This is a genomic window from Mesorhizobium sp. P2_D6 (genome assembly GCF_056404315.1).
On record NZ_JBFUEG010000019.1, the window covers coordinates 1 to 101186 of the forward strand.

Annotated in this window: 105 protein-coding genes, 2 tRNA genes and 2 pseudogenes; 43 read left to right on the forward strand and 66 right to left on the reverse strand. The window is 63.4% G+C overall.

All coding sequences use genetic code 11. The annotated features are described in order from the left end of the window. The 5 genes and pseudogenes from AC1D1L_RS27870 to AC1D1L_RS27890 all read right to left on the reverse strand — a co-directional run. Positions 1–191: pseudogene (locus AC1D1L_RS27870) on the reverse strand (IS5/IS1182 family transposase); the annotation flags it as partial. An 81-nt stretch (positions 192–272) separates the two neighbouring features. Then, complete coding sequence (lpdA, locus tag AC1D1L_RS27875) at positions 273–1661, reverse strand: dihydrolipoyl dehydrogenase (protein WP_477344468.1); 1389 nt, start codon at positions 1659–1661, stop codon at positions 273–275. A gap of 202 nt (positions 1662–1863) precedes the next feature. Beyond that, positions 1864–3171: a dihydrolipoamide acetyltransferase family protein gene (locus AC1D1L_RS27880; RefSeq protein WP_477344469.1), complete on the reverse strand. Its 1308-nt coding sequence runs from the start codon at positions 3169–3171 to the stop codon at positions 1864–1866. Between the two features lies 1 nt (position 3172). Further along, positions 3173–4186, reverse strand: a complete 1014-nt coding sequence (locus AC1D1L_RS27885; RefSeq protein WP_352583160.1) for an alpha-ketoacid dehydrogenase subunit beta — start codon at positions 4184–4186, stop codon at positions 3173–3175. 2 nt (positions 4187–4188) lie between these two features. Then, positions 4189–5421 (reverse strand): thiamine pyrophosphate-dependent enzyme, encoded by a 1233-nt coding sequence (locus tag AC1D1L_RS27890; protein ID WP_477344470.1) that lies wholly within the window; start codon positions 5419–5421, stop codon positions 4189–4191. Between the two features lie 534 nt (positions 5422–5955). On the opposite strand from AC1D1L_RS27890, the gene holA reads away from it, so the two are divergent. After that, the gene (holA, locus tag AC1D1L_RS27895; RefSeq protein WP_477344471.1) at positions 5956–7002 is read left to right on the forward strand and encodes a DNA polymerase III subunit delta; all 1047 of its coding nucleotides are present in this window, start codon (positions 5956–5958) and stop codon (positions 7000–7002) included. A gap of 170 nt (positions 7003–7172) precedes the next feature. On the opposite strand, the gene AC1D1L_RS27900 is transcribed toward holA, so the two are convergent. The 7 genes from AC1D1L_RS27900 to mnmE form a co-directional block, all read right to left on the reverse strand. Continuing rightward, on the reverse strand, positions 7173–7955 hold the full coding sequence (locus AC1D1L_RS27900) for a DUF2182 domain-containing protein (protein ID WP_477344472.1): 783 nt from the start codon (positions 7953–7955) through the stop codon (positions 7173–7175). 126 nt (positions 7956–8081) lie between these two features. Continuing rightward, complete coding sequence (locus tag AC1D1L_RS27905; RefSeq protein ID WP_477344559.1) at positions 8082–8714, reverse strand: DUF1326 domain-containing protein; 633 nt, start codon at positions 8712–8714, stop codon at positions 8082–8084. Positions 8715–9211: 497 nt separating this feature from the next. Beyond that, a complete protein-coding gene (locus tag AC1D1L_RS27910; protein WP_477344473.1) occupies positions 9212–10099 on the reverse strand; it encodes a ParB/RepB/Spo0J family partition protein in 888 nt (295 codons plus the stop codon). A 63-nt stretch (positions 10100–10162) separates the two neighbouring features. Further along, on the reverse strand, positions 10163–10960 hold the full coding sequence (locus AC1D1L_RS27915) for a ParA family protein (RefSeq protein ID WP_112560215.1): 798 nt from the start codon (positions 10958–10960) through the stop codon (positions 10163–10165). A gap of 68 nt (positions 10961–11028) precedes the next feature. Continuing rightward, positions 11029–11661, reverse strand: a complete 633-nt coding sequence (gene rsmG, locus AC1D1L_RS27920) for a 16S rRNA (guanine(527)-N(7))-methyltransferase RsmG (protein WP_477344474.1) — start codon at positions 11659–11661, stop codon at positions 11029–11031. Next, positions 11658–13532 (reverse strand): tRNA uridine-5-carboxymethylaminomethyl(34) synthesis enzyme MnmG, encoded by a 1875-nt coding sequence (mnmG, locus tag AC1D1L_RS27925; protein WP_477344475.1) that lies wholly within the window; start codon positions 13530–13532, stop codon positions 11658–11660. The genes rsmG and mnmG overlap by 4 nt, the downstream gene beginning before the upstream one ends. A 435-nt stretch (positions 13533–13967) precedes the next feature. Next, the gene (gene mnmE / locus AC1D1L_RS27930) at positions 13968–15290 is read right to left on the reverse strand and encodes a tRNA uridine-5-carboxymethylaminomethyl(34) synthesis GTPase MnmE (protein ID WP_477344476.1); all 1323 of its coding nucleotides are present in this window, start codon (positions 15288–15290) and stop codon (positions 13968–13970) included. Between the two features lie 70 nt (positions 15291–15360). Between mnmE and AC1D1L_RS27935 the strand changes: the two genes are divergently transcribed. Continuing rightward, positions 15361–17376, forward strand: a complete 2016-nt coding sequence (locus tag AC1D1L_RS27935; protein WP_477344477.1) for a thioredoxin domain-containing protein — start codon at positions 15361–15363, stop codon at positions 17374–17376. A 163-nt stretch (positions 17377–17539) separates the two neighbouring features. Here AC1D1L_RS27935 and rho read toward each other — a convergent pair whose 3' ends face one another. The 3 genes from rho to hemE form a co-directional block, all read right to left on the reverse strand. Then, on the reverse strand, positions 17540–18805 hold the full coding sequence (rho, locus tag AC1D1L_RS27940; protein WP_112560220.1) for a transcription termination factor Rho: 1266 nt from the start codon (positions 18803–18805) through the stop codon (positions 17540–17542). 222 nt (positions 18806–19027) lie between these two features. Then, positions 19028–19570 carry a protoporphyrinogen oxidase HemJ gene (gene hemJ, locus AC1D1L_RS27945; RefSeq protein WP_477344478.1) on the reverse strand — a complete coding sequence of 181 codons (543 nt, stop codon included), beginning with the start codon at positions 19568–19570 and terminating at the stop codon, positions 19028–19030. Beyond that, positions 19567–20595 (reverse strand): uroporphyrinogen decarboxylase, encoded by a 1029-nt coding sequence (gene hemE / locus AC1D1L_RS27950; protein ID WP_477344560.1) that lies wholly within the window; start codon positions 20593–20595, stop codon positions 19567–19569. Before hemE ends, hemJ begins: the two co-directional genes overlap by 4 nt. A gap of 402 nt (positions 20596–20997) precedes the next feature. On the opposite strand from hemE, the gene AC1D1L_RS27955 reads away from it, so the two are divergent. The 5 genes from AC1D1L_RS27955 (at position 20998) to dnaQ (ending at position 24926) form a co-directional block, all read left to right on the forward strand. Next, positions 20998–21819: a pyruvate, water dikinase regulatory protein gene (locus AC1D1L_RS27955; RefSeq protein ID WP_436262178.1), complete on the forward strand. Its 822-nt coding sequence runs from the start codon at positions 20998–21000 to the stop codon at positions 21817–21819. Positions 21820–22088: 269 nt separating this feature from the next. After that, the gene (locus AC1D1L_RS27960; RefSeq protein ID WP_477344479.1) at positions 22089–22688 is read left to right on the forward strand and encodes a Maf-like protein; all 600 of its coding nucleotides are present in this window, start codon (positions 22089–22091) and stop codon (positions 22686–22688) included. Further along, a complete protein-coding gene (locus AC1D1L_RS27965) occupies positions 22681–23508 on the forward strand; it encodes a shikimate dehydrogenase (RefSeq protein WP_477344480.1) in 828 nt (275 codons plus the stop codon). The genes AC1D1L_RS27960 and AC1D1L_RS27965 overlap by 8 nt, the downstream gene beginning before the upstream one ends. After that, positions 23508–24092 carry a dephospho-CoA kinase gene (coaE, locus tag AC1D1L_RS27970; protein ID WP_477344561.1) on the forward strand — a complete coding sequence of 195 codons (585 nt, stop codon included), beginning with the start codon at positions 23508–23510 and terminating at the stop codon, positions 24090–24092. Before AC1D1L_RS27965 ends, coaE begins: the two co-directional genes overlap by 1 nt. Positions 24093–24221: 129 nt before the next feature. After that, on the forward strand, positions 24222–24926 hold the full coding sequence (gene dnaQ, locus AC1D1L_RS27975) for a DNA polymerase III subunit epsilon (RefSeq protein WP_477344481.1): 705 nt from the start codon (positions 24222–24224) through the stop codon (positions 24924–24926). Between the two features lie 115 nt (positions 24927–25041). Here dnaQ and secB read toward each other — a convergent pair whose 3' ends face one another. Further along, on the reverse strand, positions 25042–25545 hold the full coding sequence (gene secB / locus AC1D1L_RS27980; protein WP_112393905.1) for a protein-export chaperone SecB: 504 nt from the start codon (positions 25543–25545) through the stop codon (positions 25042–25044). Positions 25546–25670: 125 nt separating this feature from the next. After that, positions 25671–26171, reverse strand: a complete 501-nt coding sequence (locus tag AC1D1L_RS27985; protein WP_112560247.1) for an FxsA family protein — start codon at positions 26169–26171, stop codon at positions 25671–25673. Between the two features lie 198 nt (positions 26172–26369). Here AC1D1L_RS27985 and AC1D1L_RS27990 point away from each other — a divergent pair, with 198 nt between their 5' ends. Genes AC1D1L_RS27990 through AC1D1L_RS28005 form a run of 4 tightly spaced genes read left to right on the forward strand, consistent with a single transcriptional unit; the run spans position 26370 to position 29096 of the window. Further along, complete coding sequence (locus AC1D1L_RS27990) at positions 26370–27074, forward strand: Tim44/TimA family putative adaptor protein (RefSeq protein WP_112560229.1); 705 nt, start codon at positions 26370–26372, stop codon at positions 27072–27074. Positions 27075–27098: 24 nt separating this feature from the next. Next, positions 27099–28199: a murein transglycosylase A gene (mltA, locus tag AC1D1L_RS27995; RefSeq protein ID WP_477344482.1), complete on the forward strand. Its 1101-nt coding sequence runs from the start codon at positions 27099–27101 to the stop codon at positions 28197–28199. Further along, the gene (locus AC1D1L_RS28000; protein ID WP_477344483.1) at positions 28196–28714 is read left to right on the forward strand and encodes a Smr/MutS family protein; all 519 of its coding nucleotides are present in this window, start codon (positions 28196–28198) and stop codon (positions 28712–28714) included. Before mltA ends, AC1D1L_RS28000 begins: the two co-directional genes overlap by 4 nt. Positions 28715–28727: 13 nt before the next feature. Further along, positions 28728–29096 carry a helix-turn-helix domain-containing protein gene (locus AC1D1L_RS28005; RefSeq protein ID WP_477344485.1) on the forward strand — a complete coding sequence of 123 codons (369 nt, stop codon included), beginning with the start codon at positions 28728–28730 and terminating at the stop codon, positions 29094–29096. 23 nt (positions 29097–29119) lie between these two features. Here AC1D1L_RS28005 and AC1D1L_RS28010 read toward each other — a convergent pair whose 3' ends face one another. The 4 genes from AC1D1L_RS28010 to AC1D1L_RS28025 all read right to left on the reverse strand — a co-directional run bounded on the left by AC1D1L_RS28010 (position 29120) and on the right by AC1D1L_RS28025 (position 32351). Further along, positions 29120–29344 carry a hypothetical protein gene (locus AC1D1L_RS28010; protein WP_477344487.1) on the reverse strand — a complete coding sequence of 75 codons (225 nt, stop codon included), beginning with the start codon at positions 29342–29344 and terminating at the stop codon, positions 29120–29122. 362 nt (positions 29345–29706) lie between these two features. Continuing rightward, positions 29707–30324, reverse strand: a complete 618-nt coding sequence (locus AC1D1L_RS28015) for a transglutaminase-like cysteine peptidase (RefSeq protein WP_192251892.1) — start codon at positions 30322–30324, stop codon at positions 29707–29709. Positions 30325–30516: 192 nt separating this feature from the next. Then, a complete protein-coding gene (locus AC1D1L_RS28020) occupies positions 30517–31794 on the reverse strand; it encodes a polyhydroxyalkanoate depolymerase (protein WP_477344488.1) in 1278 nt (425 codons plus the stop codon). Between the two features lie 251 nt (positions 31795–32045). Beyond that, the gene (locus tag AC1D1L_RS28025; protein ID WP_477344562.1) at positions 32046–32351 is read right to left on the reverse strand and encodes a septal ring lytic transglycosylase RlpA family protein; all 306 of its coding nucleotides are present in this window, start codon (positions 32349–32351) and stop codon (positions 32046–32048) included. A gap of 355 nt (positions 32352–32706) precedes the next feature. Between AC1D1L_RS28025 and AC1D1L_RS28030 the strand changes: the two genes are divergently transcribed. Then, complete coding sequence (locus tag AC1D1L_RS28030) at positions 32707–32892, forward strand: hypothetical protein (protein WP_162711955.1); 186 nt, start codon at positions 32707–32709, stop codon at positions 32890–32892. 33 nt (positions 32893–32925) lie between these two features. On the opposite strand, the gene AC1D1L_RS28035 is transcribed toward AC1D1L_RS28030, so the two are convergent. The 8 genes from AC1D1L_RS28035 to tauA all read right to left on the reverse strand — a co-directional run bounded on the left by AC1D1L_RS28035 (position 32926) and on the right by tauA (position 40124). Beyond that, positions 32926–33729: an ATP-binding cassette domain-containing protein gene (locus AC1D1L_RS28035; RefSeq protein ID WP_477344490.1), complete on the reverse strand. Its 804-nt coding sequence runs from the start codon at positions 33727–33729 to the stop codon at positions 32926–32928. A gap of 7 nt (positions 33730–33736) precedes the next feature. Then, positions 33737–34513 carry an ABC transporter permease subunit gene (locus AC1D1L_RS28040; protein ID WP_477344491.1) on the reverse strand — a complete coding sequence of 259 codons (777 nt, stop codon included), beginning with the start codon at positions 34511–34513 and terminating at the stop codon, positions 33737–33739. Then, a complete protein-coding gene (ssuD, locus tag AC1D1L_RS28045) occupies positions 34510–35679 on the reverse strand; it encodes an FMNH2-dependent alkanesulfonate monooxygenase (protein ID WP_477344492.1) in 1170 nt (389 codons plus the stop codon). Before ssuD ends, AC1D1L_RS28040 begins: the two co-directional genes overlap by 4 nt. Before the next feature lie 68 nt (positions 35680–35747). After that, positions 35748–36701 carry a sulfonate ABC transporter substrate-binding protein gene (locus tag AC1D1L_RS28050; protein WP_477344493.1) on the reverse strand — a complete coding sequence of 318 codons (954 nt, stop codon included), beginning with the start codon at positions 36699–36701 and terminating at the stop codon, positions 35748–35750. A 333-nt stretch (positions 36702–37034) separates the two neighbouring features. Further along, complete coding sequence (locus AC1D1L_RS28055) at positions 37035–37217, reverse strand: hypothetical protein (RefSeq protein WP_352583113.1); 183 nt, start codon at positions 37215–37217, stop codon at positions 37035–37037. A gap of 80 nt (positions 37218–37297) precedes the next feature. After that, on the reverse strand, positions 37298–38158 hold the full coding sequence (locus tag AC1D1L_RS28060; RefSeq protein WP_477344494.1) for an ABC transporter permease subunit: 861 nt from the start codon (positions 38156–38158) through the stop codon (positions 37298–37300). Then, positions 38155–38922, reverse strand: a complete 768-nt coding sequence (locus AC1D1L_RS28065) for a taurine ABC transporter ATP-binding protein (protein ID WP_477344496.1) — start codon at positions 38920–38922, stop codon at positions 38155–38157. The genes AC1D1L_RS28060 and AC1D1L_RS28065 overlap by 4 nt, the downstream gene beginning before the upstream one ends. Positions 38923–39110: 188 nt before the next feature. Next, a complete protein-coding gene (tauA, locus tag AC1D1L_RS28070) occupies positions 39111–40124 on the reverse strand; it encodes a taurine ABC transporter substrate-binding protein (RefSeq protein WP_477344498.1) in 1014 nt (337 codons plus the stop codon). A 324-nt stretch (positions 40125–40448) separates the two neighbouring features. On the opposite strand from tauA, the gene AC1D1L_RS28075 reads away from it, so the two are divergent. Continuing rightward, a complete protein-coding gene (locus AC1D1L_RS28075) occupies positions 40449–40871 on the forward strand; it encodes a hypothetical protein (protein WP_477344500.1) in 423 nt (140 codons plus the stop codon). 121 nt (positions 40872–40992) lie between these two features. Here the strand turns inward: AC1D1L_RS28075 and AC1D1L_RS28080 are convergent, their stop codons facing one another. Further along, positions 40993–42111 (reverse strand): helix-turn-helix transcriptional regulator, encoded by a 1119-nt coding sequence (locus tag AC1D1L_RS28080; protein WP_477344502.1) that lies wholly within the window; start codon positions 42109–42111, stop codon positions 40993–40995. Between the two features lie 121 nt (positions 42112–42232). Then, the gene (locus tag AC1D1L_RS28085; protein WP_477344504.1) at positions 42233–43390 is read right to left on the reverse strand and encodes a helix-turn-helix transcriptional regulator; all 1158 of its coding nucleotides are present in this window, start codon (positions 43388–43390) and stop codon (positions 42233–42235) included. Between the two features lie 398 nt (positions 43391–43788). Between AC1D1L_RS28085 and AC1D1L_RS28090 the strand changes: the two genes are divergently transcribed. Beyond that, complete coding sequence (locus AC1D1L_RS28090) at positions 43789–45162, forward strand: YadA-like family protein (RefSeq protein ID WP_477344563.1); 1374 nt, start codon at positions 43789–43791, stop codon at positions 45160–45162. A gap of 207 nt (positions 45163–45369) precedes the next feature. Beyond that, entirely contained in the window at positions 45370–45924 is a 555-nt protein-coding gene (locus AC1D1L_RS28095) for a hypothetical protein (RefSeq protein WP_477344506.1), read from the forward strand. An 85-nt stretch (positions 45925–46009) separates the two neighbouring features. Here AC1D1L_RS28095 and AC1D1L_RS28100 read toward each other — a convergent pair whose 3' ends face one another. After that, the gene (locus AC1D1L_RS28100) at positions 46010–46654 is read right to left on the reverse strand and encodes a LysE family translocator (protein WP_477344507.1); all 645 of its coding nucleotides are present in this window, start codon (positions 46652–46654) and stop codon (positions 46010–46012) included. A gap of 535 nt (positions 46655–47189) precedes the next feature. Here AC1D1L_RS28100 and AC1D1L_RS28105 point away from each other — a divergent pair. The 8 genes from AC1D1L_RS28105 to AC1D1L_RS28140 all read left to right on the forward strand — a co-directional run bounded on the left by AC1D1L_RS28105 (position 47190) and on the right by AC1D1L_RS28140 (position 55856). Next, positions 47190–48380, forward strand: a complete 1191-nt coding sequence (locus tag AC1D1L_RS28105) for a helix-turn-helix transcriptional regulator (protein WP_477344508.1) — start codon at positions 47190–47192, stop codon at positions 48378–48380. Between the two features lie 126 nt (positions 48381–48506). After that, complete coding sequence (locus AC1D1L_RS28110) at positions 48507–49121, forward strand: histidine phosphatase family protein (RefSeq protein WP_477344509.1); 615 nt, start codon at positions 48507–48509, stop codon at positions 49119–49121. A gap of 438 nt (positions 49122–49559) precedes the next feature. After that, the gene (locus AC1D1L_RS28115) at positions 49560–50036 is read left to right on the forward strand and encodes an RrF2 family transcriptional regulator (protein ID WP_477344510.1); all 477 of its coding nucleotides are present in this window, start codon (positions 49560–49562) and stop codon (positions 50034–50036) included. 16 nt (positions 50037–50052) lie between these two features. Beyond that, positions 50053–51405, forward strand: a complete 1353-nt coding sequence (locus AC1D1L_RS28120; RefSeq protein ID WP_477344511.1) for an FAD/NAD(P)-binding protein — start codon at positions 50053–50055, stop codon at positions 51403–51405. 553 nt (positions 51406–51958) lie between these two features. Next, on the forward strand, positions 51959–53392 hold the full coding sequence (locus tag AC1D1L_RS28125; RefSeq protein ID WP_477344512.1) for a pyridoxal-phosphate dependent enzyme: 1434 nt from the start codon (positions 51959–51961) through the stop codon (positions 53390–53392). Then, positions 53389–54567, forward strand: a complete 1179-nt coding sequence (locus tag AC1D1L_RS28130) for a trans-sulfuration enzyme family protein (RefSeq protein ID WP_477344513.1) — start codon at positions 53389–53391, stop codon at positions 54565–54567. Before AC1D1L_RS28125 ends, AC1D1L_RS28130 begins: the two co-directional genes overlap by 4 nt. A 177-nt stretch (positions 54568–54744) precedes the next feature. Next, a complete protein-coding gene (locus AC1D1L_RS28135) occupies positions 54745–54927 on the forward strand; it encodes a hypothetical protein (RefSeq protein WP_477344567.1) in 183 nt (60 codons plus the stop codon). Positions 54928–55037: 110 nt separating this feature from the next. Continuing rightward, positions 55038–55856 carry a class I SAM-dependent methyltransferase gene (locus tag AC1D1L_RS28140; protein ID WP_477344515.1) on the forward strand — a complete coding sequence of 273 codons (819 nt, stop codon included), beginning with the start codon at positions 55038–55040 and terminating at the stop codon, positions 55854–55856. Positions 55857–55906: 50 nt separating this feature from the next. Here AC1D1L_RS28140 and AC1D1L_RS28145 read toward each other — a convergent pair whose 3' ends face one another. Both AC1D1L_RS28145 and AC1D1L_RS28150 read right to left on the reverse strand, forming a co-directional pair. After that, positions 55907–56215, reverse strand: a complete 309-nt coding sequence (locus AC1D1L_RS28145) for a UBP-type zinc finger domain-containing protein (RefSeq protein WP_436262195.1) — start codon at positions 56213–56215, stop codon at positions 55907–55909. After that, positions 56212–57885, reverse strand: a complete 1674-nt coding sequence (locus tag AC1D1L_RS28150) for an FAD-dependent oxidoreductase (protein WP_477344516.1) — start codon at positions 57883–57885, stop codon at positions 56212–56214. The genes AC1D1L_RS28145 and AC1D1L_RS28150 overlap by 4 nt, the downstream gene beginning before the upstream one ends. Positions 57886–58716: 831 nt before the next feature. Between AC1D1L_RS28150 and AC1D1L_RS28155 the strand changes: the two genes are divergently transcribed. Further along, a complete protein-coding gene (locus AC1D1L_RS28155; protein WP_477344517.1) occupies positions 58717–58998 on the forward strand; it encodes a hypothetical protein in 282 nt (93 codons plus the stop codon). Between the two features lie 247 nt (positions 58999–59245). Then, the gene (locus AC1D1L_RS28160; protein WP_477344518.1) at positions 59246–60040 is read left to right on the forward strand and encodes a cytochrome b; all 795 of its coding nucleotides are present in this window, start codon (positions 59246–59248) and stop codon (positions 60038–60040) included. A 27-nt stretch (positions 60041–60067) separates the two neighbouring features. Here AC1D1L_RS28160 and AC1D1L_RS28165 read toward each other — a convergent pair whose 3' ends face one another. Continuing rightward, positions 60068–61198: an MFS transporter gene (locus AC1D1L_RS28165; protein ID WP_477344564.1), complete on the reverse strand. Its 1131-nt coding sequence runs from the start codon at positions 61196–61198 to the stop codon at positions 60068–60070. 156 nt (positions 61199–61354) lie between these two features. Between AC1D1L_RS28165 and AC1D1L_RS28170 the strand changes: the two genes are divergently transcribed. After that, the gene (locus AC1D1L_RS28170) at positions 61355–61873 is read left to right on the forward strand and encodes an N-acetyltransferase family protein (protein WP_477344519.1); all 519 of its coding nucleotides are present in this window, start codon (positions 61355–61357) and stop codon (positions 61871–61873) included. On the opposite strand, the gene arsC is transcribed toward AC1D1L_RS28170, so the two are convergent. From arsC to AC1D1L_RS28185, 3 genes are read right to left on the reverse strand one after another with little or no spacing between them, the layout of a single operon-like run. After that, positions 61851–62273, reverse strand: a complete 423-nt coding sequence (gene arsC / locus AC1D1L_RS28175; protein WP_477344520.1) for an arsenate reductase (glutaredoxin) — start codon at positions 62271–62273, stop codon at positions 61851–61853. The two genes, AC1D1L_RS28170 and arsC, sit on opposite strands and share 23 nt — an antisense overlap. Then, positions 62270–62965, reverse strand: coding sequence for an aquaporin (locus AC1D1L_RS28180; RefSeq protein ID WP_477344521.1), 696 nt, complete (start codon positions 62963–62965; stop codon positions 62270–62272). The genes arsC and AC1D1L_RS28180 overlap by 4 nt, the downstream gene beginning before the upstream one ends. Continuing rightward, complete coding sequence (locus AC1D1L_RS28185; protein WP_477344522.1) at positions 62958–63314, reverse strand: ArsR/SmtB family transcription factor; 357 nt, start codon at positions 63312–63314, stop codon at positions 62958–62960. The genes AC1D1L_RS28180 and AC1D1L_RS28185 overlap by 8 nt, the downstream gene beginning before the upstream one ends. Before the next feature lie 42 nt (positions 63315–63356). Here AC1D1L_RS28185 and AC1D1L_RS28190 point away from each other — a divergent pair, with 42 nt between their 5' ends. Continuing rightward, entirely contained in the window at positions 63357–63914 is a 558-nt protein-coding gene (locus tag AC1D1L_RS28190) for a DUF6428 family protein (protein ID WP_477344523.1), read from the forward strand. A 201-nt stretch (positions 63915–64115) separates the two neighbouring features. On the opposite strand, the gene AC1D1L_RS28195 is transcribed toward AC1D1L_RS28190, so the two are convergent. The 4 genes from AC1D1L_RS28195 to AC1D1L_RS28210 all read right to left on the reverse strand — a co-directional run bounded on the left by AC1D1L_RS28195 (position 64116) and on the right by AC1D1L_RS28210 (position 68664). Continuing rightward, positions 64116–67310, reverse strand: coding sequence for an amino acid permease (locus tag AC1D1L_RS28195; RefSeq protein ID WP_477344524.1), 3195 nt, complete (start codon positions 67308–67310; stop codon positions 64116–64118). 298 nt (positions 67311–67608) lie between these two features. Then, a complete protein-coding gene (locus AC1D1L_RS28200) occupies positions 67609–67917 on the reverse strand; it encodes a hypothetical protein (protein WP_477344526.1) in 309 nt (102 codons plus the stop codon). Between the two features lie 195 nt (positions 67918–68112). Further along, positions 68113–68188: transfer RNA gene (locus AC1D1L_RS28205), tRNA-Leu, on the reverse strand. A 50-nt stretch (positions 68189–68238) separates the two neighbouring features. Beyond that, positions 68239–68664, reverse strand: a complete 426-nt coding sequence (locus AC1D1L_RS28210; RefSeq protein WP_477344527.1) for a MerR family transcriptional regulator — start codon at positions 68662–68664, stop codon at positions 68239–68241. Between the two features lie 64 nt (positions 68665–68728). On the opposite strand from AC1D1L_RS28210, the gene AC1D1L_RS28215 reads away from it, so the two are divergent. Then, complete coding sequence (locus AC1D1L_RS28215) at positions 68729–69472, forward strand: cation efflux transmembrane domain-containing protein (protein WP_477344528.1); 744 nt, start codon at positions 68729–68731, stop codon at positions 69470–69472. A gap of 162 nt (positions 69473–69634) precedes the next feature. Here the strand turns inward: AC1D1L_RS28215 and AC1D1L_RS28220 are convergent. The 9 genes from AC1D1L_RS28220 to AC1D1L_RS28260 all read right to left on the reverse strand — a co-directional run bounded on the left by AC1D1L_RS28220 (position 69635) and on the right by AC1D1L_RS28260 (position 78385). Then, positions 69635–69719 (reverse strand) — tRNA-Leu (locus tag AC1D1L_RS28220). A 132-nt stretch (positions 69720–69851) separates the two neighbouring features. Continuing rightward, positions 69852–70472 (reverse strand): 2,3-bisphosphoglycerate-dependent phosphoglycerate mutase, encoded by a 621-nt coding sequence (locus AC1D1L_RS28225; RefSeq protein ID WP_477344529.1) that lies wholly within the window; start codon positions 70470–70472, stop codon positions 69852–69854. Positions 70473–70567: 95 nt separating this feature from the next. Continuing rightward, on the reverse strand, positions 70568–71389 hold the full coding sequence (dapB, locus tag AC1D1L_RS28230; protein ID WP_477344530.1) for a 4-hydroxy-tetrahydrodipicolinate reductase: 822 nt from the start codon (positions 71387–71389) through the stop codon (positions 70568–70570). Beyond that, a complete protein-coding gene (locus tag AC1D1L_RS28235) occupies positions 71386–73245 on the reverse strand; it encodes an ABC transporter ATP-binding protein (protein ID WP_477344531.1) in 1860 nt (619 codons plus the stop codon). The genes dapB and AC1D1L_RS28235 overlap by 4 nt, the downstream gene beginning before the upstream one ends. A gap of 143 nt (positions 73246–73388) precedes the next feature. Beyond that, entirely contained in the window at positions 73389–74405 is a 1017-nt protein-coding gene (locus AC1D1L_RS28240) for a glucokinase (protein ID WP_477344532.1), read from the reverse strand. A gap of 91 nt (positions 74406–74496) precedes the next feature. Continuing rightward, the gene (gene mepA / locus AC1D1L_RS28245; protein ID WP_477344533.1) at positions 74497–75594 is read right to left on the reverse strand and encodes a penicillin-insensitive murein endopeptidase; all 1098 of its coding nucleotides are present in this window, start codon (positions 75592–75594) and stop codon (positions 74497–74499) included. A 64-nt stretch (positions 75595–75658) separates the two neighbouring features. Continuing rightward, the gene (locus tag AC1D1L_RS28250; RefSeq protein WP_477344534.1) at positions 75659–76561 is read right to left on the reverse strand and encodes an SDR family oxidoreductase; all 903 of its coding nucleotides are present in this window, start codon (positions 76559–76561) and stop codon (positions 75659–75661) included. Beyond that, a complete protein-coding gene (gene queG / locus AC1D1L_RS28255) occupies positions 76558–77712 on the reverse strand; it encodes a tRNA epoxyqueuosine(34) reductase QueG (protein ID WP_477344535.1) in 1155 nt (384 codons plus the stop codon). The genes AC1D1L_RS28250 and queG overlap by 4 nt, the downstream gene beginning before the upstream one ends. Next, on the reverse strand, positions 77693–78385 hold the full coding sequence (locus tag AC1D1L_RS28260) for a glutathione S-transferase family protein (protein WP_023672063.1): 693 nt from the start codon (positions 78383–78385) through the stop codon (positions 77693–77695). Before AC1D1L_RS28260 ends, queG begins: the two co-directional genes overlap by 20 nt. A 168-nt stretch (positions 78386–78553) precedes the next feature. On the opposite strand from AC1D1L_RS28260, the gene AC1D1L_RS28265 reads away from it, so the two are divergent. Further along, complete coding sequence (locus AC1D1L_RS28265) at positions 78554–79360, forward strand: undecaprenyl-diphosphate phosphatase (RefSeq protein ID WP_112559166.1); 807 nt, start codon at positions 78554–78556, stop codon at positions 79358–79360. Between the two features lie 174 nt (positions 79361–79534). On the opposite strand, the gene AC1D1L_RS28270 is transcribed toward AC1D1L_RS28265, so the two are convergent. Both AC1D1L_RS28270 and rsmI read right to left on the reverse strand, forming a co-directional pair. Further along, complete coding sequence (locus AC1D1L_RS28270; protein WP_477344536.1) at positions 79535–79912, reverse strand: YraN family protein; 378 nt, start codon at positions 79910–79912, stop codon at positions 79535–79537. After that, positions 79905–80813 (reverse strand): 16S rRNA (cytidine(1402)-2'-O)-methyltransferase, encoded by a 909-nt coding sequence (gene rsmI / locus AC1D1L_RS28275; protein ID WP_477344537.1) that lies wholly within the window; start codon positions 80811–80813, stop codon positions 79905–79907. Before rsmI ends, AC1D1L_RS28270 begins: the two co-directional genes overlap by 8 nt. 187 nt (positions 80814–81000) lie before the next feature. Here rsmI and AC1D1L_RS28280 point away from each other — a divergent pair, with 187 nt between their 5' ends. Together AC1D1L_RS28280 and AC1D1L_RS28285 are read left to right on the forward strand one after the other, a co-directional pair. Beyond that, positions 81001–81192 (forward strand): hypothetical protein, encoded by a 192-nt coding sequence (locus tag AC1D1L_RS28280; RefSeq protein WP_477344538.1) that lies wholly within the window; start codon positions 81001–81003, stop codon positions 81190–81192. A gap of 7 nt (positions 81193–81199) precedes the next feature. Further along, positions 81200–81388, forward strand: a complete 189-nt coding sequence (locus AC1D1L_RS28285) for a hypothetical protein (RefSeq protein WP_477344539.1) — start codon at positions 81200–81202, stop codon at positions 81386–81388. Positions 81389–81452: 64 nt separating this feature from the next. On the opposite strand, the pseudogene AC1D1L_RS28290 reads toward AC1D1L_RS28285, so the two are convergent. The 6 genes and pseudogenes from AC1D1L_RS28290 to rph form a co-directional block, all read right to left on the reverse strand. Further along, positions 81453–81775 (reverse strand): annotated as a pseudogene (locus AC1D1L_RS28290) (low molecular weight protein tyrosine phosphatase family protein). A gap of 3 nt (positions 81776–81778) precedes the next feature. Continuing rightward, positions 81779–82102, reverse strand: coding sequence for a hypothetical protein (locus tag AC1D1L_RS28295; RefSeq protein ID WP_477344541.1), 324 nt, complete (start codon positions 82100–82102; stop codon positions 81779–81781). A gap of 116 nt (positions 82103–82218) precedes the next feature. Beyond that, the gene (hemW, locus tag AC1D1L_RS28300; protein WP_477344542.1) at positions 82219–83376 is read right to left on the reverse strand and encodes a radical SAM family heme chaperone HemW; all 1158 of its coding nucleotides are present in this window, start codon (positions 83374–83376) and stop codon (positions 82219–82221) included. A gap of 1 nt (position 83377) precedes the next feature. Further along, positions 83378–84025 carry an RdgB/HAM1 family non-canonical purine NTP pyrophosphatase gene (gene rdgB, locus AC1D1L_RS28305; RefSeq protein ID WP_477344543.1) on the reverse strand — a complete coding sequence of 216 codons (648 nt, stop codon included), beginning with the start codon at positions 84023–84025 and terminating at the stop codon, positions 83378–83380. Beyond that, positions 84025–84435, reverse strand: coding sequence for a VOC family protein (locus AC1D1L_RS28310; RefSeq protein WP_477344544.1), 411 nt, complete (start codon positions 84433–84435; stop codon positions 84025–84027). Before AC1D1L_RS28310 ends, rdgB begins: the two co-directional genes overlap by 1 nt. Positions 84436–84625: 190 nt before the next feature. Continuing rightward, on the reverse strand, positions 84626–85342 hold the full coding sequence (rph, locus tag AC1D1L_RS28315) for a ribonuclease PH (protein WP_477344545.1): 717 nt from the start codon (positions 85340–85342) through the stop codon (positions 84626–84628). Positions 85343–85595: 253 nt separating this feature from the next. Between rph and hrcA the strand changes: the two genes are divergently transcribed. The 3 genes from hrcA (at position 85596) to AC1D1L_RS28330 (ending at position 88374) form a co-directional block, all read left to right on the forward strand. Then, the gene (gene hrcA / locus AC1D1L_RS28320) at positions 85596–86681 is read left to right on the forward strand and encodes a heat-inducible transcriptional repressor HrcA (protein ID WP_112559112.1); all 1086 of its coding nucleotides are present in this window, start codon (positions 85596–85598) and stop codon (positions 86679–86681) included. Positions 86682–86717: 36 nt separating this feature from the next. Further along, positions 86718–86921, forward strand: a complete 204-nt coding sequence (locus AC1D1L_RS28325; RefSeq protein ID WP_192258685.1) for a hypothetical protein — start codon at positions 86718–86720, stop codon at positions 86919–86921. Positions 86922–87024: 103 nt separating this feature from the next. Then, complete coding sequence (locus AC1D1L_RS28330; RefSeq protein ID WP_477344546.1) at positions 87025–88374, forward strand: PQQ-dependent sugar dehydrogenase; 1350 nt, start codon at positions 87025–87027, stop codon at positions 88372–88374. Here the strand turns inward: AC1D1L_RS28330 and AC1D1L_RS28335 are convergent. Next, a complete protein-coding gene (locus tag AC1D1L_RS28335) occupies positions 88353–89291 on the reverse strand; it encodes a hypothetical protein (protein WP_477344547.1) in 939 nt (312 codons plus the stop codon). The genes AC1D1L_RS28330 and AC1D1L_RS28335 overlap by 22 nt on opposite strands. Before the next feature lie 222 nt (positions 89292–89513). On the opposite strand from AC1D1L_RS28335, the gene AC1D1L_RS28340 reads away from it, so the two are divergent. From AC1D1L_RS28340 to AC1D1L_RS28350, 3 genes are all read left to right on the forward strand, one after another. After that, positions 89514–90131 (forward strand): LysE family translocator, encoded by a 618-nt coding sequence (locus AC1D1L_RS28340; RefSeq protein WP_477344548.1) that lies wholly within the window; start codon positions 89514–89516, stop codon positions 90129–90131. Between the two features lie 191 nt (positions 90132–90322). Then, positions 90323–91303: a cysteine synthase A gene (cysK, locus tag AC1D1L_RS28345; RefSeq protein WP_112559107.1), complete on the forward strand. Its 981-nt coding sequence runs from the start codon at positions 90323–90325 to the stop codon at positions 91301–91303. A 120-nt stretch (positions 91304–91423) separates the two neighbouring features. Continuing rightward, the gene (locus tag AC1D1L_RS28350; protein WP_477344550.1) at positions 91424–92050 is read left to right on the forward strand and encodes a glutathione S-transferase family protein; all 627 of its coding nucleotides are present in this window, start codon (positions 91424–91426) and stop codon (positions 92048–92050) included. A 7-nt stretch (positions 92051–92057) separates the two neighbouring features. Here the strand turns inward: AC1D1L_RS28350 and AC1D1L_RS28355 are convergent, their stop codons facing one another. Both AC1D1L_RS28355 and AC1D1L_RS28360 read right to left on the reverse strand, forming a co-directional pair. Next, positions 92058–93302 (reverse strand): RNA polymerase sigma factor, encoded by a 1245-nt coding sequence (locus AC1D1L_RS28355; protein WP_477344551.1) that lies wholly within the window; start codon positions 93300–93302, stop codon positions 92058–92060. A gap of 7 nt (positions 93303–93309) precedes the next feature. Next, positions 93310–93678 (reverse strand): YciI family protein, encoded by a 369-nt coding sequence (locus AC1D1L_RS28360; RefSeq protein ID WP_112559104.1) that lies wholly within the window; start codon positions 93676–93678, stop codon positions 93310–93312. A gap of 225 nt (positions 93679–93903) precedes the next feature. On the opposite strand from AC1D1L_RS28360, the gene AC1D1L_RS28365 reads away from it, so the two are divergent. Continuing rightward, a complete protein-coding gene (locus tag AC1D1L_RS28365; RefSeq protein WP_477344552.1) occupies positions 93904–94365 on the forward strand; it encodes a RidA family protein in 462 nt (153 codons plus the stop codon). Between the two features lie 90 nt (positions 94366–94455). Here the strand turns inward: AC1D1L_RS28365 and AC1D1L_RS28370 are convergent, their stop codons facing one another. Together AC1D1L_RS28370 and AC1D1L_RS28375 are read right to left on the reverse strand one after the other, a co-directional pair. Then, entirely contained in the window at positions 94456–94881 is a 426-nt protein-coding gene (locus AC1D1L_RS28370) for a thiol-disulfide oxidoreductase DCC family protein (protein WP_477344553.1), read from the reverse strand. 179 nt (positions 94882–95060) lie between these two features. Continuing rightward, complete coding sequence (locus AC1D1L_RS28375; RefSeq protein WP_023672040.1) at positions 95061–95201, reverse strand: hypothetical protein; 141 nt, start codon at positions 95199–95201, stop codon at positions 95061–95063. A 353-nt stretch (positions 95202–95554) separates the two neighbouring features. Here AC1D1L_RS28375 and ku point away from each other — a divergent pair, with 353 nt between their 5' ends. Continuing rightward, positions 95555–96421, forward strand: coding sequence for a non-homologous end joining protein Ku (gene ku / locus AC1D1L_RS28380; protein ID WP_477344554.1), 867 nt, complete (start codon positions 95555–95557; stop codon positions 96419–96421). Positions 96422–96426: 5 nt separating this feature from the next. Further along, positions 96427–98934 (forward strand): DNA ligase D, encoded by a 2508-nt coding sequence (gene ligD, locus AC1D1L_RS28385; RefSeq protein ID WP_477344555.1) that lies wholly within the window; start codon positions 96427–96429, stop codon positions 98932–98934. A gap of 199 nt (positions 98935–99133) precedes the next feature. On the opposite strand, the gene AC1D1L_RS28390 is transcribed toward ligD, so the two are convergent. Then, positions 99134–99808: an ArsR/SmtB family transcription factor gene (locus AC1D1L_RS28390; protein WP_112559099.1), complete on the reverse strand. Its 675-nt coding sequence runs from the start codon at positions 99806–99808 to the stop codon at positions 99134–99136. 69 nt (positions 99809–99877) lie between these two features. Between AC1D1L_RS28390 and AC1D1L_RS28395 the strand changes: the two genes are divergently transcribed. The 3 genes from AC1D1L_RS28395 (at position 99878) to AC1D1L_RS28405 (ending at position 100865) form a co-directional block, all read left to right on the forward strand. Then, positions 99878–100081: a DUF1127 domain-containing protein gene (locus tag AC1D1L_RS28395; protein ID WP_477344556.1), complete on the forward strand. Its 204-nt coding sequence runs from the start codon at positions 99878–99880 to the stop codon at positions 100079–100081. 86 nt (positions 100082–100167) lie between these two features. Beyond that, positions 100168–100524 (forward strand): NIPSNAP family protein, encoded by a 357-nt coding sequence (locus tag AC1D1L_RS28400; RefSeq protein ID WP_477344557.1) that lies wholly within the window; start codon positions 100168–100170, stop codon positions 100522–100524. Next, positions 100521–100865: an antibiotic biosynthesis monooxygenase family protein gene (locus tag AC1D1L_RS28405; RefSeq protein WP_477344558.1), complete on the forward strand. Its 345-nt coding sequence runs from the start codon at positions 100521–100523 to the stop codon at positions 100863–100865. Before AC1D1L_RS28400 ends, AC1D1L_RS28405 begins: the two co-directional genes overlap by 4 nt. A gap of 160 nt (positions 100866–101025) precedes the next feature. Here AC1D1L_RS28405 and AC1D1L_RS28410 read toward each other — a convergent pair. Further along, on the reverse strand, positions 101026–101186 hold a 161-nt coding region (locus AC1D1L_RS28410), incomplete at its 5' end, for a transposase (protein ID WP_477344565.1).

Here is a 101186-nt window from a genome sequence, read left to right on the forward strand (position 1 = left end):
GCCTTGAACATCACCAGCGAATTGTACGCAGGCCGCCCTGGCCCCGCCGGCGAGCGCAGCCGCGCAAGGATCTTCTCGAAGCGATACCACTTCACCAGCGACGACAGCCGGTCCAGCCGACCACTCCGACCAAGACCCTGTGGCAGCAGAGCCTCCACAAAACTGAACTGACCGCTCGGCTTCGTCGTCATCGCAAAATCCCCGTTTCAAAAACAGGGAATCACATCCATCCAATTTTGCAACAGTCCCTCAAGGGGGGAGATCACGCACCCTCAAATATGCAGCGCGTGCCCCAGCGCCTTCAGCGCCGCTTCCTGGAATCCCTCGCCTTGCGTCGGATGCGCATGGATCGTGCCGGCGATATCCTCCAGCCGCGCGCCCATCTCCAGCGCCAGGCCAAAAGCCGCCGCCAGTTCCGACACGCCTTGCCCGACCGCCTGGATGCCGAGCACCAGATGGTTGTCCGCGCGGGCAACGACGCGGACGAACCCGTCTTCGCCGAGCTTCGTCATCGCCCGGCCATTGGCGGCGAAGGGGAACTGGCCGATCTTGATTTCGCCAAGCACCTTCGCCTCTTCCGGTGTCAAGCCGGCGGTGACCAGTTCCGGATCGGTGAAGCAGACTGCCGGGATCGAGCGCTTGTCCCAGCTGCGCTTGTGGCCGGCGACGATCTCGGCCACCATTTCGCCTTGCGCCATCGCCCGGTGCGCCAGCATGGGCTCGCCGGTGACGTCGCCAATGGCATAGATGCCGCGCATCGAAGTGCGGCACTGGTCGTCGATCTTGATGAACTTGCCGACCATGTCGAGGTCGATCTGGTCGAGGCCCCAGCCTTCGGTCACCGGCTTACGGCCTACAGTGACCAGGATCTTGTCCGCGGCAATTTTAGCGCTCTTGCCATCCGAAGTCTCGACCAGCAGCGCGTCGCCCTTGATCCCCTTCGCCTTGGCGCCAGTCATGACCTCGACGCCGAGCTGGGTCAGCCGCTTCACCACGGGCCGGGTCAGTTCGGCATCATACTGCGCCAGCACGCGCGGCAGGGCCTCGACCACGGTCACGGCGGCGCCCATTTTGGCGAAGGCCATGCCGAGCTCGAGCCCGATATAGCCGCCACCGACAACCGCGAGCCTCTTCGGCACTTCACTAAGAGCCAGAGCCTCGGTCGACGAGATCACCGGCCCGCCGAACGGCAGGAACGGCAGCTCGACCGACGCCGAACCAGTGGCGATCACCACGGTCTCGGCGCGGATGATCTGCGTGCCGGTCTCCGTCTCGACCGCTACCGTCTTGCCGTCGCGAAACGTTGCCCAGCCATAGACTGTCTTGACCTTGGCCTTCTTCAGCAGCCCGGCGACACCGCCGGTCAGCCGGCTAACAATCCCGTCCTTCCATGCGACGGTCTCCGACAGATCTAGCACGGGCGCCGCTACCGAAATGCCGAGCGGGTTGGTGCCGCCGGCCATATGTGACACCGCCTCGAACTCTTCCGCAGCATGGATCAGCGCCTTGGACGGAATGCAGCCGACATTGAGGCAGGTGCCGCCCGGTTTGCCGGCTTCGACGATCACCGTATCGATGCCGAGCTGGCCGGCGCGAATGGCGCAGACATAGCCGCCAGGCCCGGCGCCGATGACAAGCAGCTTGCAGGAGATTTCTTTCATCTTGGCTGTCCTTTCGGCGACGGCCGCCGCGCGCCTTCCCTTCTCCCCTTGTGGGGTCCGAAGGACGGGGCGAGACCCGCGGCTCGCCCCAGGGCGGTGGATCGGCGCGATGGGTGTTCCATGGAACGCCAACGCCTCACTCCGCTGGAACACCCCTCATCCGTCGCCTTCGGCTCGCGCCTTACGATCAACTCCATCACCCTCAATCCACAAATATCAGCGCCGGCGTTTCCAGCAGCGCCTTGATCCGCTGGATGAACACCGCCGCGTCCCAGCCGTCGACCACCCGATGGTCGAAGCTCGACGACAGGTTCATCATCTTGCGCGGGATGAACTGGGTGCCGTCCCAGACCGGCCGCACCATCATCTTGTTGACGCCGACGATCGCCACTTCCGGGTGGTTGATCACCGGCGTCGTCGCCACGCCGCCCATGGCGCCGAGCGAGGTGATGGTGATGGTCGATCCCGACAGCTCGTCGCGGCTGGCCGTGCCCGACTTCGCCGCCTCGGCCAGGCGGTTGAGTTCGGCTGCGCAATCCCAGAGGTCGCGCGCCTCGGCATGCTTGACCACCGGCACCACCAGGCCCGACGGCGTCTGTGCGGCGATGCCGATGTGGACGCCGCCATGCTGATGGATGATGCCGGCCTCGTCGTCGAACAGCGCGTTGATGTTGGGCTGGTCGGCGATCGCCTTGACCATCGCCCGCATCAAGAACGGCAGCAGCGTCAGCTTCGGCCTTTCGACACCCTTGCGCTTTTCCTTGTTGAGCGCGGCGCGCAATTCCTCGAGCGCGGTGACGTCGATCTCCTCGACATAGGTGATGTGCGGAATGCGTGACTTCGCCAGCGACATTTTCTCGGCGATCTTGCGTCGGAGCCCGATGACCTTGATGTCCTCGACGCTGTCATTGCGGGCGAGGCCCGATGCTTTCGCCACCTGCGGCCCGCGCGCCAGAAAAGCCTCGATGTCTTCATGGCTGATGCGGCCGGCCGGGCCGGTTCCCGATACCTGGCGCAGATCGATGCCTGCCTCTTTGGCCCGCAGCCGAATGGCTGGCGATGCCAAGGGCTTTTCGCCCTCCGGGCGCGGCGCGCCGGAAACCCGCTCCGGGATTTTGGGCGCGACCGCAACAGGCGCAGCTTTGGCTACCGGCTCTGACACCTTGGGTTTGGCCGCAGGCGGAGCTTCGGGCTTCGCCTCGGCCGGCTTCGCCGGCTCTTCGGCCTTCGCCGTCTGCCCGGCCGCATCCGGCTTCACATTGCCCTCACCCGCCACTTTCAGCCGCACGATCGGCGAGCCGATCGCTACCGTGTCGCCGATCTCGGCACCCAGCCACAGGATCTCGCCATCGACCGGCGAGGGGATTTCCACCGTCGCCTTGTCTGTCATCACGGCGGCAAGCACGGAATCCTCGCGCACGAGATCGCCGACCTTCACGTGCCATTCCACAAGTTCGGCCTCGGCGACGCCTTCGCCGACATCGGGCAGCTTGATGATGTGTTCGCCCATCTTAAGCTCCCATGGTTTCAATGAGTGCGCGTCCGACACGGGCGGGGCCTGGGAAATACTCCCATTCCTGTGCATGCGGATAGGGCGTGTCCCAACCGGTGACGCGGGCCACCGGCGCCTCGAGGTGATAGAAACAATTCTCCTGCACCAGCGCCGAAAGCTCGGCGCCGAAGCCGGAGGTCAGCGTCGCCTCGTGCACGACCACGCAGCGCCCGGTCTTCTTCACCGAGGCGACGATGGTGTCGAGGTCGAGCGGCAGCAGGGTTCTGAGATCGATGATCTCGGCATCGATGCCGGTCTCCTCGACAGCAGCCTGCGCGACATAGACCATGGTGCCGTAGGCCAGAACGGTGACGGCAGAGCCTGCTCGGCGGATTGCCGCCTTGCCGAGCGGTACCGTGTAGTGCCCATCGGCAACTTCGCCCAGCTCATGCTTCGACCATGGCGTCACCGGCCGGTCGTGATGGCCGTCGAACGGGCCGTTGTAGAGCCGCTTCGGTTCGAGGAAGATCACCGGATCCGGATCCTCGATCGCCGCGATCAGCAGCCCCTTGGCATCATGCGGGTTGGACGGCACCACCGTCTTAAGCCCCGACACATGAGTGAACAAGGCTTCGGGACTCTGGCTGTGCGTCTGGCCGCCAAAGATGCCGCCGCCGGTCGGCATGCGCACCACGATCGGACAGGTGAAGTCACCGTTCGAGCGGTAGCGCAGGCGGGCTGCTTCCTGCGTCAACTGATCGTAGGCCGGGTACATGTAGTCGGCAAACTGAATCTCGACGCAGGGCTTCAACCCATAGGCGGCCATGCCGATGGCCGAGCCGACTATGCCGGATTCGTTGATCGGCGCGTCGAAGCAGCGGCTCTTGCCGTATTTGGCCTGCAGGCCTTGCGTGCAGCGGAAGACACCGCCGAAAAAGCCGACATCCTCGCCATAGACGATGACGCGTTCGTCGCGCGCCATCGACACGTCCATGGCATCACGAATGGCCTCGATCATGGTGCGTCTTGGCATGGTCAGACCCCCGCCTGCTGGCGCTGCCGCCTCAGATGCGGCGGCATCTCGGCATAGAGCCCTTCGAACATGTCGCGGGTCGACGGCTTGCCGCCGGCATGCAGCGTGCCGTGGCTCTCGGCTTCCTTCTGCGCCGCGATCACCGTTTCCAGGATTTCCGCTTCGGCCTGGGCATGACGCTCGTCCGACCAGACGCCCTTGTGGATGAGATGGTTTTTCAGCCGCACGACCGGATCGCCGAGCGGCCAGGCGTCGGATTCGGTCTTCGGCCGGTAGGCCGACGGATCGTCCGAGCTCGAATGCGCGCCGGCGCGGTAGGTGACATATTCGATCAGCGTCGGCCCAAGGTTCTGCCGCGCCCGCTTCGCCGCCCATTTGGCCACCGCGTGCACGGCGAGATAATCATTGCCGTCGACGCGCAGCGACGGAATGCCGAAGCCAAGGCCGCGCGCGGCAAAGGTGCCGGAGCCGCCGCGGGCAATGCCTTGGAATGTCGAGATCGCCCACTGGTTGTTGACGACGTTGAGGATGACCGGCGCCTTGTAGGTCGAGGCGAACACCAGTGCGGAGTGGAAATCCGATTCGGCAGTCGAGCCGTCGCCGATCCAGGCCGCCGCGATTTTCGAATCGTTGGAAATCGCCGAGGCCATCGCCCAGCCGACCGCCTGGATGTACTGCGTCGCCAGATTGCCGGAGATCGAGAAGAAGCCGTGCTCCTTCGACGAGTACATGATCGGCAGCTGCCGCCCCTTCAGCGGGTCGGCCTCGTTGGAGTAGATCTGGTTCATCATCGTCACCATCGGATAGCCGTCGGCGATGAGCAGGCCGGCTTGCCGATAGGTCGGGAAATTCATGTCGCCGGGCGCCAGCGCCTTGCGAAAGGCGCAGCTCACCGCCTCTTCGCCGAGATGCTGCATGTAGAACGAGGTCTTGCCCTGGCGCTGCGCCATCTGCATGCGGGCATCGAAACTGCGCAGCGTCATCATATTGCGCAGGCCCTCGAGCAGCTCCTCATCGGTAAGCAGCCCGGCCCATGGCCCGACCGCCTCGCCGTCGCGGTTCAGCACGCGAATGATCGAGAACGCCATGTCGCGGATGGTGCGCGGATCGACCTCGATCTCCGGCCGCGGCGCCGAACCTGCCTTGGGGATAGGCACGTTGGAAAAGTCAGGCGTCCCGCCCGGCCGCACCTCCGGCTCCGGCACATGAAACCGCAACATCCCAGCATCGGCCATGACCTTCATCCTCCAATGTTGCCCGGTCGCGTATATCAACACATCTGCGCCGCCAGACCAGTGCGATTTCGTGAGGGCCAGAACGCGCACCCATCCTCCCGGTCATCGGCCTGTTCAGGGCCGATGCGGCACGCGGCGACAACATGCAGATATAGCGGCGAAATTTCTTGTCGATGTTTTCAGGCTGCGCGCAATTAGGCGAATGGACATGATGGGTCCGGCGCAACAGCAGACAATTCTGCCAATGTCAGCGCTGCCCCTCATTGCCCTGCCGGGCATTTCTCCCCGTATAGTGACGGGGAGAAAGGGGCTTGCCGCAGCCGCGGCGCCATTCTTGCAGCGGTGGCGATTAGCGAAGCCAGCGACGAGAGCGACCCCTCTCCCCGTCACTATACGGGGAGAGGATGCCGGCAGGCAGGTGAGGGGCAGCGCTGTCGCCTGGATATGAGGCACCCATCACTGCAGCCGCATGGAAACAGTCGCACTTCACTGGCTCCCGTTCACTCCGCGCCCGCATCATGCTAACCACCCATCATGGCGCAGAAGAAAGGATACGAGGTCGATTCGTGGCTGGCGAAGCCGGACGCGCGCATCTCGATTGTCCTGCTTTACGGCCCCGACCGCGGCCTCGTTGCCGAACGCGCCAAAGCCTTTGCCGAAAAGACCGGCCTGCCGCTCGACGACCCCTTTTCGGTGGTTCGGCTCGACGGCGCGGAGGTCGATCGCGACCAGGGCCGGCTGCTCGACGAGGCCCGTACGGTGCCGATGTTTTCCGACCGACGGCTTTTATGGGTGCGCAACGCCAGTGGCCAGAAGCCGCTGGCCGAGGACGTCAAGGCACTGACGGTAGAGCCTGCGCGCGACGCCATCATTCTGATCGAGGCCGGCGATCTCAAGAAAGGCGTCGGCCTGCGCGCGATCGTCGAGGCTGCCGACACCGCCATGGCGCTGCCTTGCTATGCCGACGAGGCTCGCGATATCGACAGCGTGATCGACGACGAATTGCGCAAGGCCGGCATGTCGATGGCGCTCGATGCGCGCCAGGCGCTGCGCCGCAATCTCGGCGGCGACCGGCTGGCCTCACGCGGCGAGATCGAAAAGCTGGTGCTTTACGCGCACGGCCAGAGGGAAATCGGCCTCGACGACGTCAGGGCGATGTCCGGCGACGTCTCCGGCGCCTCCTTCGACGATGCCGTCGACGCGGTGCTGGAGGGCAAAGTCAGTGACTTCGACACCGCCTTCACCCGCCACTGCCTGTCCGGCGGCCAGCCTTTTCTTGTGCTGTCTTCGGCGATGCGGCAGCTGCAGCAGCTTCAGGTCATGCGTGGACAGATGGACTCCGCCGGCCGCAACGCTGCCTCCGCGGTTGCGGGCGCGAGGCCTCCGGTCTTTTTCTCCAGGCGCAAGCTGGTGGAAAAGGCGCTGGAACGCTGGAACGTCGATGCGCTCAGCCGCGCGTTGATCCGTCTGCAATCGGCCGTGCTACAGACCAGGCGCAGGCCGGACCTGTCCGAAGCGTTGGCGCGCCAGGCGCTGCTTGGCATTGCAGTGGAAAGCGCGAGGCTGGGGCAGCGCGGCTGATCTCCCCCCTCGAGGGGGAGATGTCGCCGAAGGCGACAGAGGGGGTTGTCTCAGCCGCCTCGACCTCATCCTTGATGAAAAAGGGGGTCACGCTTCACGCGATGCGACCCCTTCTGGCCTGCCGGCCATCTCCCCCCTCGAGGGGGGAGATCAGCAGCTCCCTCCATCGGTCAATTCATGACCATGGCTTCCATGGGCTGGAAGGTTGGCAGCGCCTGCGGAAAGACCAACACCACTGCGCCATAAAAGAGCAGAGCGACACCCGACAGCTTTGCGATCCTCTCCCCTGACGGCAGGGTCTTTTCTGCAAAGATCAGCAAGGTGACCACAGCCATCGCGGCGATGTTCATGATCCCGAGAGGAAAAAGAGCAAGGAACAGAAGCCAGCAGCAGCCCAGGCAAACAAGCCCATGCTCCAGGCCCATGCGTACCGCGCCCCACTGACCATCGCGCCATGAGGTCAGGATGAAACCAATGGGCGTGCGGCATTTGGCCAGGCACAGATCCTTCAGCGGAGAAAGTTGATAGGCGCCTGCCATCAACAGCAGCGCGCCGCCGATGCGCGCGGCCGTGGCGGCGGACATTCCCGCATGCGCCGCAATGAGCTCTCCGCCCGCCGCACCGACAAAGGCGAGCGCACCCATCGCGCCCCAAAGCAGCATGTACGCAGCCACGAAAAACCAGGTCGAGACAAAAGTCTCGCCGCGCCCCCGTTTGCCGGCCTGAACGCGATGAAACGTCAGCACCATGGGCGCGGCGGTAGGGAACATCATGGCAATCATCATGATCATCCAGACGGCAAGAAACAGCGGCGCCTTCATCCCCATGGTGGGTGAGTACATGCGCATGTCCGCGTCCATGCCGATCCACTGCCAGACAAGCACGGTCCACGCTGCCGCGGCGACAACAATCAGCAGCGCGAGAATGATGTTTCGCTGCAATATCAGCGCCATGGGCTAAGTCCGTTGCGGCCGGGAACTAGAGTAATTTCAGGAAAAGTGTGAGTGGTTTTCCGTCCGAAATTGCGTCAAAACAAAGAGATAGAGCGGATCGCCGTTTCCATGAAACGGCGAGACGCTCTAGTGCTGGCCGGACCAATTGATCGGGGCATAGTGCCCGTTTCGGCGGGAATTATCCCAGCTCATTCCGTGGTCGCTGAATGTGCTGCCTTCCGCCCCCATCGCCAGAGCAAGCCAGTCGGGGTTGACCGGATGGCCGGTGGCCGCCCACATCTGCCCGTCCTCGCGCATTGTCGGCAACGGTTCGACCGCCATCTGCATGATGCCCGCAATCTGCGCCGACCGCTTCTTGCCGTCGATCCGGTAGCTTATCGGTACCTTCTTGGCTCCGAGATTCGTGCCGATCATGGGTGCCAGCACCGCCATCGGACCGCCTGCAGCGCCGGTGAAGATCGCGCCCAGCGCTTCTGTTTGCTTATCGTCGGCCTGTTCGTCGATATACGCGGCAGCCGTCCAATTGCCGTCCGCCATCGGGCCCGGCGCGTGAGCAACCATCGCAACATTGAGGCCATCCAACCGAACGTCACCATATTTGCCGGTATCGATATGAAAGACCAGGCCAACGTCGCAAACGCCTTGCGTCGGCTTCGATGTCAGCTGCGCGTTGATCGACAGCAGGCAAGGACACACGACATCGCAGTTGCAATTTTCGAAGTAACTTCCAGACAGTTGCCAACTGACCGCCATTTGCACCTCCCCGCTTGCGTCAGGCGCGTCGGCATATCGCTTGGGCGAGGTGGTGCCGTTCACAAATGTACGGGAACGGCAATTAGCCCCGCCGCGACTGATCGGCACGCTAGGGCAATTAATGTAAGCTATACCTAATTGAGGTTACGCCGTTGCCCGGCACTGTCAAGCCGCGGCGAAAGCAGAGGCGATAGCTGATCTCCCCCCTTGAGGGGGAGATGTCGCCGAAGGCGACAGAGGGGGTCGCCGCGCGTAGAGCGCCAACCCTTTCGCGGCACGCAAGATGTAGGCGACTATGTCTGGGACCCCTTCTGGCCTGCCGGCCATCTCCCCCTCAAGGGGGGGAGATACGCTGCCGCGCCGATTTCGCAAGCGGCCAACGCCACAAAGAAGGGCCGGCATCGCGCCAGCCCTTCATTTGTCTATCACCAATATATCAGCCTAAAATCTAACCTTAAGCCAAAACTTCTTTCGCCGGCTAAATACCGTGGCGCCTCAATCGCCTAGCGCTCGTCCTTCAACCGCCGGCACAACTCGTCGAGCTGCTCCAGGCTGCGATAATTCACGCGGATCGCGCCGCCCTTGCCCTTGTGCTCGATGGTTACGATCATGCCGATCGTGTCGGTCATCAGCTTTTCCAGCGCCAGCGTATCGGCGTCCTTGTCCGATGCACCTTGCGCCGGTTTGGCCTTGGGCGGCGTGCCGCCTGCCGGCATCTGCGCCAGCGCCTCGGCCTGGCGCACCGAAAGCCCTTCCTCGACAATCTGCTTGGCGAGCCCGGCCGGATCATGCGCCGTTACCAACGTCCGGGCGTGGCCGGCCGACAGCGCGCCGTCGACCAGCATGTCTCTGATAACGTCGGGCAGCTTCAACAGACGCAGCGTGTTGGCGACATGGCTGCGACTTTTGCCGATGACATTGCCGAGATCGGCCTGGGTGTAGCCGTGGTCGTCGATCAGTTGCTGGTAGCCCATCGCTTCCTCGACCGGGTTGAGGTCGGTGCGCTGGACATTTTCGATGATCGCCAACTCAAGCGCCGTGCGGTCGTTGACGTCGCGAACGATGATCGGGATCTCGGTCAGGCCGGCGCGCTGCGCCGCGCGCCAGCGCCGTTCGCCTGCGATGATCTCGTAGCGGCCGGCCTGCGTCGGCGACGGCCGCGCCACCACCGGCTGCACCACGCCATGCTCGCGGATCGATTGCGCCAGGTCGGTCAGATCGGCGTCGCCAAAATGCCGGCGCGGGTTTTTCGGATTCGGGCTCAGAAACTCGATCGGCACCTTGCCGTCCGCGTTCGCGGCCGGCTTCTCAGCTGCCGCCGGACGATCGATCTCGCCGATCAGCGCCGCCAGTCCGCGCCCCAGTCTTTTTCTCGAAAGGTCTTCGCTCATCTCTATTCCAGATCTTCAAATCGTTTCGGTATCGAATCGGCTTGGTTTATGAACCAACCCTAATTAAGCGGCGCGCAATTTACGCTCGCGGCGGATCACTTCGGAGGCCAGTTGCAGATAGGCCTGGCTGCCCGAGCACTTCAAATCATAAAGGATCGCCGGCTTACCGTAGGACGGCGCCTCGGACACCCGCACATTGCGCGGAATGATGGTCTCGTAGACCTTGTCGCCCATATGCGCGCGGACATCCTGCACCACCTGGTTGGCGAGGTTGTTGCGGCCGTCATACATGGTCAGCACGATGCCCTGAATGATCAGATCCGGATTGATCGTGCGGCGCACCTGCTCGACCGTTTCGAGCAATTGGCTGAGACCTTCCAGCGCGAAGAATTCGCATTGCAGCGGCACAAGAACAGAATCGGCTGCCGCCATTGAATTCAAAGTCAAAAGGTTGAGCGATGGCGGGCAGTCGATCAGCACATAGCCGAATGGCGCGCCACGCTCGGACGCGGCACGCAGCGCATTGCGCAGCTTCAGCACCCGGTCGGGCGCCGAAGCGATCTCCATCTCGATGCCGAGCAGGTCGAGCGTCGACGGCACGATCGACAGGCCAGGCACCGCCGTTGGGATTGCTGCGGCTTCCAGGTCAAGCTCGCCGGTCAGCACGTCATAGGAGGACACCGTGCGGTCCTTGCGGTCGATGCCGAGACCCGTCGAGGCATTGCCTTGCGGGTCAAGATCGACAATCAGCACCTTTTCGCCGATGGCGGCCAGCGCCGTGGCCAGATTGATGGCGGTAGTGGTCTTGCCGACGCCGCCCTTCTGGTTGGCGACGGTGATGATGCGGGGTCCGGTTTTCATGGGTCGATGCCAAATATTCATTTCGCGGGTCGCCAAAAGGGGTCGTTAAGCGGTTGCGGACGGGAAGCCTACGCAGCTCGCAGATCGGTCACTTCGAGGATGACGCCATGGGCGTCGGTCATGCTCGGATGTTCTACCAGATCGAAGGCCCAGCGGTGAGTGCTTTCTTCCACTTCGGCGCGGTAATCCCGGCCTTTGTGGAACAGCGCGCGCGATCCCCTGGTCAGCCATGGCGCCGACAGATCGAGCAGCGCCGGGAGCGCTGCAAGTGCCCTTGCCGTGACGATTTCAGGTGTTGAAACAAGCGCATAGCTGTCGTCGATGCGCCGGGAAACGACCCGAGCCGGCAAACCGAACTGGCCGATGACAGCTTGCAGGAACGAGGCTTTCTTGCGGTTGCTCTCGACCAGATCGATCGACGCGCCGTCACGCTCGACAAGCAGGAAAGCCAGCACCAGTCCGGGAAAACCGCCTCCTGAGCCGAGATCCGTCCAGCGCTTGGCCTCAGGCGCGATTCGCGCCAGCTGCGCGCTGTCCAGGATATGGCGGCCCCAGACATCGTCCAGCGTCGATGGCGCGGCAAGGTTGATGCTGCGGTTCCATTTCAGGAACAGCTGTTGGAACGTCACCAGACGTTCGAATGTTTCACGTGAAACCGGTCCCGCTGCTTCCTGCAGGCTCGTCCATGAGACAGCGCTCACGCAACGGCCCTTCGCGCAGCCGATTCGGCATTGCGGACATGCGCGACGATAATCGCCAGCGCCGCCGGAGTCATGCCCTCCATGCGCTGCGCATCTGCAATCGAGCGCGGCTGCCGCGTCCGCATCTTCTGCTTCAGCTCATTAGAAAGTCCTGGAACATTTGCAAAATCGACAGAGTTAGGGATCAGCCGGCTTTCCTCGTGCCGGATCTGCGCGACATCAGCCTGCTGACGATCGAGGTAAACCGAATATTTCGCTTCCGTTTCGAGCCGCTCTGCGGTCTTGGCGTCGATGGCGCCGAATGCCGGCGCGACGCGGGTCAACCAGGCAACATCCACGCCTGGATAGGCCAGCAACTCATAGGCGGAGCGGCGCACACCGTCTCTGTTGACCTCCAGCCCGTGACGCGCCGCTTCATTGGGCGTCATCGTCGTAGCAACCGCCAGTTCGCGCGCCTTCTCAAGGTCAACGGTGACTTGGTTGAACCGTTTCGTTCGCTCCTGCGATACAATTCCAAGCTTCGTCGCCAGCGGCGTCAGGCGCTCGTCAGCATTGTCGGCGCGCAGCGACAGCCGGAACTCAGCCCGCGACGTAAACATGCGGTAGGGTTCGGCAATGCCGCGGCTGGTCAAATCGTCGACCATCACGCCGATGTAGGCCTCGGTCCTGCTGAGCACGATCTGGTCTCCGGCCGACGCCTTGCGCGCGGCATTCAGCCCGGCGAGCAAGCCTTGCGCGCCGGCTTCTTCATAGCCGGTGGTGCCGTTGATCTGCCCGGCCAGGAACAGGCCGGCGATGCGCTTGGTCTCCAACGTCGGCTCGAGCTCGCGCGGATCGACATGGTCGTATTCGATGGCATAGCCCGGCTGCAGCATGGTCGCCCGCTCCAGCCCCGGGATCGTCTTCAGAATGTCGAGCTGCACATCCTCGGGCAGGGAGGTCGAGATGCCATTTGGGTAGACGGTGTCGTCGTCGAGCCCTTCCGGCTCGAGGAAAATCTGGTGGCCTTCCCGATCGCCGAACTTGACGATCTTATCCTCGATCGACGGGCAATAACGCGGACCGACCCCTTCGATCGAGCCGGAATACATGGCCGAGCGACCGAGATTGGCGCGGATGAGGTCGTGGGTGGCCGGCGTCGTGCGGGTGATGCCGCAATGGATCTGCGGATTCTTGATCGTATCGGTCAGCAGCGAGAACGGCGAGGGATGCTCATCCGCCGCCTGGCTTTCCAGCGACTCCCAATCAATGGTGCGGCCATCGAGCCGCGGCGGTGTGCCGGTCTTCAGTCGGCCGAGCGCAAATCCCGCGCGGCTCATCGTTGCCGACAGGCCAAGGCTCGCCTGCTCGTTCATGCGACCGGCGACGATCTTCTTCTCGCCAATATGGATCAGGCCGCGCAGGAAGGTGCCGGTGGTCAGAACGACGGCCCCACAGGCCAGCCGCCGCCCGTCGGCCAGCAGCACGGCGGCGATACGCCCTTCTTCGATCTCAAAACCCAGAACCTCGCCCTCGACGACGTCGAGATCGTTCTGCTGCCGAATCGCTTCCTGCATGGCCAGCCGATAAAGCTTGCGATCCGCCTGGGTGCGCGGCCCGCGGACGGCAGGGCCTTTGCGGCGGTTGAGCAGCCGAAACTGAATGCCGGCTGCGTCGGCAACCCGGCCCATCAGCCCGTCCATGGCATCGATCTCACGCACCAGATGGCCCTTGCCAAGCCCACCGATCGCGGGATTGCAGGACATGACGCCGATCGTGTCGAAGCGCAGCGTGACCAGTGCCGTCCTGGCGCCGGCACGCGCCGAAGCACTGGCCGCCTCGCACCCGGCATGGCCGCCGCCCACCACAACCACATCATAGTGATCGATCATTTTCCGTTCCAGATTCAGAGATTGCCCGACACATGTCCCCGCGAGACGGCCCTGTCAAGGATGGCAGGGCTACCGTTTGACGTGAGATCGCACGAAAGTACTACGCTTGCGGTGTTTCACGTGAGTCAAGGCCTTGGTGGATAATCACTTTTGGGCAGCGCTGCCCCTCATCCCCCTGCCGGCATCTTCCCCCCGTATAAACAACAGGGAGAAGGATGGGCTTCCGCGTCGGCGCCGAACCTCCACGTTGGCAGATAGCGAAACCGTCGATGACATCATCTTTCTCCCGTCCTTATACGGGGAGAAATGTCCGGCAGGACAATGAGGGGCGGCGCTTACTTCCGGGGAGGGTGAGTGCTTGTTTCACGTGAAACGACCCGGCAGCCACGTTTCACGTGAATCACCCATGCGCAGAGCCGCACTGTTTCACGTGAGTCACTTCCCAATGCAGAACTGAGAAAAAATCACGTCGAGCAAATCCTCGACATCCACCGCACCGACGATGCGACCTAGTCGGTCCGCGGCAAGGCGTAGCTCTTCCGCCCGCAGTTCCGGGCCGTGCTCTTGCCCCGACAAGGCCGAGGTCAGAAAGCGCCTGGTCTCGCTGAGCAACTCCACATGCCGCAACCGTGACGGCAGGATGTCGCCGGCATCGCCGATCGCGGCGGCGGCGCGACCGCCGATGTCAGCCAGCAGTTCAGCCAGTCCCGTCCCATCCACGGTCGAGATCGTCGCGTCATAGGCACCAGCCGTAGGGTCACCTTTCAGCAGATCAACCTTAGTGCCAATCTTCAGAACTGGGACGTTGACCGGCGTCGCTCCAACAGCCACAGGGTTAGTCAGATCCTCCAGCAGCAACACGAGATCAGCCGCCTGCGCCTTGGCGCGTGCCTTCTCGATGCCGATGGCTTCGACCTTGCCCGGCGCTTCGCGCAGGCCAGCCGTGTCAGTTACCCTTACCCGCACGCCGTTGAGGTCCAGCACCACCTCAAGCAAATCCCGCGTCGTGCCCGGTTCATCGGTGACGATCGCTGCCTCGCGCCGGGCCAGCGCGTTGAACAGACTGGACTTACCGGCATTCGGCGCGCCGAGGATGACGACCTCGAAACCGTCGCGAATGATTTCCGCGGCATGGAACCCGTCGATATGGCGGCTGATCTCATCAATCATCGCCCGGACATCCGACCAGACCGTATCCGAAACGGACCCGGGGACGTCCTCCTCGTCAGAGAAGTCGATCTCGGCCTCAATCATTGCCCGTGCATGAATTAGCCGCCGGCGCCATCCGAGATAGAGCGCGCTTTGCGCGCCCTCGGCATTCAGCACCGCAAAGCGGCGCTGCGCTTCGGTTTCGGCGTTGACCAGGTCGGCGAGCGCCTCGGTCTCGACCAGATCGAACTTGCCGTTGAGAAAGGCACGGCGCGTGAATTCGCCCGGCTCGGCATGACGCACACCGTCAAAGCCGGCGATCGTCTCCAGCATCCTGCCGGCGACGGCGCGGCCGCCATGGACGTGGAATTCGGCGACATCTTCGCCGGTAAAACTGGCCGGCCCAGGAAAGAACAGCACCAGGCCGTTGTCGATAAGCGATCCGTCGTCCGCCCGGAGCTTGCGCAGGGTGGCAACACGGTCCTTAACAATGCCGCCGGCAATCGTTTCGACAACGAATCGAGCCTTCGGCCCGGAAATGCGAATGACAGCGATGCCGGCGGGGAGGCGACCGCTGGACAGCGCAACTATCGAATCGTCTGAAATCATTTGCCCGCTCTAGCCAATCGCCCTAGCTTGAAACCCATCCCGACACCGCCAAACCGAGCCAAGCCCGCCCGTGACCTTGCCTGCGCAAAACCTGCTTGCCGAAGAAGCCAGCCCCTATCTGCAGCAGCACAGCGGCAATCCCGTGCATTGGCGGGCCTGGTCGCCCGCGGCACTGGCCGAAGCCAAGGCTTTGCAGCGGCCAATCCTGCTCTCGATCGGCTACGCCGCCTGCCACTGGTGCCATGTCATGGCGCATGAAAGTTTCGAAAACGACCAAGTCGCCGCCGTCATGAACCGGCTGTTCGTCAATATCAAGGTCGATCGCGAGGAGCGGCCGGACATCGACCAGATCTATATGGCCGCTCTGTCGTCGATGGGCGAGCAGGGCGGCTGGCCGCTGACAATGTTCCTCAACCCGGACGGCAAGCCGTTCTGGGGCGGCACTTATTTCCCGCGCGAGTCGCGTTATGGCCGTCCGGGCTTCATCCAGGTGATGGAAGCGGTCGACAAGGCCTGGCGCGAGAAGCGGCAAAGCCTGGACCAGAGCGCCGACGGCCTGACCGGCCACGTCGAGGCGCGCCTGGCCGGCGTTCACGCCAAGGCCCTGCTCGACAAAGCGACGCTCAGCGATCTCGCCGGCCGCATCGACGGCATGATCGACCGCGATCTCGGCGGCTTAAGCGGCGCGCCGAAGTTTCCCAACGCGCCGTTCATGCACACGCTGTGGCTGTCCTGGCTGCGCGACGGCGTCCTATCGCATCGCGACGCCGTTCTCATCAGCCTGGAAAAGATGCTGGCCGGCGGCATTTACGATCATGTCGGCGGCGGGCTGAGCCGCTATTCCACCGATGCCGAGTGGCTGGTGCCGCATTTCGAGAAGATGCTCTACGACAATGCGCAGCTGATCCGCCTGTGCAACTGGGCCTATGCCGCGACCGGCACCGATTTGTTCCGGATACGAATCGAAGACACGGTCGCCTGGCTGCTGCGCGAAATGCGCGTAGACGGCGGCGCCTTCGCCGCCAGCCTCGATGCCGACAGCGACGGCGAGGAGGGGCTTTTCTATACCTGGAGCAAGGATGAGCTCGAAACCGTGGTCGGCGACGATTCAGCCTTGTTTTTCAAGTACTTCACGCTCTCCGCACCACATGGCTGGGAGGGCAAACCGATTGTCCATCAGACGGGCGCGCAACAAAGCCAGAGTGTGCCTGACCGGGAGCTGCTCATCCCGTTGAAGGCAAGGTTGTTGGCTGCGCGGGAGCAGCGCATCCGGCCGGGCAGGGACGGCAAGGCGCTGACCGACTGGAATGGCCTGATGATTGCCGCGCTCGCCGAAGCCGGCCGCTCGCTGGACCGGCGCGACTGGATCGACGCGGCCGCAAAGGCATTCGATAACATTGCCCAAGCCAGCCAGGACGGCCGCCTGCCTCACTCCATGCTCGGCGCCAAAAAACTGTTCCCCGCACTGTCCAGCGACTATGCCGCGATGACCAATGCGGCGATCGCGCTGTTCGAAGCGACAGGCAATTCGAGCTATGTCGATCGGGCGAGGCAGTTCATCGACCAGCTGGATCGCTGGCACCGGGACAGCGACGGGACCGGTTACTACCTGACGGCGTCCGACAGCACCGATGTGCCGATCCGCATCCGCGGCGATGTCGACGAGGCGATTTCTTCGGCCACCAGCCAGATCATCGAAGCCCTGGTGCGGCTGGCCTCGGTTACCGGCGATCTCGATCTGCAGGACAAAGCGTGGCGGGTCGCTGAACACGCCATGGGCCGGGCAGGGCAGCAGTCCTATGGCCAGGCCGGAATCGTTAACGCCTGTGCCCTGGCGCTTGAACCGCTGAAGCTCGTATTGGTCGATACCCCAGAGAGCCCAAGCCTCGTTCCGGTTGCGAATCGGAATCCTGACCCGCGTCGAGTCGATATCGTTGTGGCAATCGGAACGGAGACGAATCGACCGACTTTGCCGGGTGGTGTCTTGCCGCCGACCGATAGACCGGGCGCCTGGCTGTGCACAGGACAGGTGTGTTTGCCGGTGGTGACGAGTGCTGAAGAGTTGGAGCAGTTGTTGCGGCGGTAGCGCCTCTTACCCTTCCCCTTGTGGGGAGGGTCGGCTCATGATCGCAGCGAAGCGAAGATCGTGAGACGGGGTGGGGGTGCTCGTAAAGCGCTACCGTCGCGCAGACCCCCACCCCGCTCCGCTTCGCGGATCGACCCTCCCCACAAGGGGGAGGGTAAGCTCCCTACGTATTCATCGAGTCGAAGAAATCCGCATTGGTCTTGGTCTGCTTCAGCTTGTCGATGAGGAACTCGATCGCGTCGGTGGTTCCCATCGGCGCCAGGATGCGGCGCAGCACGAAGATCTTCTGCAGATCCTGCTTGGAGACCAGCAGGTCTTCCTTGCGGGTGCCGGACTTCAGAATGTCCATGGCCGGATAGATGCGCTTGTCCGCGACCTTGCGGTCGAGCTGGATTTCGCAGTTGCCGGTGCCCTTGAACTCTTCGAAGATGACTTCGTCCATACGGCTGCCGGTGTCGATCAGCGCGGTGGCAATGATGGTCAGCGAGCCGCCTTCCTCGATGTTGCGCGCCGCACCGAAGAAGCGCTTCGGCCGCTGCAGTGCATTGGCGTCGACACCGCCGGTCAGCACCTTGCCGGATGACGGCACAACGGTGTTGTAGGCGCGGCCGAGGCGGGTGATGGAATCGAGCAGGATGACGACGTCGCGGCCATGCTCGACCAGGCGCTTGGCCTTCTCGATGACCATTTCGGCGACCTGGACGTGACGCACCGCCGGCTCATCGAAGGTAGACGAGATGACCTCGCCCTTCACCGAGCGCTGCATGTCGGTCACTTCTTCCGGCCGCTCGTCGATCAGAAGCACGATCAGATAGCATTCCGGATGGTTGGCCGTGATCGAGTGGGCGATGTTCTGCATCAGCACGGTTTTACCGGTGCGCGGCTGCGCGTTGATCAGTGCGCGCTGTCCCTTGCCGATCGGCGCCACCAAGTCGATGACGCGCGGCGAGATGTCCTTCGAGGTCGGATTGTCGATCTCCATCTTCAGTCGCTTGGTCGGATAGAGCGGCGTCAGATTGTCGAAGTGGATCTTGTGGCGGATCTTTTCGGGATCGTCGAAATTGATGGTGTTGACCTTGAGCAGCGCGAAATAGCGCTCGCCCTCTTTCGGGCTGCGGATCGGCCCTTCGACTGTATCGCCGGTCTTCAGCGAAAAGCGGCGGATCTGCGAGGGCGAGATGTAGATATCGTCGGGACCCGGCAGGTAGTTGGCGTTGGCGGAGCGCAGGAAACCGAAACCGTCCTGCAGCACCTCGACCACGCCATCACCGATGATCTCGATTTCCTGGGCGGCCAGTTTCTTCAGGATGGCAAACATCAGCTCCTGCTTGCGCATGACGCTGGCGTTTTCCACCTCGAGCGATTCGGCATAAGCGATCAGCTCTGGCGGTTTCTTGTTCTTGAACTCTGCGAGTTTCATTTCTTGCATAGACGGACTCTGAGTAGGCTTTTTGAGGGAAATATCGGCTGGATGCGACAAATGCCGGGCGCGGCCGGAAAGCGAAATGGGCGGCGCATGACGGGAAGGAAGACCCGTCTTGTATCGTCGGTCGGTTGAAAGAGCAAGCCGCCTTTTGCGGAGGACCTTCCAGGCTCGGCATCATGCTTTTCAGAAAACCAACTTCTGGTTTTCAGGTCGATGCGGGAAGCCTCAGAACGGCTTGACGATGACCAGCACGACGATGACGATCATCAGCAATGTGGGGATCTCGTTGACGATCCGCCAGTGCCTTGCCGGTTTTTCGTTGCGATCCTCGGCAAATTTCCTCACCGCACCGGCCAGATAGCCGTGCACGCCGGACATCAGAACCACCAGGCCGATCTTGGCGTGCAGCCAGCCGCCATGGAAACCAAAGCCTTTCCAGGCGAGCCACAGACCAAACACCCAGGTGATGACCATGGCCGGATTGATGATGCCGCGCAGCAGCCGGCGCTCCATCACCTTGAAGGTTTCCGACTGCACCGAGCCTTTCTCGGCATCGGCATGATAGACCAGCAGCCGCGGCAGATAGAGCATGCCCGCCATCCACGAGATGACGGCGATGACGTGGATCGCCTTCGCCCAGGGATAGAAATCGTCGGGGCCGAACAGGAACAGCAATCCTGCCAACACCAGGAACACGGCAATGGCGATCGCCGCACGACGCATGGCGCCGGCGCCGCCTTCGGCAGGGCTTTTGCCCATCATGGTCATGACGCGCTCCGCACCTGCTTCACCATTGCCTCGACATGCGCCACCGGTGTCTCCGGCGTGATCCCGTGGCCGAGATTGAAGATCAGCGGTCCGTCGCCCAACGTCTTCAGGATCGCATCGACGCCGTCCGACAGGGCTTTGCCGCCAGCCACGAGCCGCAAGGGATCGAGATTGCCCTGGACCGCCCCGGAGTGCTGCAATGTCTTCGCTGCTGCCAGGGGCACGGTCCAGTCGATCCCCAGACCCGTCACACCGGTCTTCTCACGATAGGTCTGGTAGCGGGCGCCAGCACCTTTGGGAAAACCAATGATCGGAACATCGGGATTAACGGCACGAACCTGCCTGACAATCTCCGCCACGGGCTGCACGCAGAACAGGTCGAAAGACGCATCGTCGAGCACGCCGGACCAGGAATCGAAGATCTGCACCACATCGGCACCGGCCTCGATCTGGCGGATGAGATAGGCGGCTGAGTGATCGGCCAGCACTTTCAGGAGTTGCTTAAAGGCTTCCGGCTCGCGATAGGCAAACAGCCGGGCCGGCGCCTGGTCGGGCGTGCCGTGGCCGGCAATCATGTAAGTCGCCACCGTCCACGGCGCGCCACAGAAGCCGATCAGCGTCGTCTCGTCAGGCAGTTTCGCCCGCAGCCGGCGAACCGTCTCGTAGACGGGCGAGAGATTCACGTGAAACGTTTCGCTGTTGAGAGCCAAAATCTCAGTCGCCGTGATCGGCGTCAGCAGCGGTCCGCGGCCTTCTTCAAAGCGCACATCGCGGCCCAGCGCATGCGGCACGACCAAGATATCCGAGAACAGGATCGAGGCATCGAAGCCGAAGCGTTCGATCGGCTGTAGCGTCACTTCAACGGCGAGGTCTGGATTGTAGCAGAGATCGAGGAACGATCCGGCACGCTTTCTGGTCTCGCGATATTCCGGCAGATAACGCCCGGCCTGACGCATCATCCAGAGCGGCGGCGGAAACGCTGCCTTGCCTCTCAGCACGTCCAGCATGATGCGGTTCTCGGGCATTGAGCGCTCTCTTCCCCTGCCTTCTCTATAATTAAATAGTCTATTTCTAGAATCTTCTGATTCTAAGAGTCTGTTGGTTGTGGTGGTTGTCACCTGTCCCGCTTCGCCCTGGAAAAGGCTAGCCAGCATATTGTCGCGTGCTTCTTCCCTGGGATTGGCGGAGAGTGTGGATGACCGGGATTCCATCACTGGAGTCAAGGGCTTGACGCCAGCCGTGCAAAACGGGCTCTGTGGACGAAGCGCTGGCAAGAATCCCCGTCCCCAGATTTGTCCCCAACCGCCCGACGAAGCCGACAGCGCGTCGAATTGTGGACAACCTGCCTTCTGATACAGTCGCCTCCAGCCGGTCGCCTTTCCGGTCCCTGTTTATCCACACCAGCCCACAGCCCCCAGGTGCCCCCTGTGAACAAACCCCAGAGCTTCTTCCACCTGCACCTGATTTCCGACGCCACCGGCGAAACGCTGCTGGCGGCCGGCCGGGCAGCCTCGGCGCAATACAAGGATGCGCGCGCCATTGAGCATATCTATCCGCTCATCCGCACCGAGAAGCAGGTGGCGAAAGTGTTCGAGGACATTGAGGAGGAACCGGGCATCATCCTCTACACCGTCGTCGACCAGAAGCTCGCGCGCGGCATTGACGAGCGTTGTGCTGCGATGGGCCTGCCCTGCGTCTCGGTGCTGGAGCCGGTGCTGACCGTCTTCCAGTCCTATCTCGGCACCCCGGCCGGCCGCCGCGTCGGCGCCCAGCATGTGCTCGACGCCGACTATTTCCGCCGCATCGATGCGCTCAACTTCACCATGGAGCATGATGACGGCCAGCTGCCGGCCAATATGGACGATGCCGACATCGTTCTGATCGGCATTTCCAGGACATCGAAGACGCCGACCAGCATCTATCTCGCCAACCGCGGCATCAAGACCGCCAACATCCCAATCGTTCTCGGCGTGCCGGTGCCGGAAAGCCTGGTCGCTGCCAGCAAGCCGCTGATCGTCGGCCTGATCGCCACCGCCGAACGCATCTCGCATGTCCGCCAGAACCGCATCCTCGGCAACAGCAGCACTTACGAAGCGACCGACTATGTCGATCGCGCGCTGATCACCGAAGAGCTCGCCTATGCCCGCCAGATCTGCACAAGGCACAACTGGCCGATGATCGACGTCAGCCGCCGCTCGATCGAAGAGACGGCAGCGGCCATTGTTGCCCTGCGGGGGAAGAATAGGTAATTGAGCGGAGATGACTTTGCCGCTCGTCTTAGCGGAGGTTCGGCGCTGCCCCTCACCTGCCTGCCGGCATCCTCTCCCCGTATAGTGACGGGGAGAGGGCCGCTGTCGTCGATCGCTTCGCCAATCGCCGGCGTTGCAGGAAATGGCGCCGAAACTGACGCTGCCCCTTTCTCCCCGTCACTATACGGGGAGAAATGTCCGGCAGGACAATGAGGGGCGGCGTCCACGTCGCAGACTAAAATCGAACCGCTCCTGCGTCCGAGTGAAACATGACCGAAAAAATCATCCTCGCTTCCGGCAGTCCATTCCGAAAGGCCATGCTGGTCAACGCCGGGCTCGACATTGAAGCCGTCCCGGCCGAGGTCGACGAGCGCGCGCTCGAGGCGCCGTTGCAGGATAGCGGCGTGTCGCCGGAAGATGTCGCCCTGATCCTCGCCGAGGCCAAGGCCACCGAAGTCAGCGAGCGCAGACCGGCGGCGCTGGTGCTCGGCTGCGACCAGACTTTGTCACTGGGAGATGAAGTGTTCCACAAGCCGGCCGACATGGAAGGCGCCCGCCGCCATCTTTTGGCGCTGTCCGGTAAGACCCATCAACTGAACAGCGCCGTGGTGCTGTGCCGCAACGGCAAGGTGCTGTGGCGCCATGCCGGCATAGCCAGCCTGACCATGCGCAAGCTCGATCCTGCTTTCATCGGCCGGCATTTGGCCCGCGTCGGCGCCAAGGCGCTCTCAAGCGTCGGCGCCTACCAGATCGAGGGCGAAGGCATCCAGCTGTTCGAAAAGATCGAAGGCGACTATTTCACCATTGTCGGCCTGCCGCTCTTGCCGGTGCTCAAGCAATTGCGCGCGCTCGGAGCCATCGATGGTTGAGAGAAAAGCTTTCGTCACCGGCCACCCGATCGCGCATTCGCGTTCGCCGAAGATTCACGGCTACTGGCTGAAGACATACGGCATCGACGGCAGCTACCGCGCCATCGATGTCGCGCCGGCCGATTTTCCCGCATTCCTCTCCTCGCTGCAGGCCAACGGCTACCAGGGCGGCAACGTCACCATCCCGCACAAGGAGGTTGCCTTCGCCCGGGTCGAGCGCCGCGATGAAGCGGCGGAGATGATCGGCGCCGTCAATATGCTGTGGCTGGAAGACGGCCTGCTGTGGGGCGGCAATTCGGACTGGATCGGCTTTGCCGGCAATCTCGACGAGTATACTCCGGGTTGGGACAGGAACGGTCCGGCCGTGGTGCTCGGCGCCGGCGGCGCGTCGCGCGCGATCATCCACGCACTGAAAGCACGCGGCATCAGGGATATCCGCATCGTCAACCGTACTTTGGCGCGGGCGCAGGAACTGGCTGACCGCTTCGGCGCCGGTGTTTCGGCGCACGGCAGGGTGGGCGATTTGCTCGGCGATGCCGGCCTGCTCGTCAACACCACGGCGCTCGGCATGCGTGGCGATGCCACGCTCGCCGCCGATCCCGCCGGGCTGCCCGGCCATGCCATCGTTTCCGACATTGTCTATGTGCCGCTGGAAACCCCGTTGCTGGCCGCCGCGCGTGCGCACAATCTGAAGACGGTCGACGGGCTCGGCATGCTGCTGCACCAGGCCGTGCCCGGGTTCGAGCGCTGGTTCGGCAAGAAGCCCGAGGTCACTGCCGAACTCAGGCAGATGATCGTCGCCGATATCGTTGCCAAATGATGATCGTGCTCGGCCTCACCGGATCGATCGGCATGGGCAAGTCGACGACGGCGAAGATGTTCGCCGACGCCGGCGTGCCAGTGCATGATTCCGATGAGACCGTGCACCGGCTTTATTCCGGCAAGGCCGCGCCCTTGGTCGAAGCAGCCTTTCCCGGCACCACCGTGTCCGGCGTCGTAGACCGTGCGAAATTAGGCGCGCGGGTGCTGGGTGACGCCGCCGCGCTGAAGACATTGGAGACAATCATCCACCCGCTGGTCCGCGCCGACGCCGATGCCTTTCTGGCAAGACACCGCGCCGCCGGCGCGCCGCTGATCGTGCTCGACATTCCGCTGCTGTTCGAAACCGGCGGCCGCAACCGCGTCGACAAGGTCGTCGTCGTCACCGCGCCGGCGGAGGTTCAGCGCGCCCGCGTGCTGGCGCGGCCTGGCATGAGCGAGGAAAAGCTGGCGGCGATCCTGGCCAAGCAGGTGCCCGACGCCGAAAAACGCCGGCTGGCTGATTTCATCATCGACACCGGTGAAGGCATGGACGCTGCCCGCGCCGCAGTCGACGCCATCATTGCCGAACTGGCTGGGCGCTGAACTCTTGGGGCACTGAACTCCCGGGGGATAAGTCCGGTCGGTCGGCATCCTGACGGCAGGCTGTCGGCATTGCCCATTGCCATTTTGTTCCACTGTATGATTCTGCTCACTTAGGAGTGAGCTGATTCTATGCGTGAGATCATCTTCGATACCGAAACCACCGGCCTCGACATGCGCGACGACCGCATCATCGAGCTTGGCGGGGTCGAACTGGTCAATCGCTTCCCGACCGGGCGCACTTTCCACAAATTCATCAACCCGCAAGGGCGCGCCGTTCATCACGAGGCGCAGGCCGTGCACGGCATCAGCGCCGCCGACCTGGTCGGCAAGCCGACCTTTGCCGAAATCGCCGAGGAATGGCTGTCCTTTACCGACGGCGCCAAGCTCGTCGCCCACAACGCCAATTTCGATATCGGCTTCCTCAACACCGAGTTCGGCCGGCTCGGCCAGCCGGTCATCGATACGGGGCGCGTCGTCGACACGCTGGCGCTGGCGCGACGCAAGCACCCGATGGGTCCCAATTCGCTCGATGCGCTCTGCCGCCGCTACGGCATCGACAACGGCCACCGCACCAAGCACGGCGCGCTGCTCGATTCCGAACTGCTGGCCGAAGTCTACATCGAGCTCATCGGCGGCAAGCAGGCGGCGCTCATCCTCGAAACGGTGGCGGTGCAGGTCAATAGCAACGGTGACGTCGCCGACATCGACATCTCGATCGCCGCCCGGCCGATCGCCCTGCCGCCACGACTGACCGAGGGCGAGCGCGCAGCGCATGCGGGCCTGGTTGCGACACTCGGCGAAAAGGCGCTGTGGCTGAAGGTGGCTGTGGGGTGAAACTCCTGAGGTTAGCCGAGGGCTTCAGCTAAACCAGAGCGTGCTGTCCCACCGACGTCTCCAACAAAAAGCCCGGCACAAGGCCGGGCTTTTCAAACACTAGCGTAGAGCCTTCTCAGCTCACCTTGACCTTCGAGGCCGCCTGGTCCTCGGCCAGCTTCTGCTGGAACATCTGAGCGAAATCGATCGGGTCGAGCATCAGCGGCGGGAAGCCGCCATTGCGGGTGGCTTCGGCGATGATCTGGCGGGCGAAGGGGAACAGGAGCCGCGGGCATTCGATGAACAGGATCGGCAGCATGTGTTCCTGCGGGAAGCCTGAGATAGCGAAGACGCCGCCATAGACCAGCTCGACGTTGAACAGCACTTCCTGGTCGAAGGAGGCCTTGGCGTTCAACGTCAGATTGACGTCGAACTGCTTGTCGGAGAGCGGGTTGGCGTTGACATTGACGTTGATGGCGATGCCGGGGGCCTTGTCGCGGCCGCGCAGCGAGTTCGGCGCGCCGGGGCTTTCGAAGGACAGGTCCTTCACATACTGGGCGAGCACGTTGAGCGACGGCTGCGCCGTTTCGCCGTTGTTGCCGTTGGCGGCGCCGACCGGCGCGTCATCTTTGCTGGCCATGAGCCTTGATCCTTTTGCCTGGGCAGCAGCGCTGACCGAATTGAAATCGGGCGTTGGCTAGCATGGTCGGCATGACAAGACAAGGTTTGCCGCCTTGTGACCGGACGGATCAAGACGGAACGATCTCAGTCGTCTTTCAAACGCCGCCACGGCGAATTGTGGTCGGGGCCGCGCTTGAAATCGTCCTCGCGCGAATAGTCGCCGTCGTCGAGATCGATGACCTTGTCGCGCGACCTGCCGCGGAAACCACCGGTGGTGAAATCGGTAGCGACGACGATGCGGCCCTTGAGCCTGCTCCAGGCAAGGTCACGCACCGGCGGCAGGAACAGAAGCAGGCCGATAATGTCGGTGATGAAGCCGGGAATGATCAAAAGGATCGCTGCGACCACGATCATGGCGCCATGCGCGAGCTGGCGGCTGGGGTCGCCGCCGCCGGCCATCTCGGCGCGCACCCGCGCCATGACGCCAAAACCCTGGTGCCTGAGCAGAAGCACGCCGGCAAGGCTGGAAGCCAGCACCAGGCCGACCGTCGCCAGCGCCCCGACCTCGCGGCCGACAATGACGAAACCGGCAATTTCCAGCAGCGGCAGAGCAAGCAGGAACAAGGGGAGGAAGGAAATGCGCAAGTCTTGACCGATCGTTTCCATGTTTTGCCGGGCGGCGTACAATCGCCGCTGGCACTGAGGCCGTTAGATAGGTATGCCTGCCTTTGATTTGAATGATTGCGCCATGCGTTCTATATGCTTTGCATGTTGAACGCTATGCGACCGCGGCCCGGATTGGCCGGCGGTCCCGGCCAGGTCAGGGATTGATTGGCGAAAGATATGGGATTCTTCGACTTCGGCACCATTTTCTTTCTGATTGCCGCAGTGGTGATCTTTTTCCAGCTGCGCAACGTGCTCGGCCGCCGCACGGGCAGCGAACGCCCGCCCTTCGATCCTTACACGGCCAGCCGCAACGACAAGGACGCGACCCAAAAGCCCGAAAATGTGGTTTCACTGCCGCGCAAGCGCCTGCCGGGCGAGACGGCTGCCGAGACCTATGCGGCCATCGACGCTTTCGCCAAGCCCGACACCGATCTGAACAAAGGCCTGCGCACGATCAAGGATAATGATCCGTCCTTCGACCCGAAGGGTTTCGTCGACGGCGCCAAGATGGCCTATGAGATGATCGTCATGGCCTATGCCGATGGCGACCGCAAAACGCTGAAGAACCTTTTGTCGCGTGAGGTATTTGACGGTTTCGTCGCCGCAATAGGCGACCGCGAGGCGAAAGCCGAAAAGATCCAGTCCTCCTTCGTCGGCATCGACAAGGCCGACATCGTCTCGGCCGAGATGAAGGGTGGCGAGGCCCATATCACGCTGCGCATCGTCAGCGAGCTGATTTCGGCGACCCGCGACAAGGCGGGTGCTGTCATCGATGGCGATCCCGAGACGGTGGCCGAGGTCAAGGATGTCTGGACCTTTGCCCGCGACACACGTTCGCGCGATCCGAACTGGAAGCTGGTCGCCACCGAGGAAGAAGACTGAATCCCGGACATTGGCGGGGCCACGGTGTCGCTATCGTCCCTTTTCGTCGAGAAATCCTTTGGTGATCTTCCCGGCTGGGCTGCGGACGATCACCTTGCCGCCTTCGAAGCCTTCCGCCGTTCGGCCTTTCATGTCCTGACCAAGCCTTATCGCACCGGTTCGCTCGGTGTCCGGTTCGACGCCTTCGCCGGCGCCTATGACGAGGCGCGTTCCGTTTCGCCGGCGAATCGGTCGGCGGCCAAGGGTTTCTTCGAGCGTCATTTCGTTCCAGCCAAGGTTCAGGCTGAAAGTGCGGGTCTGGTCACCGGCTTCTACGAGCCGGAGGTCGAGGCCTCGCCGGTGCGCACCGATCAATTCACGGTGCCGCTTTTGGCGCGGCCGGCCGATCTCGTCGACATCGACGGCGCCAACCGTCGCGAGGGCATGGACGAGAATCTGGTCTTCGCCCGTGAGACGCCGCAGGGGCCGGTAGAGTATTTCGACCGCAGCCAGATCGAGCGCGGCGCGCTGGCCGGCAAAGGCCTGGAAATCGCCTGGCTTGCAGAAAAAGTCGATGCGTTCTTCATCCATGTGCAGGGCGCCGCCAGACTGAAGATGACCGACGGCCGGCTCTGCCGCGTCACCTATGCCGCCAAATCCGGCCAGCGTTTTACGGGGCCAGGCAAGATCCTCGCCGATCTCGGCGAGATCCCGCTCGAAAAAGTGACCATGCAGTCGATCCGTGCCTGGTTCAGGGCGCATCCCGACCGCATCGACGAGATCCTCTGGCAGAACCGCTCCTACATCTTCTTTCGAGAAGCGGATGTCGATGATGCAGCACTCGGTCCGATCGCCGCCGCCAAGGTGCCGCTGACACCGGGCCGTTCGCTTGCCATCGACCGGCTGCTGCACACATTCGGCACGCCCTTTTACATCGACGCGCCGACGCTGACAGCATTCGACAAAAAGCCGTTCCGGCGGCTGATGATCGCCCAGGACACCGGTTCGGCCATCACCGGGCCCGCGCGCGGCGATCTCTTTGCAGGTTCCGGCGACGCCGCCGGCGAAATCGCCGGGGTCGTGCGCAACGAGGCAGACTTCTATGCGCTGGTTCCAAGAGCTCTCGTTTCGGGGACGAATCGATGAGCCGACGTCCCGACAAGCTCAGTGAAGACGACCGGGTGTTGTGGAACCTGGTGGCGCGCACGGCGCGGCCATTGAAGGGCAGGATGGCGGTCGACATTCCCGACATCGTCGTCGACCCGAAGCCGGCACAGACGCCGTCGGCCGTCGGCCCGGTCGTCGCCGCCAAGCCGAAGGCGCAACATGTTTCGCATGCGCTGGACGAGCCGACGCTGGACAAGCTGAAGAAAGGCCGGTTGCCGATCGAGGGCCGCGTCGATTTGCACGGCATGACGCAGGACGAGGCCTATTCGCTGCTGTTTTCGTTCCTGCACCGGGCCCATGCCGGCGGCATCCGCTATGTCCTGATCATTACGGGAAAAGGGTCGTCGTCGGGCGGCGACGGCGTCTTGCGCCGCGCCGTGCCTGCCTGGCTGTCGACACCCGCTTTCCGGCCGCTGGTCTCCAGCCATGACCACGCCGCCCGCAACCATGGCGGTTCGGGCGCGCTCTATGTGCGGCTCAGGCGGCTGCGCTGATGGGGTGGGTCCGATGACGCCATTCGGCGAAAAACTGCGGGCGCTTCGAGCCGAGCGCGGCGTTCGCCAGAAAGACATGGCGCAGGCGATCGGTGTTTCCGCCGCCTATCTGTCGGCACTGGAACATGGCCGCCGTGGTGCGCCGACCTGGACGTTGATCCAGAAGATCATCGGCTATTTCAACGTTATCTGGGACGATGCCGAGGAGCTGGCGCGGCTGGCCGAGGCCTCGCACCCGCGCGTAAAACTCGATACGTCGGGGCTCTGCCCAGCCGCGACGGAACTTGCCAATCTGCTGGCCGAGAACATCGAGAAGCTGGACGAAGCCGAGCTTCGCCGCATCACCGCCTCGATCCGGGCGGCGCTTGGACAAACTGGATAGGCGATCGCCGGCGAGACGTTGCATCACTTCTTGCCGGCGGTGCTACCCCGGCCGCCATTGTCGTGATGGTCGCGGCCATGGCCCTCGTGGCCAAGGCAATCTGCAGTGCCGGCGCTGCAGCAACGGCCAGCCCACCAGTCGTTACTCTTGGTGTCGGAGCAGGTGATGGTCTGATCGGCCAAGGCCGACCCGGCCAGGGACGACACCGCGACGGCGGCAAGGAAGGTGTTACGCAGAAAAGCAGTCATTTGAAGTCTCCTTGGTTGGGTTCTGGTTACGGCTGTGTGTCGCCGGCGGAGACGGTTTGGTTCATGGTGACTGTGAAATTTTTTTTGGAGGCGGTTCGGGCGCGCGCTGGCGCTGCCCCTCATCCGCCTGCCGGCACCTTCTCCCCGTATAGTGACGGGGAGAAGGGAGATAAGCTGCGGCGACAGCGCCTACTGCAGCGTTTATAATTGGCGAAATCATCGATGACAGCGTTCTTTCTCCCCGTCACTATACGGGGAGAAATGCCCGGCAGGGGCAATGAGGGACAGCGCTGACCTAAGGCTATTTGGTGATAGCTACCACCACCACGAAGCTATTCGCCGTAGCGTGCTTCAAGACGTATTTACTGGACCGCGCCGACCAGCACCTGCTGGCCACCGCGGATCGAGACCCAGCGGCCGGTGTTGTCGATCGCCTGCCGCTTGAGGAAGCGGTAGCCGGTGGCGTCCCAGATCTTCACCTTGTCGGTGAGATTGTCGAGGACGTAGTCGCCCTTGTCGGTGCGCACCGTCAGCACCGCATGCCCTTCGCCGTCCGGCTTGCGCACGACGGTGATCAGGAGATCGGCCAGCGACACGCCCGAGCGGGAGAGCTGGCGGCGCTTCTCCAGCACATAGTCCTCGCAATCGCCGACGCCCTTGTCGGGATAGGCCCAGACTTCGTCCTTGCCGTAAATGTCGTAATCGCTCATCGGCTTGACGGTGGCGTTGACCCTGGATGTCACGCTGATCAGCTTGCGCATGAAGGCGTCGGTCATCGCAGCCGGGTTGAGATTGCTTGGCCGGATCGAGCATTCTCCCGGATTGGACTTGCAGAAATCATAATGGCCGATCGGCTGCGAGGTCATGCCGCCGGTCGCCATGGCGCCGCCCGCCGAAGCCGGCGCCGCCCAGCATCCCAAAACCGCCAGCCCTGTTGCCGCACACAAGCGCAGCGTCCGTGCCATCGCTGAGGAAGTCATTGTCCCCGTTCGCCCTTGTTGTTAACGAAAGGTTAAAGGGGATTTACAGTCCGTGTCAATTATGGGGGGAGCTAGATTCTCCGGCATGGTTACCCGCGCCCGCCCGACAGCGTCTATTGTGCAACAGAACGCCTCTGGCGTGCGAAGTCGCCCCGCTTCTGCAGGCAATGCACGCCACAGCTGTATCGAGCCTCAACCTTTGGCGGAGCGGACCAGCCTCGGCTTGACCGCAACGCGGTTCTGGCGGCCGTAGCTGGTGATGAAATCGACAATACGCGGCACGATTTCCGAACGGAACCGCGAGCCGTTGAAGACGCCGTAATGGCCGACGGCCGGCTGCATGTAGTGGGCATGCCGGTCGGCCGGGATGTTGGGGCAGAGGTCGTGCGCGGCCTGGGTCTGGCCGAGACCGGAAATGTCGTCGTTCTCGCCCTCGACCGTGAACAGCGCGACGTTGCGGATCGCCTCGGTGTCGACCACCTCGCCGCGATGCATCATCTCGCCCTTGGGCAGCGCATGGCGCACGAACACCGTGTCGACGGTCTGCAGATAGAACTCCGCCGTCAGGTCCATCACCGCCAGATATTCGTCGTAGAAATCGCGGTGCTTCTCGGCATTGTCGCCGTCATGCTTGACCAGGTGCATGAAGAAGTCCTTGTGGGCGATGATGTGGCGGTCGAGGTTCATGCTCATGAAGCCCGACAGCTGCAGGAAGCCCGGATAGACCTCGCGGCCGAAGCCCGGCACCGGCCAGGGCGCGTTCATGATGACATTGTCGCGGAACCAGTCGATGCCCTTTTCCTTGGCCAGGAGGTTGACCGCGGTCGGGTTGCGGCGGGTATCGATCGGCCCGCCCATCAGTGTCATGGTCGAGGGCACGAAGGGATCGCCGCGTTTTTCCATCAGCGCCACCGCCGCCAGCACCGGCACCGAAGGCTGGCACACCGCCATGACATGGGTGTCGGGCCCCAGCGCATGCAGCATGTCGATGATGTAGTCGATGTAGTCGTCGAGGTCGAAATGGCCGTCGGTCAACGGCACCATGCGGGCATCGACCCAGTCGGTGATGTGAACGTCGGCATAGGGCAGCATTGCCTCGACCGTGCCGCGCAGCAACGTCGCATAATGGCCCGACATCGGCGCCACGATCAGAAGCTTGGGGTCGGCCTTGCGCCCGGCAGGCACCGATCGTTCGAAACGGGTGAGGTTGCAGAACGGCCGCGACCACACCGTCTTTTCGCTGACCTCGACGCTTTTCCAGTCGACCACGGTCTTGGTCAGCTCGAAATGCGGCTTGCTGTAGCGGCGCGTCGTGCGCTCGAAGAGTTCGGCGGTTGCAGCCACCGAGCGGCCCCAGTGTGTGTGCGAAAACGGGTTGAGCGGGTTGGTGTAGAACAGCCGCACCGCATCGGCATAAAGCCGCGCGGGCTGAATGGCGGCATGGTTCATTTCGTAGAGCTGGTAGAACATCAGGTACTCCGCAGCTGCCGTGATCGAAGGGACGACGAGCAGCGCCGAGCCTTGAATGTCTCGCGCGGAGGTTAACAAGATATTGCTGCGATGCAATACGTCACGTGGCGTGACATATCCCATTCTTTGGTCCAAGGCCTTGAGAATCCGCTTCGAACGGGACCAGCCGGCTCAATGTGCAGCTGCGAAAGCGCGGCCGTCTGATATAGAGAGCAGATGCGTCCGGCCCGAATGGGCCGGACTTGGACAGATCAGACGCGAGCCACGCAGACGGAGGTATGGCCGGAGCCGATGAAGCCGAGCTGGCCGGCGGCGCCCTTCGACAGGTCAAGCATGCGGCCCTTGATGAACGGGCCGCGGTCGTTGATGCGCACGATGACGCTGCGGCCATTGTTCTGGTTGGTCACCTTCAGCCTGGTGCCGAAGGGCAGGCTGCGATGCGCGGCGGTCATTGCCGACGGGTTCATGCGCTCGCCATTGGCGGTTCTGGAGTGCAGAGCGTACCAGGAAGCACGGCCGCATTGGCCGGCGGCGGAAGAGGCGGTTACGCCGACCATCAGGCCAGCCGCGATCGTTACCGCGACAAGCGCGGTCTGGTTCTTCTTGTTCACTTGGGAGGCTCCTTTTACAGACCTCAGCCGGTAAGTGCTGAATAAGGCAGGAAATGCGGCAAGTATCTGGCGGTTCCGTGGCGCTGGCACACGTTTGGAGTCACTGGGAAACAGTTTGTCAGGGGTTTTTCGCGATGCGCCGGGGTATTTCAGGCGGCTTTCGGGGCGATCTTGCAGATACCTTCAGCAAGATAAGGCGTTATTATACAAGTAAAAACACGCGCGACTGGACCTCTTCCTTTCGCTCTTTCATCACGGCCATGGCGCAGTTGACAATCGACTTGGGAAAGGAATCTCGGCGATGAGACTGTTCAGATATCTGCTGGCCCTGATTGTATTGGCCATAGGCGCGCTGTGGTCGCTGCAAGGCCTCGGCGTGGTCGGCGGCAGCTTCATGACCGGCCAGTCGCAATGGCTTTATATCGGCATCGTCACCATGCTGGTCGGCCTGCTCGGCCTCGGCTGGGCGAGCCGCTCGCGCGGCTGAGTGGGCGGCCGCCGGCCGGTCCTGGTCAAGGAACTACCCGAACAGCTGGTCCAGAATCCTGCCTTCCAGGCGGGCAAGCTCGACCGAGCCGCGCCGGCGCGGCCGCGCCACCGCCACGTCGAGATCGAGCGCGATCCGCCCCTCGTCGATCACCACCACCCGGTCGGCCAGCGCAACCGCTTCGGCGACGTCATGGGTGACCAGCACGGCGGTGAATTTCTGCTCCAGCCAGATGCGTTCCAGAAGCTGCTGCATTTCGATTCGGGTCAGCGCATCGAGCGCGCCGAGCGGCTCGTCCAGCGCCAGGATGCGCGGCTGGCCGATCAGTGCGCGCGCCAGCGCCACGCGCTGTTTCTGGCCGCCTGAGAGCACCGAGGGCCATTCGTCGGCGCGGTCGGCAAGGCCGACTTCACCCAGAATAGCGTGCGCGCGCCGCCGGGCTTCCGCACCAGCGGCAAGGCCGGTCAGCCCGACCTCGACGTTTTTCACCACGCTGGCCCAGGGCAACAGCCGCGGCTCCTGGAACATGAAGCGGCTCTCTTCCCCGGCGCCGGCTTTCGCCTCCGGCCCGAATGTCAGGGATCCGCCCGTCGGCCGGTCGAGCCCGGCCAGCAGTCGCAAAAGCGTGCTCTTGCCGCAGCCGCTCTTGCCGATCACGGCCATGAACTGTCCGACCGGCACGTCGAGATCGATGCCGTCGAGCACGATTTTGTCGCCGAAGCGCTTCTCAACGCCCTTGAAGGCAAAGGCGCGCGGGCTTTCGATCGCTTGCGCCGGCCCGGACGGCTCCGGCGCGGCGACAAAGGAGCGGACGGCGGCGAGGCTGGCGGCGGGCATCGATACCTCAGGCGTTCTGGAAGGCGGGGTGCCAACCGAGCGACAGCCGCTCGAGCAGGCGGGCAAGGCTGTCGGCAAGCTTGCCGAGCAGCGCATAGATCAATATCGACAGCACGACGACATCGATGAGCAGGAATTCGCGCGCCTGCATGGCCATGTAGCCGAGACCGGAACTGGCCGAAATGGTTTCGGCGACGATCAGCGTTAGCCACATAATACCAAGCGCATAGCGCAGGCCGACGAAGATCGCCGGCAGCGCGCCGGGCAGGATCACCTGAAAGAACAGCGCGCGGCGGTCCATGCCGTAGACCCGGCCCATCTCGACCAGCTGCGGGTCGACGCTCTGGATGCCGAGCAGCGTGTTGACGTAGATCGGGAAGAACACGCCGAGCGCTACCAGGAAGAGTTTGGCTTCCTCGTCGATGCCGAACCACAGGATGACCAGCGGGATCAGCGCCAGATGCGGGATGTTGCGGATCATCTGCAGCGTCGTGTCGGTCAGGCCGCGGCTCAGCGCCGACAGCCCGTTGGCGAGGCCAAGCGCAAAGCCAATCGAGCCGCCGACGGCAAAGCCGGCCAGCGCTCGCAGCGTGCTGACGCCGATGTTCTGGATCAGCTCGCCCGACAGCGTCAGCCGCCAGAACGCCTCAGCCACGGCGCTCGGCGCCGGCAGCACATTGGCCGGCATGACGCCCGCGCGGGAGGCCACCTCCCAACCAACGATCACCAGCCCCGGCAGCAGCCAGCCGATGCCGTTCTGTTTGACCCGCTGAGCCAGACTCATGACGAAGCCTGCAGGCGGTTGGCGCCGTGGAAGCCGACCGCAAATTCGTTGGCGATGTTCTCATGCGCTCGCGCTCGTTTGGTGCCGAGGCCAAGGCGCGGGAACAAAAGCTCGGCGACGCGGTAGGCTTCTTCCAGATGCGGGTAGCCGGAGCCGATTATGGTATCTATGCCGATCGCCTGGTACTCGCGGATGCGCTCGACGATCTGCTCCGGCGAGCCCACCAGCGCGGTGCCGGCGCCGCCGCGCACCAGGCCGACGCCGGCCCACAGATTGGGCGCAACCACCAGCTTGTCGCGGCGGCCGCCATGCAGTTCGGCCATGCGCCGCTGGCCGACGGAATCCATCTCCTTGGTAAAGCGCGCCTGGGCGTTTTCGATCTGCGCATCGGTGACATGGCTGATCAGCCGGTCGGCGGCGCGCCAGGCTTCTTCCTCGGTTTCGCGGACGATGAAATGCAGCCTTATACCGAAACGCAGTTTTCGGCCGCGCCGTTCGGCCTTGTTGCGCGCGGCAGCGAGCTTCTCTGCGACCTGCGCCGGCGGCTCGCCCCAGGTCAGGTACATGTCGACGAGATCGGCGGCGAGCTCCTGGCCAGCTTCGGACGAGCCGCCGAAATAGAGCGGCGGCCGTTCCTGGCTCGGCAGAAGGTCGAGGCGGCCATTGTCGACGCGGTAATATTTGCCGTTGAAATTGACGCTCTGACCCGACACCAGCGCGCGCCAGATGGTCAGGAATTCCTGCGCCTGGGCATAGCGCTCGTCATGCGGCAGGAAGACGCCGTCGCCGGCAAGTTCGGTCGGATTGCCGCCGACCACGACATTGAGCAACAGCCGGCCATTGCTTAAGCGATCGAGCGCCGCGGTCTGGCGCGCCGCGAAGGTCGGCAGCGTGACGCCGGGCCGCAGCGCCACCAGGAATTTGAGCTTTTCGGTCAGCGCCGCAAGGCCAGAGGCGGTGATCCAGGAATCCTCGCAATTCTGCCCGGTCGGCAGCAGCACGCCGGGAAAGCCGAGCCGGTCGACGGCCTGGGCGATTTCCTTGAAGTAGGCGAATTCCGGCGGGCGCTGCTGCTGCTCGGAGCCGAGGTAGGACCCGTCGCCATGTGTCGGAATAAACCAGAAGAACTCGAGCGGCCTGGCTTGCGGAGCGGCTGGAGCGGTCATGGCGAAATCCTCAAAGCGGAAACGGCAAAAGGCGCCGGACGTTTCCGCCCGGCGCCGCGCGAGAAAGATCAATTGCCCGGTGCGGTCCAAACGGCGTCGGAGATGCGCACCGCATTCGGGATCAGCTTGAGCTTGTAGAAGCGGTCGGCGGTCGCCTGCTGGCCGGGGATGATCTGGTCGCTGATCGGGAAGATGCCGAATTTGCTGCGGTTGGCGGCGATGGTCTGTGCGTCGAGCGGCACGCCGGTCACCTCATGCAGGGCCGCGGCCACCTTGTCGCGGTTTGCGTCCGCCCATTTTGCAGCCTCGCTGAGTGCCGCGATCGTCGTGGTAACGACTTCAGGATGCGCCTTGGCGAAATCCTTGTTGCCGAGAATATAGCTGTTGACCTTGAGCACGTCACTGGACCGCGCCAGCACACGCGGCTGGTAACGTGTTTCGGCGATGGCGAAGAACGGATCCCACACCGCCCAGGCGTCGATCTGGTCGCTGGCAAAAGCGGCGGCGGCGTCTGCCGGGCTGAGATAGACCGGCGTGATCTGATCGAAGCCGACGCCCGCTTTTTCCAGCGCAGCGACGAGAAGATTATGAGCGCTGGTGCCCTTGCCGACGCCGACGCGTTTGCCCTTGAGGTCAGCGACCGACTGGATAGGGGAAGCCGGCTTGACGAAGATCGCCTCGCCATCGCCATTGGAAGGCATCGCTGCGACATAGACGATGTTGGCCCCGGCCGATTGTCCGAAGATCGGTGGCGCGTCACCGGTGTAACCGACATCGATAGCGCCGACATTGAGCGCTTCGACCAGCGGCGGACCGGCTGTGAATTCGACCCATTTCACCGCGACACCCTTGTCGCTCAGCGCCTTCTCGACCACCTGCTGCTGCCGGGCGATGACCGGCAGGCCGGTCTTCTGGTAGCCGATGTTGAGCTGCTTCAGCTCCTGCGCTGAAGCACTGAGCGACAAGGCGACGCTCGCCGCCAAAAGACCGAGGCCGAAAACGCGTCTGGTCAGGCTGAACATGATCCCTCTCCTTCGCTTGCGAACCGGCGTCGGGAAGGCTCCCCGCCGTTGGATGAGGGCTAAGGCTAGGTAGTTCTATAAATTTAGTAGAGGAATGGAGTTGCGAGTTGGCTGCTAGACGTGGAAAGATTTTCTGCGGTCGAGCGGAGACAGCCGGTGCCAGCCTCTTTCTCCCCGTTCACGGGGAGAAATGCCCGGCAGGGCAATGAGGGGCGGCGCTAACATTTGCGCCTGCGGCGAAACTATTACCCCCAGACTGGCGCTGCCCCTCACCTGCCTGCCGGCATCCTCTCCCCGTATAGAGACGGGGAGAGGGACGCTAATCGCCACCCCTCACTGCGACCAGTACTGCCAGGCCCAGTAAAACCCTTCGTCGCGCGGCGGCAGGCGGTCGCGCTCGGCGTCGAGTTGCACCGGCGCCGGCGATTTCGGCTGCGGCTGTGGCAATTGGTTATCTCGCCAGGCGAGCAGCCAGTTGCCGAGATGGGCGAACAGCACGGCGGTGGATTGGGTCATGTCATCACTCCTTCTGTTCCGGGATCGGTGGTCCCCGCGCTGCGAAGGGAAGCAGCCGGCCAAACGGGCGGGCCCTGTTGTCATTCGCGTCCCGCCCACGGAACCAGCTGGCGCTCGATCCGGCGGATGATGAATTCCAGGACGAAGGCTATTGTCGCGATCACCAGAATGCCCATCACCACGACATCGGTGACCAGGAACTGGGCGGCCGACTGGATCATGAAGCCAAGACCGCGCGTCGCCGCCACCAGCTCGGCCGCGACCAGCGTCGACCAGCCGGCGCCGAGCGCAATGCGCAGGCCGGTCAGGATCGAAGGCAGCGCGCTGGGCAGGATGACATGGCGCACGACCTGGCGCTGGGTCGCGCCGAGGGAACGCGCCGCATTGATGCGCTCCTGCGAGACGCCGCGCACGCCAGAAGCCGTCGACAGCGCCACCGGCGCCAGCATGGCAATGGCGATGACCAGGATCTTTGACGGCTCGCCGATGCCGAACCAGATGATGACCAGCGGCAGATAGGCGAGCGGCGGGATCGGCCGCAGAAATTCGAGCAGCGGATCGAAGATGCCGCGCCCGACCGTCGAAATGCCAATGGCCAGACCAACCGGCACGCCGATGACGATGGCCGCAACCAGCGCTGCGAACACACGGCCCAAGCTGGCGACGATATGCTGAAGCAGCGTGGCGTCGACGAAGCCGTCGCGGGCGACGACAATGAATTTGGTCCACACGGCGGCGGGCGAGGGCAAAAACACCGGCGACACCAGCTGCAGGCGGACCGACAGCGCCCAGGCCGCCAGCACGACCAGAATGGTAACGGCGCTGACCGCGCGGGAAGAGATCCAGCTGCGTTCAGGCCGCGGCCGCGACCACGGCACCGAGATGGTATCGGTTTCGCCGGCCTTGATGGTCGGCCGCTCATTGTACGAGGTGACGCTCATGCCGCCTCTCCTTCGAAGATTGCATCGGTCAGTTCGCCGCGCGCCGCGGCAAAGGCAGGGTCGGCCTTGATGGAGCGGATGGGCTCGCCTGAGGCATAGCGCCGGCTGAAGCCGGTCTCGAATGTCCGCACCACATGGCCAGGTCCCGGCGCCAGCACGACAATGCTTGTGGCCAGCACCAGCGCCTCTTCGATGCCGTGCGTGACCATGAGCACGCCGACCTGGGCGGCTGTCCACAAATCGAGGAGCGTCGTCTGCATGCGTTCGCGCGTCAGCGCATCGAGCGCGCCGAGCGGTTCGTCGAGCAGCAGGAATTCCGGTTCGGCGGCGAGTGCACGGGCGAGGCCGACGCGCTGGCGCATGCCGCCGGACAATTCCCAGATGTGCTTGTCGCCGACGCCCTCGAGTTTCACCAGCTTGAGCAGTTCGTCGGCACGGCGTCCTCGCTCCGCCTGCGGCACGCCGCGCAGACGTAGCGCAAAGGCGACGTTTTCGCGTGTCGTCAGCCAGGGAAACAAAGCATCGTTCTGGAACACCACGGCGCGGTCTGGGCCTGGGCCGGTGATCGGTGAGCCGCCGATGGTGGCTACACCACGCGCGGGCTCGACCAGGCCGGCGGCGACATTGAGCAGCGAGGTCTTGCCGCAACCGGAGCGGCCGACCAGCACGACGAAATCGCCCTTGGCGACATCGATCGACACCCGCTCGACGGCAGGCTGGCCGTCATAGTGAACCGAGACCTTGTCTAGGACGAGATGGGGCATGGAAGACGCTCCGAAAGAGATCAGCCTGCCCCGAAACCGCTCCTCGTTAAGCGGTTCCGGGACAGGCAACACGCGGCGTCAGGGAAGAGAAACCGCGCGTGTTCAGAGCAATTCCAGGAAAAGTGTGAAGCGGTTTTCCCGGGAAAAGCGCCTCGCGCTTTCCCTTTGGAATTGCGTGAAAACGAAAATCAGTTCGAAGCCAAGGCCTCGGTGACGTATTTCGACGATACATATTTCGAATAGTCGGACAGTACGGCGTCGATCTTGCCCTGCTCCTTGAGGAAGGCCGACGCCGCCTCGATCGCCTTGACCGTGCCGTCGCCGAGGAATTTGTCGGAAGCCTGCTCTTCCAGCGTCGGGAAAACGTAGCCCTTGAGCAGCTGCGGCACTTCTTCCAGCTTGGCGCCGGTGATCTTGGCGATCTTGGCCGCTTGCGGCGAAGACACCGACCAGGCGTCCGGCTTGGCCAGGAACGCGGCATAGGATTCGCCGGTCACCTTGACGAAGTCGCGCACGGCTTCCGGGTTCTTCTCGGCAAAGTCGGTGCGCACGATCCAGGCGTCGAAGGTCGGCGCGCCCCAGGCGGCGACCTGCGAAGAGTCCAGCACTACCTTGCCTGTCGTCTTGATCTGGCCGAGCGCTGGATCCCAGACATAGGCGGCGTCGATGTCGCCGCGGGCGAAGGCGGCGGCGATTTCCGGCGGCCTGAGATTGAGGATCTCGACCGATTTCGGATCGACGTTTTCATGCTTCAGCGCCGCAAGCAGGCTGTAATGCGTGGTCGACACGAACGGCACCGCCACCTTCTTGCCGGCGAGGTCGGCGATCTTCTCGATGCCGGAGCCGTTGCGGGCAACCAGCGCCTCGGATTCGCCGATCAGGCCGACGACGAAGATGGTCTGGATCGGCAGTTCGCGGCTGGCGGCTGCCGCCAGCGGGCTTGAGCCGACATAGCCGATATCGACCGAACCGGAGGCAACGGCGGCGATGACATCGGCGCCGGAATCGAATTTGCGCCAGTCGATCGTGGCCTTGGTCGCCTTTTCATAGGCGCCGTCGGCCTGCGCTACTTTCGAAGGTTCGACCACCGTCTGGTAGCCGATGGTGATGTTGAGGTCCTGCGCCTGGGCCGGGCCGAGGAAGGCCGCACCCGCCAAGGCTGCCGACGACAGAAGGATAATGCGTCGCGAAATGCTGGACATGAAAGGCTCCATGAAATGAGAAAAACCGGATGCCGTTCATAGTCAGCTAATTCTATCGTTCTTGTAGAGTTAAATCCTTCCAAGGAAGACAGGCTTGTTGGAAAAAAGTCACCGGCGGTGCGGTGGCGAAGCGGATAGGACGGCTGTGGCCCGCACCATCGTTACATCGCGGGCACGGCTCCGGGCGGCCAAATCAGCGAGTCCGATCCGCCGATGTCCACCGAACGGTGGACGACGCGAAATCCCTTTCATGGTGGTCTGCTGTCTACCTCTGTCCCCGATCCAATGGCAGAGCGTTGGTGTCCGTACAGAAAAGGGTGGATAATGCCGATAAAAAATTTCACGCTTGAGCTTGCACCTGATTCAAATGGAGGTTTAGTAGCAATATGCGAACTAGATGGTGGAGGATGTGTAGTAATAACTCGCGCATCTTATGAAAGGGAAAATCAACGCGTGAGAAAAGACGTTGATTATTTCGTTTCCCCAGACGCACATGGTGCGCTGTTTGCCAAAGATCTGGCGGAATTGACAGAGAGCATCAACGAATTATTTCGAAAAACACAAGAGAATAGATCAGACAAGAACTCGAAGCTAGGAATAATATACACGCCGCGAGGTTGGATGCCAATCTGGAAATATGAAAACTCGGATAACGCTCCACATCATAGGACAGAGCAAAGAATACCCTACGATTCACTGAGCAATGAAGAAAAAGAAAAACTCTTTTGGCTTGGGAAGCCCGAATAACTACAGTGCGCTCGAACGACTGCCGGTTGAAATGAACCCGCGCGACGGGGCCGTTTGAGGTGTCCTGTCGATTGGAACCCGACCGCGTCGAGCCTCTTTGACAGGCTGGACTACTTGTAGGTCAGACCATGCCAGCCACGGGCGACGCGAGCGACGCGGCGAGCTGAACCAGCTCGGCCTGCCGCCGTACGCCGGTCTTCTCGAACAGCCGCAGCAGATGCGTCCTGACCGTGCTGCGGCCGATGTCGAGAGCATCGGACGTCTCTTCCACGGTGCGACCGGCTGCGATCTGCTCGAAGACACGCGCCTCGGCCGGCGTCAGGCCGAACAATGCCGCGACCAGCGCGGTCGGCGCGACAAAGGGTGTATCCGCCCGCGCCACGAACACCGCCGCCACGACGCTGGCATCGAATGCCCCGCGCCCCGGCCGCAGCGGCAGGACATGCAAGGCACCGGCCGAGCCGTCCCGCCAGCGTATCGGAACCCCCAGCCCTTTGCGGTCGATCGCACTCTCGTCCTGCGCCGCCTGCGACACCGCGACGGCCAGCGCGCTGGACACGGCGGCGATGCTGGCGCTGAGAACCCCGTTGCGGATGTTCAGCAGCTCGCCCCCGGCGACAATCGCATGCGCTGCTGGATTGGCATGCACGACATGCAGATCGGCGGTAACGAGCAAGATCGGCGCCGTCAGCGTGTCGAGTACCGTCTGGAAGGTCGAGCGAGCGATCGCCGCCATGTCCAGCAGCCGGTTGATCGTCGCGGCGCGCTGGAGGTGCGGGATCAACAATCGGGCGGCCTCGATCTCATATTCACCGATCGGCTCCGCGCTCTCGTGACGGCCAAGGCCCAGCGAGCCAAAACCACGCTCGTCGCGAGCGAGCCCCAGCCCCATGACATCGACCAACCCCCGCGGTTTGGCCCACTCCAGCGAGTAGCGGTTCGTCGCACTTGCCTCTGGATTGACGCGGCTCATCACCGCAGGCTGATCCAGCGGCAGCGCCAGCAGCACCGCCAGCCCACCCCACTGGTCGATAATGTCAACGGCGTAGTCCGCGATCCGGTCGACGTAGTCCTGCGGCATGTTGCTGGTCACGTTGAGCAGCACTTCGCCCGACGGCAACGCTTGCAGGTTGAGGGCTGCGTTCTCGAAATCGAGCGCGATGCGGATCTCGTCAATGGCGACGGCCCAGCGCGAGGGATCGATCGCGGCGTCGTAGATCAGCCCGATCAGTTCGGACAACTGAGCCATCGAGAGAGCAGAACGCATAGTCACCACCCTTGCTGCACTGCAACAAACTGAACGCATGATCCGGATTGGGCAAGTCTCCAGCCGACGGAGATTGTCGCCCTCCCAAAGCCGGTCAGACGCTGGCGGCTACGGGCGACGCCAGCGACGCGGCGAGCTGAACCAGCTCGGCCTGTCGCCGCACGCCGGTCTTCTCGAACAGCCGCAGCAGATGCGTCCTGACCGTGCTGCGGCCGATGTCGAGAGCATCGGACGTCTCTTCCACGGTGCGACCGGCTGCGATCTGCTCGAAGACACGCGCCTCGGCCGGCGTCAGGCCGAACAGCGCCGCGACAAGTGCTGTCGGCGCGACAAAGGGTGTATCCGCTCGTGCGACAAACACCGCCGCGACCACGCTGGCATCGAACGCCCCGCGCCCCGGTCGCAGCGGTAGGACATGCAAGGCACCGGCCGAGCCGTCCCGCCAATGTATTGGAACTCCCAGCCCCTTGCGTCCGATGGCGCTCTCGTCCTGCGCTGCCTGGGACACCGCGACCGCCAACGCGCTGGACACGGCGGAAACGCTGGGGGTGAGAACCCCGTTGCGGATGTTCAGCAGCTCACCCCCGGCGACGAGCTCGTGCGCTGCCGGATTGGCATGCACGACTTGCAGATCGGCGGTGGTCAGGAAGATCGGCGCCGTCAGCGTGTCGAGCACCGTCTGGAAGGTCGACCGGGCAATCGCCGCCATGTCCAGCAGCCGGTTGATCGTCGCGGCGCGCTGGAGATGCGGGATCAACAATCGGGCGGCCTCGATCTGCAGATCGCTGATGGGAGGGGCATCGACATGGCGGCTGAAGGACAGCGAGCCGAGAGCACGCCCATCCCGAGCGAGCGGCAGTGCCAGGGAATCGATCATGCCTTGCGGTTTGCCGCACTCCACAAAATAGCGGTTCGTCGTGGTGTCGAGGTTGGGATTGAGCTGGCTCAACACCGCCGGCCGATCCATCGGCAGCGAGCCTACCACCGCCATGCCACCCCATAGCTCGACGATTTCAGCGCCGTAGCTGACCATCTGGTCGACATAGGGCTGCGGGATGTTGCTTGTTACGTTGACCAGCACCTCGCCCGACGGCAACGCTTGCAGACGGATGGCGGCGGTCGCGAAGCCAAGCGCGATGCGTATCTCCTCGATCGCGACGGGCCAGCGCGCGGGATCGATCGCGGCGTCGTAGATCAGCCCGATCAGTTCGGACAACTGGGCCATCGAGAAAGCAGAACGCATCGCCACCATCCTTGCCGCACGGCAACAAAATCTTTGCTGCACAGCAGCAAACTGAACGCATGATCCGGATTGGGCAAGCCCTGTCATCTCCCTAGGGAGATGGTGATCCGGCCTTTGGCGGTATCATTGGGCCTTGGTCGCCGCTATCCACCGAATGGTGGAAGACGCGGCATTTTCTTTGTGTTCGTTTGCGCCCGTCGGGTGCTGCGGTCCTGCGCGGAATTCGGAGGCATCGGTGTTTGCAAGACGGCAGCTGTTGGGGGACGACAGCACAAACCGTAGACTGCGCAAATGCCTGATCGTCAGCGCTGCCATGGCCGGAGCCTCTCCACCTGGCCTGGCTGTCGCGCGGGACCGTTCGCGCCGGCAGGTGTCGATTATTTGGCCATTAGGCGAGGGCTTTGAACGTGATTGCGGAAACGAGCGAACGGATGGGCGTGAGCGTATCGGAAGACGCCGCGGCCGGAACAAAAAGCAGAACAATTGCGATAAGGCGCCGAGTGCAAATGAGCTTGGGATCCGTCGCGACGATGGTTTTCGGTGGGCTGGCATCCTCCCAAGTGCCCGCTCTCGGGACAGCGGTGATGGTGGCGGTCGCGGCCACCGGCTTTGTCGCCTTCGCACCGGGCCCGGCGCGCGCGGCAGGAGTCATCTGCCAGGATTTCAATGGTGCGGATGGTGGAGCGGCTTTCGCCCAGACGTCATCCGGCGGCACGGCATGCGGAAGATCCGCCAATAGCAATGGCACTCTCTCGGTTGCGGTAGGCAATGGCGCGGGTGCTTTCGGTGACAACAGCGTGGCGCTCGGCGTCAACGCCGGCGCCGGTGGGCTTGTTTTTGACCCGAACGCGGGCGGTCTGACCACCGACTATAACAATGCCAATACAACGGCCATCGGCAACGGGGCCCAGGCCGGTGCCGGCGCGGTCGGCCAGGCCAATGCCACGGCCCTCGGTGCCGCGGCCGAGGCGAATGACGCGAACGCCACCGCCGTCGGCGCCGCGGCCCAAGCGAACGGCGGCAACGCCACGGCCCTTGGCAACGGGGCCAAGGCAAATGCCGTGAATGCAATTGCCCTCGGCGACGCTACGACGGCTAACTATGAAAACTCCATCGCCATCGGCGTGGGAACGACGACGACGCGCGACAACCAGGTCATGATTGGCGGTGGCCTCAGCACCTACACGCTGGCAGGCATCGCCCAGCAGCCGAGCAAGGCCGCGCAGGCCGGCCCCACCTATCTGGTGACGACCGACAGCGGCGGCAATCTGGCGGCGTCGACATTCGATGTCGCGACGCTTGCTAACCTGCCGGCACAGGTTGCCCAGAACAGCACCGACATCACCAATCTGACCGGCACGGTGAGCAGCCATACGACGGAACTCGCCGATCACGAAACGCGCATCACCAACAACACCACCGAGATCGCGGACCTCGACACGCGGGTAACGACCAACACCAGCAACATCACCCAGCTCGACGGCCGCGTCGGCGCGCTCGAGGCCGGCTTCCAAGGCCTGGGGGATCAGATCAGCGAAAACCGGACGGAAGCCCGTGCGGGCACGGCGCTGGCGCTGGCGACGGCGGGGCTGCGCTACGACGACAGGCCGGAAAAGCTGTCGCTGGCCGGCGGCTTTGGCTATTTCAAGGGACAATCGGGCTTGGCGCTTGGCCTCGGCTACAACACCAGCGAGGATTTCCGTCTCAACGCCGCTTTGTCCGCCACCACCAACCATGGCGATGTCGGCGTCAGCGTCGGGGCATCATGGACGCTGAATTGATGCCGGTAGGTATGATTCGGAGTGCGAGGGGGCTGGCTTGAAAAAGCCGCTGGCGGCCGCGTCCTTGGCCTGCGACGCGGCCGCCTGTCTCCCCTGCCAGGGCCAGATTTCGAATCGATCTTGAGAGTTCACATGAAGCACCCGCGATTTTCATCAACAAGGCGGGTGACGCGAATTGCCGTGACAGGCTTGTTATCGGCTGGCCTGATGACCGCATCCCCAAGCCTTGCGGAGGCGCAGACGAAAAAGACCGATAAGGGCGACAAGGTTCATGTGGCCCGTCCCGCCGACATTGACCGCAACGGCGTGCTGATCCTGATCCGCGGCACGCTGCTGGCGCTCGACCAGGCCAACAAGACTGGCAACTACACCGTGCTGCGCGATCTCGGTTCGCCAAGCTTCCAGGCCAACAGCGCGGCAGGGCTCGGCGACATCTTCGCCAACCAGCGCAAGCAGGCGCTCGACTTCGGCGCCGTTGCCGTGCTCGAGCCGCAACTGACCCTGCTGCCGCAGATCGAACCGAATGGCATGCTGCACATGGCTGGCTTCTTCCCGTCGGTGCCAATGCAGGTCAATTTCGAGCTTTTGTTCGAGCCGGCAAACCGGCTGTGGAAGATCTATGGGGTGTCGGTCAACCTCACCTCGGGAGCGCCGCAGGCGCCCGACACGCCCGTCGCCGAGCAGTCGAAGCCGGCCGATACCGGACCGCCGCCGGACGCGCCGTCGATTTCCGTGCAGCCGAAGAAGGCAACGAGACCTTGAAGCATGTCGCCTAAAAGCATGCCTACAGGCCCGACCAAAGAGTACGCGGCGGTTTTTGACGCAGCGACATAGCATTGTGCTGCCACTACGGCAGCAGTTCCAGGCGCAGGGCGCTTGCCAACAGCGACAGCGCGAAGACGAACAGGCCCGAACTGAAGACGAGATTGACGGTGCGCAGCCCTCGCGCGCTGAGCCGCTTTCGCAGATGATTGGTAGCCAGCGTCAGCGTTGTCCACCATGTCGCCGAGCCGAGCAGCACGCCGGCCGAGACAAGCGCCAGGCTTTCCCAGGACGGCATGCCGGCCCCCAGGATCCCCGGCGTGAGCGTGAGGAAGCCAAGCAACGTCATCGGGTTGCCCAGCGTCCAGATCAGCCCCGTCACATAGGCCCGGCTCGATGGCATGCGGCGCTGCAGGGCGGTGTCCAGCGACGGCGTCAGCCGCGCCGCCGTCACCGACATGTAGAGCAGGAACATGCCGGCGCAGAGTTGCAGCAGCATGTGCCAGCCCATCAGCATATGCGCCACCGCTCCGAGCCCGGCGGCGGCGATAGAGGCATAGAGAGAATGCGTGGTCGCCGCCCCATATCCTGTTGCCAGACCCGGTGCGATGCCTCCCGCGATCGTGCGCTGCACGCATAAAAGGCCGGTGGGACCGATAGGGGCCGCGACCGCGAACCCCAGCAAGGCGCCGCGCATCGCGCTGAGGAAAAGTTCGGTTGTCCCCGACATTCAGACGCATCTTTCGTTGGCCGCGCGTCGTCGGGGTCTGCCGGCCAGGCAATACCAGCGCCGGATGCCAGCCGTGGCTGGCAATTTCGCCCCGCTTGCGTGAGCTGCTTCGACATTCCTTCCGGCAAGACGCCCGCTGGCGGGGCTGATACGGCGTCTTGGAATCGTTCTCCAAGTATTAGCTATATGTAATTTAGCTTGTGCTATGTATGTGCGGACGCCGCTCCGTCTCGCGGGCCGACGAGTTAGCCGGTGTGGCGACGCATCTACTGGCGACGGAGAAACTTCAATAAGTCTCCCGATGCGCGTCACATGACTTGAACTCAGTCCAACCCAGGCCGACGGAGCCAATCACAAAAAAGGCATCGCGGCGTCCACCATTTGGATTAGACTTGACTCCCGGATTCAGCTTTTTTCTAATCGCTTTCAGTTGGCTTTCGGGTGGTCTCCCACCTCGATGTCGACCCAGGCATGCACATCGCGAAACCGAACGAGGACTGAACCCGTTGAAGCGATATCAGCGCAGCAGCACGCCATGCTCGACCGTGGCCGCCAACCATTGGCGGCCGGCATGACCGGCCGGTCCTATCCGGCGGAGCGCATTTCGGAACTCATCGGCACCATCTACGATTGCGTCCTCGATCCCGACCGCTGGCAGTCGGTGGTCGACGACATTCGACGGGAACTAGAGTTCTGCTACGCGGTCCTGGGTGTGTATCCGCTTCCGGGAGGCGAAGTTACGCTCGGCGTTGCGACGGGCATCGACTCGGTGAAACTCGGCGAGCTTCCCGCCTATGGCCAGGACCTCGTCGACCTCTGGGGCGGCGACATCAGGGTAAAGCAATATCCGCTCGAGGAGCCCATCGCGCAGTCCCAGGCTGTGCCGGATTCTGCCCTTGTCGCCAGCCGCTATTTTCTCGAATGGGCTCAGCCGCAGGGGGTGGTCGACGCGGTTGCGATCGGGTTGGAGCGCAATTCACGCATGGTTTCCACCCTTTCGTTCGGCCGGCATGAGACGGTTGGCATTGTTGGCAACGGGGAACTCGACGCCTTGCGTCTTCTGGCTCCGCACTTCCGGCGCGCCATCGCCATCAGCCAGATGGTTGATTTGCAGTCGATCGCCTCCGCCAATGTGGCATCCGTCCTGGACGGTCTCTCGGTCGGCGTCGTGCTGGTCGACGAATTGATGGCCTTGATCCGCGCCAATCCGGTCGCCGAGGACATGCTCGCCCGCAAGGACCCGATCAAGGTTGCCAATGGCCGCGTTATCATCTCCGACGCCACGTCCGCAATCTCGTCGGCGATAGAGGACGCGGTCGCCCAGGCGGCGGGGGACGAGGCAGCACTAGGACGCCGCGGCGGTACCGGTTTTCCGACGCGTGGCCGTTCGGGCGAGCCTCGCATCATTCATGTCCTGCCGCTGAAAAAGCGCGAAAGCCGCCCCGGCCTGTTCCGGCGGGCGACAGCGGCCCTCTTCATCGCGCCGGTCGACAGGCCGATAAGTCTCCCATTCGACGCCTTCGCGGCCCTTTATGGCCTGACCCCGGCGGAGGTTCGGATCGTCGAACTGATCGTCGCCGGCCAGACCCAACGAGAGATCGCAAAGTCGCTTGGCCTGGCCAGTGCCACGGTCAAGACGCACCTTCTCCATGTCTTCGAGAAGACCGACGTTCGCCGCCAGGTCGACCTCGTCAGACTTGTCGCGTCCCTGGCATCGCCGCTCTGACAACCCGGCGCAGCGCCGCCGGATCATTCCGGCCAGATGCGCCCTGGCGGCGCTCATGGCATTGTGCAGAGGCGGCGCAAACATAAATCCGCCGGCCTTAGCCGGCCGGAAAGAGGCAGATTTTTCATGCTGGTACGCCTGACCATGATCTGCAGTGGCGCCACCTCGGCCACCCGCAAGGGGTCGTTTCCCTTGGATGAGGTGCTGGAACCGCGGTCCCTGGTGCTTGCCGCAACGATGGCACCGGCCTTGCGCCGCGCCGACCAAGTCTGGACAAGCCCGGCGCTGCGCGCCCGCCAGACCGCCGAGGCGATGGCGCTCAAACCGTCGGTCGAGCCGCTGCTGGCCGAGCAGGATTTTGGCCGCTGGGCCGGCAAGGGTTTCGCGGAGGTGCAGGCGCTTGATCCCAACGGTGTCGCCGCCTGGCTCGGCGATGCCGAGGCCGCTCCGCATGGCGGCGAGTCGCTGGCCGATGTGGCGCGTCGCACAGCGAGCTTCTTAGACGACCTGATTCGGACGAGCGGCCACACCATCGCCGTCACCCATGCCAGCGTCATCCGCGCAGCAATCGTCCATGTCCTCGGCGCGCCGCTTTCGGCCTGCCGCAGGATCGATGTCGAGCCGCTGAGCCTCACCGATTTGCGCAGCAACGGCCATCGCTGGATGTTGCGCTCGAGCGGGGTGCCGGTGGCCAAACCCGCCAAGTCTGACCAGTTGCAAGGCGACGGCGCCCAGTCCTGAGCGGAGGATTGGGCATTCGTCCCGGCCCATACCGATCTTGGTCGCCGACAGCGAACGAGATTGCGCGCAGCGCCTTGGCTGAGCAAATCCATGCTGTAAATGGCCGCCGATTTGAAAACACGTTCCGACGCTTCGAGGGTAAGTGTAGTAATCTTATCGACATTGAGGAATGGAGGAGACGATGCGCGGCCACCCTGCCACCATGATCGCTCGCGGCATCCGCCTGCCTTCGCGGCCCAGCCTGTGACCTTAACGGCACAAAGCCCCGCTAAAGTCGCCCCTGCGGCGTGAAAACGAAGCAAAATCAAGGTCTCTCCGCTTGTATATCATGTCACTAGAATTTATGTGTCGTGACAGCTTGGACGCGGCGGGGAGGCTCGTCAGGCGTTTCGAAACCGATGGCTCCGTGCCATCGCCTGACAGGGAAACGTTCGGTCAATGCTCACCAAAAAAGGCAAGTACGGCCTCAAGGCGCTGGTCCACCTGGCGCACCTGCCGGTCGGGCAGCTCGCCTTCGTCGGCGACATCGCCAGCGGCAACAACATCCCGAAGAAGTTCCTCGACGCCATTCTGGGCGAATTGCGCAATGCCGGCTTCGTCCAGAGCCGCAAGGGCAAGGAAGGCGGCTATCGCCTGGCGCGCCCGGCCGACGAGATCAAGGTCGGCCATGTCGTGCGTGTGCTCGACGGACCGCTCGCTCCCATTCCGTGCGCCAGTCGCACCCAGTATCAGCGCTGTGAAGACTGCAATGAGGCGACATGCCAAGTTCGACATCTGATGCTCGAGGTCCGGCAGGCGATCGCCGAGGTGCTCGACCAGCGCACGCTGGCCGAGATGCGCGACATCGTCCTCGACGACCTTGCGGTCGCGAGGGGCATAGACAGCCTGCCGCTGACGCAGAAGGTCCTCGCCTGATCCCGAGCGTGCGCACATGAGTGTCGGGCGCACCAATTCGATCATTGTTGTCGGCGGCGGCGCCAGCGGCGTCGTGCTTGCCGCGCATCTCCTCAAATCGCCCCACCCCGATCTGCGCGTGACGCTGATCGAAAAACGTCCGCATTTCGGCCAGGGCATCGCCTATTCGACGCTGCTGTCGGCGCACGTGCTCAACGTCAGCGCCGCCGGGATGAGCGCCTATGCCGACGATCCCGGCAATTTCTGGCGCTGGCTACAGGCGCGCGGCCTGGTGAGCCAGGAGCAGACGCCGCAGACACCCTTCTACGCGCCGCGCAGCGTCTATGCCCGCTATCTCAAGGAACTGCTCGACGAACTCGAAGCCCGGGAAAAGGAAAGCGGCCGTCTCAGGCTGATCCGCGAGGAAAGCCTGTCGATCTCGCCGACAGCGTCTGGCGTCGAAGTGACGCTGGCCAACGGCACCAGCGTGGTCGCGCATCTGGCGGTGCTCGCCACCGGCCATGACGAACAGCCGGGCGCCGGCCAGGGCCATGCCATCCGCATGGGCACCGAGGCCGACACCGCGCTCGATCCCGACGCCAAAGTGCTGGTGCTGGGCACCGGGCTGAGTATGGTCGACGCCTTCCTGTCGCTCGAGCAGCGTGGCCACAAGGGCGAGATCGTCGCCGTGTCGCGGCGCGGCCTGCTGCCGTCACCGCACCGCAAGGGCAACCCGATCAAGCTCGACGTCGCCGACATTCCGCTCGGCACCCAATTGTCCTATTTCGTTAGCTGGTTCCGCGACCTGATCCGCGAAAACCAGAAAGCCGGCATCGACTGGCGCGACGTCGTCGATGGTCTGCGGCCCTTCAACCAGAAGATCTGGCAGAACTGGCCGTCCTCGGCCAAGCGCCGTTTCGTCGAGCACACCAAGGCCTGGTGGGATATCCACCGCCATCGCCTGGCGCCCGAGGTCCATGCCCGCGTCACCGAGGCGGTGCGCACTGGCCGCATCCGGCCCGTCGCCGGCCGTGTCGTCGGCATCGAGGCGGGCGACGGCTTCACCATCGACATCCAGTCGCGCCACACGCAGGCGCTGGAGACGCTCCAGGTCGCCCGCATCTATGACTGCACGGGCATCGCCAGGGACATCTCGACCACCTCGAACAGCGTCGTGCGCTCGCTGGTCGACCGCGGCCTGGCGCGGCCGGACCCGCTGCGGCTCGGCCTCGATGTCTCAGCCAAATGCGAAATCATCGCCGGCGACGGTTCGGTTTCAGCCAAGATCCTTGCCGTCGGCCCGCTGACCCGGGGAACCTTCTTCGAGATCGATGCCATCCCGGATATTCGCGTCCAGTGCGCGCGGCTGAGCAAGCAATTGCTGGGCTAGACTAGGGTGATTCCGGAAAGACTATAAATCTGACAGATCCGTATTCGGCTGGACCCGAGAGCGCCTTCCGCGATCGCACCATGGGTTACGGCGGCAGGCAAAAGAATGGCCGGTGCGGAGGATGCTTGGGTTGAAAGCGTGCCGCACCGGCCATTGCGGGATTAGGCTTGGATTTTGGGATCGTCGCCCCGCACTGGCAAAGCTACATATATATTAGCTGTATCTCAATTAAGACTGAAGTCCCTGCCGTAATGGGACGTCTGGACACCATTTCTGGGAAAAGTGTGAGCGATTTCCCCGGCCAAAGTGCGTCAAAAATCAAAGAGAGCGCGCGCGTTCAGCCGCCTAATGCCTCGCACACCAGGCGTGCCCTGACTGTTTCCCGGTCTCGCAAGTCGATCGCGACCCCGGGCAACCGCTCGCGGAATTCCATTCCTCCTCTGGCCAGTTGATTGGCACGATCTACCTTCTTTCCGCCTGCAAACGGCTTGAAAAGAAGCTACGCTGCCGCTCTGCCCCCGAGGCGGTCGCTTGGATCAGGGAGCACATCGATATGAGCGAGCAGAGAAAAGCTGCGCCAGGCAGTTCAGACGGAGCGTTGTCACGCCTGCGTCCGCCCTATGCCTCGGTCCTAGACCTCATCGGCCAGACGCCGGTGGTCGAATTGACCAAATTCGACACCGGAAAATGCCGGCTGTTCATCAAGCTCGAAAGTCAGAATCCCGGCGGCTCGATCAAGGACCGCATCGCGCTGTCGATGATCGCGGCGGCAGAGAAACAGGGCAAGCTTAAGCGCGGCGGCACCATTGTCGAGGCGACCGCGGGGAATACCGGCCTCGGCCTCGCCCAGGTTGGCATCCCGAAGGGCTACCGCATCATCCTCGTCGTGCCCGACAAGATGTCGCGCGAAAAGATCCAGCATCTGCGCGCGCTCGGCGCCGAAGTGCGCATGACGCGCTCCGACGTCGGCAAGGGTCACCCCGAATATTATCAGGACATGGCCGAGAAGATCGCGGCGGAAACGCCAGGCGCTTTCTATGCCAACCAGTTCGCCAATCCGGCCAACCCTCTCGCGCATGAAACCACCACCGGCCCGGAGATCTTTTCGCAGCTCGAGGGCGATGTCGACGCCGTGGTGGTCGGCGTCGGCTCCGGCGGCACGCTCACCGGGCTTGGCCGCTACTTCGCAAAAGTGTCGCCGAACACCGAGATGGTGCTGGCCGATCCGGTGGGCTCGGTGCTGGCGCCGCTGATCAAGACCGGCAAGATGGAAGAGGCCGGCAGCTGGACCGTCGAAGGCATAGGCGAGGACTTCGTGCCGCCCAATGCCGATCTGTCGCTGGTCAAGAAGGCGTATTCCATCCCCGACAAGCAGAGCATGCTGGCCGTGCGCGATCTCTTGTCCAAGGAAGGCATTCTGGCCGGCTCGTCCTCCGGCACGCTTTTGTCGGCCGCCCTTCGCTATTGCCGCGAGCAGACGACGGCAAAGCGCGTCGTCACCTTCGTCTGCGACAGCGGCAACAAGTATCTGTCGAAAGTGTTCGACGATTTCTGGCTGGCCGAACAGGGCCTCGCCGAGCAGGAGCAACATGGCGACCTGCGCGATCTCGTCATGCGCTCGCACCGCACGGGCGACACCGTGTTCGTCGGCCCGGACGAGAGCCTGCTCAACGCCTATGGCCGCATGCGCCGCTCCGATGTCTCGCAGCTGCCGGTGCTGGACAATGGCAAGCTGGTCGGCATCGTCGACGAGAGCGATATCCTGTCCAAGGTCGACGGTCCCTATGACGGCCGCTGGGACCGCTTCAACGCTCCGGTGCGCACAGCCATGACCTCCAATCTGCACACGCTGCAGGCCAGCCAGACGCTGGATGCGCTGCTGCCGGTGTTCGACCGCAACGAGGTCGCCATCATCTTCGATGGCGACGAATTCGTCGGCCTGATAACCCGTATCGACCTGATCAACCATTTGAGGCGCGCGCGATGAATGCAAACACCCCGACGGGCAAGAACCGCCTGGCGTTTTCGACCCGCACCATCCATGGCGGCCAGAGCCACGACCCGCTGACCGGCGCGGTGATGGTGCCGATCTACGCGACCTCGACCTATGGCCAGCAGTCGCCCGGCGTGCACAAGGGTTTTGAATATGCCCGCAGCCAGAACCCGACGCGCTTCGCCTTCGAGCGCGGGGTGGCCGATCTCGAAAGCGGCACCAATGCCTTCGCTTTCGCCTCCGGCCTGGCGGCGATCTCGACCGTGCTGGAACTGCTCGACAGCGGCGCCCATATCGTCGCCACCGACGACATCTATGGCGGCTCGTTCCGGCTGATGGAGCGGGTGCGCAAGCGCTCGGCCAATCTGCAGGTGAGCTTCGTCGACTTCACCGACCTCGCCGCCGTCGAAGCCGCGATCCGCCCGGAGACGAAACTGCTCTGGGTCGAGACCCCCACCAACCCGCTGCTGCGTATCGTCGACCTCGAAGGCGTCGCAGCACTCGCCAAGCGCAAGGGCGTTTTGACGGTCGCCGACAACACCTTCTGCAGCCCCTATATCCAGCGGCCGCTGGAGCTCGGCATTGACATAGTCGTCCATTCGACAACAAAGTATCTCAACGGCCATTCCGACATGGTCGGCGGCGTCGCGGTCGTCGGCGACAACAAGGATCTCGCCGCCCAGCTGAAATTCCTGCAAAACGCCATCGGCGCCATCTCCGGCCCGTTCGACAGTTTTCTGGCGCTGCGCGGCATCAAGACGCTGGCGCTCAGGATGGAGCGGCACTCGGCGAACGGCCTTAAGATCGCGCAATGGCTGGAGGCGCGAAAAGACGTGCGCCGCGTTGTCTATCCCGGCCTCGCCAGCCATCCGCAGCACGCCATCGCCGTCCAGCAGATGCACGCCTTCGGCGGCATGATCTCGGTCGACCTCGACCGCGACCTCGCCGGCACCAAACGCTTCCTCGAACGCACGCAATTGTTCACCCTGGCCGAAAGCCTCGGCGGCGTCGAAAGCCTGATCGAACACCCAGCGTTGATGACGCACGGCTCGATTCCCGCGGAAAAGCGGGCAGCGATCGGCATTTCGGATTCGCTGGTGCGCCTGTCCGCCGGCATCGAGGATGGCGACGATCTGATCGCGGATCTGGATCAGGCGCTGCGGGGGTAGGCGCGACAGGATGCGCACCGATGTCTGACGTCGGCGGCGCTAGCCGACGAGATTGATTTTGCCGATATGCTGGTTTCAGCGACGCGCCTAAGACCCCAGACTCGCCCCCGTTAACATAATCGGAAGCCTTTGCTTAACCCTTCCCCGCTATGCCCTGCCTGGGGGAGGCGTGACAGAGTGAGTGTGATGGACAACAGCCCCGAAAAGCGCAGCGAATGGCGCGCCATTTTTTATGTGCAGGCGCGCGTGGCCATCCTGTTTGTCCCGGTCGTCGCCAGCCTTCTGGTCATCGCCGCGCTTGCCGGCAACCAGCGCAATCCCGACGCCATCGACCGCACCGTAACCGGCTCCGTGCGATAGGCGCGTTCATAGCCCGGACAGCCATAGACTTCTCGTGAGACGGACCCGGCGGGCTGTGCTAGCCTATTTGTCGCCTTCGGACGTTGCCAGATCCCCAATTGAGGTTCGTCATGAACGAAGCCGACTATGCGCTTGGCTATGCGGAGGCGGAATTGCGCCGCCTGACGACGCAAGCCCAACTGATCGATCCGATAACGCGACGGTTCCTCGAGGCTGCCGGAATAGGAAAGGGAATGCGCGTTCTCGACATCGGCAGCGGGGCGGGCGATGTCGCGTTTCTCTGTCGGGAAATGGTAGGGACGACCGGAGAGGTTGTCGGCACCGATGTTTCGGTTTCCTCTGTCGAACGGGCTGCGTTACGGGCCAAGGAGGCCAATACAAGCCGGGTCTCATTCAGGCATGGCGATGCGGCCGAATTGGATTTTGAACAGCCGTTCGACGCTGTGGTCGGCCGTTATGTTCTCCAATTCATGCCTGACCCGGCACGTTCACTCCGGCGCATCGTGCGCCACTTGCGGCCCGGGGGGATCGTCGCATTCCACGAACTGGATTGGGATGGTGCCCGATCGTCTCCATCGTCGCCGACCTACGATCGAGTTTGCAACTGGCTCAGCCGGACAATCGAAGCAGCGGGCGCCCAAGCACGCCTTGGCACACGTCTCGCGTCAGTGTTCGAGGATGCTGGGTTGCCTGCACCGAACCTGAGACTGGAGGCAGTCATCGGTTCTGGGCCACGAGCACTGGAGGTCGCGCATCTCGTGACTGATCTGGTCGAGACGCAATTGCCAACCATGGAAAGGCTCGGAATTGCCGCATCCTCCGAAATCGGCCATCCGACGCTACTAGACCGCATTCTTTCCGAGGCTGGTCGGAGCGGCACATTGATGGGCCGATCCGAGGTGGGAGCTTGGACCACCAAACCGGATTAGTCCGAGCGAGCCTCGACAGGCGCGGTGCGACGATGCACCTGGGCGCCGCCTCAGAAAAACTTCGGGATAGGTCCGTTCTGCGGCGTCACGTCGCCGTCGAGGTCGATGAACACCTCGTCGACAAAGCACCAGGCCCAGCCTTCCGGCGGGTCGTATCCCTCGATGACCGGATGCTTGGTGGCATGAAAGTGCTTGGTGGCGTGGCGGTTGGGCGAGTCGTCGCAGCAGCCGACGTGACCGCAGGTGCGGCAGAGCCTGAGATGCACCCACATCGAGCCGCTCTTCAGGCATTCTTCGCAGCCGAGCGCGCTCGGCGTCACCTTCTTGATGCCTGCCGTGTGTCTGCATTCATCCATCATGCTCTCCTGGCCAGTTCGGGCGCTGCTGCGTTGGTTCGCGCGAGATAGGCATGCAAGGCCGCCACCACCTGGGCGCCTTCGCCAACGGCGGCCGCCACCCGCTTGACCGAGCCGGAGCGCACATCGCCGATGGCGAACACGCCGCTGCGGCTGGTTTCCATCAGCCCCGCCGCCACGTCGGCGCCGGTGCGCACGAAACCCTTGGCGTCCAGCGCCACATTGCACTCAGCCAGCCAGTCGGTGTTCGGATCGGCGCCGATGAACAGGAAGAGATGCTGGATCGGGCGGGTTTCGACATCGCCGGTCGCCTGATTGCGCCAGCTGAGCGCGGTGAGATTGCCGCCTTCGCCTTCCAGCGCCTCGATCTCGGTCTCGCCCAGCACCTCGATGTTGGGCTGCGCCTCGATACGCTCGACCAGATAGCGCGACATCGTTTCCCTGAGGCCGCCGCGGCGCGCCAGCATCGTCACCTTGCGCACCTGGCTGGCGAGATAGACAGCCGCCTGGCCCGCCGAATTGCCGGCGCCGACCAGCGCCACCTCTTGGCCCGCGCACAGCCGCGCCTCGATCGGCGAGGCCCAGTAATGCACCGAGGTGCCCTCGAACTCGGCCAGATTGGCGATGTCGAGCCGGCGGTAGCGCGCGCCGCTGGCGATCACCACGGTGCGCGCGCGCAGGCTTTCGCCGTCGCCGACGGCGAGCGTGTAGCCCTCGCTCGCTGCGCCGAGCAGCTTCGCCTCGTCGGGGATGACGATTTCGACGCCGAATTTCTGCGCCTGGTTGTAGGCGCGCGCCATCAGCGCCATGCCGGTGATCCCGGTGGGGAAACCGAGATAGTTCTCGATGCGCGCGGAGGCGCCGGCCTGGCCGCCGAAGGCACGGCAATCGAGCACGATGGTCGACAGGCCTTCGGACGCCGCATAGACCGCGGCCGCCAGCCCCGCCGGACCGGCGCCGACGATGGCGACGTCATAGATCTTGTCGGGGTCGATCGGCCGCAGCAGGCCGATGCAGCGGGCGAGTTCGGTGTCGCCGGGATTGTGCATCAGCTTGCCGTTGGGGCAGAGCACGATCGGCAGATGGTGCGGGTCGACATGAAAATGCCCGATCAGCGTTTTGGCGCACGGGTCGGTGTCGGAGTCCAGCGCCCGGTGCGGCTGCCCGCTGCGGCGCAGAAACCCCTGCAGCCGCAGCGTATCGCCATTGCCGGCCGGGCCGATGACGATCGGCCCGCTGCTGCCGCTTTCCAGGAGCCCGACGCGGCGCAGGATCAGTGCCCGCATGATCCGCTCGCCGAGATAGGCCTCCTGCACCATCAGGTCGCGCAGCCGCTGCGAGGGAATGACGAAGGCCTCGACCGGCTCTTTCGCTTCGGCATTGACCAGCGATGGCCGGCTCGAAAGCTGCGCCAGCTCACCGATGAAGTTGCCGGGACCATGGGTGACGATGGTCTCGCGCCGGCCAGGCCCGACATCCTGGGTGATGTCGACCGCGCCCGACAGGATGACGATCAGCCCCGGCGCCACGCTGCCCGCGGTGACGATATGCTCGCCCGCTTCATAAGAACTCGCCTCGCCGAACCGGCGCATGCGCTCGATATCGGCGTCGCCCAGGATGGGAAACATCTGGTCGCGGCGCGTGACTGTGATCGGCTGTGCGGGTGGGGCCATGGTTGGGAGCGTAGCGTCATGAGCGCCGGGTTTGAAGCAGTTTGTTGGCAGCCTGACCGGAAGGGCAGGTTTGGCCCCGCGACTTCGTCTGCAGGAGGAGCAACGCTCCTTCTGAGGCCAACTAGACCGGCCACCTAGCCAGTGTGAGCAGGTGAGGCGTCTACGACAAGCTCGTCAACTTTCTGGGCGTGCTCGGCAGCTATGTTGACCAAAGCGGCAGCTGTTTCCTGGGGTGTCCACCCTTGAGCCAATGCCGCCGCCACCAGCTCGCCAAATGCCGCCTCCAATGCGACTTCACAATTGATCTCCCGATCTTGGCTGGTCTCGGGCAGGAGCGGTGCTTGCACGGATTGAGTCATAACTCTGCACCTCAAATCCCGGTCTTACCGGAGCCCAAAAAAGCTCAGTATGGCGATGACGATAACAACAGCCCCAACGGCCCATATGATCCTGTTCACGACGGCTCTCCCTGTTCACACCAAAACCTAAATCGCAGGCAAACTCCGGCTTCAAACCGCGATCTCAAACAACAGTCAGACGTGCTCCGTGTTCCCAAAAAGTCCTGCCCATAGGACCATTGCTCGTTTTATCGGACTTACGTCCTATGCAGGCGAAACACGCTCTGGGCCGCCGAACGAGGCTCGGAATGTCTGGTGACCAGCAAGTGCGAGTGGCGCGTGCTTCCTTGGCTGACCGGACACGGGAGACCCGAGCGTCTCGGAAGCCGCTCCGGTTCGGACTGAAGTCTTAACGCTTTACGACTGAATACCCTGAGCAGGAACAAAGGCTTACAGCCGCCGTTGCCCCTCGAGAACTTAAAAGGAGGACGAAATGGCTGACGGACCAACTGTAGTGAATTCTGGAGGAGGCGCAGGAACGGCGGTAGCGGTTGTTGTCGCAATCGTTGCCATCCTTGCCCTGCTTTTCGTCACCGGCGTCATCAATCTCAATGGCGGCGGTGGTGGACAAGACATCAACGTGAAAGTCGACGTGCCTAAGGTTGAGGCGCCCGCCTCTGCTCCCAAGGCCGAGGCGCCTGCCTCTGCGCCCAAGGTTGAGGCACCTGCGCCCGCGCCGGCGGCTCCAGCCCCGGCTCCCGCCAACGGCGGTTGAGCCGATCGGCTGCGGCTCCAGCGCGGGAGGAGCGCTGGAGCCAGCTTTTCACCAGGGAACAAGACAATGGATGATCCACACAACAGCGTATTGGAAGCGCGGTGGCTTCTTGCCGTGCCGGTGTCGGTGATCTTTGCGGTCTTGTTGGCCGGCTTGATACTGACCTGAAACAACTTATCAACGCCGATTGGTGCCGAGCTCGATTCGGTGCTCTATCGCGTCGGCATTGACGGTAGGAGCCATGGGGTTGGACCGCAACGCCTGGGATGGCTCTGTTGAAGCGGTTTATTGCGGAATGACCGGAAGGGAGGTTGATGGCGGCTCCGCGAATTCGGCGTCCCAGACCCAAAAGGGCACATCGCACTCTTCCCTTCCATCGATGAACGTCTCGTGCTCCTCCGTGATCCGAAAAACTGACGTCATCAGCTTACAAATCAGTAAGGCGACGACCACAATTTCGGGAGGATTCAAGCCTAATTGCGCCAAGATTCCCCAGCTATTCAGTACTGCGAGGCTGCTTCAACATCAGGCGAAACAAATGACAGAAACTAGATCGGGCTATTCAACTTTTCAAATTTCACTTCACTGGATGATAGCAGCTCTTGTGTTGTTTCAGCTGCTCTTTGGGGAGAGCATGACGACCGTCGTTGATGCTGCCGAAAGCAAGACTGCGCTCTCTCCAGCAGACCAGGCGATGGGTTCTGCACATTATTGGGTAGGGCTGTCGATCCTGGCTCTGGTCATAATCAGACTTGTGGTGCGCTTGGCATCAGGCGCGCCCAAGCCTGCTGAAAGCGGCCCGACTTGGATGCAGCTTGCGGCGCGTGCCTCGCATAGCCTGTTCTATCTGCTGCTCCTGGCGACCCCGATCCTTGGGCTCCTCGCCTTCTATGTCGGCGACCCATGGGGCGACATCCATTCACTCAACAAGCCGGTGTTTATCGTGCTCATTTCGATGCATGCTTTGGCGGCAATTTTTCACCAGTTTTGGCTTCGCGATGGCACGCTAAAGCGAATGCTGGCTCCCGCAAAATCAGGTTGATCGCGCTCAATGCAACCGGGCTGGCACTCAGGCAGCATTCAAAGCTCGTTGCTGCAAGGCAAACAGCGCGCCGACCAGCGCCACGTTGATCAGCGCGAGGCCGAGCAGTACGGTCAGCAATCCCCGCTCACCGGTATGTTGAAGTAGCAGCGCGCCGACGGAGGGCGCCGCGGCTTGAGCGATCAAACTCGGCATGGCGAGCCGACCCATCAGCTTCGCATAGCCGGTAGCGCCAAACAGGGCGAGCGGCAACGTGCCGCGCGCGATCGATTCCAGGCCGATGCCAGCGCCGTAGAACACCAGGGCGACCGGCAGTACCGGCAGCCCGGCCCAGAGTGTCGCCACACCGATGACAACAAACGTCACTGAGGCAAGTTTGGTCCAGATCGGATGGTGATAGCGCGCGATCATCATCTCGATGGCGCGGGCGCCGACCTGGGAAGGACCGACCAGCGCGCCGAGGCCGACCGCCGCGCCGAGCGCCAGGCCGGTGGTTTGCAGCACGGTCAGCAGATGCACCGACAAGGTCGACGATATGACCGCTGAGAACGTGATGCTTGCCGCCAGTGTCGCCATCAGCGGCAGGCTGCGCGGCGCCAGGCCCGTTTCCGGCGCGACAGTCGTCTGCGCAGACGCTTCGGCGGGAACGCCGCGCGGCAGGATGAACAGATAGGCCGGCAACGCCGCCACAAGCTGGAGTGCCGCATAAACCAGGCACACGCCGCGCCAGCCGAACGCATCGAGCAGAAACGCCGAAATCGGCCAGCACACCGTGCTGGCGAAACCGCCAAACAGCGTCAGGCTGGTGATGGTCGAACGGGCATTGCGCCCATACAGCCGTCCGAGCGTGCTGAAGGCGGCGTCATAAAGGCCGGCGCCCATGCCGAAACCCATGATCAGCCAGCCGGCGACGAAGACGGCCAGTGTCGGCGACGCGGCAAGAACGAGCTGGCCAATGCCCAGGCAAACGGCGCTGAAGGCGAGCGTCATGCGGCCACCGTGGCGTTCGATCGCGGCACCGACATGCGGCGATATCAGGCCCGCGACCAGCAGCCCGAGCGACAGGCTGCCGATCACCCAGGGAAAGGGCCAGCCGGTCTGAGCCGACACGGCAGGGCCAATGACGGCCGGCAGATAGTAGGAGGAGCCCCATGCCATGATTTGCGTGAGGCCGAGGGTCGTGACGATGACCGGACGACTTGGGATTGTAGCCACTCAGGCATGCTCCCGAGAAGCGAGTGGAGCGGCTATCGTCGGTGCCTTCACGAGCCCGTCAAAGCCCGCTATTTCTGAGCACTCAAGAGGAAAGACCTGATGCGCATCGCCGTGTTTGATGAGAATGAGGCAAGGCTTCATGTGCGAGCCCTTGCCGAGATGCTGACCCAGAGCGTCGAAGACGGCGCGCTCGTCGGCTTCGTGCTTCCTTTCGACGAACCTCAGGCGCTGACACATTGGGAGGGTGTTTTTCGTTCGGTGAGGGAAGGCGAACGGCTTCTCGTCTGCGCCGATATCGACGGCCGTGTCGTCGGCACGGTTCAACTTTATCTTTCGCCGGAGCCGAACGCACCACACCGGGCCGAGGTTTACAAACTCCTCGTTCATCGCGACTTCCAGCGGCAAGGCATCGGTCTCGCTCTCATGCAGGCTGTCGAGCGTGAGGCCATCAGCAGAAAACGGTCCTTGCTCCTCCTCGATACGGTCGAGGGCGGGGCCAGCGAGCGACTCTACAGGCGGCTCGACTGGCACGAGGTCGGCTCTGTCCCACATCACTTTGTCGACCCGCATGGCCAGCCGAAAGTCTCTATCTATTTCATGAAGCATCTGCCGCTTTAGGCTCGTAGGCGACCCTCTCGCCGTCTTCCTTCACGAAGTCCCGAACAGGGTGGTCTAGCAAATCCAGAACCAGCTCGGACGGCCGGCAAAGCCGCGTGCCGCGCGGCGTCTCGACGATAGGCCGATTGATGAGGATGGGATAGGCGAGCATCTGGTCGATCAGCTCCTCCTCGCTCCATTTGGCATCGGCCAGACCCAGCTCGGCATAGGGCGTGCCCTTTTCGCGCAACAGCGCGCGCGCCGGTAAGTCCATGGCCTCGAGCAGGCCCACCAGCCGTTCGCGCGAGGGCGGGTCTTTCAGATATTCGATGACGGCAGGCGTCTCGCCGCTCGCCACGAGGAGAGCGAGCGTGTTGCGCGACGTCCCGCAATCGGGGTTGTGATAGATGGTGATGGTCACGGCCCTGCCCTTTCGGTCTGTGGTGTGGTGTCGGCGGGAGTTAGAAGCCAGCGCATTGCGGCGGCGGCAATGAGTGCCCCGGCAATCTCGGCAAGGATGAAGCCGGGAAGGTCGGCCGGCCGGATGCCGGAAAAGCTGTTGGTCAGCGAGCGGGCGACAGCCACGGCCGGATTGGCAAAGGACGTTGAAGCCGTGAACCAGTACGCGGCCGTGATGTAGAGCCCGACCAGCCAGGGAATGGCGGTCCGCTCGAAGCGCAAGCCGGCCAGGATGACGGCGACCAGACCGAAGGTGGCAGTCCCTTCGGAGAGCCACTGCGCCGCACCCGTTCGGATATGTGCTGACGCCTGGACCAGGGCCTGACCGAACATGGCGTGCGCCGTCACCGTGCCGACGATGCCGCCCAGGATTTGCGCCACGACGTACAGACCGGCAATGCGCATCGGCAGCTGCCGCAGGACCGTGAAGACCAGCGTGACTGCTGGATTGAAATGGGCGCCGGAGATTGGCCCAAGAATGGTGATGAGCACGACGAGAATGGCGCCTGTCGGCAGCGTATTGCCGAGAAGCGCTACAGCTTTGTCCGTCGTCAGCGTCTCGGCCATGATGCCGGAGCCGACTACGGTGGCGACGAGGAAAGCCGTGCCGAGCGCCTCGGCCGCGACACGGCGCGGCACGCTGTATTCAGGCATCGGCACGGCTTTCTTTTTTCGGGACGCAGCACGTCGGGTTGAGCGCCGGCGAACAGATCTCCGGCCGGCCGGAGCAGCAATCCTCCATCAGGAACCGAATAAGGCCGGTCAGCGCGTCATATTCGGCGCTGTAGACGATCGACCTGGAATCCCGCCGCTGGGCGACCAGCCCGGCGCGCTCCAGTTCCTTCAGATGAAAGCTGACATTCGACGCCGAGACCTCCACCTGTTCCGCCAGCGCGCCCGCGGCGATGCCGTCGGGGCCTGCAACGACCAGCCGCCGCAGCAGCTTCAGCCGCGTTTCCTGTGACAGCGCCCCGAAGGCGGAAAGGGCTTGACGTTCGTCCATATTTCAACAATCCTAAAAATATCGAAATGAGGATTACCGCAGATGCTCGCCCCTGACAACACCGAATTTGACCGTGTCGCGATACAAGATCCCGCCGACATCACCATTGACGGCCTGCTGGGATTCCTGGCCGCGCACAAGGAAAAGCAGCTGGTGTTTTTCTACGACGGCCGCGTCGTCCAGCCCGGCTATCACGTCACCGAGGTGAAGGCCGGCCAGTTCGCGGCGCTGGATTGCGGCGCCAACCCCGAATCCTGGTCGGAGATTTTCGTGCAGCTGTTGGACGTGAACGAAGACCGCACACACATGCCGGCAGCCAAATTCTCGGCCATCATCCGCAAGGTCACCGAGCATGTCGGGCTAGACCATTCGGCCAAGTTGACCTTCGAGGTCAGCGACGGTGTGCGGCCGATGCAGCTCTACCGCGCTGCCCTGCCGGAAATTGTCGCCGACGCCGTGCATGTCGGGCTGTCGCCCCGGCCGGCAAGCTGCAAGCCGCGCGACCGCTGGCTCGAGGAGCAACAGAAGATCAGCGCGTCATGCTGCGGGCCGGCAGGCGACGATATGCTCGCCGGCGGCATTAAGAACTCAGCTCGCTGAACCGGCGCATGCGCTCGATATCGGCGTCGCCCAGGATGGGAAATATCTGGTCGCGGCGGGCGGCGGTCGTATTGGTCGATTGAGCCATGGTTTCGACCGTACCGCCCCGGTCGTGCACCTTGGAGGGATTTCTGGATCCGTTCAGGAATGAGCCTGATCGATGACGCGACCGACAGCGCAGGCCACGATCTCCGCCCAATACTATCCTGTCACGCCAAACGCCTGGGCTGCAGCGGAGGATACGTCGGAATCCCCCAAGGCAGATCCTGGAGATAAGCCATCCGTCACATCTTCGTAGAGCGCTATTGGATGCGGGCGCCCCACCAGATACCCCTGTATCTCGGGACATCCTTCCTTCATCAAGAAAACACGCTCGTCTTCTGTTTCAACGCCCTCTGCGATGACGGGCAATGTCAGTGCACTCCCCAGACTGAGTATCGTGCGCACGATGGCGGCTGACTGGACGTTCGAACCGACACCCGAAACAAAACTGCGATCGATCTTGATCTTGTCGAATGGAAACGCCTGTAGCGAGGAAAGTGATGCATATCCGGTTCCAAAATCATCCATGGAGATCCTTACGCCCAACGCCTTCAGTCGCCGCAAAACCGACAATGCAGTTGCCCGATCCCGGATGAGAACCCCTTCCGTGATTTCCAGCTCCAGGCGTCCTGGCGCAAGGCCGGTCTCGTAGAGGATCGAATGAACCAGGCCCACCAGGTCGCCGAAACGGAATTGCACCGGGGAAAGATTGACGGCGATCTGCAGGGGGTTGGCCCAGGAGGCGGCTTCGTTGCATGCCTGCCGGAGCGTCCATTCCCCTATTTCAACGATCGTGCCGTCCTGTTCGGCAAGGGGGACAAACGCGGCCGGCGAGACGAGCCCGTGTTTTGGATGGTGCCAGCGGGCGAGTGCCTCAAAACCAAAGATTTCGCCGTCTATCCGGGCCTGCGGCTGATAGTGGAGCACAAGTTCGCCATGTGCGATTGCCAAGCGCAAATCTTGCTGCAAGGCGTAGCGTTCTCTTAGTCGCCGATCCATTTCAGGATCGAAAAATTGCAGCATTCGACGGCCGTCCGCCTTGGCTCGGTAGAGCGCGGCGTCGGCATTTGCCATCAGCGATGCGGCACTCTCTCCATCCCTCGGATAGATCGCCGCGCCGATGCTCAGCCCGATTGAAATGTGCTGGCCCCGGATTTCGAATTCGCCTGCCGCCGAATCGAACAGACGGTCGGCGACTTCCTTGGCTCCGGCGGGTCGTTCATCCAAGGCCAGGACAAGAGTGAATTCGTCGCCGCCCATGCGGGCGATAAAGGCCTCCGGCGCCGCCGCTTGCAGACGCCGGGCGATGGTGCACAGGAGATCGTCGCCGGCGGCGTGCCCAAAAACGTCGTTGGTCTCTTTGAAATGATCAAGGTCAATGCTGAACACGGCAAAGCTGGCATGCTTTGCTCTCGCCCGCTCGAGCGCCGTGGTCAGGTGCGCTGCAAGCGCAGTTCGGTTCGCCAGACCGGTAAGCGGATCGTGGTGCGCGAGATGCGCGATTTCCTCGTGCCGTGCCATGAGTTCGGTGCGCGCTACGTTCATATTCTCGCGCGCGTCGTCCAGGCCGTGGGCGGCTTCCCTCACCTTATCCTGGAGCAGGTTGAAGCTTTCGGCCATCTCTCCAAGCTCGTCGCGAGAGTTTACCGTCACCGGCATGATGTTCACGGAGGCATGCGCTGCAGCAAGGTCTCCACGCCCCAGAGCAGCCATGGCGAGAGAGAAGTCCTTCAGCGTTCCGGATGTCAGACGCTTCGCTGCGTTGCTCACCTCGGTTGCCGAATGGGTGATCATTCCCGGCAAAATCAGGCCGACACTGATGGTCAGCAACGCGACAACGACAAAAATGTCCTCCAGGGCGGCGATCAATGGAGCATCGACGTTGGGAACGCTGCCGATCGCCAGGAAATAGCCGGCACCGTCGAGCACGAGCACAAATAGCATGGCTCCAGTAAGCTTCAGGTGAAGCGTATGCGGCAGCAAGGGCAGACCCAGCGCGTGGCGATCCTCCATGGCGCGCCAGGCGTAAAGCGCAGCACCCGAATAGGCCAACGCCAGACCGAACAGGACGGTAGGAAGCCCAAACTGCTGGAAGCCCAGTATGGCGGTCAACAGCCATATTGCCGCCGCGCCCACGCCAAGGGCGATCGTTCCTCTGGGAGCTCGGAAAGGCCGCGCGGCATCGGGATGGTCACGGCGCAAGAGCCAGACTGCGATGTTCGGCATGCAGATGCTGATCAGGTACGTAAAATTGGCTGCAGCGATCATCCAGAGCGGGTACCCGCACAGCATGAAACCGATTGCCGCGGCAGCTGTGAGCAGCGTTGCCGCCCATGGACAATCTGTTGAGGTGCGGCTGGCCAGGAATCTCGGCAGCAGGCCGTCTTCGCTCAGTTGCGCAAGGGTCCGCGCGGCGCCTGCCAATGGCTGCAACGTTCCATGGAACATGTTGAACATGATGAACCAGATGGCGGCGGCTTTGCCGAGACCGCCCAACAGGGGCGCAAACGTCGGCCCGAGGGCCATGGCGAGGTCCGTGCCGAGTGGTTCTGGTCCAAGCACGCCCAGCCAAACGACCGGCAGGACAAGGAAATAGATGCCGGCCATTCCCGCGCTCGCCCACATCGCCCGAGGAATGTTGCGGTTGGGATCGATGGTTTCGCCAACATGGCAGGCTGCGGCTTCAAATGCCGGCGCGGCAAATCCGATCAGGTACAGCCCCGCCATCACTGACGTGATGTCGCCAAAAAGGCCGGCAAACGGGCTGGTCAGCGTAAAATCCGTCGCCTGCCGCCAGTCGACCTCGCCACTAATGACCGGGACAAGGGATGACAGAAACGCAAGCATTGCGGAGGCTGTGGCGATCGGTATCGCCAGTCTGACCACCCACTTGATTCCACACAAATTGACCGCCGTAAAGAATGCGATGAGCGCGCAGGCGACCGCCTCCACGGGGAGGCCCGGCAAGTACCATTGCTGGATTGCAGACGCTGAAAGAACCGCTGTCAGTCCGCAGGTCGGAACCCAGCCCCACCAATAGCAAGTGCCCGTCAAGGCCGAGAGAACGGGACTGTAGGGTCGGAAAGCTTCCGCGCACGCTGCAGAGATACCGCCGACGCGGTTTGGCCACATGAGAACCAGTTCGGTCCACGCCGGCGCGGCGGCCCAGCTAAGAAGCAGACCAATAACGAGCAACGGTACCGCGGCGCTTCCTTGACCGGGAATATTCCCCTGGCCGACAAAAAGAGCGGCGATCAGAAAGAGGCTTTGATTGCTGCCACCCATGGCGAGCGCTGTCGTGCCCATCCATCCCAGGGTTCTCGGGTGCGGTCGAGAAGGAGTGACGTCGCGCATTCTGAGACATCCATTCAGCGGAGCGCTGTCAGACTCGCGATCATGTGTAGGGGTGCTTCTGTCTAACGCAGCGCTCTCGAAGTCAAAGATGAACCTAGGTGAGACATATTAAGACTTCGTACCAAGGCCGATCCGCTCGATAATCACTGTCGATTGGCGGGTGCACGGTTCGACAATGTGCGTGCCGGCGCGGTGGGTCTTATCTCATTCGCTTCTCGAAGTCGTCGGCCCCTTTCATCTATGGGCATCGACGCAAAGGCAAAGCGAATAGTCGAGAATACAAGTCGCCGATGGCTGTTTAACGATAAAACGATACTGTTGCGGAGCGCTCTCGTTCGAGAGTTGCAGATGAACGCGGCTGTAGATCGTCAACACGTTCACCGGCTTTTGCTGGGGTGCCGGTGAAGGCATCGGCGAGCGCCAGGGGCGCAGGTCGGGCGATGAACGTTCCCGCGCACCGTCTTGTAAGATCAACTGCCACCCGCTCGGCGACGCCCCCATGCCTTTCGTAAATGTGCTGCCACACCGCCATGAACATGAAGATGACGATGTTATAGTCGCTCGCGAGGGTCTGCTCGACCTGGCGCTGTTTGGTGAGGTCGAGCACATCGCGGGCCACATGCGCTTATAGGCAAGAGGCCAACGGGTTCAATTCTCGGGGCAGTCCCAGACGCCGGGAAGGAAGAACGGATCGGCTTTCGTAGGTCGCTGACGCCCACAGAACCACAGGCAACAAAAAGCCCGGCGAACCGGGCTTTCTGTCAGGCGTCTGAACCATATCGAATGGCTCGAAACGGGAATTTGGTGCCCAGAAGAGGACTCGAACCTCCACTCCTTGCGGAACACGGACCTGAACCGTGCGCGACCAATTCCGCCATCATGGCTATAGGGCTAGCCGCTACGCAGAGCCCAAGCAGCATAGGATAGCTCATCCCAGAGCCAAAGGACCGTGTCCATGGCTCCTGTCCGCTAGAGTCTCGATGACCCGGCATTCCGCCACTCTGCCGCAGGCGCACTCATCGACCATGCGTGTCAGTTCAAGTCGCAGGGCGTTTAGGCTGGCGATCCTGCTCTCGACTTCGGCCAGTCGGGCCTTGGCGATCGCATCAGCTGTCGCGCAAGATTGCTCCGGGTTGTCCTGAAGCGACAGCAGCGCGCGAATGGCTTCGACTTCAAAGCCGAGCTCGCGGGAGTGCCTGATAAAAGCCAGCCTTGAAACGGCGGCTTTCTCGTACCGTCTCTGCTGCCCTTCGGTGCGCGGCGGCACCGGCAGCAGCCCGATCTGCTCATAGTAGCGGATGGTGGGGACTTTCACCGCCGTTCGGCGCGAAAGTTCGCCGATTGAGAAATCCATGAAAAACCTCTTGAACCTCTAGTGGCTAGAGGAACTAAGGTGATCGCAAGCATGGAGATTTTCAATGGCTGACGATTGCTGCGCCCACGAAGCAACGACCTGCGCTAGCCCGGCGCCCTTGGTGCTGCCTGCCAGGGCCGACAGGGCAGAAGCGGCAGGTCATGGAGCGCCGAACGCATCATGCTGCTCGGGCGGTGTGGCTGTTTTTGACGGCATGGACGTTCGTTACAAACGGGTGCTTTGGGCGGTCATTGCCATCAACGGCGCGATGTTCCTCACCGAGATGGTCGCCGGCCAGCTCGCCGGCTCGCAAGCGCTCAAGGCCGACGCCCTGGATTTCCTCGCCGATACCGTCACCTATGGCCTGAGCCTCGCCGTGATCGGTGCAACCCTGCAAACACGTGCGACCGCGGCCTTGTTCAAGGGGCTGTCTCTGTTCGCTATGGCGCTGTGGGTGTTCGGTTCGACGGTCTACCAGACCCTGGTGCTCGGCGTTCCGAGCGCGGAGGTCATGGGGGTCATCGGCTTCCTGGCGCTGGCTGCAAACCTCGGCTCCGTGCTGCTGCTGCGCCCCTACAAGGATGGCGACGCCAACGTCCGCTCGGTCTGGCTTTGCTCGCGCAACGACGCCATCGGCAATGTGGTGGTGATGGCTGCCGCCGTAGGAGTCTGGCGCACAGCCACCGCTTGGCCGGATCTTGTCGTCGCCGCGCTGATGGCGGGAATATTCCTGACCTCGTCCGTTCAGATCCTGGGACAGGCTTGGGTTGAGTACAGCCAGGGCCGACAGCTCGCTGCCGCGGAATAAAAAAAGGCCCGGACGAACCGGGCTTTTTTTTGAACGAAGATTGATGCGCCCCAGCGGGCTCAATCAAACCATCACCAGTCCTCCTTCGCCAAGGCTTCGGAGGACACTCCTTCGTCTAACGACTTCGGGTGGCCTGCCACCCGAAGCTCGAAGAGCGAAGGGTGGTGCCCAGAAGAGGACTCGAACCTCCACTCCTTGCGGAACACGGACCTGAACCGTGCGCGTCTACCAATTCCGCCATCTGGGCTGGTGCGGGCTCATGTAAGCGGGCAAGCGACAGGTGTCAACGCGCTTTTTCAGAGCATGATCCCGAAAAGTGGGAACCGGTTTTCGGAAAAGATCATGCTCAATCAAGAAACGCCCGCGGCGACGCGCCGGCTCAGTTTTCCAGCACGTCCTTCGACGCCACTGTGGAATCGGCGTTGAGCTTGTAGATGACCGGCACGCCGGTGCCGAGTTCGAGCTTGACGATCTCCTCGCCGCTCTTGCCGTCCAGCGCCATGATCAACGCCCTGAGCGAATTGCCGTGCGCGGCGACCAGCACCGTGCCGCCCTTCAGCACATGCGACTGCATGTCGTGCAGATAGTACGGCCAGACGCGGGCGCCGGTGTCCTTCAGGCTTTCGCCGCCGGGCGGCGGCACGTCGTAGGAGCGGCGCCAGATATGCACCTGCTCCTCGCCCCATTTCTTGCGCGCGTCGTCCTTGTTGAGGCCGGAGAGGTCGCCATAGTCGCGCTCGTTCAGCGCCTGGTCGCGGATGGTCTTCAAATCGCTCTGGCCGACGGCGTCGAGGATGTGCTGGCAGGTCTTTTGCGCCCGGATCAGCGCCGAGGTGAAGGCGATGTCGAATTTCAGGCCGCGCGCCTTGAGCTTCTGGCCGGCTTCCTTGGCCTCCTTGTGGCCCTGCTCGGTCAGGTCGACATCGCGCCAGCCGGTGAACAGGTTCTTCAGGTTCCATTCGCTCTGGCCGTGGCGCACGAGCACGAGAGTTCCCGACATGTTTGCTCCTTCGAGTTTGTGGGGTGGGTCTGAGCAATTCCAGGGAAAGTGTGTAGCGGTTTTCCGTCCGGAATTGCGTAAGAAAAATAGATGCCTCAGCTCAGGCCGAGCACGTCCCGCATCGAATACAGTCCAGGCTTCTTCGCGCGAGCCCAAAGCGCCGCCTTCACAGCACCGCGGGCAAAGATCGCGCGGTCCTCGGCGTGATGCGAAAGCGTGATGCGCTCGCCGGTGCCGGCCAGGATCACGCTGTGGTCGCCGACCACCGAGCCGCCACGCAAGCTGGCGAAACCGATCGTTCCAGGTTTGCGCACGCCGGTATGGCCGTCGCGCGCGCGCGCATCGTTGCCGGCAAGCGCAATACCGCGTCCCGTCGCCGCCGCTTCGCCGAGCAGCAAGGCGGTGCCTGACGGCGCGTCGACCTTGTGCTTATGGTGCATTTCGAGGATTTCGATGTCGAAATCGTCGGCGTCGAGCGCGCGCGCCGCTTGTTCCACCAGCACCGCCAGCAGATTGACGCCGAGGCTCATATTGCCGGATTTGACGATCGTCGCGTGGCGCGCCGCGGCTTCGATCTTGGCGTTGTCTTCCGCCGAACAGCCGGTGGTGCCGATGACATGGGCAATGCGCGCCTGCGCGGCGTAGCCGGCGAATTCGACGGTAGCGGCCGGAGCGGTGAAATCGAGCACGCCGTCGGCCTTGGCGAACACCGGCAGCGGGTCGTCTGAGATCGTCACATTGATGGTGCCGATGCCGGCAAGTTCGCCTGCATCCTTGCCGAGATAGGGCGATCCGGCGCGTTCGACCGCGCCGACCACGCGCGCGCCGGGGATCAAATGGATGGCGCGGATCAGCGTCTGGCCCATGCGGCCGGCCGCCCCCACCACCACCAGGCCCATTTCGCCGGATTCGCTCATACAGTCCTCCCCAACACCTTCTTTCCACGCGAACGCGGCAGCGGAGTTTGGATTGGCTTGGCGTCGTCGACAAGCCCCAGCCCCTTCTTGCCCTGCACGCGGTGGAAGCGGGCGTAGACGCTGTGCGGATCGGCCATCAGCGAGGCGTGCGTGCCTTCCTCGACCAGCCGGCCCTGCTCCATGACGATGATGTGGTCGGCATTGACCACGGTCGACAGGCGGTGCGCAATCACGATGGTGGTGCGGCCGGCCATGACGTGGGTGAGCGCTTCCTGGACGCGGGCTTCGGCCTCGTTGTCGAGCGCCGAGGTCGCTTCGTCGAGCAGCAGGATCGGCGCGTTGCGCACGATGGCGCGAGCGATCGAGACGCGCTGGCGCTGGCCGCCCGACAGCGTCGCGCCGCTTTCGCCGACCGGCGTGTCGTAGCCTTGCGGCTGCTGGCGGATGAAGTCGTCGGCCGCGGCCTGGATCGCCGCCTGCTCGATCTCGGCATCGGTGGCCGAAAGCCGGCCATACCGGATGTTGTCGCGGATGGTGCCTTCGAACAGATAGGGCGACTGCGAGACATAGGCGATCGAACTTCGCAGCGAGTGTTTGGTGACTTTGGAAATGTCCTGGCTGTCGATCTCGATCGTGCCTGCATCGACATCGTAAAAACGCTGCAGCAGCGCCACCAGCGTCGTCTTGCCGGCGCCCGAGGCGCCGACGATGGCCGTCATCTTGCCGGCGGCGGCGGTAAAGCTCAGATCCTGCAGCACCGGCACTTCCTCGACATAGCGGAACGACACGTTGTTGAACCGCACCGCGCCGGTGGTGAAATGCGCCTCTGTGGCGCCTGGCGCGTCGCCCTGCTTCGGCTCGCGGTCGAGCAGCTCGTAGATCATGCGCGCATTGACCAGCGCCCGCTCCATGCTGACCTGCATGCGCGCCAGCCGTCGCGCCGGGTCGTAGGCCAGGATCAGCGCGGTGATGAACGAAAACACCGCGCCCGGCGGCTGGCCGAGGACCAGTGCCCGATAGCCGGAATAACCGATGACCGCGGTCACCGCGAGGCCGGCCAGCATGTCGGAAATCGGCGACAGCCGTTCCGAGACGCGGGCGATCTTGTTGCTGCGCTGTTCGGCGCTGGCGGCGAGGTCGCCGATGCGGCGCGACAGCTCCTCCTCCATGGTGAAGGCCTTGACGATGGCGATGCCTTGCGTGGCCTCCTGCACCGCCCCGATCAGCCGGGAATTGATGAGTACCGATTCCCGGTTGATCTTGCGTACCCGGCGCGTGATGTAGACGACGGCCCAGATCAGCGGCGGCCCGATCAGCAGTGAACTCAGCGACAGCACCGGATCCTGGTAAATCATGACGCCGACAAGGCCGACCAGCGTGACGGCGTCGCGGGTGATCGAGACGATGGTCAACGACAAAAGGTCGCGAATACCGCCGACATTCTCATTGACCTGCGCCGCCAGCCGGCCCGAACGCGTGTCGTTGAAGAAGTCGACGCCGAGCTTCATCAGATGATCGAAGATGCGTCTCTGGTAGCGCGCCACCAGATTGTTGCCGATCGTGGCCAGCGCCACCGCCTGGCCGTAGCCGGCGAAGCCGCGGATCATGAAGGCGCCCATGAAACCGGCGCAGATCCACAAGACGGCGCCGCCCTGCCGTTCGTAGAAGATCTGGTTGACCATCGGCGCCATGATCCAGGCGCTGAAGGCCGTCGTGCCCGAAACCAGCAGCGAACAGATGATGGCGACGGCATAGTGCCAGCGATAGTCGCGGCTGTTTTCAGCCAGGATGCGGCGCAGCACCGCCGAGACCTCGGTCGGCCGCACCTTCACTCTGTTTGGGCTTTGAAGTGTCAAATCTGCAGCGCTTCGTCGGTTTCCTGGGTAGAGCGGGCTGAATTTGGCCCCCTCTTAGCGCCCCGGCTACGGCTTGCCTATGGCGAAACTTCGTCGCGGCCGGGATCGCAGCCTGAAACGGGCCCAAGGAAAGGCAAAGCGGATCACGCCCGCCAGCGCCGCCCCGCGGTCTGGACGCCGAACAGCGAAGGGTTGCGGGCATAGGCGGCGAGCCCGAGAAGGGCTGCTAGCGGGTGGGTGATGACATAGACCGGCATCGAGGCCATCAGCGCGCTGTGCGGCGCCTTGTCCTCGAAGGCGGCGCGGAAATTGCCTTGCTTCAGAGCCGGCACGATCTTTTGCGCGATGCCGCCGGTCAAAAACACGCCGCCGCGGCTCATGAACACCAGCGCGAGATCGCCGGCGGTGCGGCCGAGACAGGTGACGAACAGCGCCAGCGCCTCCTCGGCGACGGCATCGGTCTTCGCCAATGCCGCTCCGGTGATTTCGGCCGGCGTGGTGAAGGGAGAAGGTTTTCCGTCGGCCTTGGCCACCGCCCGGTAGACATTCACCAGACCACGCCCGCACAGGATCTGTTCGCCTGAAATGCGGCCTTCGAGCTTCTCGATATGCGGGAACACCTCGAAATCGCGCGGTGTGCGCGGCCCGATGTCCATATGGCCGCCCTCGCCGGGCACCGGTATCCAATGGTTGAGCGCATGGACCAGCCCGGCGACGCCGAGCCCGGTGCCGGGGCCGAGCACGACGCGCCCGGCATTCTCCTCCGGCGTGCCGCCGCCGATCTTTTCCATATGCTCTTCGCCGAGCGCCACGACGGCCAGCGCCTGCGCCTCGAAATCGTTGAGCACGACGATGTCGCTCAGGCCCAGATTGGAAAACATCTGCTTCGGTTTCACCACCCAGGGACAGTTGGTGAGCGGGATCTCGTCGCCATCGACCGGCCCGGCGATCGCCAGCACCGCCGAATTCGGCCGCACCGACGACCGGTCGAGCACCGCCGCCTGGATCGCCTCGTCGATGGTGTTGAAATTGGCCGTCTGCACGATCTGCGGCTCGCCGGCTTCCGAATTCGCATCGAGCACGATCGAAAAGCGCGCATTGGTGCCGCCGATGTCGCCGATCAACACTGGAAACCGCAACGCTGCGTCGTCGCCTGACATGCTCTTGATCGTCCCCTTTGCGACGCCGCTGCGCCCGTTTCAATCGATTGACTAGCGCATGACCCAGGAAAGGGGAAGCGTCAGGTCGCCTTTACTGTCCGACGTTTGCCGGCGGCCGTCGCCTCGGCAGGGGAATGCCGATCTCCGGCGTCGCGGTGAAGGCGTTAGCGGCGCTTGGCAGGCCCGCCGCGTTGCCGTTGATGGGCGGCAAAGGCGCATCAGGTTCGGGCGCCCTGGCCGCGATCGGCACGCCACCGCCGCGATAAGTGACGGCTTCAATCGAGTCGGCATCGGGCTGGTCGAGCACGAACTGGCATTGTTTCGGCAGGTTCGCCATCGTCATCACGTCGCGTGCCTTGGGTGCGTCCGGGTTCTTGTTGGGCCTCCATGGCTCCTCGGTGAACCACCAGGCCAGCGGCTTGCCGCAGCCGTCATCGTCTGGTGTCGCTTCCTGTCCCTTGCAGTTGGGCGAGCCCGGCTGGCAGCCGATACGGATGTGGAAATGATAGTCATGGCCCCAGAACGGCCGGATCTTGCGCAGCCAGGAACGGTCGCCGGTGACGGTGTCGCAAAGCTTCTTCTTGATGCCGGGATTGACCAGGATGCGCTCGACTTCCGGATAGCTTGCCGCACGCTTCAGCAGCTGCGTGTGCATCGGCTTCCACAGCCTGTCCTTCACCAGATGCGTCTTTTCGTCGACCATCAGCGTGGCGCTGATGTTTTCGCGCTCCTGGGTCGTGAGCTTGCGGTCGGGCATTGGTGTCAGCCAGATGTCGGCGTCGAGGCCGATCTGATGCGAGGCGTGTCCGGTCAGCATCGGGCCGCCGCGCGGTTGCGAGATATCGCCGATCAACAGGCCGGGCCAGCCGTCGGCGGCGGCATCGCGCGACAGTTTCTCGATCAGCGCGATCATCGTCGGATGGCCCCAGCGGCGGTTGCGCGAGGGACGCATCACCTCCCAGTTCTGACCATCCATCGGAATGGCGACGCCGCCGGTGAAGCAGCCCTTGGAATAGAAGCCGAAGGATTGCGCCGCCGCCACCGCCGGCAGCTTCTTGGCGCCGAACAGGTCTTTTGCCCTAGGCTCGGCCGTGATAGCGCCCGCCGCCAGCCCGGCCAAGGCAACGATCGCCAGCGCCGCCGTCAGGAACGGCCGCCTGCCGGGCAAGGATCGCATCGAAATCGTCATGAGCCCCCTCTGCTGCAGGCCGCCAATTCAAGCGAATCATAGCACGCCCGGCGCCGCGTTTCGATTATCCACCCTTGATCGGGCTGCGCGGCTCGCCATCGCGCCAGCTCCCGTCAGCCCACATCCGGTCGAATGCCTGGCGGTAGTCCGGAAAGCGGAACCGATAGCCCACCGCCTTGATCGCTGTGTTGGCGACGCGCTTGTTCTCGCCATAGAAGGACCGCGCCATGGGCGAAAGTTGGGCGGTCTCGAAAGGAATTTCGGGCGGCGGCTCGACCCCCATCAGCCCGGCGGCATAGGTGACGACATCCTGTGGCGGCGCCGGCTCGTCATCGGTGACGTTGAAAATGCCACCTGTATTGCCGCTGATGAGGTGCCACAGCGCACCGGCAATGTCGTCGCAATGGATGCGGTTGAACACCTGGTCGGGCTTGACCAGCCGCCGCGCGGTGCCGTTTTCCAGATTGACCAGCGCATTGCGACCCGGCCCGTAAATGCCGGAAAGCCGCAGGATAGCCACCGGCTTGCCGATCTCGCGGCCAAGCTCCAGCCAGTCCTGCTCGGCCGCCACCCGCATTGCCGAGCGCTTCGACACCGGCCGGCATGCCGCCGTCTCGTCGACCCAGCCGCCGCCATAGTCGCCATAGACACCGACGGTGGAGAGGTAGCCGATCCAGCGAAGGGCGGGCATCGCTGTTATCGTCAGGCGCGCGGCGTTGAGCACCGGGTCGCCGGCCTCCTCCGGCGCCACGGAGACGATCAGATGCGTGGTATTCTCCAGCGCCTCGCCAACCTCAGGCGTCAGCGCGCCGTCGAACAGCAGCGGCGCAATGCCGGCCTGTTTGAGCGATTCGACCTTTTCCGGCGTGCGCGTGGTGCCGAAAATCGTCGCCTTTTCCTTGTTGGCCCCGGCAAAGGCCTTGCCGGAATAGCCGGCGCCGAAGATGAAGACCTGCTTTTCGCTCATGCATGCGCCTCTGTTGGCAGCGCGGACAGCCATTCGTCGCGCACTGTCGCGTCGGTTTCGGTTTTCGAGCCGGCAGCGGCCCTATCCCTGAATTCGGCCTCTGGCACCAGCCGCGCCAGCGCCCAGATGGCCGCGCCGCGCACCAGCGGAGACGGATCGCTCAGCAAGGCACGCACCGGGCCGGTCAGCGAAAAATCCCCGGAATTGCCGGCGGCGATCAGCACATTGCGGACAAAGCGGTCGCGGCCGATGCGTTTGATCGGCGAGCCCGAGAAGAAAGACCGGAACGTGGCATCGTCCAGCTGCAACAGTTCCGCCAGCGCCGGCTCGCGCAATTCGTCGCGCGCGGCGAGTTTTGCCTCCGAGGCGGCGCGGGCGAACTTGTTCCACGGGCAGGCGGCGAGGCAATCGTCGCAGCCATAGATGCGATTGCCGATCTTTTCGCGGAATTCGTGTGGGATCGGCCCCTTGTTCTCGATGGTCAGGTAGGAAATGCATCGCCTGGCATCGAGCCGGTAGGGCGCCGGAAAGGCATCCGTCGGGCAGGCATCGAGACAGGCGCGACAGGAGCCGCAATGGTCCTCGTCGGGGGCATTGGGCTCAAGCTCGGCGGTGGTGAAGATGGTGCCAAGAAACAGCCACGAGCCGTGCTCGCGGCTGACCAGATTGGTGTGCTTGCCTTGCCAGCCGAGCCCGGCGGCCTCGGCCAGCGGCTTTTCCATCACCGGTGCGGTGTCGACGAACACCTTCACGTCGCCGCCGGCCCGCGCCACGATCTTGCCGGCGATCTCCTTCAGCCTTCCCTTCATCACCTCGTGATAGTCGCGGTTCTGCGCATAGACCGAGATCGCGCCGCGGTCGCGCCTTGCCTGCAGTGCGCGCGGATCGTGGTCCGGCCCGTAATTCATCGCCAGCACGATGATCGAGCGTACTTCGGGCCACAGCGTCGACGGTTCGCTGCGGCGCTCGAGCGTCTCGGCGATCCACGCCATCGAGCCATGAAAACCATCGGCGACGAATTCGGCGAGCCGTCCCGGCGCCAGCGGGATCGAGTCAGGCGTGGTGACGGCCACCGCATCGAAGCCGGCGCGCCGCGCCTCTGCGTCGATCAGCGCGCGCAGGGTTTCGCGTTTAGAAGTCGAGGTCCGCATAATGCGACACCGGCGACAGGCCGCGCACCCGGTCGGAGAGCAGCGGCCGGAACGACGGCCGCGATTTCACCCGCGTGTACCATTCGCGCGCCGCGGCATGCTCGCGCCAGTCGATCTCGCCGAGATAATCCAGCACCGACAGCGTCGCGGCCGCTGCCAGGTCGGCATAGGTGACCTTGCTGCCGGCCAGCCAATGGCGGGTGCCGGCCAGCCAGTTGGTGTATTTCATATGCTGGCGGATGTTGGCGCGGGCAGCCCGGATCGCCGCCGAATCGGGCGAACCACCGCCCGCCGTTTCAGGCATCACCGGCTTCAGCACGCGTTCGCGCACCAGGTGCCGCGTTACTTCGCTCTCGGCCTTGTTGAGATACCAGTCGGTCAGCCGGCGGATTTCGGCGCGCTGCATCGGGTCTTCGGCAAACAGCCTCTTGTCGCGCTTCAGGACACCGCGCGTCTCGTCGAGATATTCGGCAATCACCATGGCGCCGACGATCGGCACGTCGCCCTCGGCAAGCAGGATCGGCAAGGTGCCGGCCGGGTTCAGCGCCAGGAACTCCTTGCGCCGTGTCCACGGTTTTTCCTCGATCAGCGCCAGCTCCTCGCCATACTCGCCAAAGGCGAGGCGAACGAAGCGGCAGGTGGCGAACATCGGGTGATGGAAAAGCGTCAGCATGGTTCCGCGATAATTCAGCGCACTGGCGAATCGCAGGGCGCACCGGTAAGTCTTGGCGGCCCGTCATGCGGCCGTCACGGTGTTGCGACCTATAGGGGGACTTCCGCGCCGTGACAAGCAAGCCATTTGCAAGCCGTTTCCTTCCGTCACTTGAATGCCGAGGTTGCCATGGATAGCCACACCATTGTCGAAGCCCTGCTGCTCGGCCTGCTGGAGGGGCTGACCGAGTTCATCCCGGTGTCCTCCACTGGCCATATCCTGCTTGCCGGCCATTTTCTCGGCTTCCATTCCACAGGCAAGGCCTTCGAGATCCTGATCCAGCTTGGCGCCATCCTGGCGATCCTCAGCGTCTATTTCCGCCGCCTGTGGCAAATGCTGCTCGACCTGCCGCATGACCGGCTGACGCGGCATTTCGTCCTCGGCATCCTGATCGCCTTCCTGCCGGCGGCCATCATCGGCGCGCTGGCGCATGATTTCATCAAGACCATCCTGTTCGAATCGCCGCGGCTGATCTGCATCATGCTGATCATCGGCGGCGTCGTGCTGCTGGCGGTCGACCGCATGAAGCTGCAGCCGGTCTACCGCGACGTCGAACGCTTCCCGACCCGGCTCTATCTGCAGATCGGCCTATTCCAATGCCTGTCACTGATCCCCGGCACGTCGCGCTCCGGTTCGACCATCGTCGGCGCCCTGCTGCTGGGCGTCGACAAGCGCGCGGCGGCGGAATTCTCCTTCTTCCTTGCCATCCCGACCATGGTCGGCGCCTTCGCCTTCGACCTGTTCAAGAACCGCAATGTGCTGACCACGGCCGACCTGCCGATCATCGCCATCGGCTTCGTCGCCGCCTTCGTCGCCGCGCTGATCGTTGTCCGCTTCCTGCTCGATTACGTCTCGCGCAACGGCTACTCGCTGTTCGGCTGGTGGCGCCTGGTGGTGGGTGGTGTGGGCTTGGTGGCGTTGATGATTTGGGGGTGAGGAGTGGTCCGCGAAGCGGACGGAAAGCCAATTGCTTGGCTTTCCGAACGACGAACGGTGAAGGCCCGGTCCGCCTCCGGGCGGATAAAAAGGTCCAGTGAACCTTTTTAAGGGGACTGAACGCCCGGAGGGCGGGGAGCCAGCGAAGGGCGAGCAACGCCTGTCACTAGCCCCTCAGCCCCTCCCATAAAACGCATTCTCGACATGCACCGGCCAGCGCCAGGGCAGCACGGCCACCATGTCGAAGCGCATCGATAATTTGCCGTAGTCCTGCTGCCGCGACAGCCAGATATCGGCGGCGGCTTCGATGCGGCGCTCGGATTCATGGCCGATCGCCTCCATCGCCTCCATCAGCGTGCGCCGCGCCTTGACCTCGACGAACAGCACGAGGTCACCGCGCCTAGCGATCAAGTCGATTTCACCGAAGCGCGTGCGATGGCGGCGCGCAAGAATGCGGTAGCCCTTCAGCATCAGCGCCGCTGCCGCCAGCCACTCGCCGCGATGGCCGCGCCGATAGGCCTTTTGGCGGCTGGCGCTCGGGCGCTCAGCCACCTTCGCCTTCTCCAGCGGCATCCCTCAGCCCAAGCAGCCGCCGGTACAGCGCCTGCTTCTGCCCGCCGGTCATCTTCGCCGCTTCCGCCGCCGCCTTGGAGGCCGGCATTTCGGCGGCCAGCGACAGAAGCAGCCGGTCGATGTCGGCGGGTTGGTCGGCCTTGACCTCAGCCGGGCCGACACAGACCACGATCTCGCCCTTCGGCGTGTCGGCCGCCGCATAGTGGTCGGCCAGCCCCTGCAAAGTGCCGGTGCGCATTTCCTCAAAGGTCTTGGTCAGCTCGCGGCCGATGGCTGCCTTGCGCTCGCCACCCAGCGCCTCGACCATGGCAGCCAGCGTTTCGGCGAGCCGGCGTGGCGATTCGAAGAAGATCAGCGTCGCCGGCACCGCCCTGAAGGTTTCCAGCTTGGTAAGCCGCTGCCCTGATTTCACCGGCAAAAACCCAGCGAACAGGAAGGCGTCGGACGGCAGGCCCGACGCCGTCAACGCCGCCAGCGGCGCCGACGGACCCGGGATCGGCACGACGCGCAGGCCGCGCTCCTGCGCCTCGCCGACCAGCCGGTAGCCGGGATCGGAGATCAGCGGCGTGCCGGCGTCGGAGATCAGCGCCACGCTCTGTCCGGCCTCGAGCGCTGCGATCAGCTTCGGCCCGGCCTCGCCGGCATTGTGCTCGTGATAGGCGGTGGTGCGACGGCGGATGCCGTAGCGGTCGAGCAGCACGCGCGAGACGCGGGTGTCCTCGCAGGCGACAATGTCGGCGGCGGCCAGCGTTTCAAGCGCGCGCAGCGTGATGTCGGAGAGATTGCCGATCGGCGTCGCCACCAGATAGAGCGCCGGCTCGAGCGGTCGGGCCGGCATCTCGGTCTGGCCGATCACATAGCTGCGTTTCTCGCCGGTCACCGCTCACTCTCCGTTCAGCCCTGTTTGGCACGGCGCAGGCGCGGTTGCAAAAGCCCGGCGTCCCGCCTCAACCTGACCGCCCCAAACCTGACGCCGATGTAATCCGGCCGCCATGTCTTTGCCATAGTGGGGAACGAAACCGTGGCCGGCGGATTGAATACCTGAGTCTCTTGAGGAGGAGGACAGGATGGACAGCCTCAAATTGCAGGACGTTTTCGAGCCCTACTATGCCGGGCGCAACCGCGTGCCCGCGCCAAAGGACAAGCGTATGCTCGCCAAGAGCGACACCAGCCTGACCAGGCGGGCCACCACCCCCTTGCCAACGAATGTCAGGCTTTCCGACAATCAGCCCCAGCCAAGCAGCACGACGGAGCACTGACCGGACGATGCCCAATCGCTTCGATATCTTCATCACCCGTCTTGAAACCAAGAGCGCCAGAGAAGGCGTGCCGCCGCATCCGATGAACGACCAGCACAGCGTCCGCCGCGACAAGGCCGACGCCAAGCCGGCCCGACCCGGCGACGCGCATGCCGAAAAGCACCGTGGTAAGCGTCGCTTCAAGCACGACGCTTGATCCCACAGACCTTTGCGGTTGGCCAGAACGGTTGAACGCGCGGGTGCCAACGCCCCGCACATCGTCAACCGAGATACCGCGAAACGCGCGCCTTCAGAAGGTCAATCAGTTCGGATCCATGAATTCATAGTCATCAGGGATGTCAAGGCAGACCATCCGCGCCTTCTTCAGGCTCGCCTTGAATTTCTTCTGCAGCTTTGAGCGATGCGCCTTTTCCATGACGAAGATGATGTCGGCCCACGCCACCAGTTCATGCGTTAGCGGCGTGTCGGCATCGTGATTGGTGCCGGCTGAGGCGACCTCGATATCCTGGCGTTTGGAAAACACCTGCTCGGCAGTCGGGCTGCGCAAACGATTCTGGCTGCAGACGAAGAGAACGTTCCTCACCGACTACTCATCCCAGATCTCACGCTGATTTTTGCTGAGAGGGATGTACTGATCAAATGTGAGTCCATTCAGATCAAACTCGAACAACTCATCCTTGGCGATCCCGCGAAGCTTATTTCCAATATATGTTATGAAACTGATGACAACGCTGAATTCGCTCAAGTGGGACAATTTTAGTTTCGATGTGACCGTTGCGTTCCTGATGAAAATCGCCTGAGCCTCAAAGAGGTCGTCATGCTCTGGAGATCTCAAGATTTCGGTCAATCCAAACTCGAACACATCATCAGTGTTTAATGTCCGCAGCGTCTCGTGGATCAGGAACTTCATCGCAGGACCATCTGGATACGGCGCGGGCACGCCTTCGGTTCAACAAGCCGAACTTCTAGCATCCTTCCTGGAGCCGATAAATCGTCCGCCTCGGTTGAGCCATTTGGCCTGTGGGCTTAGCGCGCCAGATCGGCCACCACGGCGTCGAGCACGATCATGCCGGCCGGCGTGGCGCGCAGCCTTGCATTGCCGATCGGCGCCACCAGCCCCTCGTCCTGCAGCACCGACAGCCGCGCGCTGGACAAGCCGCGCCCGGAAAACGCCTCGTAGCGGGTAAGGTCGATGCCTTCGGCGAGCCGCAACCCCATCAGCAGGAACTCGTCGGCCTCTTCCGAGCGCGTCAAAACCTCGCCGCCGGTGACGCCATGGCCCTTGGCCTCGACCAGATTGGCCCAGGTCTCCGGCATCCGCTCGGCGATGGTGACGGTGCGGCGGCCGTTCTCGATGAAACGTCCATGCGCGCCCGGCCCGACGCCGACATATTCGCCATAGCGCCAGTAGGTCAGATTGTGCCGGCTTTCGGCGCCTGGCCGGGCGTGGTTGGAAATCTCGTAAGCCGGCAAACCATGCGCCGTGGTCACCTCTTGCGTCAGCGCGTAGAGATCGGCTGCCCGGTCATTGTCGGGAATGGTGAATTTGTGCGCCGCATGCAGCGCGTGGAACGGCGTGCCTTCCTCGATGGTCAGCTGGTAGAGCGACAGATGGTCGGCGGCGTGGCCGATCGCCTGTTCGAGCTCCGCCTGCCAAGCGTCCAACGTCTGGCCGGGACGGGCATAGATCAGGTCGAAGGAAAGCCGCGGAAAAATCTCACGCGCCAGCCCGATGGCATGCAGTGCTTCCTCGACATTGTGCAGCCGGCCGAGAAAACGCAAATCCTTGTCGTTCAAGGCCTGCACGCCGAGCGACACCCGGTTGACGCCGGCGGCGCGGTAGCCGCGAAAACGCTCGGCCTCGACCGAGGACGGATTGGCTTCCAGCGTCACCTCGATGCCATCGGGCACGGTCCAGTTCTTGGCCACGGCGTCGAGCACCGCCGCCACCGTCTGCGGCTGCATCAGCGAGGGCGTGCCGCCGCCGAGAAAGATGCTGGTCACTTCGCGCGGCCCGGTGCGCCCGCGCATCGTCGCGAGCTCGGTCTCGAAGGCGCGGGTAAAACGCTGCTGATCGACCGGCTGGTGGCGGACATGGCTGTTGAAGTCGCAATACGGGCATTTGGCCGCGCAGAACGGCCAATGGATATAGACGCCGAAGCCCGGGCTGCGGTCCAGCGGCATCTCAGGCCGAACCAAGTCTGGCGCGGGCGAATTTCTGGAAGGCGCGGGCGCGGTGCGACAGCGCCGTTGGCTGGCCGGGCTTCCAGCCATGCTTCTCCTCGGCGCTCATCTCGCCGAACGTCTTGTCGAAACCGTCAGGCAGGAACACCGGGTCGTAGCCGAAGCCGAGCTCGCCGCGCGGCGGCCACACCAGCGTTCCCTCGGCCTCGCCTCGATAATATTCGGCTTCGCCATCTGGGAAGGCGAGGCAGATGACGGCTACGAAGCGGCCCTTGCGCAGCGCCGGCTGGGCGGCGCCGACCTCCTGCAAGGCCACTTCGGTGCGCTGCATGGCCATGCCGAAATCGCGGGTGCCTTCCGGAGTTTCGGCCCAGTTGGCGGTGTAGACGCCGGGTGCGCCGTCAAGCGCGTCGACGCAGAGGCCCGAATCGTCGGACAGCGCCGGCAGGCCAGTGGCTTCAGCCGCGGCAAAGGCCTTGATGTAGGCGTTTTCCTCGAAAGTGGTGCCGGTCTCGTCCGGCTCCGGCAAGCTGTAGTCCTTGGCCGACTTCGCCTCGAAGCCGAACGGACCCATCAAATCGGCGAATTCGCGCAGTTTGCCTGCATTGTGGCTGGCGACGACGATCTTTTTTCCATCGAGAGAATGCATCAAAGGCCCCAGATCCGTGGCTCGGCGAATTCGATCGAATTGCCCGAGGGGTCGCGTATGTAGATCGAACGCCCGCCTTGCGGCCATTCGAATTCGCTTTCAATGGCGATGTCTTTCGCCTCAAGCTGCGCCTTCCAGCGCCCGAGTTCATCCCCGCTTGCCGCAAAGCACAGATGACCCTCGCCGACCGTGCCGTGCGGCGGCACTTTCAGCCGCGCATCCGGCGCCGGCGGGATTTTGGTCGCCTCGGCGTTGAAGATCAGCAAAACGCCGGCGCCGCAGCGGAAGAAGAGATGGCGGCCGTCGACTTTGCCGAGGAGGTCGAGGCCGAGGATGTCGCGGTAGAACGCTTCGGCGGCGGCGAGATCGGTGACGTAGAGAGCGGATTCCAAAACAGCAGAGGGAGTCACGAGGCACCCCCCTCTGCCCTGCCGGGCATCTCCCCCGCAAGGGGGAAGATTGGCAGTTCCGCTGGCGGCGTCTCAACGTTGATGGTTGGCGAAAACGGTAGCAACCTCTGATCTCCCCCCTTGCGGGGGAGATGGCCGGCAGGCCAGAGGGGGGTGTGAAGGATCGCCGACGTCATCGCAGTAAATTCAATCAGGCCACAGCCATCTGCTGCAAACTCACCAACCTTTGGATGCCCTTCTTGGCCAGACCCATCAGCTCCGCGAACTGCCCTTCGGAGAAAGGCTCGCCCTCGGCGGTGCCCTGGATCTCGACGATGCCGCCCTTGCCGGTCATGACGAAATTGGCGTCGGTACCGGCCGACGAATCCTCGATATAGTCGAGATCGATGACCGGCTGACCGTCATGGATGCCGCAGGAAATTGCCGCGACATGGTCTTTCAGCACTTTGGCAATGCTGGCCATCTGCCGTGCTTCCATCCAGCGCAGGCAATCGTAGAGCGCTACCCAGCCGCCGGTGATCGAGGCCGTGCGGGTGCCGCCATCGGCCTGGATGACATCGCAGTCGACGGTGATCTGCTGTTCGCCCAGCGCCTGCAGGTCGACGACCGCGCGCAGCGAACGGCCGATCAGCCGCTGGATCTCCAGCGTGCGGCCGCCTTGTTTGCCGGCAGAAGCTTCACGGCGCATGCGTTCGCCCGTCGAGCGCGGCAGCATGCCGTATTCAGCCGTCACCCAGCCCTTGCCGGAATTGCGCATCCAGCCCGGCACCTTTTCCTCCAGGCTCGCCGTGCACAGAACATGCGTGTCGCCGAATTTCACTAGGCACGAGCCTTCGGCGTGTTTGGACACGCCGCGCTCGAAGGAGATGGCGCGCATTTCGTCGGCTTGGCGTTTGGAGGGGCGCATCGAGGCCTCTTTCTGTTCTTTTTGCGGTTGCGTGGGCGGCTTGTAGACGCATGCAGCCCATGGCGCAAAGGAAAATGGCCGCAAACGCGGCGCCGTGACCGCATACGGCATTGGGCGATCGCAAGAGCGACGCCGCTGGCCGCAAACGCGGCAGCGGGCGATCTGGAACAGACGCCGCTGACCGCAAGTGCGGCAGCGGGTTGCGCAGGGGCGAAGGAAGTCTATATCCTTTAGCCGGAGGTTTTTGGCCCGAATGACCAAGGCAGTCACCGAACCCAGTCTGCTGGCACCCGCGCTGCAGTCGCTCGACATGCGCTCGCGCGACATTTTCCGGCGCATCGTTGATTCCTACCTCAAGGATGGTGAGCCTGTGGGATCGCGCAGCCTGTCGCGCATCCTGCCGTCGTCGCTGTCGCCGGCCACCATCCGCAATGTGATGAGCGATCTCGAACATCTCGGCCTGATCTATGCCCCGCACATCTCGGCCGGGCGGCTGCCGACACAGACGGGCCTGCGTTTCTTTGTCGATGCCTTCATGGAGCTCGGCGATCTTTCCGACGAGGAACGCCGCGTCATCGAGGCGCAGGTGCGCGCCTCCGGCTCGGGCGCGACGCTGGAACACATGCTGACCGAGGCCAGCCAGATGCTGTCGGGCATGTCGCGCGGCGCCGGCCTGGTGCTGGCCACCAAGAACGAGGTGGCGCTGAAGCACATCGAGTTCATCCAGCTTGAGCCGACCAAGGCGCTGGCCGTGATGGTGTCGCAGAACGGCGATGTCGAGAACCGTGTCGTCGACCTGCCGGCCGGCATCACCGTCTCGCAACTGCACGAAGCCTCCAACTTCCTAAACGCCCATATCAGGGGCCGCACGCTCGCTGAGGCGCGCATCGAGATCGCTCGTATCAAGGACGAGACCAGGGCCGCCCTCGACACGCTGTCGCAGGATCTCGTCGAAAAAGGCCTGGCGGTGTGGGCGGGCGCCGACAGCGGCCTGCCGGCGCGTCTCATCGTGCGCGGCCGCGCCAATCTGCTCGAAAATGTCACCGCCCAGGCCGACATCGAATTGCTCAGGCACCTGTTCGAGGACCTGGAAACGCAGGACGGGCTGATCCAGCTGCTCGACCTCGCCGAGGACGGCCCCGGCGTGCGCATCTTCATCGGCTCGGAAAACAAGCTGTTTTCGCTCTCCGGCTCGTCGCTGGTGGTGGCGCCCTACCGCGACAAGGATGCCCGGGTCGTCGGCGCGCTCGGCGTCATCGGCCCTACCAGGCTGAATTATGCCCGCATCGTGCCCATGGTCGACTACACTGCCCAATTGATTACCCGGATGTTGAGATAAGTCCGAAGCCGGCATCACCGCAAAGGAGGGCGCAGAATGGCGCTTGAATCGTTCAAGGCCCAGATCAGTCTGCTGCTCGAGGAAATGGTCAACCAGCCCGAGGACGAGCACGAAATCCAGGAGCAACTGCGCGAAAAACTCCGCGAAATGCGCGCCATGGGCCTGCCGCTGCCGGACGATCTCGTCGCGCTGGAAAAGCGGCTCGACGACGATCTCGATGTCGAGGAAGAAGACAGCTGACGGGTTTCGCTTGAATCTGCGCGCACGCTTCTCTTTTGTGGCGCTCGCACGATATCTCTTCTTTGCATGACGCCCCAACTGGCGTGAATTCGAGGAGGACAGCGTGATCCGGATTGCCGGCTTCGCGAGCCTTGCCCTGCTTGTGGCCACCAGTGCCGTCGCTCAGCAAGCCGATCAACCGCTGCTGACCGGCAAGGACGCTTTCGGCGGTTGGAAGGCGGACAAACCGGGCGTGCGCCGGCTGATCAAGCCGGATGATCTGCAAAAGCCCTATCTTACTGAATCCGCCTCCAACGGCGCCGGCCTCGGCGATCGGCCCGAAGGCGCCAAGCCCGTCCTGCCGCCCGGCTTCTCGGCCGAATTGATCGCCTCCGGCATCGCCAATCCGCGCGTCGTGCGCGTGGCGCCGAATGGCGATTTGTTCGTTGCCGACAGCCACGCCAACCAGATCCGCGTCTATCGGCTGGCCAAGGACAGCGCGAAGCCGACCGAGGACGGCATTTTCGCCGGCGATCTCAACCAGCCCTACGGCATCGCCTTCTACCCGCCGGGCGACAAGCCGCAATGGGTCTATATCGCCAACACCGACAGCGTGGTGCGCTTTGCCTATCGCGACGGCGACCTGAAAGCCTCAGGCGAAGCGGAGACAATCGTCCCCGACATCCCGTCGGGCGGCCACTGGACCCGCGACATCGCCTTCTCGGCTGACGGCAAGACGCTCTATGTCTCGGTCGGGTCCAGATCGAATGTCGCCGAGGGCACGGGGAAGGAACCGCGTGGCGGCCTCGACGCCTGGGCCAAATCGATGCCGCTGGGTGCCGCCTGGGGCCGGGAGGGCGGCCGTGCCGACGTGCTGGCCTTCGACGCTGACGGCAAGAATGGCCGCATCGTCGCCACCGGCCTGCGCAATTGTTCGGGTATGACCGTGCAGCCGGCCACCGGTGCACTCTGGTGTGTCGTCAACGAGCGCGACGGGCTGGGCGACAATGTGCCGTTCGAATACGCCACCTCCGTCAAGGACGGCGCATTCTACGGCTGGCCCTGGTACTACATCGGCAACAATGAGGATCCACGCCGCAAGGGTGAGCGCCCCGACCTTGCCGGCAAGGCAACCATCCCCGACGTGCTGATGCAGGCACATTCGGCGCCGCTCAACATCGTCTTCTATGACGGCGGCAATTTTCCGGCCGAGTACAGGGGCGATGCTTTCGTTGCCCTGCACGGGTCCTGGAACCGCGGCGTACGCACGGGCTACAAGGTGGTGCGACTGAAGTTCAAGGATGGCAAGCCGACCGGCGAGTATGAGGATTTCATCACCGGCTTCGTCATTTCCAATGACTCCGTCTGGGGCCGGCCTGTCGGCGTCGCGGTGGCCAAAGACGGCGCGCTCATCCTCACCGAGGATGCCAACGGCACCATCTGGCGCATCACTCATGTCGACGGCCCTTCCTGAGCCCATTGGTTTGGCCAAGAGCTGCCCCAGTGCACGTCCCGATGTATCGCCTTGGGATAGGTATGGATCACCTCGGCCGATGAGACGCGGTCGTCGAAACCGGTATCCCTGAGATTGAAGAGGCCGACCGAGCCGAAGGACTTCTTCGCCCCTTGCGCGAAGCGGCTGTCGCTGAAATCGTGTTCGTAGAGCGTCACCGTAACGTGACCGTCATTGAGCTTCGGCACGTAAACAGTGCTGATCGTGTCGTTGGCGACGCCCAGCTGGTTGACGTTGAAGCGATAGACGTCCTGCACCATGCGCCGGGCCGCATTGCCGTTGATCATCCAGTATTCGCGCCGCGATGCGCGGTTCTGGTCGTCAAGCTTGAGCGCTGCCTTGCGGCCAAGCCCGAGCCAGTGCTCGAACACCATCACATTGGCGCCCCAGGGGTAGGGATAATTGGACTTGTCGACGATGCGCCGCACGCCGGTGTCGGGAATCTCATTGGTGTCGACATAGTCCAGCCATTGCAGCTGGAACGACGCTTCCACGTTGAGGTCGCTGTTGCGCGGATCGGAAGCAACGATGCGCCAGTCGGAAACCGGCGGATATTTGGTGTCGAGGTCGATGTAGAATCCGGCCTTGGCATTGTCGCCGGGGTCCGGGGAGTCGCGCTCTAACGCGACCAGCCGCACCTCGAAACGGTTGTTGACGACCAGCGGATAGATCATCGGATGAACGGGGTGAGCGCCGGGGTTCCGGCTGTCGGTGAAATACCCGGGCGCCGGGACGACATCGCTGGCGCCTTTGTCGAACAGGCTGAAAGCCTGCCGCCCCTCGAACCACAGATACCATTCCAGCTCGTGACCGCGCGCCTCGGAATAATTGTTGGGCATCCATTGCATAAGCTGGATGTGAAGTCGTTTCGCTAGCATGGGCGGCTCCGGCCGGTGTAACTGCGCGGGCGCGCAGCTAATTAGGGATTGCAACGTGCGATGGGGCGGATGGGGGATAGCCGCTCTTCCCCGGCGCGTAAGTGAACCATCTCTCTTTTCGGCGGTGCCCGGGCGACCGTTCGAGCCGCTGGCGCAATCGAATCCGTTTTACCCCTGGCGGCTTTCATGCCATCAGGGGCCGTTCACGGGGTGCAAACTGTCATGACCCTCACCGGCTTTCTCGCTTATAGCGCCGCACTCGGCATCGCCGCCGCCATTCCCGGCCCCGGCGTCACCGCGCTTGTGGCGCGGGCGCTCGGCTCCGGCTTCCGCTCGTCGCTGGCCATGTCGTTCGGCCTGATGCTTGGCGACCTCACCTATCTCACCGCCGTGGTGCTCGGCCTTGCCTTCGTCGCGCAGACCTTCGGCATGGTTTTCCTCGCCATCAAATGGCTGGGCGTCGCCTATCTCGCCTTCCTCGGCTGGCGGTTCTGGACCGCAGGCATCACCCCCGAGACTGTCGAAGCCAGGAAAGGCAAGGGCGGCCTGGTGTCGAGTTTCCTTGCCGGCCTCACCGTGACGCTCGGCAACCCGAAGACGATGATCTTCTATCTCGCAATCACGCCGACCATCGTCGACCTGAAGACCATCACGCTCGCCGACTACGGCATCCTGGTAGCGCTCACAGTCATCGTGCTCTTCGTGGTGCTGGTGCCTTATCTGGCGCTGGCCGCCAAGGCGCGCTGGTTCCTGAAATCGCCGCGCGCGCTGAAGGCGCTGAACCGCACCGCAGCCGGCTTCATGGTTGGCGCAGCCGCAGCCATTGCTGCGCGTCAGTAGACCGGTTTCGGCCAATCCATTCCGCCAATCGGGCCATCCGGGAAATGCGTTTCCGGGAGGTCAGCCTTTTCAGCAAGCGCCCCACTCGATATTTTCGGCCGGCAGCCTATCTTGCGCGGTCGAAAGCCCTATTCTGTCCGCCGATGCCAATTGCCTGACCAATTGCCTGATTTGACTTGGGAGCGAAACCAATGAACAAGCCCGTCTCTTCGCCGCGCGTGCCCGGCCGCGGCCGCGTCTACAATTCGATCACCGAGACGATCGGCGACACGCCGTTGGTGCGGCTCGACAAATTCGCCAAGGAGAAAGGCGTCGTTGCCAACCTTCTGGCCAAGCTCGAATTCTTCAACCCGATCGCCTCGGTCAAGGATCGCATCGGCGTTTCGATGATAGAGGCGCTGGAAGCGTCGGGCCGCATCAGGCCCGGCAAGACCACGCTGATCGAGCCGACCTCCGGCAATACCGGCATTGCGCTCGCCTTCGCCGCAGCCGCCAAGGGCTACAAGCTGATTCTGACCATGCCTGAAACCATGTCGGTGGAGCGCCGCAAGATGCTGGCGCTGCTCGGCGCCGAGTTGGTGCTGACCGAAGGTCCCAAGGGCATGAAGGGTGCCATTGCCAAGGCCGACGAGCTGGCGGCGACCCTGCCCGATGCGGTCATTCCGCAGCAGTTCGAAAACCCGGCCAATCCGGAGATCCACCGTCGCACCACGGCCGAGGAGATCTGGAACGACACCGATGGCGGTGTCGACATCTTCGTCGCCGGCATCGGCACCGGCGGCACCATCACCGGCGTCGGCCAGGTGCTGAAGCAGCGCAAGCCTTCGGTGCATGTCGTCGCCGTCGAGCCTGAGGCATCGCCGGTGCTGTCGGGCGGCCAGCCCGGCCCGCACAAAATCCAGGGCATCGGCGCCGGCTTCGCGCCAAAGATCCTCGACACCACGATCTATGACGAGATCGTCAAGGTTTCAAACGAGGATTCGGTCGCCAACGCCCGCCTCGTCGCCCGCCTCGAAGGTGTGCCGGTCGGCATCTCGTCGGGCGCCGCCCTGCAGGCGGCGATCGTCGTCGGCTCACGGCCGGAGAACAAGGGCAAGAACCTGGTGGTGATCATCCCGTCCTTCGCCGAGCGCTATCTGTCGACCATCCTGTTCGACGGGCTGGGGGCTTAGTCCTTACGTCTTCGCTGGACCGCTGGAAAACCGCTGGTGGCTTCAGCCGCCGGCTTGAGCGGAAGGCGGCTTCCGAGTCAAATCGCCCGGCCTGCTTCGTGCAGGTTGGGGAGGATTTGAATGTACAGACTCTACACACGCCCAGGCAGTGGCGGCTTCGTCGTCGAGGCGGCGTTGGCGCTGGCAAACGTGCAATTCGACCAGATCGATGTGCCGAAGAAAGACCCGCCGGACCCGGCTTTCCTCGACATCAGCCCGTTGAACCAGGTTCCGGTCCTGACGTTGCCCAACGGTCAGTCGATAACCGAATCGGCGGCGATCTGTATCCTGCTTGCCGAGCGCCACCCGCAGGCGGGTCTGGCGCCGGCCGCCGGATCGCCGGATCGCGCCGACTTCCTGCGCTGGATGGCGTTCATGTCGTCGGTGCTCTACCCGGCCATCCTTCGCCTCTATTATGCCCATCGCTACACCACCGATGCCGACGGCAAGAAAGCCGTCAAGCAGGCAGCCATTGCCGAGATGGACCGCGGCTTCGCCATTGTCGATGCAGCACTTGAGGGGCGAGATTGGCTGGTCGGCAACGCGATGTCGCTGGCCGACATCTATCTCGTCATGCTGGTGGCCTGGCACCCTGATGTCGACAAGGCGCGGGCGGACTGGCCGAACATCGAACGCCTGTGGTCGGCATTGCGCGCGCATCCGCTGATGAAACGGCTCAACGCATCGCATGAGATGTGGCCGGGTTGAGCGGCGCTCAATTTCGCAGGATCGCCCGTTTCGCCTGCAGGAAGCGGCGCACGGCCGGGTCGCGCTCGAGGCCGATCGCCCGGTCATAGGCTTCGACCGCTTGCGCTGCATTGCCGAGCCTGGCCAGCAGGCCGGCGCGGGCAGCCCAGTAGGGTTGATAGTCGTTAAGCCGCTTGTCGTCGCCGAGCACGTAAAGCGCCGCAAGTCCCGCCGCCGCCCCGTCGACCTCGGCGATCGCCACGGCGCGGTTAATCGCCACCACCGGCGACCCGGCAATCTCCGACAGCGCATCGTAAAAATTTCGGATCGCCGCCCAGTCGGTCTGGCCGGTTCGCCGCCGCGTCGCGTGCACCGACTGCACGGCCGCTTCGAGCTGGTAGCGGCCGATCACGCCCATGGTCGCAGCGTGGCCGAGCAGCGCTTCGGCCTCGTCGATCAGCGCGTGATCCCACAGAAGGCAATGCTGGTCGGCAAGCGGAACATAGTCGCCGGCTTCATCGCGCCGCGCCGGGCGGCGCGCCTCGGCAAACAGCATCAGCGCCAGCAGACCGAGCGCTTCCGGCTCGTCGGGCATCAGCGACGCCACCAGCCGCCCGAGCCAGATGCCTTCGGTCGCCAGGTTGCGGCGTTGCGTTTCAGTGCCGGCCGGGTCGGTCCAGCCTTCGGCGAAAGCGGCGTAGATCGCCTCCAGCACCGTATCCAGCCGCTCGCCGAGTTCGGCCCGCTCCGGTACGCGGAACGGAATGCCGATCTCGCGGATCCGGCTCTTGGCGCGCACCAGGCGCTGGCCCATCGTCGCCGGCGAGACCAGGAAGGCCGAGGCGATGGTCGCCGCGTCGAAACCCAGAACCGTCTGCAGGATCAGCGGCGCCCGCACGCCGGCCTCGATCGCCGGATGCGCACAGGCAAACATCAGCCTGAGACGCTCGTCGGGCAGGTCTTCGTCTTGCATGCTTGCCTCCATCTCCTCGGCCATCAGCTTGAGATGGTCGCGGCTCGCCTCGCTGGTCAGCCGACGGCGCACCGCATCGACACCACGGCGGCGCGCCACGGCCAGCAGCCAGGCCTCCGGCTTTTCGGGCACGCCGGTTTTCGGCCAGCGCTCAAGTGCTGCGGCAAAGGCATCCGCCAGCGCGTCCTCGGCGCCGGCGACATCGCGCGTGCGCGCCGCGAGCCAGGCGACGAGCTTGCCGTAGCTTTGCCGGGCGGCCGCCTCGGCCGCCGCGCGCGCGATCTCCGGTCGACTGTCCATCACTGGGTCATTTCTGAGAGGCGTACTCGGTCATTTCCCAGATCGGCCGCACCTCGATAGTGCCGGCGCTGGCGCCTGGACAGCGCGCTGCCCATGCGATCGCCGCGTCGGCGTCCTCGGCCTCGATCATGTAGAAACCGGCAAGCTGCTCCTTGGTGTCGGCGTAGGGGCCGTCGAGCACATTGGTCTTGCCGTTGGCCGTCCGCACCGCGGTGGCAAGCTGGGTCGGCTTCAGTCGGTCGCCGGCGAGCCACGCTCCGGATTTCTTCAACGCTTCGGTGTAGGCGCCGTAGGCGGCGCTGATCTCGTAGGTCTTGTCGCTCGGCGCGGCCGCCATCGCGGCTTCGTTCGCGTATATCAAAAGCATGTATCGCATGGTCTTCTCCTGTTTTTCGAAGGCCGCGTCGTTGCGTGCCGGACGTATGTCGTGTGGCCATGCCCGATTTCGACAGGCTTCAGAAAAACTTTCATCTTCACAAGGAGATTTCGCAAGGACCAGATCTTTCCTGGCTGGACGATGGCAGCACCGGACTGGCAGCGGTCGCGCGCAGCACTATCCTGTGTCGTGGCGGGCACGTCACGCGAGGCATGGGAGGAGAGAATGGAACTCGTGACCCACAAGAAATTCAAGAACGGCCGGTTGATGCCATGGGCAAAGGGCACAGTCGTCAGTGGAGCGAGAGGAACCGTCTATCTCTGCGGCAACACCGCGACATCGGCCGACTATGATCCAGCCGGCAAGAAAGGCGGCGGCTTCGCCGGCGATGCGGCGGCGCAGTGGCGTGAAGTTCTCGGCAACATCAAATCGGATCTGGAGGAACTGGGCAGCGGCCTCGACCCTCTCATCAGGCTGACCTTCTTCGTCAGAGGTCCCTTTCCCGACGGCGGCGTTCTCAGCTCTCCCAATTTTCGCCTCGACGTGCTGGACGCGTTCTTCGCAGAGCATTGTCCGAAGCACTGCAGCTACAACAATCCGCCGCCTTCGGAGGTGATCGGCGTCGCAGCGCTTGCCCAGGCCGACATCGTCATCGAGATCGTCGCCGTCGCGGCACTGCCGGACTGAGGTCGGATCAGGCCTTCGGCTTGAGCCAGCCGCGATAGCGCACGGTCAGCCGCGGCGAGCGAGTGCGAGGTCACTTTTGGGCGACATGCATTAGCCGATCATCCGCGCACGCATCGTGGCGGACGGGATCTCGCAACTGTCCTTGCGGCCGAAGATGGCGTAGCGGTTTTTGGCGATGCGTTCGTAGAGCCAGTCGCGCAAGGGGCGCGGCAACACCAGCAGGGCTTTCGCCGCCCGCCACGGCCAGCCGAGTTCGGCCATCACGGCAACAAAACTGTCCAGCCGTATGAAAGGAGCGCCATTGATGAGGACCAGATTGGTCTCATAGCTGTCGGTGCGCAGTCCATGCTTGTGGAACAGTGCCTCGCCGAAGGGCGACTGCGCGGTGGCGAAGCGGAAGCGGTTTTTGCGGTCGAGCCTGACCACCGTGCGCACGAAGCCCGAGCACAGCACGCAGACGCCATCGAAAACGATCAACTGCTGGCGGGCATCGAAGGGTTCAGGAGAAGAAGTCACGGGACATCCGGCAGCTTGTGTCAGGCGACACTAAGCCTGCCGGCTACGGGATCAAAGCCGCGGCGTTGTCGCACGGCTTCTCGCGGCCAGAGCGGGGCGCTCGGCGCGATAGGTGGTTGCGCGGTGGTCGGCGGCCGGTCTGCAGATCCGGCTGTCGTGACGGCTTTCGAACGTCATGATCAGTGCGCGCCGAGCGAGCTGCCGCGACGGGCGCAGGCCGGGCCCGGTCCGCGCATGTAATAGCGCTCCGGCCGATAGGTCGGCGCGATGAATTCGCGGATGGCGGCGGCATAGCCGGCGATGTGGCCCCAGAATTTCATTTTACTTAGTCCCTGTCCCGATTTTCGGATGTCCCGTCCGATTGCGGGGATCATAGCGTCGAGGCGTGAATAGTCGGTGAACACGATGTTAATCTTCGGTCGAAAACCCGTCGCTTCGTGGCCGGAATGCGGCTGTTTCGGGGTCTTTCAGTGTGGTTCGTCGCCATTTCGGGCATTGTGACTTTTGCATCACATATGTTTCGTCTCGATGTCGCTTGGGCGCGGTTCTGTTTCAATTTCGGCGAGCTCCGCGAAATTTCCGTGCGCACGGCTGCAAAGCCGCCAGGCAGCAATCGGAACCGGAATCGGCTTTACCCGTTCTCGGTTGAACCGCATCGCGCAGGAGTTTTGCCATGGCACCCCGCCCCGCCTGGAAGGGCTATCTGAAACTGTCGCTGGTCACCTGCGCCGTCGAACTGACCAACGTCGTCACCCACACCGAAAAAGTCTCGTTTAGGGTGCTGAACCGCAAGACCGGCAACACGGTCAAGCGCATCTATGTGGATGCCGAAACCGGCAAGCCGCTGGAGGAAGGCAACGAGATCAAGGGCTATGAACTTGACGACGGCGACTTCGTCCATATCGAGGAAGACGAGATCGCCGCGGTGCAGATCGAGTCGTCGCACACCATGGCGCTGGACGGTTTCGTCGACAAAGCCTCGATCCAGCAGATCTACCTCGACACGCCCTACTATGTCGCGCCGGCCGACAAGGTGTCGGAGGAAGCCTTTGCCGTCATCCGCGACGCCATGGCCGGCAAGAAGATGGCCGGGCTGGCGCGCATCGTGCTCTATCAGCGGGAACGTCCCGTCGTTATCGAGCCGCTCGGCAAGGGCATGGTGCTGACCACCTTGCGCTACGACAACACGGTGCGGCAGCCCGACAGCGTCTTCGGCGACATCGAGGCGGTGAAGACCGACCAGGAGATGACGGATCTCGCCGAACTCATCATCGACAAGAAGAAGGCGAAGTTCGATCCGTCGAAATTCGAGGACAAGTATGAGGATGCGCTGCTCGAACTGATCCGCGCCAAGAAGGCCGGCAAGAAGGCGCCGAAGCCACAGGCCGCGCCCAAGCCGTCCAATGTGGTCAATCTGTTCGACGCGCTGAAGAAGAGCCTGTCGGATGGCGGCGCGGCGAAGGGCTCGGCCAAGAAGGCGAGGCCGGCGGCCAAAAGCGGCAAGGCGAAAGCCGCCGCGCCCAAACGCAAATCGGGGTGAGCACCATGGCCAGCCTCGAACAATATCAATCCAAGCGCGATTTCAAGAAGACCGCCGAGCCTGCCGGCAAGGTTACGCGCGGCAAGCAGCCCGGCGGCATCTTCGTTATCCAGAAGCACGATGCGACCAGGCTACATTACGATTTCCGCCTCGAGCATGACGGCGTCTTGTGGAGCTGGGCGGTGACGCGCGGCCCGAGCCTCGATCCGCACGAAAAGCGGCTGGCCGTGCATGTCGAGGACCACCCGCTCGACTATGCCTCCTTCGAGGGCACCATTCCCAAGGGCGAATATGGCGGCGGCACGGTCATCGTCTGGGACGAAGGCACATGGACGCCCGAGATCGACCCCGCCAAGGCAATGAAGAAGGGCCACATCTCGTTCGAACTCAAAGGCAAGAAGCTGAACGGCCTGTGGCATCTGGTCAGGCTGAAACCCCGCGCGGGCGAAAAGCGTGACAACTGGCTGCTGATCAAATCCAACGATGCCGCCGCCCGCCCCGGCGAGGACATTCTGAAGGACGCGCCGAAATCGGTGAAGTCGGGCCTGACCATCGAGCAGGTCGCGGAAGGCAAGACCGCCGACGGCAAGAAGCCGAAAGTCTGGCATTCCAACAAGCCTGCCGCCGCCAGCAAGGCGAAGGCGGGCAAGCGTCTCGATTTTGTCGAACCGCAGCTGGCAACACTGGAGCGCGAGGCGCCGCCGGGGAAGGATTGGCTGCACGAAGTCAAATTCGACGGCTATCGCATGCAGGCGCAGATCGCCGGCACCGAGGTGCGGCTGCTGACCCGCACCGGCCTCGACTGGACGGAGAAATTCGGCCCCGACATCGTTGCCGAACTGGCCCAGCTGAAATGCAGCGACGCCATCATCGATGGCGAGATCGTGGTGCTGGCCGACAGCGGCGTGTCTTCCTTCTCGCTGCTGCAGCAGGATCTCTCGGCCAATCGCACCAACCGCTTCACCTACTACGTCTTCGACCTGATGCGGCTCGATGGCAAGGATTTGCGCCGCGAGCCGCTGGTCGAGCGCAAGCAGGCCTTGCAGGAGCTGCTCGGCGAGCTCGCCGAAAATGCCGCCGTCCGCTTCAGCGATCATTTCGCCGAACCCGGCAAGATCATGCTCCAGCACGCCTGCCGCATGGGGCTCGAAGGCATCGTCTCCAAACGCGCCGACGCACCCTACCGCAGCGGCCGCGGCCCGAGCTGGGTGAAGTCGAAATGCACGGCGCGCCAGGAATTCGTCATCGGCGGCTACCTGCCATCGGAGAAGACCGGGCGCGGATTGCGCTCGCTGCTGGTCGGCTATTTCGAAGGCGGCAAGCTCAATTATGCCGGCCGCGTCGGCACCGGCTTTTCGGCCAAGGGCGCCACCGATCTGAAGAAAAAGCTCGATGCGCTGAAGGCAAAATCCTCGCCCTTCGCCGCCGCCGTGCCGAACGGCAAAGGCCTGGTCTGGGTCAAGCCAGAACTTGTCGGCGAAGTGGAGTTCCGCAGCTGGACCTCGGACCGTATAATACGCCACGCGTCGTTCCAGGGACTGCGCGAGGACAAGCCGGCGGAGGAAGTCGTGCAGGAAAAGCCATCGAAGGCCGACGGCAAGGCAAAGCCCGCGGCAAGCAGCGCCGGCAAGGTTGCCGGGACCAAAGCTGGGGCAATGACCACCAGCGTAAAACTATCCCATCCCGAAAAACTGCTGTGGCCCGACGAAAAAATATCCAAGCAAGCCTTGCTTGAGCACTACGCGCTGGTCTGGCCGCGCATGCAGCAGTTCGTCGTCAACCGGCCGCTCAGCCTGGTGCGGGCGCCGGACGGCATTGGCGGCCCGCGCTTTTTCCAGAAACACGCCTCGGCCGGCATGAGCGACAAGATCGCCCGGATGAAAGACCCGACCGACGGTGAGGAGATCCTGTTCATCCGCGATTTCGACGGCCTTGCCGCTCTGGTCCAGTATGGCGTGGTCGAGGTCCACATCTGGGGCTGCACGACCGACGAGCTGGAAAAGCCGGACCAGATCATCTTCGATCTCGATCCCGACGAGGGCGTCGACGTCAAGGCGGTGCGCGAGGCCGCGCTCGACATCCGAGGCAAGCTCGACGATCTGTCGCTGCCCAATTTCGTCAAGCCATCGGGCGGCAAGGGCTACCATGTGCTGGTGCCGCTAAAACCCTCGGCGGACTGGGAGGCGGTCAAAACCTTCTCCCATGATTTCGCCAAGGCGCTGGAGCAGGCCGCGCCTGATCGCTACACGGCAACGCTATCGAAAAAGGCGCGCACCGGAAAAATCTTCGTCGACTATCTACGCAACGGCAGGGGTTCGACGACGGTCGCGCCCTACTCCTCACGCGCCAAGAAGGGGGCGACGGTGTCGATCCCGGTGACCTGGGCGGAGGTGGAAGCGGGGCTGGCGCCGAATTCCTTCCCGATCGGCGACAAGACGACATTGAAGGAGTTGGAGAAAGCTGATCCTTGGGTGGATTTCTTCAAGCAGGCGAAGGTGCTGAAGCGGGGGTGAAAAGGCCGACGCAGCGATCCGTCACACTCCCTCTGTCCTGCCGGACATCTCCCCCGCAAGGGGGGAGATTGGCAGCTTCAAAGCGTCGCTCTTCTTGCGAGGTTGGAGATTGGCGAAATCCAAGGTGCGCTTGATCTCCCTCCTTGCGGGGGAGATGGCCGGCAGGCCAGAGGGGGGTGCTGTCCCGCCGACGTCTACCTCAACCCAAAAACACCCGCTCAAACGCCTGTTTCCCCGGCGGTGAAAACACCACGGCGCGACTATCCTTCTCCCGCCTTGCCCACTTCTCCGCCAGGATCTTGTCGAGGATCGCCGCGCCCAGCGTGCCGGCGAGGTGGGAGCGGCGCACGCTCCAGTCGAGGCAGGCGCGGCAGACCGGCCGACGCGGCTTGGCGTCGACATCGATGCCGATGGCCGAAAAATGCGAGGCCGCTGACGGCCCGAGCCTGATCTCCTGCTCGTCGCGCAAAAGAATGTCGCGCGCCACGAGCCGGTCCAGCATCGCCACCGCCTGCTCGCCGGCGAGGTGGTCGTAGCAGACGCGGGCGACGCGCATCGCACCGTCGCGCGGTCCCGGCCGCACGCGCTTGGGGCCAACGGCTTCCGCCACGCCGGTGATCGCCTCGATCATCCCCGCCACCTGTGGCCCGGCGAGGCCGTAGTAGCGATGCCGGCCCTGGCTGGCCAAGGTCAGCAGTCCGCCCTCCATCAGTTTGGACAGATGCGAGGACGCCGTCGGCAGAGACACGCCGGCTTCCAGCGCCAGTTCGCTTGCCGTCAAAGCCGTGCCGCCCATCAGCGCATTCAGCATGTTTGCCCGCGCCGGATCGCCGACCAGGCTGGCGATGCGGGCAATGTCGGGTCCTTCACGCATAGTTAGGTCTCCATCGAAGCATTCTTGCGAGATAATCACTAATGTCGGCTGAGATCAAGGAGAACGCCGATGCCAATCGCTTCCGCCCCAATCGCCAGCCGCCAGACATTCCCGTTCGTCACCTGGCTGCACCGGCATCTGCTCGCCCGCTGGTATGACCGCCACCTGCAGCGGCTCGACCTCGCCGAGATCGACGACCATATGCTGCGCGATCTTGGCCTGACCCGTAGGGATGTGCGCCGCGAATGCGCGAAATCCTTCTGGCAGGCCTGACCGCCGGCATTTTGCTTAGCAGGCCCGGCGGCACGACGTTTCGACGCCGCTCGAACTATCGACGCAGAAAACCCAAGGAGATCACGATGACCATCACCTGCTTCATCCGCTACGAGATCGACCCGTTCGGCAAGGCGGCGTTCGAGCAATATGCCCAGGCCTGGGGCCAGGCGATCCCGCGCTGCGGCGCCGATTTGATCGGCTACTACGCCCCGCACGAGGGCTCGGCCACCACCGCCTACGCCGCCTACAACATCGACAGCCTGGCGGCCTATGAAGCCTACCGCGCCCGGCTCGCCGCCGATCCCGCCGGCAAGGCCAATTACGAATTCGCCCGCCGCGAAAAGTTCATCTTGAAAGAAGACCGCATCTTCCTGAAGCTGGTGTCCGGACCGCATGGACCGCGGCAGCTGTTCCAGACCGCGGTCAAGGAGGAAGCATGATCGCAGTCATCTTCGAGGTGCAGCCGGCTGAGGGAAAGCGCGATGCCTATCTAGGCATCGCCGCGGAACTCAGGCCGCTGCTCGACGACATAGACGGCTTCATCTCGATCGAGCGCTTTCAGAGCCTGGTCGACCCGAGTCGCGTCCTGTCGCTGTCGTTCTGGCGCGACGAGGAAGCGGTGAAAGCCTGGCGCAACACCGAAGAGCATCGGCAGGCGCAAAAGGCTGGCCGCGGTGGAATCTTTGCCGGCTATCGTCTGCGGATCGCGCATGTGGTGCGGGACTACGGGCTGACGGAGCGGGATGAGGCGCCGGCGGATAGTCGGGTGGTGAATGGGTAGCGTTCTTCCCTTCTCCCCTTGAGGGCCTGTTGCGTTATTGGGCTTTGGATGCCTGGAGAGACGGCAGGGGCACATCGAGGTGCTTTCCGGCGCGGGTTTGCGGCCGGATAGGGTAGGAGTTGGCGTATTCGGTGGGTTTCGGGCGCAGTGCGACCCAGGCTCAGGTGGCCAGCGTTACCCAGCGGCGCATGTTGAAGGCCATGGCCGCGATGAGGACCTGTCCTGCCGCCTTGGCCAGGCCGCGATAGCGGATGGCGCAAAGTCGCATGCGGTTCTTCAAGGTGGCGAAGGTTGTCTCGACGGCAAAGCGTTGCCGGGCGA

Coding starts and splice junctions, on each gene's coding strand:
- lpdA (WP_477344468.1), bottom strand. CDS start 1,661: ATGAAAGAAATCTCCTGCAAGCTGCTTGTCATCGGCGCCGGGCCTGGC.
- AC1D1L_RS27880 (WP_477344469.1), bottom strand. CDS start 3,171: ATGGGCGAACACATCATCAAGCTGCCCGATGTCGGCGAAGGCGTCGCC.
- AC1D1L_RS27885 (WP_352583160.1), bottom strand. CDS start 4,186: ATGCCAAGACGCACCATGATCGAGGCCATTCGTGATGCCATGGACGTG.
- AC1D1L_RS27890 (WP_477344470.1), bottom strand. CDS start 5,421: ATGGCCGATGCTGGGATGTTGCGGTTTCATGTGCCGGAGCCGGAGGTG.
- holA (WP_477344471.1), top strand. CDS start 5,956: ATGGCGCAGAAGAAAGGATACGAGGTCGATTCGTGGCTGGCGAAGCCG.
- AC1D1L_RS27900 (WP_477344472.1), bottom strand. CDS start 7,955: ATGGCGCTGATATTGCAGCGAAACATCATTCTCGCGCTGCTGATTGTT.
- AC1D1L_RS27910 (WP_477344473.1), bottom strand. CDS start 10,099: ATGAGCGAAGACCTTTCGAGAAAAAGACTGGGGCGCGGACTGGCGGCG.
- AC1D1L_RS27915 (WP_112560215.1), bottom strand. CDS start 10,960: ATGAAAACCGGACCCCGCATCATCACCGTCGCCAACCAGAAGGGCGGC.
- mnmG (WP_477344475.1), bottom strand. CDS start 13,532: ATGATCGATCACTATGATGTGGTTGTGGTGGGCGGCGGCCATGCCGGG.
- mnmE (WP_477344476.1), bottom strand. CDS start 15,290: ATGATTTCAGACGATTCGATAGTTGCGCTGTCCAGCGGTCGCCTCCCC.
- rho (WP_112560220.1), bottom strand. CDS start 18,805: ATGCAAGAAATGAAACTCGCAGAGTTCAAGAACAAGAAACCGCCAGAG.
- hemJ (WP_477344478.1), bottom strand. CDS start 19,570: ATGACCATGATGGGCAAAAGCCCTGCCGAAGGCGGCGCCGGCGCCATG.
- hemE (WP_477344560.1), bottom strand. CDS start 20,595: ATGCCCGAGAACCGCATCATGCTGGACGTGCTGAGAGGCAAGGCAGCG.
- AC1D1L_RS27960 (WP_477344479.1), top strand. CDS start 22,089: ATGACCGAAAAAATCATCCTCGCTTCCGGCAGTCCATTCCGAAAGGCC.
- AC1D1L_RS27965 (WP_477344480.1), top strand. CDS start 22,681: ATGGTTGAGAGAAAAGCTTTCGTCACCGGCCACCCGATCGCGCATTCG.
- coaE (WP_477344561.1), top strand. CDS start 23,508: ATGATCGTGCTCGGCCTCACCGGATCGATCGGCATGGGCAAGTCGACG.
- dnaQ (WP_477344481.1), top strand. CDS start 24,222: ATGCGTGAGATCATCTTCGATACCGAAACCACCGGCCTCGACATGCGC.
- secB (WP_112393905.1), bottom strand. CDS start 25,545: ATGGCCAGCAAAGATGACGCGCCGGTCGGCGCCGCCAACGGCAACAAC.
- AC1D1L_RS27990 (WP_112560229.1), top strand. CDS start 26,370: ATGGGATTCTTCGACTTCGGCACCATTTTCTTTCTGATTGCCGCAGTG.
- AC1D1L_RS28000 (WP_477344483.1), top strand. CDS start 28,196: ATGAGCCGACGTCCCGACAAGCTCAGTGAAGACGACCGGGTGTTGTGG.
- AC1D1L_RS28005 (WP_477344485.1), top strand. CDS start 28,728: ATGACGCCATTCGGCGAAAAACTGCGGGCGCTTCGAGCCGAGCGCGGC.
- AC1D1L_RS28010 (WP_477344487.1), bottom strand. CDS start 29,344: ATGACTGCTTTTCTGCGTAACACCTTCCTTGCCGCCGTCGCGGTGTCG.
- AC1D1L_RS28015 (WP_192251892.1), bottom strand. CDS start 30,324: ATGACTTCCTCAGCGATGGCACGGACGCTGCGCTTGTGTGCGGCAACA.
- AC1D1L_RS28020 (WP_477344488.1), bottom strand. CDS start 31,794: ATGTTCTACCAGCTCTACGAAATGAACCATGCCGCCATTCAGCCCGCG.
- AC1D1L_RS28025 (WP_477344562.1), bottom strand. CDS start 32,351: ATGGTCGGCGTAACCGCCTCTTCCGCCGCCGGCCAATGCGGCCGTGCT.
- AC1D1L_RS28030 (WP_162711955.1), top strand. CDS start 32,707: ATGAGACTGTTCAGATATCTGCTGGCCCTGATTGTATTGGCCATAGGC.
- AC1D1L_RS28035 (WP_477344490.1), bottom strand. CDS start 33,729: ATGCCCGCCGCCAGCCTCGCCGCCGTCCGCTCCTTTGTCGCCGCGCCG.
- AC1D1L_RS28040 (WP_477344491.1), bottom strand. CDS start 34,513: ATGAGTCTGGCTCAGCGGGTCAAACAGAACGGCATCGGCTGGCTGCTG.
- ssuD (WP_477344492.1), bottom strand. CDS start 35,679: ATGACCGCTCCAGCCGCTCCGCAAGCCAGGCCGCTCGAGTTCTTCTGG.
- AC1D1L_RS28050 (WP_477344493.1), bottom strand. CDS start 36,701: ATGTTCAGCCTGACCAGACGCGTTTTCGGCCTCGGTCTTTTGGCGGCG.
- AC1D1L_RS28055 (WP_352583113.1), bottom strand. CDS start 37,217: ATGACCCAATCCACCGCCGTGCTGTTCGCCCATCTCGGCAACTGGCTG.
- AC1D1L_RS28060 (WP_477344494.1), bottom strand. CDS start 38,158: ATGAGCGTCACCTCGTACAATGAGCGGCCGACCATCAAGGCCGGCGAA.
- AC1D1L_RS28065 (WP_477344496.1), bottom strand. CDS start 38,922: ATGCCCCATCTCGTCCTAGACAAGGTCTCGGTTCACTATGACGGCCAG.
- tauA (WP_477344498.1), bottom strand. CDS start 40,124: ATGTCCAGCATTTCGCGACGCATTATCCTTCTGTCGTCGGCAGCCTTG.
- AC1D1L_RS28075 (WP_477344500.1), top strand. CDS start 40,449: ATGCCGATAAAAAATTTCACGCTTGAGCTTGCACCTGATTCAAATGGA.
- AC1D1L_RS28085 (WP_477344504.1), bottom strand. CDS start 43,390: ATGGTGGCGATGCGTTCTGCTTTCTCGATGGCCCAGTTGTCCGAACTG.
- AC1D1L_RS28095 (WP_477344506.1), top strand. CDS start 45,370: ATGACCGCATCCCCAAGCCTTGCGGAGGCGCAGACGAAAAAGACCGAT.
- AC1D1L_RS28100 (WP_477344507.1), bottom strand. CDS start 46,654: ATGTCGGGGACAACCGAACTTTTCCTCAGCGCGATGCGCGGCGCCTTG.
- AC1D1L_RS28105 (WP_477344508.1), top strand. CDS start 47,190: ATGCTCGACCGTGGCCGCCAACCATTGGCGGCCGGCATGACCGGCCGG.
- AC1D1L_RS28110 (WP_477344509.1), top strand. CDS start 48,507: ATGCTGGTACGCCTGACCATGATCTGCAGTGGCGCCACCTCGGCCACC.
- AC1D1L_RS28115 (WP_477344510.1), top strand. CDS start 49,560: ATGCTCACCAAAAAAGGCAAGTACGGCCTCAAGGCGCTGGTCCACCTG.
- AC1D1L_RS28120 (WP_477344511.1), top strand. CDS start 50,053: ATGAGTGTCGGGCGCACCAATTCGATCATTGTTGTCGGCGGCGGCGCC.
- AC1D1L_RS28125 (WP_477344512.1), top strand. CDS start 51,959: ATGAGCGAGCAGAGAAAAGCTGCGCCAGGCAGTTCAGACGGAGCGTTG.
- AC1D1L_RS28130 (WP_477344513.1), top strand. CDS start 53,389: ATGAATGCAAACACCCCGACGGGCAAGAACCGCCTGGCGTTTTCGACC.
- AC1D1L_RS28140 (WP_477344515.1), top strand. CDS start 55,038: ATGAACGAAGCCGACTATGCGCTTGGCTATGCGGAGGCGGAATTGCGC.
- AC1D1L_RS28145 (WP_436262195.1), bottom strand. CDS start 56,215: ATGATGGATGAATGCAGACACACGGCAGGCATCAAGAAGGTGACGCCG.
- AC1D1L_RS28150 (WP_477344516.1), bottom strand. CDS start 57,885: ATGGCCCCACCCGCACAGCCGATCACAGTCACGCGCCGCGACCAGATG.
- AC1D1L_RS28155 (WP_477344517.1), top strand. CDS start 58,717: ATGGCTGACGGACCAACTGTAGTGAATTCTGGAGGAGGCGCAGGAACG.
- AC1D1L_RS28165 (WP_477344564.1), bottom strand. CDS start 61,198: ATGGCATGGGGCTCCTCCTACTATCTGCCGGCCGTCATTGGCCCTGCC.
- AC1D1L_RS28170 (WP_477344519.1), top strand. CDS start 61,355: ATGCGCATCGCCGTGTTTGATGAGAATGAGGCAAGGCTTCATGTGCGA.
- AC1D1L_RS28180 (WP_477344521.1), bottom strand. CDS start 62,965: ATGCCTGAATACAGCGTGCCGCGCCGTGTCGCGGCCGAGGCGCTCGGC.
- AC1D1L_RS28185 (WP_477344522.1), bottom strand. CDS start 63,314: ATGGACGAACGTCAAGCCCTTTCCGCCTTCGGGGCGCTGTCACAGGAA.
- AC1D1L_RS28190 (WP_477344523.1), top strand. CDS start 63,357: ATGCTCGCCCCTGACAACACCGAATTTGACCGTGTCGCGATACAAGAT.
- AC1D1L_RS28195 (WP_477344524.1), bottom strand. CDS start 67,310: ATGCGCGACGTCACTCCTTCTCGACCGCACCCGAGAACCCTGGGATGG.
- AC1D1L_RS28210 (WP_477344527.1), bottom strand. CDS start 68,664: ATGGATTTCTCAATCGGCGAACTTTCGCGCCGAACGGCGGTGAAAGTC.
- AC1D1L_RS28215 (WP_477344528.1), top strand. CDS start 68,729: ATGGCTGACGATTGCTGCGCCCACGAAGCAACGACCTGCGCTAGCCCG.
- AC1D1L_RS28225 (WP_477344529.1), bottom strand. CDS start 70,472: ATGTCGGGAACTCTCGTGCTCGTGCGCCACGGCCAGAGCGAATGGAAC.
- dapB (WP_477344530.1), bottom strand. CDS start 71,389: ATGAGCGAATCCGGCGAAATGGGCCTGGTGGTGGTGGGGGCGGCCGGC.
- AC1D1L_RS28240 (WP_477344532.1), bottom strand. CDS start 74,405: ATGTCAGGCGACGACGCAGCGTTGCGGTTTCCAGTGTTGATCGGCGAC.
- mepA (WP_477344533.1), bottom strand. CDS start 75,594: ATGACGATTTCGATGCGATCCTTGCCCGGCAGGCGGCCGTTCCTGACG.
- AC1D1L_RS28250 (WP_477344534.1), bottom strand. CDS start 76,561: ATGAGCGAAAAGCAGGTCTTCATCTTCGGCGCCGGCTATTCCGGCAAG.
- queG (WP_477344535.1), bottom strand. CDS start 77,712: ATGCGGACCTCGACTTCTAAACGCGAAACCCTGCGCGCGCTGATCGAC.
- AC1D1L_RS28260 (WP_023672063.1), bottom strand. CDS start 78,385: ATGCTGACGCTTTTCCATCACCCGATGTTCGCCACCTGCCGCTTCGTT.
- AC1D1L_RS28265 (WP_112559166.1), top strand. CDS start 78,554: ATGGATAGCCACACCATTGTCGAAGCCCTGCTGCTCGGCCTGCTGGAG.
- AC1D1L_RS28280 (WP_477344538.1), top strand. CDS start 81,001: ATGGACAGCCTCAAATTGCAGGACGTTTTCGAGCCCTACTATGCCGGG.
- AC1D1L_RS28285 (WP_477344539.1), top strand. CDS start 81,200: ATGCCCAATCGCTTCGATATCTTCATCACCCGTCTTGAAACCAAGAGC.
- AC1D1L_RS28295 (WP_477344541.1), bottom strand. CDS start 82,102: ATGAAGTTCCTGATCCACGAGACGCTGCGGACATTAAACACTGATGAT.
- hemW (WP_477344542.1), bottom strand. CDS start 83,376: ATGCCGCTGGACCGCAGCCCGGGCTTCGGCGTCTATATCCATTGGCCG.
- rdgB (WP_477344543.1), bottom strand. CDS start 84,025: ATGCATTCTCTCGATGGAAAAAAGATCGTCGTCGCCAGCCACAATGCA.
- rph (WP_477344545.1), bottom strand. CDS start 85,342: ATGCGCCCCTCCAAACGCCAAGCCGACGAAATGCGCGCCATCTCCTTC.
- hrcA (WP_112559112.1), top strand. CDS start 85,596: ATGACCAAGGCAGTCACCGAACCCAGTCTGCTGGCACCCGCGCTGCAG.
- AC1D1L_RS28325 (WP_192258685.1), top strand. CDS start 86,718: ATGGCGCTTGAATCGTTCAAGGCCCAGATCAGTCTGCTGCTCGAGGAA.
- AC1D1L_RS28335 (WP_477344547.1), bottom strand. CDS start 89,291: ATGCTAGCGAAACGACTTCACATCCAGCTTATGCAATGGATGCCCAAC.
- AC1D1L_RS28340 (WP_477344548.1), top strand. CDS start 89,514: ATGACCCTCACCGGCTTTCTCGCTTATAGCGCCGCACTCGGCATCGCC.
- cysK (WP_112559107.1), top strand. CDS start 90,323: ATGAACAAGCCCGTCTCTTCGCCGCGCGTGCCCGGCCGCGGCCGCGTC.
- AC1D1L_RS28350 (WP_477344550.1), top strand. CDS start 91,424: ATGTACAGACTCTACACACGCCCAGGCAGTGGCGGCTTCGTCGTCGAG.
- AC1D1L_RS28355 (WP_477344551.1), bottom strand. CDS start 93,302: ATGGACAGTCGACCGGAGATCGCGCGCGCGGCGGCCGAGGCGGCCGCC.
- AC1D1L_RS28360 (WP_112559104.1), bottom strand. CDS start 93,678: ATGCGATACATGCTTTTGATATACGCGAACGAAGCCGCGATGGCGGCC.
- AC1D1L_RS28365 (WP_477344552.1), top strand. CDS start 93,904: ATGGAACTCGTGACCCACAAGAAATTCAAGAACGGCCGGTTGATGCCA.
- AC1D1L_RS28375 (WP_023672040.1), bottom strand. CDS start 95,201: ATGAAATTCTGGGGCCACATCGCCGGCTATGCCGCCGCCATCCGCGAA.
- ku (WP_477344554.1), top strand. CDS start 95,555: ATGGCACCCCGCCCCGCCTGGAAGGGCTATCTGAAACTGTCGCTGGTC.
- ligD (WP_477344555.1), top strand. CDS start 96,427: ATGGCCAGCCTCGAACAATATCAATCCAAGCGCGATTTCAAGAAGACC.
- AC1D1L_RS28390 (WP_112559099.1), bottom strand. CDS start 99,808: ATGCGTGAAGGACCCGACATTGCCCGCATCGCCAGCCTGGTCGGCGAT.
- AC1D1L_RS28395 (WP_477344556.1), top strand. CDS start 99,878: ATGCCAATCGCTTCCGCCCCAATCGCCAGCCGCCAGACATTCCCGTTC.
- AC1D1L_RS28400 (WP_477344557.1), top strand. CDS start 100,168: ATGACCATCACCTGCTTCATCCGCTACGAGATCGACCCGTTCGGCAAG.
- AC1D1L_RS28405 (WP_477344558.1), top strand. CDS start 100,521: ATGATCGCAGTCATCTTCGAGGTGCAGCCGGCTGAGGGAAAGCGCGAT.